The sequence below is a fragment of the Paenibacillus sp. FSL E2-0178 genome (genome assembly GCF_038593005.1).
Taxonomy (GTDB): Bacteria; Bacillota; Bacilli; order Paenibacillales; family Paenibacillaceae; genus Paenibacillus_AQ; species Paenibacillus_AQ phytohabitans.
In genome coordinates this window covers 3,458,517-3,573,859 of record NZ_CP151953.1, presented here as the reverse complement: position 1 = coordinate 3,573,859, position 115,343 = coordinate 3,458,517, and the positions used below count along the sequence as shown (strand labels likewise).

The following is a 115,343-nucleotide window of genomic DNA, read 5'->3' as shown; positions in this document are numbered from 1 at the left end:
CAATGGAAGATTTCCTGGTGATGAAATACGGGCGCGAGGAGCCGCTGGATAAGTTCGTTGAGCGGATTATCGCCGGACGTCTGGATGAAGATGCGGTGCCGATTTTCCACCTCAGCAACAGCTCCGGCAGTCTGCACTTCCCGTCTTGGGGCTTCGTATCCGTGCCGGTGAAGGCGCCGGGTATTCTGAAGGGAATCCGTAATTATCAGAATAATGCGCTCGGCAAATCGCAGTTCACGATCAAGGAAAGCCAGGTTAAGAACCGGATTTTCTGGCTGAATACACGCAACGGGGTACCGCTGTTCGTATACACGCCGCTGCGGGTATTCGAGGAGAACTATGAACGGACCATCCTGGACAAGGAAGGCATCGGCCGCCATCTGGTGATGACTGACAAGGATAACTGGACCTACCTGCCTTCCCCGATTCCGGAGAAGTCATGGGGCGATACCTACGTGAATGCGCGGGTCCGTGATTATAATGCCAGAGTGCGTGCCGACTTCTTACGTGCCCTGGAGGCTGGTGTAATTATCGAGAAAGGCATCGACGAGAATACGAGCAGCCGCTTCTCAGTCATCTTCACGAAGCCGTTTGATCTGGATAAAATGCTAAGCGGCTATGATCTGCAGCTTGGCTCGTCGCGTCCGAATCTGGGCGAAGTAAGAAAAGCCGCTGAAGAGCTCAAAGCGCTGCGCGCGGGCGGCCTGGAACGTGAAGGAATTAAGGACATCTTCGGCAGCATCAACCGTGAGCTGGCCCAGGAGAACCTGATCCGCTCACCGCAGCTGATTGCCCGTGTCCGCGAAGAGCTGGCGAAATACGACGCATTGTCGGCCAAGGCAGCGGAACTCGAAGTGCTGGTCCACCAGCATCTGGATGAAGACAAGTGGATCGACCAGTTCATCGAGGCGCTGTACACCGATACCATCACCAAAAAAGGTGCGCTCTATGTCTATGACCGTGACGAAGACGAAGATGCCTGGGAGCCGTTCGCGAACCTGATGAAGGAGCGCAGCTATGTGGAGTATGCTGTTTACCGCCATTTCCGTGCGCTCGATGAGAAAAGCCGCAGTGTCCTGCTGCGCAAGGCGGCACGCCGGGCCGGAGAGATGACGGCCGCGGAGGACGTGACTCCGCTGCTGTATAAGCTGGAAGGGATGTATGTATCCTTCCTGGAGGCGCGCGACAGTCTGGAATATGAGCGGGTAGAGCATGCGAACGGCGATGAAATGTACGGCTTCTACAAGAGCCTGACCGGCAAGCTCGGCAGCATCCGCAGAAAGCTGAAGTAAGCCTATGATCAGAGATCAGGCCTTACAATATGCAGAGCAGTACGCTGCGCAGGAGGAAGCGCAGCATAACAAGGGGGATGGGCGCAGCAGCATCCATTACCCTGCTCTGTTTCTGTTCCTCGGCGACAAGGTGACCCCGGCCATCGGTCCGGTGCTGGAGCGCTGCGAGCGCAAATGGGACAATGCAGGCGGTGTCATGGCGCTGCACGCGGGTTCTCCCAGCGGCAGCGGCAGTACGCAGGAGAAGGATGGAATCAAGGGATGGATCGGCAGCGGTAACAGCAGCGTTCATGAACGCGTGTTGCACATGGCCCTGCCGAACACGGCGGGCCGTGATCCCCGGACGGTGCGGCGGGAGCTGTACCGTGAATTTCATGAGGACAGCCAGTACCTGGCCGGGATGAATCGGACGCTGCGCCAGTTAAGCAACAGCATAGCGGACTACGGACGGCTGTATTCTTCGTTCGATGTCATCCATCTGTCCATCGTTACGCGGGTCGATGATCCGCTTAATGTGCTGCTGCCGGAGGTTGCCCTGCTGGCCCGCGCCATCCTCAGCCAGTCGTTCAAGTCGGTGCAGACCGATCTGTATGCGCTGATCAACGAGCGGGAGCAAGGGGATAACTTTGGCTATTCCAGCTCGGTAGGGCTGGCTTTTCTGCGTGAGCTGGACGGGATGCAGGCGGCGGACTATGCCTTAAGCGCTCCGCTTCTGGTTACGGAGGAAGGGCTGTCCATCCCCGTGGGCCATGGTCCCTCCGCGTTGTTCGATCTGGTCTATCTGCTCTCCGACAAGAACGAGCGCGGACTGATGTCCGTTCACGGGATGGACGACAATTATGAGATTATTGCCCATATCAGCCTGCTGAAGAACCGTGTCCGGCCTGCGGCTGATCATGCTTCCGGGCATGGCGGCTACAATAATATGACCTTCAAAAGCGGCATCCGGGGCAGCACGGGCAGACAAGGCTATGCTTCGGCCGGTTTCTCGGCGGTACGCAGGCCGAACCGGCAGATTGCACTGGCGGTGCTCTACCATGCCCTGCATTACCTGGCTGAGAAGCTGCGTGCCGGCAACAGCCGGAGCCTTAAGGAACGGCAGGCGCTGCTGGGCCTCGGAGCGGATTCCCTGCGTGCCCGCGCGGCCGAACTGCTGCCGGATGACACCGGCCTTGCGGAGATGACCGGGCTGATGAGCCTTGGACGCCCGTCCTACTCGGAGCTCAGAGCGCTGTCGCTGCGCGAAGCCGAGGAGCTGCTCTTCGGCGAGGGCGGGCAGGCCTATTTCCGCAGCAACTTTGCGGAAGTGTCCGCAAGAAGGACTGCGGCGATCGACCCTGCGCGGGAGTGGGCCGCAGTCCTGGCCGCCGAGGAGCAGGCAACTCCGCCGGTGACCTTCTACCAGCTCGCAGAATGGACAGCTGAGCTGGCAGAAGGAGGAGGGAGTGTGCTTCATGCCCTGCGCCAGCATATGGGCGGACTGCGTTCGGCCCTGCTCTCTGCGCAGGAGGAGCTGGAACGGCTCTATGCGGAGAGTGTAGAACGCCAGCCGTTCCAGCGGGTGCCGCTGCTGGATAAACGGACTGTGCGTAATTTCATTCATTATTTATTCGATACCGTATATGGTAAGAAATATGAGATTCTGCGGCTCGAAAGCGAGCTTGCCCTCTGCCTCCGCTATGATGCGGCGCTTGAGCAGCTGCATGCGGACAGCAGAGCCAAGGTCCTGGCGATGGAAGCGTTGGGGGAGGAGCTGCAGAGCCTGGCCCTCGCCAGCATCGGCCGCAGCAAGGACACCGTGGATCAGAACATCATGGAGTATTACCGCAGCGTGACGGAAGAAGTCATGAAGGATATCGAGACCCGGCGCGGCGGAAATATCTTCTTCAGTGAGCGGTTTATGGGCAGCCTCTCGGAGCTGCTGCGTCGTGGCCGCGAGGCCGTGGCTGAGCGGCTGATCGAGATCTGCCGCCGGGAGCTGCTGACGGCAGGGCCCTTCACGCTTCCGTTCGAGGAAGAGCTGCTGCGGCGTGCCAATGTCGCGGCGGCCTATGAGAACCGGGACATTGTCTCCAAGGAGGAGCTGTTCAAGCAGCTCTACCGCAGCCTCGAAGAGGAGGCGGCAATGAATGTCCGCCTGTTTGAATATACGCAGGAGCACCGGCATGAGGAGAAATACTTTTTCGGCGACAGTGCTTCCGAATTCCTGCGCTATGCCTTCGGTGCTGACGAGACCACCCGCATCTACCGCTTGGGCTTCGTGCATGAGCAGCGCAGGAGCGGAGTGGAGAAGCTGAATCTGATGGGCGGCTTCCACCTGGAGGATCTGCTCTATTACCGCAACGGCAAGGTATATTATGAGACCTATGCGGGCAACGGCTATGAGCTGCACGGTCTTGCTGAGGAGCAATTGCCGGAGATGAGATGAGGACAATTTTCTCTCATTCTGCTGCAGGAAGTGCAATAGAATGAAATTTCAGATCCTTTTTCCGGGAATCTGTTGTACAGAATGCATCAGAATAGAATTAGCAGCCTATTCAACCTGCAGTTGAAACTCCAGCCCCACAGCGCCGGTTTCAAGCGCATTATTATTAAGGTTTTTCCGGAAAGGATGAATATTAATGCAGCGTAAAATCAATCTCCTCCTGCTCCTCTTCAGTCTGCTGGGCGGCGGCGTGGCTTTTGTGCTTGGCGAGCTGCTTCTGGACCGCAGGCCGTATGACCTGCCGCCGATTGTACTGGTTGGGATCTATTTTGCTCTTGTCGCGCTCTGTGTCTCGATAGGCAGCGTGGTTGCCGAGACGATCTCACCTAAGCTGAACGGGCAATCCTGGAAGCTCCGTTATCTCGGTACGTCATGGAAAATGCTTCCGCTGGCAGTGGTGCTGCTGTTTGGCATTGGTACGCTGACCGAGTTCGTGTATGAACTGAACTTTGGCGGCATCAAGCCGGTCAAGAATGTCATCATGGTCATCGATGATTCCGGCAGCATGCTGGAAAGCGACCCCAATAACAGCCGCTACGAAGCAGCCAGAGCACTGGTGCAGCAGCTGGATGAAGACAACAAGGTGGCCGTGGTCACGTTCAGCCATGAGGCTTCCGTAGTCCAGCCGCTGATCCCGCTCTCGAAGGCGGAGAACCGCCAGAAGGTGTCGGATGTAATCAGAAGCCTGGTGACTACTGAGGGCGGAACGAATATCAGCGGGGCTCTTACAGAAGCGATGAATGTCATCAATGAAGACGGCGCCGACCGCGGAGCGATGGTCATTCTGTTATCCGACGGCTTCAGCCAATTTGATACGTCAACGGAGCTGACCGCATTTGTAGACCGCGGCATTGCGGTCAATACCATCGGTCTTGCCCTGGATGATCCGTCCGGCTCCAATCTTCTGCAGGATATCGCCAGCGTGACTGGCGGCCAGTATTATGATGTTACAGATGCGAACCGGCTTGGCGAGGTATTCCAGCAGATCTATGACCGTCTGGGCGACCGGACCCTGCTCACCGAGCGCAGCGATAGGGCAGCAGACAGTCCTTATTATGCTGTAGTGCGGATTCTGGCGTTGATCCTGATTGGTACCGCACTGGGCCTCGGGCTTGGCATTATATTCGATAACCGCCATCTGGCCCGCAGCTTCAGCTTCGGAGGCGCATTATCCGGGCTCGCTGCCGGACTGATTCTCGAATTCGGTCTTAACGGGGATACGGTTACAGACCCGATGATCCGCCTGCTGGCACTGCTGGTGCTCGTTGCTATTCTTACATTGTTTACTTATGTAGTACCTGTAGGGGAAGGACGCCTGTCCCGCAAGGGAAGAGCCGCCGGAGCTGCGGCCACACCTGCGGACGGATTCCCTCCGCCGCGCCGGAACCGCGGCAGCAAGGGATTCTGAGTCCGATGGTTACCAAATGAAAGGAGCATGTTGCCATGAAGTACGCCGAGGTTGATTCTGGTGCACCGGTTATAGCCGAAGTGGTATCCAGAGTGGAAGACCGGTTCTGCACGCTGCGGTGGCGCTGGCCGGATGGCGTGCAGGCGGTATGTATTCATAAAGCCTCTGCGGAGGCACCGGAGGATGGAGAACATCCGCCTTCCGGCATGAAGCTCTACACACGTGAAGAGTACAAAGCGAATAACGGCTACCGTGACCGGCTGGATGAGATCGGGCTGGTGGCGTATACCATTTATGCCCGGCTGGCCGGGAACGGGGAGACGCTGCTGGTGCGTCAGCGGGACGGTGCCAACAAGACACTGGTCAGCGCAGGCAAAGCGAGAATCTATTATTCCGTCCAGCACAAAAAAGGCCTGTTTAGCAAGCTGAAAACTGTGCATATGACAATTACCGCTGAGGTGCCTGTACCGAAGGAAGTACTCTGCTACGTGAAGAAGCGGGATGGCCATCCGGCCTCCAGGGAGGACGGGGCGCTTTTCCCGTTCGTGCAGGATTTCGCCCCCGGACGAAATCAGCTTCCGCCGATTGAGGTCGGCAAAGACGACTTCATCCGGATCTTTTTCACGGACGGCCGCAAGTACGGTTTATATTACGAGCTGGTGCCGGAGTGACCGGCTGGCAGGGTGAAAGGAATATTAGTTGGAGCGCGGAGCTCAGCCTGATACGTCCAGATATGGAATAACTGTATTTCATACAGCTAAAGTGGCAGATTTCTGGTGTACGGGATGTTTAATTGTATTTTGTACATCTATATCCCGGGGAAACCCTCTAATCATGCTCTCTGCTCCGGTATAGTTGCACGAACTGCAGCTATTCGGACGCAAGCGGGCGGAAACGGTAATATAGCTGTACAAAGTGCAGTTATATGCGCTCCAAGAACCGCGTACAAACGGAATGTTGGGGAAGTGCAGTATGTAAGGCCGGAGAAATTAAGCGAGCGGACCGTCTGCGCTCAGATATAGAAGCAAATTTGTGCGATACCCGTTTTGCGAGCAACTCGTTCGCCTGAGCATCTGCTGCGGCAAAACTTTAGGCTTATGCTTTCGAGGCCAGTTTTGTCAGCCGCTCGTTCGCCTGAGCTGCTGCATCAAAACTTGGAGATTATGCTTTCGTAGCCAGTTTTGTCAGCCGCCCATTTACCTGAGCTGGCGGACAAAACGTTGAGGAGGAAGAGAAATGTCTTTTTTTAGCCGCTTCATGAAGAAGAATCAGCCCCCGGCAAGGCCGCTGTATTATGACATCGTCTGCCCGTACTGCTTCTCCCGCTTTGAGCCGGAGGAAGTGGTGTTCCGGGCCATGCACAGCCGTGAGGATGACGAGAATTATGCGCTGGGCGAAGATGATCTGCTGAATAAGTACCGTGAGCGCTTCGGCCTCGATACGGTAGACGATATGGAAGCGATCCTGAATCCGGCGGATATTCCGGAGGAGTATCATCATTATACGGACCATGTGCTGACCGGAATCACCGACCGCTATGGCGTGCTGACCCGCAGACGGCTATGTCCGTCCTGCCATAATGAGCTGCCTGTAACGGCCGGCAAGGTGCCGAGCAATATTATCTCGATTATCGGCGCTTCCCAGGTAGGGAAGTCGGTGTATATGACCTCGCTGATTCATACGCTGCAGCATACGACAGCGGGGCATTTTGACGCGGCCTGTATGCCGCTGAATGCCGAGATCAGCCGCAAATTCCGCACCCTGTATGAAGAGCCGCTGTTCGAGCGGGGAGATCTGCTCGCTTCTACCCAGAAGGAGAAGATGCAGGAGCCGTTCATTTTCCAGTTCGTGTTCAAGGATGAATCCAAGCCCCCGCTGACGCTGGTGTTCTTCGATGTTGCCGGTGAAGGGATGGTCGATCAGGACTATCTGGGCTTGCACGGCCAGCATATCAAGAACTCCGCAGGTATTCTGTTCATGGTCGATCCGCTGCAGATCCGCTCCATCCGCGAGAAAATCCGCATCAACTTCGGAGACCGTCCGGGCGAGTGGGTGTCGCAGTACGATGAGCCGCGCGATGTGGTGCTGACGATGTTCGGTGACTTCATCGCTTATCAGGAGAAGAGCAAAACCAATATTCCAACGGCCATTGTACTGGCCAAAAGCGACATGCTGCACTCACTCAAGGATGAGGACGGCGATTACATCAAGTCCAACAGCAACGTTTTCAACAACTATGTGCACCGCAACACGCTGAATCTGGACGAGTTCCACAACATCGACGGTGAAATCCGCCGCTTTATCGAGAAGGTCGACCGTCCGTTCAAGGATACGATGGATGTGTACTTTGCCAACACCGGTTACTTCGCGGTATCTGCGCTGGGCAGCAATCCGGTCAATCAGAAGGTGGAGGGTGTCGTCAGTCCGATCCGTGTGGACGAGCCGTTTATCTGGCTGCTGCACAAGCTGAATTATATTGAGGGGAGCGACGGGCCGTGAACAGATTTTCAGGGTCCATGATCACCCAGCAGATGTATACCCGCGAGCGCCGCGGCGTTTACCGGGCGACAGAGGGATTCGATACGGTAGCGAAATCGGAGAGTCTCGACAATAATTTTGTCAAAAAAATCCTGCATCCCTTCTGCCTCTACGATGCTCCGGCCGAGCTCGCGGCACGCGGTGAGAAGGATGAGGAGCTGTATCCTGACGCGCTGCATCTGTTCCATACGGAGAGCAATGAGACAGTGATTGGCCTGAGCCGCTATCTGGCGGCGGATTTCACGGGGCAGCGGAGCGCTTTTTTTGCCCATAATTTCGTGGTGCCGCCTATCCGCTCGGAGGAGATTGTTGAGGGGTACGGGGAATGGCTGCATGCCGGCTTCGCCCGGAGTTATGAGGGGGAGCCGGGCGGAACACTGCCTGAACTGGAGTCTATTCCAGTCGGGGTCCGTGAAGAGTCAGCAGACCCGCAGACCGTGCTTCGCAGCCTCGGATTCACCGAAGAGCTGTTCAAAGCCCTGCTGCAGGCGGTCATGCTGTCCGTAGCCGGCAAGAAGAAGATCTATGTAGCGCTGGATGTGCCGATCAGTGAGTTGTCGCAGCGTGCGGTGGAGCTGACGGAGATCCTCTATGCTTCAATGCCGCATGACTTCCGCCGCAGGCTGGGAGTGATCACTTATGCCAAAGAGCCGCAGAGCCGCAAATATATTCACCTGACCTTTGTGGAGAAGGGCTCGCTGCGCCCGGGGGACCGGAGTATTGAGAAGGATTATATTTTTGATCTGGCAGGCGCGCGGATTCTGAATGCCGATTTCGGGGAGTCCCGGCAGACGTATGCAGACCTGGCCTGGAAGACGCTGGGGCAAAAGGGCGGGAGTCTCAGAGACTTCGCCAGATTCGCCGACTCCCTGCTGCTTGGTGAGAGTGTGGACCGCAAGCTGTCGCTGGCACTCTACAATGAGCTGGCTGTCTTTTATGAGATTGAGCAGGGCAATGAAGATTTATATACAGGGAACAAGAACGCTGTGCTCGGCGGTCTGCTGTCCTATCTGAAGCCGGAGGGGGCGCTGGAATCCCGGGTACGCTTGAATGATATGTTCCTGGAGCGGTTCGACCGTGAGTATGATCTGATCCGCAAAAAAGGGATTCCGTCGCCGGAGATTCTGGAGTGGTTCAAGGAGTATTTTGCGCTGCCGGGCCATAATTACCGGGTCAAAATTGTGGATTACTTCATCAACGGGATGCTGAACTGCCAGTCGGCGGGACGTGAGGATGCGCTTGCTGACGCTTACGGTATTATTGAGGGCAACGATGAGCTTAGTGCGGCCTTCTTCAAAAGAGTGCTGGCTCAGCCTATATTCCGCAAAGCGCTGCTGGAGCCTTATATGGAATCCCGGCTGGCTGACGCGCCGAAATCGGCGGATATTCTGCGGTTCGTGGCGCATTGGGGCCGTTTCCTGCCGGAGGCGCTTCAGCAGGCTTTCGTGCGCGATACCGTCAAGGAATATCTGCTGGAGAAGCTGCAGCGGGACAATGATCCGGTGGCGGCGGTGGCATCGGTTCATGAGTCGGTGCAGAAGGCGGAGAAAGAACGCCGCAGAGGCGGCGGTGTACATCCTGAAGCGCTGTCACTGCTGCAGGAGCTGGGAACCGTTGCGGACCGCTTCCTGCTGAACCGGATCTCGCTGGACGAGCTGACGATGGAGCAGCTGCTGGAGATTTCCTTCCTGCGCTACCGGGATACGGCGGACTGGCAGCCGCCGCTGGATGCAATCGCTAAGCGTAAAGCGAATGCGCTGCGCGCTGCGTACCGCTGGTTCGGGGAGGAGAAGCCGGACGAGGAGATTTTTGCCGGTTTGTCTCCCCGGGAGCTGGATGATGTACAGCTGCTCGGAGGACGCTGGCTGAAGGAGCCGCGGAGCATCGAGCCGTTCGAACGGCTGCCGCTGGCCTTCTACCACAGCAGTGAACGAGAGGGCGGTCCGCTTGATTACGATGCGCTGCTGGAGCTGGTGGCGCGCAAAGCGGGCAATGATAAGGAAACGGTCTACCGTTTCCTGGCCTGGTCGCAGCATAACCGGCTGTTCACCATCTCGAGCAAGAAGCTGTGGCCGAATTACCGGCGGGCGGTGCTGAAGTATTTCCTGAAGAATGACCGCGAGGCGTTCAAGAACCGCGATTTCCGCAAAAGCTATAGCTCGGCCGCAACGCCCGCCATGCAGAATGTCTACAATGAAGCCCGCTCCCAGCTGGCTTCGCCGCTGGCGCGGTGGGTCAGCCGTAGCCGATTTCAGATCCTGATCTCCGGCAGCGTGCTTGGGATCGTACTGATCATAGCCGTCATCGCCATCAGCTGGCTGCGGCCGGATGCGGATACCGCTGCGCCGCAGCCGACTGTGAGCCCGATTCGGGTCGATATCCACAATGTGGATGGGCAAGAGCAAGCCCCGGTCTCTGTACGGCTGGTTGGCGGAGTGGCAGGTGCCGGGACAAGCACAGGAACCGGAAATGGTGGAACAGAAGGTACCGGGAACGCTGGCGGGGCTGAAGGCGGCGGAACAGAAGGCACCGGGAATGCAGGCGGGGCTGAAGGCGGCGGAACAGAAGGCAGCGGGAATGCTGGCGGGGGTGAAAGCAGCGGAACAGAAGGCACCGGGAATGCAGGCGGGGCTGAAAGCAGCGGGGAAGCAGGCGTCAAGCTGGTGTTCAGCTTTGCCGCAGCGGCGGAGTGCTCCGACTTCAAGCCGGCGGAGATCATTGTGATGTCCGGTAATAACGTTGCGGACACTTACAAGGTTGCAGCAACTGCGAGCAGTTGCCAGGCCGCCGGGAATGACGGCGGCACGGGAGAGGCAGGCGCCGGGAATGACGGCGGCTCTGGCGAGGGAGCCGTGGGGACTGACGGCGGCTTGAATGGGGATGCAGCCGCTGGAAATAGCGGCGGCTCTGATGAAGCCGAAGCCTCCCCGGCGGCGGGTGCATCGGGCGCAGGAACACCTGCGCGCGTATATGAAGTGACGGTGGAGCTGGAGCCGGGCGCGAAGCTGGCCGCGGGTGATGTGATCACCGCCGGAATCTATACGCTGAAGCTACAGGCTAGTCCGGGGAGCATTCTGGGAAGTACCCCGAGCACTACTCCGGAGACTACACCCGGTACCGACCCCACTCCTTCCGCCAGCCCGGACACGGATGCGGAATGATTGGGTGAGAGCCTGAATTGGGTGAAGCCGGATGTAAGAGACGTCCGGCATAATCAGCTCTATTATGCGTTTTATTGTAATTGGTACATTAGATTCCGGATTTTAGAGCCTATAAGGGCTATATTCCAAAATCAATTGTATATTAAATACAGCAGAATGCATTATGGCCGCCGTATATTCCCATTCTGTTGTACATAATACAATCAACCAGCTGCCGGCTCTTGCCGGAAGCGGAAGAATCACTATTTAAGTCCTGAACAGCACGATATGCCGGGAGAATGAGGCGAGTGTTGTTCAGGATTTTTTGTGCGGAAGGGGCAGGGGGGGCCTATAATTGAAACAGCTTGTCTATAGACATACAGGGGAATAGTAGATATGATTGTTTGTGAATATTAAAATTTAATAAGCTTTGGAAAAAGGTGCGGATTTCCGTAGAAACAGGCGCTGTCACGCAACAGATAGCCATGCCGGTGCTACGAATGTAATCTGCTTAAAAGGGAAGTCCGGTGCAATTCCGGTGCGGTCCCGCCACTGTAAATGCGGAGCGACTCCTGAGAAGCCACTGTCTGATAATGGGATGGGAAGGCGGGGGAAGCAATGAAGCGTAAGCCAGGAGACCTGCCTTTTTCGTTGTTGTTTCTATTCTTCGGGGGTAAGAATGCGGAACAGGTGCAAACATAAGCAGTGGCTGTGTGTAGGGAAACTTCATTTCAGCCGCATGTATTGTATCCTTCCCCGGCCGCCCTGTACAGGGCGGTCTTTATGTTGCACCCGCATCAGCGGAGGACGCAGGATTTATCTATACCATTCTATTCACAGAAAGAGGTCAAGCAATGAAGAACAATCTATCATCCAAGTTTATCCGGCTGGGTCTGATCGTTGTCATGATGTTCGCGGTTCTGGGAGCATCCGTGGCTCCGGCAGGACAGGCTTTTGCCCAGAGTGATACCGCATCAGCCCAGTTAAGTGCAAATACAGCGAATACGGCTTCAGCTCTACCGGCAGGCACAGAAGTTAGCGTAGCTGAGGCAGTCTATGCCACTTCGGAGTTTGTGCTGAAGGCCGGAGTCCAGTCCGACTGGCAGGCCATCGGCCTCGCGCAGGCGGGCTACAAGGTTCCGGATAGTTATTTAAAGGCGCTTGAGAGTAAAGTAGCCGCAGCCAAGGGTGTTTACGCCAGAGCTACGGACTATGCGCGGATTACGCTGGCGGTTAGGGCGCTTGGCGGGAATCCGGCGGATGTCGCCGGCTACAACCTGATTGAGAAGCTCTACAATAACGATAATATTACCGGCCAGACGCTGAACAACGCAGCCTATGTACTGCTGGCGCTTGATTCCGGAACGTATACTATACCTGACAATGCGAAATGGACACCGGCGAAACTGCTGGCTGAGATCCTGTCCAAGCAGAACACAGACGGCGGCTTCACCCTGACTACGGGAGCAAGTGACCCGGACATGACGGCGATGGTGCTTACTGTGCTGGCAGGACATAAGGATGATCCGGCAGTCAATACCGCGGGACAGCGGGCGGCAGCCTGGCTGGCGACCGCACAGGACAAGAACGGCGGCTATGGTGACAGCAGTGAGAGTGTCGCTCAAGCCATTATTGGCCTGTCCTCCTTTGGCATTGACCCGGCAGGAGCGGAGTATACCGTAGGCAATGTGAACCTTGTCAGTAAGCTTCTTAGCTTCAGTGCAGCAGATGGCGGGTTCGCTCATACAGCGGGCGGAAGCTACAATCAGCTCTCGACAGAGCAGGCGCTGGAAGCATTGGTAGCTTACAAGCTTTTCAGCACAGGCAGCAAGCTCTATGACCTTAGCAATTCACCTGTGAAGAGTCCTCAGGTTAGTGTGTCTGTTGCCATTGAGGGCCCTAACGGAACCCTGGCAGAAGGCACTGTATATGCGGGAAATGTACTTCAAGCACTGGAGAAGGCAGCGGCGGCGAAGAAGGTGGCCCTGGTCAATGAAGCTGGCAATTACGTGACGGGAATCGGCGGCGTAACTGCGGGTGCTTTTGGCGGCTATGACGGGTGGATGTATGTTGTAGCCCGCGGTGGAGCGTGGATCTATCCAAGTGTAGGCATGGGTGATTTCCTTCTTGCGGAGAATGACCGCGTGCTTGTCTATTATGGCGGGGATAACACACAGGTGGTAGAGTCCGTGACGGTCTCCCCTGCACAGCCGCAGCCTGGACAAGATATTACTGTAAAAGTAACTCAAAAGCAGTGGGTATGGAATGAAGCGACCTTCACTTCCGACCCGGTATCCTCACCAGCCGCAGGGGTTCAGGTATCCATCGGCGGTAAAACTGCTGTTACGGATGCTGCGGGTTCAGCTGTTGTTGCCGGCGGCCTGCCAGCGAATAAATATACGATTACCGTTACCGGATATCTCAAAGACAGCACACCTGCGGTAGTCCGCTATTCGCAGCCGCTGACCGTGGCTTCTGCTGCGGCTGACCGTGCTGCTTTTACCGATGTGAAGTCAATCTCGCCTTGGGCGCTGGAGTCAGTGTATACGGCCTATGACCGCAAGCTGATGGGCGGGGTCAGTGAGAGCAGCCTCGTGTTTGCACCGAAGCAGAATATTACCCGCGCTGAATTTGCAGCACTGCTGCTGAGATTGACCGGCAACGAGCCGTCTGCGGCATCGTCAGCCCAGAGTTTCAGTGATGTTAAGGCGGATGCGTGGTATTATGGAGCAGTGAACAAAGCGAAGGAACTGGGAATTGTCAGCGGAGTAACAGGTACAGCCTTCAAACCGGACGGCCCCGTTACCCGCCAGGATATGGCTGTAATGATCGTAAGAGCCTTGAAGCTGGACGAAGCTTCGGCAGCAGCGGGAACCGGAAAATTCACAGATGAAGAACAGATCAGCGCCTACGCATTAACGGCGGTACGTACTGTAACCGGACTTGGAATTATGAGCGGTACCGGCGGCGAATTCGCTCCTGCCACAGCTGTAACCAGAGAAATGGCCGCTGCTGTAGCGGTTAGATTGCCTTAGGCAAAGAGATAGGTCAAGGAAGAAGAGCCTTGATGAAGAAAAGATCCTAGATAAGCTAAACCTTAAATATGAATATATAACTTAGTCTTCACTGCAGTGAAATTTGAATAGTAGGGCTGCTGGGGCAAGAATCTCACGATTTCAACCCGCGTTTGGGGTGGGAATCCGAATGCTTGTTGAAAATCCTGCACATAATACAACATTTTCACCAGGATATCGCCTATATTCGAAAATTGTTGTACAAAAGGCAACATTTCACTTCTAACAAGCGGTGTAGCGGGAAGATTGTTGTATTTTATACAACAATCTTCCCGAATGCCTAAGGATTAAGGGAGTTAAGTTGTATTTTCTGCAAGATTTTGCATGGAGTAGCCTAATAAAGCGATAGTGCGGGGCTGGTGGGATATATAAGTGGAAAAATGCCACTTAATTCTCGGTGAATCTCCCGAGATGGCGGCGTAGTTGGAAAAACAACACTTAATCTCGCATGAATTAGCGAATGACCGGCTAGGGGCAGAATTAAGTGTCATTAATCCAACTAGGATCGGCAGTGAAGTCCGTATAGGATAAATAAGTGTCATAAATCCAATTGCTGTTCCGGCGGAGGCATGTTTTGCGGAGTTTCGCTCAGGAAGGCATGCTTTCCCGGATTGAGCCGATGATTTAAAATGCTACTGATGTTACTGATGTTACTGATGTTACTGATGTTACTGATGTTACTGATGTTACTGATGTTACTGATGTTACTGATGCTATTGCTAGTGGGGCTAGAGCTGATGAAACTACCGTTAGTGGGCTAGAACCAATGAAGCCAATGATGTAATTGTTAGTGGGGCTAGAGCAAATGCTGAAGAAGCTAGAGCTATTTTAGCTAGAGTTAATAAGCCAATGAAGCCAATGAAGCTAATAAAGCTATTACTAGTGAGGCTAGAGTTAATGAGCCAATGAATCTACTGCTAGTGAAGTTAGAGCTAATGCTGAAGAAGCTACTGATGCTACTGCTAGTGAAGTTAGAGCTAATGAAGCTAATGATGCTACTGCTAGTGGGGCTAGAGCTAATGAAGCTAGAGCTAATGAAACTGAGAGTATGGTGCCAGCCAGTATTTTAAGCGGCTGATTTTAGCCGATAGAGAAGCTCCTTCGAGTTGCGGGGCTGGATGCTCAGCGGCCAAGGGGTTGGCTGATGGTGCTTTGCTCAGGATTAGTATGTATAAGTCACACTAAGAAATCATAAGGTGTTTGGACGGAACGGGGAACAGGCTGACTGCCCCCGTTCTTTTCCCTTTTGTGGAGGTGCTTGAGGTAATGTTCAGTCTATTGAAATCAGGAAGGGCGAGGCTCTACCCGCTGCTCCTGCTCCTGGTTGTCCTGCTGCTCGCCGGCTGCTCCAAGGCGCAGCCGGATTCCGCAGGCGGCGGGCCTGTGCCGCCCGCCAGTTCCCAGGCCGCGCAGACGCCGCGGCCTGAGGGCACTGCCATACCCTCCGCCACGGCGGACGGCATGGCAGCTTCCAGCTCCGGCGCAGCGCCAGCCGGAGCCGCCCCCGGCGTAACGGAGCAAGCTCCCGTTACGCAAGCCCCGGTGCCGGCGGCCACCGCGCCGGCACCCGGCCACACCGGTGCCGCCGCGCCAGTCCCGGCGGCCACCGGCAATTCCGCCGCGCCAGCCCCGGCAGCCACGGGCAGTCCCGCCGCGCCAGCCCCGGCGGCCACCGGCAGTCCCGCCGCGCCAGCCCCGGCGGCTACCGGCAATCCCGCCGCGCCAGCTCCGGCGGCTACCGCCGCGCCGGTAAATACGGTGACTCTCTCCATTACTGGAGATGAGGAGCACGGCGTTATTCTGGCCCCGACGGCTTATGAAATAGAGAAGAATGAGACTGCGCTGGAGCTGCTGGGACGGATTACCCGCCAGCACAAGATCCAGATGGAATATCAGGGCAGCAAAACCTTTGCCTATGTGGAAGGTATAGATAATCTGTACGAATATGATCACGGGGCAGAGAGCGGCTGGATGTATAAGGTGAATGGAGAGTTTCCGTCCAAGGCTTCCGGCAGCTGGGTTATGAAGCCCGGAGATACGGTAGAGTGGCTGTATACGCTTGATCTTGGCAAGGATATCGGGGCAGCGGCGCCATGAACAGCGGCTTCCGGTCCATGCATCCTGCCGTAGCCCTGCTGTATTATGCCGGGCTGCTGCTGTTCGCCCTGCTGGGGCTTCATCCGTTGTTTCTGGTTACGGAAATAGCAGGTCTGCTGGCGTTGCTGCTGCTGCAGGGCCAAGGGAAGGCGCTGCTGCGCGGTCTGCCTTTTATGCTCCTGATGGGGGTTTCAGTCGCAGTGCTGAATCCGCTGTTCTCGCACAGGGGTGCGCATATTCTCTTCTACTGGCTGGACCAGCCGATTACGCTGGAGGCTGTGCTGTACGGGCTCATAATGATGACTGTACTGCTGACCATCTTCATCTGGTTCATTTCATACAATTACACGGTAACGACAGATAAATTCATGTACCTGTTCGCTGCCGCTGCGCCCAGAACGGCATTACTTACGCTTATGGCGCTCCGGTTTGTCCCCTTATTCCAGCGGCGGCTGCGCCAGATTACCCTGATCCAGCGCCTGCGCGGGGTAGATGTCCGCACAGGAAGCCTGCGCAAGCGGATGCAAGACGGCATGACGCTGCTGAAGGTGCTGCTCACCTGGTCGCTGGAGGAAGCGCTGCAGACCGGAGATTCCATGACGGCCCGCGGCTACGGGGTTGCCAAACGCAGCACGTACAGTATATACAAGCCGGATCGGCAGGATAAGCTGATTCTGCTGGTACTGACGCTCAGCGGTATGATTGCACTGTTCTTTTGGCTGCAGGGCTACGGTACGCTGGAGATTTATCCCCGGATGAAGTGTATGGATTTCGGCTGGCAGGATGCCGTGATGTACGGCAGCTTCTGCTTGTTCGTCCTGCTCCCTGCAGGTCTGGAAGGAAAGGAGAAATGGTTATGGAGATCCTCAAAGCGGAACAAGTATCCTTCCGCTATCCTGAAGAAGACAGGGACTCGCTCCATGAGCTCTCGTTCACAATAGAAGAAGGCGAATTCGTAGTGCTCTGCGGCCCGTCAGGCGGCGGCAAAACGACACTGCTGCGCCATCTGAAACGTGAGCTTGCCCCGGTAGGCATGTTCAGCGGAAGCCTGACATATAAAGGTCAGCCGCTGCCCGGTCTTCCGGCAGCCGTTGCCGCAGGGGAAATCGGAATGGTCTTCCAGAACCCGGATGCGCAGATCGTGATGGATACCGTCTGGCATGAGCTGGCGTTCTCCATGGAGAATCTGGGGATACCGCCTGCAGTGATGCGGACCCGGCTGGCTGAGATCTGCGCATTATTCGGGCTGGAGCCGCTGCTCTACCAATCCGTGCATGAGCTGTCCGGCGGGCAAAAGCAGCTGCTTAATCTGGCCTCGGTGCTGCTGCTTCAGCCCAAGGTGCTGCTGCTGGATGAACCGACCTCACAGCTTGACCCTGTAGCTGCCCGGGAATTCATTATGGCGCTGCAGCGTCTGAACGAGGAAATGTGGGTGACGGTAATCATCAGCGAACACCGGCTGGAGGAGGTGCTGCCGCTCGCCGACCGTGTGCTGATGCTGGAGGGAGGCAGGCTGGTGGCAGATGCGAGCCCGCGCGCTTTCGTTCAGCAAGCCGGCAGCGCATCACTCGCTTCGCGTCAGGCTTATCTTCCGGCAGCTTCACGGTTATATCTGGCGCTGTCCCCGCAAGCGGGAACAGCCGCGCCGGAGAATATTCCGCTGACCGTACGCGAGGGCAAACGCTGGCTGCATTCCAGGGCAGCGGGAGCTTCTGTTGTGACAGAAGCAGGAGTATGCGCTACTGTCATTCGTGATCATCCGGCCGCTGATCCCGGCGCAGGATTACCTGCTGCGCTCTCCCATGAAGCCTCTGCTGCAGCTCCGGGTACAGTCACTCCCGCCAATGCAGGTGCTGAGCCCGCTACTTCCCCGTCTAATTCCTTCAGCCAGGTGAGGAATGCTGATTCACCCGTGAACCTTCCTGCACCATCCGCAGAAATTCTGCTCAGCTGCAGAGAGGTTACCTTCCGCTACGACAAGGAAGGCCGGGAGGTGCTGAGGAAGCTCTCGCTAACGCTGAGGCGGGGAGAGCTTCTGGCGGTTATGGGCGGGAACGGTGCAGGGAAGTCGACCCTGCTCCATGTACTGGGCGGCCTGATGAAGCCTCAGCGCGGCAAGGCCGAGCTGTCCAAGGGGAGTACAACCGGGCTTCTGGCCCAGAATCCGCTGCTCTATTTCAGCTATGATACTGTGGCTGAGGAGCTGCAGCATATGGCGCAGTATGCCGGGGCATCCCTGGAAGAAGCCGGGCGGGAAATAGATGCCCTGCTGGAAGTCTTCCGGCTCCGCGGGGTGCTGCAGAGCCATCCGCATGATCTTAGCGGCGGCCAGCAGCAGCAGACCGCACTTGCCATGATGATGCTGATGAAGCCGGATATCCTGCTGCTGGATGAGCCGACTAAGGGGCTCGACCCGGCAGCCAAGGACAGGCTGGCTGCTCTGCTCCAGCAACTGCGCAGGCAGGGGGCCAGTATTCTGATCGTAACGCATGATGTGGAGTTTGCCGCTAAATATGCTTCCCGCTGTGCGCTGTTGTTTGACGGCAGCATAACAGCGGAAGGGGCGCCGGCAGAGTTCTTCAGCAGTAATTATTTCTATACTACGGCAGTCAACCGTATGGTCCGGGACTTACTGCCGCAGGCATTGACAATAGAGGATGTGATTCGAACATGGTCCGGTTCCGCGCCCCCCTGCTGATTGCTTTGGGATTATTCGTGGCTGGCCTAGCGCTAACAGCGGCGCTGAAAGACCGTCATTATGTGCTGCTCAGCCTGGTGCTGCTGCTGGCTGCGCTGCTGCCGCTGTTTCTCCGTCTGGAGCGCCGCCAGCTGGCATCCCGTGAACTGGTGCTGCTGGCCGTATTATCTGCTATTGCTGCGGTCAGCCGGATTCCTTTTGCCGCATTGCCGGGGGTCAAGCCCGTGTCTGCCGTTGTCATTCTGTCGGCTTATGTCTTTGGGGCAGAGGCAGGGTTCGTCATCGGTGCAGTGGCGGCGCTGGTCTCGAATATCTACTTCGGTCAGGGCCCCTGGACACCATGGCAGATGTTCGCCTGGGGGATGACCGGACTTACGGCAGGCTGGCTGCGGAATACCTGGTGGATGAAGAAACGGCCCGGGCTGCTGATCTTCGGTTTTATCTGGGGATTCCTGTTCGGCTGGATTATGAATCTCTGGGTTATTCTCAGTCTCCCGGATGCGTTCAGCTGGGGGCTTGTGGCAGCGACCTATGGAGCCAGCTTTTATTTTGACCTGGCCCATGCTTTATCCAATGTCTTTTTCCTGGCTATTCTGGCCGGCGGATGGACCAAAGTGCTGAAGAGATTCCGCAAGAAGTATGGACTGCTTCAAGAGTGAAAAGCTGTTTATAGGTCTTTGTTCATATGAATCGATAATATTTTTCTTTTTTCGACATTTTTTTCAGCGTATTATCAACATTTTGGCCTAATTCTCCGATAAATACAGTTACAGCAAGATATCGAGAAGGCGGGATTATAAGAATGAGACATCTGAAGATTAAGCATAAAATGACTTTGCTGATTGCAGTGATTGTAGTGTTACTCATAGGCATTGGGACGACAGGCATTATGACCACCAGCAGAATGGCGGACAGGTCCCAGGAGACATACGAACAGAATTTGCTGCCGATTTATCTCATTACGGAGATCCGCGGGAATAACCGGGCGATCGAATCTTTTCTGCTGGAGGATCTCATTACCAGGGATGCTGCCAAGAGTCAGGAGCTTAAGGCGGCTATTGAAACGAATATCACTACGAACAATGAACTTTTAGAGCAGCTCAAGACGGTTGAGTTCAGCAATGACAAAATCGCGGCTAATATCAACGAATACCTGCTCCTTCTGCCGGACTACCGCTCCCAGCGTGATAATATCATCCATCTTGCCGACAATAATCTGAATGATGAGGGGTATCAGGTTTTCTCGGGTGGAGCGTTCAGTGAATCGCGCCGGACGATGGTTAACCTGCTGGAGGATACTGCGGCCCTGCTTGTACAGGATTCATCCGCGCATAATGAGGATACTGTAGCAAGCGCCAAAAGCTCCATCACTTTAAGCGGTATTCTGATTACTATTGCCTGGGTTCTGAGTATTGTGATCAGCATCATGATTACCCGGTTGATTACGAAACCGCTCAAGGAACTGCAGCAGCTGATGAAGCGGGCAGAGGAGGGGGATTTGACTGCTGCCGCCTCGTATCAGTCGAAGGATGAAATCGGCCAGATTAACACTTCGTTTAATACAATGCTGGAAGGCCTCCAGAATATGATGCGCGGAGTTTCCGAGAGTGCCGAGATTCTGTCGGCTTCCTCAGAGGAGATGAGTGCCAGCGCAGAACAGACGGCACATGCTTCCCAGATGATCGCCGAGACCTCAAGTGAAATCGCTGCCGGATTCGATGTACAGGCCGAGAGCATCGCACGTACCGCCCGGTCCGTCCGGACGATGACGTATGATATTACCGAGGCCCGGCACAGCGGCAGTGAAATGAACGGTCTGATGGCACAGGCTGCCTCATCAACGGACCGGGGCGTTGAAGCGGTTGAACGGATTCTGGCCCAAATGCGGGAGATCGACTCCAGTGTATCGGCAAGCCAGAGTATTGTCGGCAGTCTGGGCAGCCTGTCCGAAGAGATCAACACGATCATCACAACCATCAATGACATTGCTACCCAGACTAATCTGCTGTCACTGAATGCCTCGATTGAAGCGGCCAGAGCGGGAGAGCATGGGCGGGGCTTCGCTGTCGTTGCGGGTGAAATCCGCAAGCTTGCGGAAGCTACCGGAAGAAGCTCGCTGCAGATTACGGAGATTATTACACATATCCGCCAGCAGACTGAAAGTGCAGTGGAATCCATGGAGCTGGGCTCCGGGATTGTCTCCCATGGCGTAGCACAAAGCGAAGTGGTCTCCGCCGCATTTACTGAGATACAGACCTCTATTCAAGCAGCCAGCGAGCAGATGGAATTGATTACGGAGGTTATCGGACATGTCGCCCAGGAATCGGAGGGCGTAGCCCAGGCGATGGCTGAGGTGGATGAAATCTCGCGTAAAGGCGCCGGTGATGTTCAGGACACAAGCGCAGCGAGTGAGCAGCAGCTGACCGCAATGGGTGAGATGTCTTCCTCTGCCCAGTACCTCGCCACATTGGCCGAGGATCTGCAGAAGCATCTGGCCCGGTTTAAGCTATAGGAAGTACTGAAGCCTTGTTCGGCTAAAGATTGCAGGGAGTTTCCTGTTATCTGCAGCTGAACAAGGCTTTTTTTGAATGAATAAGGTCATCCGGCCCTGCAACAACAGGCAGCTTCCTGCAACATACGGCTTTCTGCTCACGTCTTTAAGGATACCGGGAGAGTAGCTCCGGGGTATTGCTAAGGAAACGGAAGGGCGTCTTGAGCGCGATTCCTGATTCCATGATTGGATGTTCATTCCAGGATGTGAACCTGAATTTAAGGAGGCGATTCACAGGATGAGGACCCCAATATTCAAATTGGCCCTAGTTCCGGTATTATTGAGCACACTTATTGCCTGCAGTGCAGGTCAGGACGGAAATAATGCCACGGCTGAACCCGTCAAATCTGCCGAACCAACCCGGGAAGCAGCCGGGCCTGGGGTAGCGGCGGGGGAGATCAGGCATTATGAGAATATAGTTATTTCTGACTGGATGGATGAGGATACGGTTGTAGTGTCCAAGGAGAACGACAAGTTAGGTAAAATGAGTCTGGAGGAGCTCGCGGATTCATTGCCCAAAAGCCTGTACTTCTACCACCTGGATACCAAAGAATTTGAATTGATCAAGGAACAGGAAAATGTGTTTCTGGGAGATGCTGTATTGTCATCCGATCACAAGCATCTGCTGTATAGTGAATTCTCATTAGGAGATCCGGTCTACTATGTGATGGATTTAGGGTCAAAGAAGACCTTCAGCATCACAGGCGATGACATTGCAGGAGCTATGAGCGCCCGGTGGGCTGATGATGACACCGTTATAGGACCTGCATACAGCGGCGGTGCTTTTACAGCAAATACCTCCGGTAAGATCACTGCGGTAGAGGGACTTAGCGGTGAAGGACTGATTGTTGTCCGGCAAATCAAAGATAAGATTTATTACACCTCCAATTCCGGCGAAACGCTGCAAACCTTCGATCTGAATACCAAGGAAAAAGCCACATTAAAAATTGAACGTGTCGGCAGCGTAATTCCTTCACCGGGCGGAGATCAGCTGCTGGTCCTGCAGTATAAGGATTCCGCACAAGCGCTGCTTCTCACTGATACAGACGGGGGGAATCAGAAGATTATCGTGGAAGGCGCGGAGCTTGGCGGTATCTCCTGGTCGCCGGACCAGCGGAGGATTGCCTACAGCATGTCCGCTGACGGGAACGGTACGGCCTCTACTGCTCTTTATGTCTACGATCTGGAATCGGGTAAGTCTGTCAAGGTTGCAGACGGTACAGGGAACCTGACGACCTCCTGGAGCCCTTCGGGCAAACAGCTGGCTTATACCGAATGGAGCGGAGATCAGAGCAGCAGCAGTGTGGTGCAGTTGAAGGATTAATGATTATTTAGCTTTCGAACTTGAATGGACAATACAAGATGGAAGTGACGGAGGGGAATTTTGAAACTGTAGGAGCGAAAGCGTCCGCCTTTATGTTTGAATTTCTACCGCGGTCAGCGGTTTAAATCAGGAAATTCAAACATAACAGCGGCCGGAAGTTCAAACATTCACCGCAGTTACGACCACATCAATATTAATTCATGATTTGCACAAAAAAAGCGGCCCGTCCCGGAACATACCGGAAACGGACCGCTTTTATTATGCTGCGTAGAAGGGACGTTCCCGCCCCTCATAAAGTTTAAGAGTACCAGCCCCACACGAAGATGAACAGGGTTCCGAAGATGGTAACCAGACCCACGAACAGTGCATAGGCGATGTTGATGTACAGCTCTTTCTTGGAGTCGGCCGATTCCCCGATGTGCATGAATACAAACAGCTGCAGAGAAGCCTGGATAAGCGCTGTAATCAGCAGCACGGCCATATTGGCCCCGGAGGAGAGATCTCCGTAGATGACAATCAGCGCAGCGGCAGAAAGGACCAGAGAGGCCAGATAACCCATCACATGGCGAATTGGGAACAGTTGCTTCATCATGTCACATCAGTCCTTTCAGGTAGACGAAGCTGAAGATAAAGATCCAGACAACGTCCAGGAAATGCCAGAACAGGGAAAAGATAAAAGCTTTGTTGGCGGTGGCCGGTGTGATGCCGTGGCGCCACAGCTGAATCATGATTCCCGCTCCCCACAGGAAGCCGAAGCTGACGTGGGCACCATGCGTTCCGAGCAGTACGAACAGACTGGAGAGGAAACCGCTGGTTTGCAGGGTCGCGCCCTCATGGACGTAAGTGAAGAACTCGTCAATTTCAATACCGATAAAGCCGAGGCCCATAAGCAGCGTGATGGCCATGAAGACCATCATCGCTTTCTTATAGCCATGCCGCATGGCATGGATAGCCAGGCCGATCGTGAAGGAGCTCGACAGCAGCAGGAAGGTCTCGATCAGCACAGGGCCGATTTTGAACAGCTCGCTGGCGCTCGGCCCGCTGGCAAAGCGGTTGACCATTACGAAATATACTGTAAACAATGTAGCGAAGAGAGGGATTTCAGCTCCGAGAAAGACCCAGAAGCCGAAGATCTTGTTACTGTTCTCTTCCGTTGAATATTCGAGCGGCTTGGACGCATCTATTTTCATACAGTCTCACCCCGCTTCAATTTCTTTTCTGTAGCGATAACCTCTTCAGCCGAAATATAGTAGCCGTGATCCCGGTCGAAGGACATGAAGGCCAGCATGACAATGACACCGATACCTGAGAGGATGGCCGGAATCCATAAGCTGAATACCAGGGAGAATCCCAGGATGAAGAAGATCACGCCCAGAATGAACGGCTTGCCGGTATTGCTAGGCATATGGATCTTGGTGATTTTTTTGTCATCATAGAGCGGGATATTGTCCTGCTTCGCGGACCACAAGGCATCACGGGTCTGCACAGTAGGGACAATTGCGAAGTTGTAGATCGGCATCGGGCTATGCGTAGCCCATTCGAGTGTCCGTCCATCCCATGGATCACTTGTTGTGTCTCTAGGCATATAACGTGTGCTCCAGTAAATATTGTAGACCAGCAGCAGGAACCCGATAGCCAGCCCGACTGCCCCTACGAAGGACAGCATGTTCAGCGGGCCAAAGCCTGATTCCTCGGAATAGGTATACGTCCGGCGTGTCATTCCCATCAGACCCAGGAAGAACAGCGGGAAGAAGGTTACGTTGAAGGATATCACGATCCACCAGAAGGAATGCTTACCGAGCCGTTCATTCAGGCGGAAGCCGAACACTTTAGGGAACCAGTAATGGAACCCGGCGATGACGGCGAACACGGCACCCGGAATGAGCACATAGTGGAAATGCGCCACAAGGAACATCGTATTGTGATACTGGTAATCGGCACTGGCCATTGCGAGCATGACACCCGTTACCCCGCCGATGGTGAAAATCGGAATAAAGGCGAGCGTATACAGCATTGGCGTTGTGAAGGTAATCCTGCCTTTTCGCAGGGTGAACAGCCAGTTGAATATTTTAACCCCTGTAGGTACGGCAATAGCCATTGTGGTAATCGAGAAGAAGCTGTTGACCATGGCGCCTTGACCCATCGTATAGAAATGGTGAGCCCATACGAGGAAGGACAGGAGCGAGATAATCAGCATACTGAATACCATGGAGGTATATCCGTACAGGTTCTTTTTGGAGAAGGTGGCGATAATTTCGCTATAAATACCGAAGGCCGGCAGAATAACGATATAGACCTCCGGATGACCCCATACCCAGAACAGATTGGCCCAGAGCATATCCATCCCGCCGTTGGCCATCGTGAAGAACTGGGAGCCGAACAGGCGGTCGAACATCATCAGCGCAAGCGCGACAGTAAGTACCGGGAAGGCGAAGACGATAATGACGTTGGTGATGAGTACGGACCAGGTGAACATCGGCATCTTCATCAGCTTCATGCCCGGTGCGCGCATCTTGAGAATCGTTACGATAAAGTTGACCCCTGTAATCAGCGTCCCGATACCGGAAATCTGCAGAGCCAGAGAGTAGTAGTTGTTACCGACCGTCGGGCTGAATTCGAGACTCGCCAGCGGGAAGTAGGCTGACCATCCGGCATCCGGCGATCCGCCGATAACGAAGGAAATGTTCAGCAGCATGGCCCCCATGAAGAAGAGCCAGAAGCTGACGGCGTTAAGCCGCGGGAACGCGACGTCACGCGCACCGATCTGCAGCGGAATGATCACATTCATCAGACCGATGATGAACGGCATGGCCATGAACAGGATCATAATTAGGCCATGCGTGGTAAATACCTCATTGTAATGCTGGGCATCGAGGAATTTCATTTCCGGCGCTGCCGTCTGCAGGCGCATCATCATCGCGTCCACACCGCCGCGGAACAGCATGAGCAGCGCCGCGAGGATATACATGACACCAATTTTTTTGTGATCTACAGTAGTAAGCCATTCACGCCAGAGGTATCCCCATTTCTTGAAATAGGTAAGCCCGACGAGAATCCCGATGGTGGCAAGTGCAATGCTGACCATGGCTCCGTATATCAAGGGTTCGCCGTGAACCTTAAATTTGTCTAAATCCATTAGGGTGGCTCCTTTCAGTGTGTTACGTTAAGCTCTTGCAGAGCTAGTGGCCATCATGAGTCTCGGCATCTACGGGTGAGCTTGGCAGCGGCTGTTCGACTTCCGGATCAGGTTCGCTGTCAAATTCGGTTCCGCTGGACGGCTCAGGAGAAGGGTGGATCTCTTTGTTATCCTGATGCTCTTCACTGCCGTTGTCCATATCCATCTCACTTCCGTCACCACTCATGTGTTCACTGTGGTCTCCAGGGGGAGGACTGAACTCCAAATGGGTCGAGGAATAGGTTTTGCGTCCGAGGAAGTCCGTGGCGAGCAGGCCTTTGAATTCATCCTCTGTAAGCTCTGGCGCGGTTTCCTTGACGTCGTTCACCCATTCGTCATAATCCTTGTTGCTCATAACAAGAGCTTCAAATTCCATGTGGGCAAAGCCTTTACCGCTGAAGTTGGCATTCTTTCCGATATAAGAGCCTTCGGTATCAGCAGAAAGGTGAAGCGTGGTGAGCATGTCGCTCATGGCGTACTTTTGTCCGGCAAGCTGTGGAATCCATAAGCTGGTAATGGTGCCGAATGAGTACATTCTGAATTCAACTGCACGATGCACAGGCATATTCACGTAGTTAACCGTTTCAATGCCTTCCTCCGGATAGCTGAAATGCCACTTCCAGTTGGAGGATGAAGCGTAAATGACCAGCGGTGTCTGATCTTTGTAATCCGCGGCCACGTTCTCAACCTCGGTAGTTGTCTTGACGGTTACAACTGACAAGAAGGCGACGATAATGATCGGGATAATAATCCAGATCGCTTCAAGTACCTTGTTGCCCTCCTCGTGTTCAGGAATATAACCCTCGTTACTCTTCTTCGCCCGGTATTTCACCAGTACAAAGATATATAAGATGTAGACAACTGCCAGAACACCAAGCATTACAACAATGGAGAGAATGATGGTGTCCGATAACGTCCTTGCAGACGGCCCCTTAGGATTCAGAACAGTGAGTGAACTGCATCCCGGCAGGAGAAGGATCAGGCTTAGAAACAAAGCGTATAACGGTCCCTTTTTTTTCATATAGAACTCCTTCCTTCAATACTACTTTTCATTCGCCGTTCATTAACGGGCTTACTACTTAACCTGTATCTATAGTAAGAACTACTTACCCATAATGCAAAATACATATTTTGTATATTAAGCTAAAAAAGACCTTAAAAATGGCGAACAAGTTAAATATGTGTGATCAAATTGTTACAACTAGTTAAAGGTATGATAAAGATCACTGTAGTGGCGCAGTTTAAGCTAATTTTAAGGTTGTTCAAACTTTGTTCAAAATTGCACAATTGTTATTAATTTTGTCACATTTATTTTGGGTCAAAAACATGTGATTTAACCGCATATTGCTTGCTGTGACAGCATTCGACGCGAATTGTCGTATTTCAGAAAAATAGCTGGATAATCATTTTCTCATTGCAAAAAGGGTAACAATATTTTAGCTTGCGGTTACAATCTCTCAAATTACGTTATATCTATGTGTGATAAAGTAATAGACAAATATACATAGATTGGAGATTGCTGCTGTGCCCATTAAAAAAATAATGCTGTTATTCTTCTCTTTATTCCTGATTACGGGTCTTGTACAGATCCCTGCTAACGCTGAAGGTAAGACTAATGTACTAAAGCTCGGGATCAACGATAAATTGAGCGGTATAGAAGCCGTGTCTGTAAAAGGCACATATTATGTCCCGCTGCGTGCGCTGGCCGATGAATTAAAATGGACGCTTACCGGCCTGACCGACGGAGTTCTGGTGTCTGGCGGCTCCGGGTCGCTGACCTTGCAGGGCGATGCCGGCGCTGTACTCAAAGATGGTACTGTGGTGCCTGTGAGCACTTTTTTGCAGGACGGTAAACTTATGGTTCCGCTGAAAGTAAGCGGGTATCTTGGGTATATCATATCCTTTGCGGGGGATAAATATTTACTCCGGGTGAAGGACGGCTCGGCGGGGCTTACGGATGATGCCTTTGTCACCAAGTATGCAGCTGAACTGAAACCTGCGGAGACAGCCCCGGCGGAGCCTGAACCCTCTGCTGAACCCGGCAAGCCGGGACAAACCGTATATCTTACTTTTGATGACGGCCCGTCGGCTACGACTTCCCAGCTGCTGGATATCTTAAGCAAGTATGAGGTGCAGGCAACCTTCTTCATGCTGGGAAATAACATGAACAAATATCCTTCGCAGGTGAAGCGGATAGTGAAGGAAGACTACGGCCTGGGGCTTCATGGCATGACACACCGCAAGGAGAAATTCTATGCTTCTCCGGCTGCGGCACTGGCAGAGATGTCGGGCGATAATGCTGTCCTCAAGAAGCTGACGGGCGCCACTACAACGCTGATCCGGCCGCCTTACGGAAGCAAGCCATATTTCACCAAGTCTTTCCGGGATAAGGTGCTGGGTCAGGGCTATCATCTCTGGGACTGGAATGTGGATTCGAATGACTGGAAGTACAAAGAAGACAGTGACAAGATCTACAATACAGTAATGGAGCAGGTTCACACGTTGAAGAAGTCGAAGACCAATCCGGTCATTCTGATGCATGATCAGAAGGCTACACTCAAGGTGCTGCCGCGCCTGCTAGAAGCGCTTAAGAAGGAAGGCTACACCTTCCAGGTCATTACGAAGGATATGGAGCCGGTGAATTTCTGGAAGGATAAACGGTAATCAGAAGGATTTGAATGCAAAAGAGCAAGCTGCGGGGGTTTCCGGCGGCTTGCTCTTTTTTTGCGGCTTGTACCGGGAAATATTGAACAAACCCTTGCGAAAAAAAGTGTGACGGTGAGTAGGGCTAGGCTGCCAGAGAGCCAAACCGCCAAACTGGCCAAACCACCAAACCGGCCAACCTAACCGCCAAACCACCAAACCGGCCAACCTAACCGCCAAACAGCAATTGCGAAAATCTTGCACGAAATACAACAATCGGTGCCGCTGAGGCGTCGATCTGGTGGAAATCTTGCACGAAATACAACAATTGGTGCCGCTGAGGCGTCGATCTGGTGGAAATCTTGCACGAAATACAACAATCGGTGCCGCTGAAGCGTCAATCTGGTGGGAATCTTGCATAAAGTACAACAATTCTAGATATAGCCCGCCGAATCGCCGGAAATCCTGCATAAAGTACAACAATGCAGGTTCGCGCCGGCTGAATCAGCGGCCAGATGTGTTAGCACGAGAGTGACGGAGGCGCTACTTGTACAGATATTGGACAAGCATATTGACCAGCTCCGACTTCAACCGGTCCACGGCAATCCGCTGCGGGGAGAAGGAGATGACATCGACGATGGCGCTCACCGATTCGAACACAACCACGGAAGCCGCCTCGATATCATCGAACTTCATTTCCTCCTCCTGTCCCATCTGCAAATACTTAAGGGTTCTGAGCCGGCCGGTTTCATACTGGGCATCCATCAGCTGTTTGATGACCTCATCGCTGTGATACATGACGCTCAGATCCTTGTGATATCCGATGAATGCCTTATGCGAGAGCAGAAGGGTGTCTATCAGATGCAGAATCAGCTCGGAGCGGCCGATCGTTTCGAAATCAATCTCTGACATTGAAGCATCAATCCTGGCCAGAAGGTCATCGCCGTACATATGGAGAACGTCGATGAATATGGCTCTTTTATCAATAAAATAGGAATAGAAGCTGCCTGTGGATACCCCGGCCGCCGCTGCGATTTCCTTGGTATTGGTCTGATGAAAGCCCTTGTCCGAGAATAGCTTCATTGCCGCCTTGATAATGGCTTCCTTGGTTCTGATACTGCGCTCCTGCTGCGGAGTTCTCACTTTGTCCTCGATTTCACCCATGTCTTAAGGTCCCCCTTATAGTACAAATTCTAGAGGAGCAGTTTTGAGCTGTCAATAAAAGTTGAACCCTGGTTCATTTTTTGTAATTGACAAATGTGAACTTTGGTTCATATAATGCGAATATGAACTTTATTTCATATTTTGAAGGGTGATGGAGATGGGCATTAGAACACGCAGAGCGTTATCTTTTACGGCAATAGTTCTGGGCTTTTTCATGGCGCTGCTGGATACGACGATTATTAATATTGCCCTGCCGGAGATGACGCGTCATTTCGGCGGAAGTGTATCACAAGTCTCCTGGGTGATGAACGGCTATAACCTGGCATTCGCCGTGTTTATACTCACCGCCTCCCGTCTGGCCGATCAATTCGGGCGGAAGAAGGTGTTCCTCATTGGAGTGGCGCTGTTTACGCTGAGCTCCCTGCTGGCAGGTTTCTCTACTTCGCTCGGTATGCTCATTGCACTTAGAGTCATTCAGGGATTGGCCGGTGCGGTGATTGTGCCGGTCACGATTCCGCTCACCACCACAACCTTTCCCAAAGAAATGCACGGTCTGATTATCGGCATCTGGGGTGCCATCTCCGGGGTGGCGGCTGCAAGCGGTCCGGCGCTTGGCGGGATTCTGACTCAGAAGCTGAGCTGGGAATGGATCTTTTTTGTGAATGTGCCGCTTGGGCTGCTGAGTATTGTGCTGACGGCCATATTCATTAAGGAATCACGGGATAACACGGCAGGACGGTCTATAGATTACGGCGGGGTCCTGGGGATCACTGGAGGGATGTTCTTCATTACATATGCTCTGATCAAAGTGCAGGATTACGGCTGGAGCTCACGAATTTTCCTAGCGCTGCTGGCTGCGGGAGTACTGTTTGTGGTGTTCTTTTTTATTACACAGTACAAGGGGAAGGAGCCGATGCTGCCCTTGTCATTGCTGCGGATCAGAGCGTTCAACAGCACATCTGTTTCTATGATCATCTTAGGTGCGGCGCTGATGAATGTTTCGCTGCTGACCTCCTTTTATCTGACCCGGGTGATGGGGGTGTCCGAGCTGAAGGCGGGCCTTGTTCTCTCCATGATGGCAGTCGGCTCCATCGCCAGCTCAGCCATTTCCGGACCGCTGTCTACGAAATATGGCAGCAGCCGGTTTGCCGCAGCAGGTATGGTGTTGATAGGCGGCGCCACCTATTCCATGAGCGGGCTGCACGCCGGCTCTACACTGGGCGCGGTGATGCTCCGGCTCGCACTGGCCGGCCTCGGGGTGGGGCTCTCGATGGCGCCTGTCATGTCTTCGGCGATCCGGGTCGTTCCTGAAGACAAGGTGGGCATAGCTTCGGGGGTAACCAATATGGCAAAGTCGCTGGGAAGTGTGCTCGGCGTGGCGGTTATCGTAACCGTGCTGCAGCATAATACAGCCGGGCAGTTGAGAGCAGCGAGCTCCGCTAACATACGGGTGATACCTGGAGCGGATGTGCAGCAGCAGGCTGCGGCAGATGCTTTCAGCCAGACTTATAAGTTCGCAAGTTACCTGATCCTGCCGGGCATCGCCGCAGCTTTATTCAGTGATGAACGCAGACAGCGGCGGGGCAGCGTTTGATAATTAGCGTGTCGTATCTCTACAGCTGTTTGTCTGTGCCTGGCGGAATCCCTGAAATATTATTTTTCTTATAACAACGCAAATTAACTGTTTTTGAAACTGGACAGTGATTATTTTGTTCACCAGTGTTCCGAATCGTAGCAATAAGTCCCGGCCCCGCATAAATTGGAACAGGACGAGATGCCGGGCAGCGTTCTCTGCAGTCCCCCATCCTGTTCAAGTGCCGGGAGGGATGCTTATGCCACGCAGAATTACCAGTACGCCAAGACAAGACGGCTACCGTATGCCCGGGGAATTCGAGGCGCATCAGGGGACATGGATGCTCTGGCCGACCCGGACGGACACTTGGCGGCTGGGGGCGAAGCCGGCGCAGGCTGCTTTTGCCAGAGTGGCGGCAGCGATTGCGGAGTTTGAACCTGTAACGATTGGCACCATCAGTGCCCAATATGAGCATGTCCGGGCACTTGTGCCACCGCAGGTACGTGTGGTGGAGATCTCCTCGAACGATGCGTGGATGCGGGATATCGGCCCGACCTTTGTAGTGAACAGCAGCGGCGGGGTACGGGGAATTGACTGGGGGTTCAACGCCTGGGGCGGACTGGACGGAGGGCTGTATTTTCCCTGGGATCAGGATCTGCTGGTGAAGCGGAAGGTGCTGGAGATCGAGAAGCTGGACTATTATGACCTGCGGCATTTCATCCTTGAGGGCGGAGCTGTTCACGTGGATGGAGAAGGTACGCTGATTACTACTGAGCAGTGTCTGCTGCGTAAGAACCGCAACCCTCATCTGTCCAAAAGGCAGATCGGGGGTTACTTGCGCGATACGCTGAACGTAGACAAGATTATCTGGCTGCCCAGAGGGATGAGCGATGATGAGACGGACGGGCATATTGATGAGGTGGCCGCTTTTGTGAAGCCGGGCGTAGTGGTGATGAGCTGGACGGACGACCGGGAAGATCCGCAATATGAGGTGCTGCACGAAGCCTATTCACGGCTCATCCGGCAGAGGGATGCCCGCGGGCGCAAGCTGGAGGTTCACCGGCTGCACATCCCGGAGCGGCTGATCATTACAGATGAAGAGGCGGGATGGATCGACCCGGCCAGCGGCAGCTACAGCCGTGCCTCCGGCACAACATTCGCTGCGACTTATGTGAATTTCTATATCTGCAATGGCGGAGTGGTGATGCCGGCATTCGGAGACAGGCGGGACGGGGAGGCGCTGGAGACACTCCAGCGGATATTCGCAGACCGCAAGGTGGTGCAGGTTAATACCCGCGAGATCGCCTTGGGCGGCGGGAATATCCACTGTATTACCCAGCAGCAGCCCCGGGGCTGGTAGTGTTGCGCTTGCACCTGCATCGGGCTCGAAACGGGCCGGCATATCGTTTAACCCGGGTCCTTTTGTGGCCCGGGTTCTTTTTGTGCATGGAGTGAAACTTGTTTACCCGGCCGACTCGCTGGAAAAGCGCTGGTTAAGGTTCTATCTATGCTTGTATGTTAATGATTGACATATAACTGCAACTGTATTAATAATAATAGTACAGTTAATACACCTCGACACCCTGTGAAACATCATATGAAAGGAGGACTGTCATGTTCGAACTCGATGTACGCAGCCGCAAGCCGATCTATGAACAGCTGACCGATAAGGTTAAAGAGATGATTATGCATGGTATTTTGCAGGCGGATGAACAGCTGCCTTCGGTGAGGGCTTTATCCTCGCAGCTTACGGTGAACCCCAATACGATCCAGAAAGCCTATAGGGAGCTGGAGCGGGAAGGTTACATCTATTCACTGCAGGGCAAAGGCAATTTCGTAGCCCCGCTTCAGCACGGACAGAATGAGAGTAAACGGGCAGAGCTGAAGGAAGAGCTGCTGCGGCTGATGGCGGAGGCAGTCTACCTCGGATTCACGGAGAGTGAGATGAGTGCGCTGTACCGCCAGGCGCTGGATAAGAGAAGAGAGGAGAACAGCCATGATTGAGATACGCGGAGTGAGCAAGATTTTCCAGGAAGAGAAGGCTGTTGAAGACATTTCGCTGACTGTACATAAAGGGGCCATATACGGCTTGCTGGGCTCCAATGGAGCCGGCAAAACAACGCTGCTGAAGACGCTCGCCGGCATCTATCGTCCTGAAATAGGGAGTGTCAAGATAGACGGCCAGCCGGTGTTCGAAGCTCCTGAGGTGAAGCGCAGACTGATCTTCATGCCGGACAGTCCTTATTTCTTCCCGCAGGCAACTATCAGAAGTATGGCGGCATTCTATCGTTCCATCTATCCGGAATGGAGCCAGAAGAGATACGAGGAGCTCGGGACGGCGTTCCGGCTGGATACCCGGCGCAAGCTCAGCCGTTTCTCCAAAGGAATGCAGCGCCAAGCCGCCTTCTGGCTGGCCCTCAGCTGCAAGCCGGATGTGCTGATTATGGACGAGCCGATCGACGGGCTGGACCCGGTCATGCGCAGGCAGATCAAGAATCTGCTGTTCCAGGAGGTGGCCGAGCGGGAGCTGACCGTGCTGATCTCCTCGCATAACCTGCGGGAAATCGAAGATCTATGCGACCATGTCGGCATTATGCATGAAGGCCGGATGCTGGTCGAGAAGGATCTGGATGATCTGAAGGCGGACACGCATAAGATCCAGGTGGCTTTCCGCGATGAACGCCATGCGGCGGCGCTGGAGGCCAAGCTGCAGATTCTCCACCAGGAGCAGCGGGGAAGTGTCAGCCTGTATATTGTAAAAGGCGACCGGGAGCGGATCGCCCAGGCTTTTCATGTCTACGAGCCGTATGTGTTCGATCTGCTGCCGCTGACACTGGAGGAAATCTTTATTTATGAAATGGGGGATGCCGGTTATGACGCGCAGCCGATACTTCTTTAACAGCAGCATTATCCGCCAGAACCTGCGCCAGCACGGCTGGATCGGAATTCTATATACACTGGTACTGCTATTCGTATTCCCGTTGCAGATACTCATGAACGGCTATCGTTTTACGGAGCCGATGGAGATACCTCAGCTTTTTAACATTGGGATCGATATTGCACCTTTTCTTGTTGCATTTCCTGTTGGAGCCGGTTTATTCCTGTTCCGTTATCTGCAGTCCAAAATGCCTTCCGACCTGTGGCACAGCCTGCCGCTGCGGCGCTCGCATCTGCTGGCTTCCCATACGCTGAGCGGTTTGCTCCTGCTGCTTCCGCCAGTCTGGATTACAGCTGCGGTTGGAGCTATCATCCGCCCGCTGGACGGCATCATGTATATCTACAACGCAGCCGATGTCTGGGAATGGTGCCTGACCGTCAGCCTGCTCACGCTGTTTCTATTTGTGTTCACTGTATTTGTAGGCATTTGCACGGGACAGACCATTCTCCAGGGAATCCTGGTCTTCATTCTGCTGATTCTTCCCGCTGCACTCCTGCAATTCATCGACCTGCATCTGAACAGATATCTCTACGGGTATCCGGAATGGTCCGGCTTGCAGAATATCCTGAATAACTGGGCACCGCTTCTGCGTATTATGGACCTGTCCGTTGAGACTTTAACTAGTGTGGAAACGTGGGTATATGCCATTCTATCCGCTGTGTTCATGGCGCTGTCCTTCCTGCTGTACCGTAAACGCCACGGGGAAAAAGCCGGTCAGGCTCTGGCCTTCTCCTACTTCAATCCGCTATTCAAAGCCGGTGTGATGCTGTGCAGTATGCTGCTGGCCAGCCTTTACTTCGGTACCGGGCGGAATCAGCTTGGCTGGATCATCGGCAGTGTTTTTATCGGAGGGCTGGTTGGTTACATTGTAGTAGAGATGATTATCCGTAAAACCTGGCATATTATGACCCGCAGGCTGCCGCTTGAATTCGCGGTGTACAGCGTGCTGCTGGGTCTGCTGCTCTACATTCCCGTGTCAGGGTTAACCGGGTATGAGGACAGGGTGCCACAGGTTGATAAAGTGACTGCGGTATATGCCGGAGGGAATTATGGGTACTTAACCCAGGATCCACCACAAGGGATTAACGACAATAAGGAACCGGAGGAAGAGATTCTATCCACGGATCCGCGGTACATCGAAGCTGTCACGGAGCTGCATCATGCGATTGTTACTTTGAAGCCGGATCCCCGGAATACCCCGAGTTATGATTATACGGGTAACCGGCAGTTCACCCTGGTATACAAGCTGGAGAGCGGGCGGAAGCTGATGCGGACCTACAAGGTTCCGGCCAAGGGGTTCGAGCCGGAACTGAAGGCCGTAATGGAGAATGCAGACTTTATGCGCGTGAAATATGTTCTGTCCATGCTGGACCGGAATGTAGACAGCTTCAGACTGAGTAATCTGGATAAGGCGGTCAGTATTTCTGACCGGCAGGAGGTTCAGGAGCTTAAAGAGATTCTGAAGCGGGAAGTGTTGAATATGTCCTATGAAGATCAGGTTTCCGGTCAGCTTGAGCGGGCATCCATTGAGTTAGTCGATAAACCGGATTCGACAGGTTATCAGCGCTATTATTCTTATCCGTGGTATCCTTCCTACCATGAATTGGGGGCCTGGCTGGAACAGAAGGGCTATGCTAATAAAGTTAAAGCAATAGCAAAGGACGTATTGTCGGCTGTAATTTTCAAGGATTACAACAAGGATGGAATGGCTTCAGCGCTTCGTGGCAATATTGAACGGCGTTTGAATCTGGCCCGCAACGAGGAACGTACAGTCACAGTTACAGACAAGACACTAATTGATGATATTCTGGAGCATCGTCAGAATGTCACCGGACAAGATGGCAGGTACGTGGTGAAGATAGAGTACAAAATTGGAATGACGAGTTACATCTCAATAGACGAACAAGACGTAACGCCAGCGCTAAAGGCCCTTCTACCATAGTCATCTTCTCTATTAAATTAAACCAAAGTCAGACTAATGCCCCCGTATCCGGTGATGTTTCCCGGGCGGGGGCATTTTTCTACCGCATCCATGGAATGAACAGCGGTTGAGACTAATGATTTCGGGATGACTGCTCTTGTTTCCGCCCGAAGCGTGTCGGGAGAGGAAATGAGGTGCGGAGAATGAGGCGCTTGCGTGTCTTAAGCCTCTGCTTGGGTTATGCTTATATAAAGTAAGCATAATGACTCACATGGAGCTGCCGGGTAAGGAGGGAACTTTAATGGAAGAGGTACCGGATCATCTGGATCATGGATTGCAGATTGTGTTCATAGGATTTAACCCCAGCATCCGATCAGGAGAGCTGGGCCATCATTACGCCAATCCGCGCAATAACTTCTGGCGCATCCTGCATAAGTCCGGTCTGACGCCGCGGCTGTATGATGCCTCGGAGGACGGCGAATTGCTGAAGCTGGGCTACGGGTTCACTAACATTGTCGCCCGCCCCACGGTAGGCGCTGAAGATATTGCCCGGGAGGAATACACGCAGGGCCGGGAGCTGCTCCGGGCCAAGCTGGAGCAATACCGTCCGGAGATCGCCTGCTTTGTCGGCAAAGGCGTATACACGGAATTCAGCCGCAGAACCAAAGCGGACTGGGGATTTCAGGAGGGTGTGACTCCGGTGGTGGATGGAGTGCGGGAGTTTGTCGCGCCTTCGTCCAGCGGACTCGTCCGTATGCCAATGCCGGAGATCGTGGATATTTACCGGCGTCTGCATGATTTTACGGAAGAGAAGGAGACTTGAGGCAAGGGCCGCCATATACTTGATTCGTAGTTTCCGCAGAATGGGGACTTCTGAGGAAGCCCTGTAGACCTGAAAGTTGTACGTTGTGCAACTTTGATTCATTGAGAGCCAGGTATTCAGGCGGATTGTTGTATGAAATACAGGCGTGTTGATTACCCAGATACTGGATTGATTAATTCACAGAAATCTCCAGTATTTCTCCGGAGCAAATCAAACTGAACCTGCCACTCGACCGGAAGATTCTGGTTCTGCAGGAACTGCATAAATTCCAAGAAAGTAAGCTTTACGAAGCAAGGGACTTTGTCTTTCATTACGTCAAACAACCACTTTAAAAGAACATAGACCATGAACGCCGCAAACAACTGATTGTAGACCGAATTCTTTGTTTTTCCAAACAATTTAGGTACATTGAGATGCTGCTTGATCCAGCGGAAAAAGACTTCAATTTGCCAACGGGCTTTGTAGATTTCGGCAATGACTTCCGGGGACTCTTCTCTTAAATCGGTGACCACTCGGACCACTTGGTTACGGTCATTTTTGAATTCAACCACACGTTGACGCTCCGCAGAACGGCACTTTCCTTGGCCGATATTGCAGATGATATCTCGTACAATCTTGGGATCTCCTTGGAGTTGGCAGGTGTGTATTTCCGGTTCGACTAAGTGTAGATTGTCTTTAAGCCGAATCACAAAGGACTGGCCTATGGACACATAATGATCCAATCTCCCGATTTTCCCATAGGCCCGGTCCTGTACTATAATATAGTCTGGATTTGCCAATACTTCGCCTAACGGAGCGTCGTGGCGTCTGGCGATCGTTTCTTCCACCTGAAGGGGAGACTGCTGAGCATAGGAGAAGGCCGTGTGCATTTTGAGGCCCCCTCTGTGCTTTTTGTATTTCGCAAAGGACAGTTGATGGTTGGATGCCGTGATCGTCGTAGAGTCGATTAGTAATAAATCTTTGGGAAGATTCAGGTGACGCCGGGTTTCGCGATTACATTTTTTCACCAGGAGTCGAAAGACTCGTTTAAAGATCTCATAGGGAACCTCGCCGGCTTTTTTCGAGAGGGTTGAGTAGTGAACAGGAACTAAATCATGGGTTGGAGCTAGCCTTGCACACTCACGAAAACCGTCCCATTTCAGATAACTGGCTTGGGCGAGATAGTGCAGCATGGTATACACCGTGAATTTAGTTGCAGTGTCCGTATAGTCTTTCTCTTGCCCGGTTAGTTCGGCTACTTCTTCTTGGGTTAAAACTTGTTTAAATACAGCTAAGAATGGGTTATTCTTGTTCATGAGGTCGCCTCATTTCGGTTTGGTTTGGTCGTACTTACCATTACCCGAAATGGCGGCCTTTTTCGTCCCTTTTTTTGGGAAATCAACACGCCTGTATGAAATACAAGAATAATCCTGCTAAGCCGCTTGAGAAAGGCGAAATCATGCCTTTTGTACAACAATTCTGGATTTAGGCTGATAGGATGAAGGGAATGTTGTATTATGGGCAGGATTTTATAAAAAGTCACCAGATCTTTGCCCCGGAAAGCGGATAAGCGTATAAGCGGATTAATCGAACAATTGCAGTGAACTGCGCCTAAAACAAAAGCCCCCTCGAACCGAGGGGGCTTAAACACTTAGATCTGAATCAGCAGCAGAATGATGGATGATAACGACAGGCAGACGCTGACCAGATACAGCACAGCAACGACCTGTTTCTGGTTCAGGCCGGCTTTGAGCAGGCGGTAATGAACCTGGGTGGCGTCGGCCTGATAGATGGCCTGGCCCTTGAGGAACCTTTTGACGACAACAAAAATATTATCAAAGATCGGCACGCCAAGCGCAAGAATGGGGATGCACAGCGACAGCACCGTTGCCTGCTTGAAGGCACCGTCGAGCGCAATCACGGCCAGAATGAAGCCGAGGAAGGTGGCGCCGGCGTCACCCATGAAGATTTTGGCGGGAGCTTTGTTGTAGCGCAGATACGCGACTGTGACCCCGATTAGCGACATCGCCATGATGGCCGATGAGGATTGTCCCATGGTAATGGCGACTACGAACAGGGTTACTGCCGAGATCGCCGTCAGTCCTCCGGCCAGGCCATCCATGCCGTCAGAGAAATTAATCACCGTGGTGACGCCGAAGATCCAGATAATCGTCAGCAGGAACTGCAGAATGAACGGCAGTGAGATATAATCTCCTGAGAAGGGATTGATGAATCCCGTGAAGGCATTGCCTGAGAAAAAGACGAGAATCGCTGCGGCGATCTGAACAATGAATTTCGGAAGCGCCGGAAAGTCCTTGCCTTTGGTTTTGTACCAGTCATCAATGGTTCCTATAGTCAGCAGCAGCACGCCACCGATGAACAGGGCCAGCGTCTCCAGTGAGAAGTCCCGGGCAAACAGCAGATATGTAATAAAGAAGCCTACGAATATGGCATAGCTGGCCGTGAGCGGAATCGGCTCCCTATGTATTTTGCGTTCTACATCTTCTCTGGGCCTGTCCACAAAATCAAGGCGGAAAGCGAGCTTACCAAGAGGGGGAATCAGCAGATAAACGATAAAAAATGACACGAGAAACGCTAAAACGTATAAAATGACAATCACCCCGTTGATTTATTTAGGCTGGTCTGTGTAAATTATATCGCAGAAGGTTATACGTTGTCGAACCGGCAAACGAGATGGAGGGAAATATTGAAAGATGAAATACGAAGTGATTTTATTTGATGCCGATGATACGCTGTTTGATTACGGGATGGCGGAGAGCCATGCCTTGTACCACGCCTTTGCCCATTTCGGGCTGCCGACAGGGGCAGAGGACTATGCGGCCAGCTACAAAGCAATTAACCATTCACTGTGGAAGGACTTCGAACAGGGGCGGATTACCTCTGCCGCGCTGCGGGTGGAGCGGTTCAACCGGCTGTTTGCCGCGCATAGTCTTGAGCTTAAGCCGGATGAATTCAGCGAAGCTTATCTGCGGTTCCTCGGCGAGGGCACGTTCCTGATTCAAGGGGCGGTAGAGCTGTGCGGAGAACTTGCCGGAAGCAGGCTGGCCATTATTACCAACGGAATCAAGGATGTGCAGCAATCCAGAATCAAGGGTTCGCCGCTGAGCGAGGTGTTCGAGGCGATTATTATCTCTGAGGAGACCGGGTATCAGAAGCCGGAGACGGGGATTTTTGATTATGCTTTTGAGCGGCTTGGTATTTCTGATAAAAGTAAGGTGCTGATTGTCGGTGACTCCCTGACCTCGGATATTCAGGGCGGGATCAATTATGGCATCGATACCTGCTGGTTCAATCCGCTGGAGAAGCCGGGAGATCCGGGTGTGCTGCCTACATATGAAATCCGCAGTTTAGATGAGCTGCTGGAGATTGTGCGCTAGGGTGAGGTTTGTGTCAGTCGGGTGAAGCGGAGCGCTAATCCGGCTTGAACTTGGCTTCCGGCAGGTTGAAAGATTCTCCCCTGTGTTAAATATATAAGGACGCTATATATATCCAATATTGATAACAACATACGGGAGAGGATTACTATGAATAAAAAATGGCTGATTGCCGCCGTTGTCACCGGACTTACGGTAACCGGCTCGGCAGGAGTCTATGCAGGCGCCAAGCTGCAGCAGATCAAAGCCTATCTCAACCACAGTCTCGGGATTGTGGTGGATGGCACTCCTTACTGGCTGAAGGACGGCAACGGCAAAACTCTAACGCCAATCACCTACGAAGGCACCACTTACCTGCCCATCCGTTCGATCGCGGATGCGCTGGATGTGCCGATAACTTATGATGCCGCGAATTATAAAGTGCGGATCGGTACCGGCAGCGAGGTTGCCCCTTCACCGGGAACCTCCGCCGGCGGCGGGACTACAGCTCCGGTAGAGGGTACTGCCCGGCCGGTTAATCTGCCGAAGGATTTCCCGATTCCGGCCGATGCCCTGATTGCGACTACCCTTGATACGGATGCTAACGGCGTGAAAAAGGTAGCCTTCAGCTACTCCACGCAGGAAACGCTGGACATGATGGGATTCGTATACAGTGAATATGTGCGGATTAAGCGGCTTGATAATGCCTCTGAGACCGTATCCGCCAGCACGGTCAAAATTACCGGCAGACTCGGCGGTACGAGTCCGGTATCGATCACTGGTAAAGCTTCGACTGCCCGGCCGGGCTTCAATATCTTCACCGTTACCTGGTCAGAGAGCTGACGGAGTAAGGATGCCGTCTCACAGCCGTATACAGACCCAAAACTCCGGACCGCTTGTCGGCCCGGAGTTTTTGCTGGGGTGCTGCAGATTTAGGCGCTGCCTGGTACACGGACTTCTGCACCCGGAGACCCTGATTGTCCGCTGTCCGTGGGTCGTCTGAGCAGGATAGATGCTGTGCCCGCCAGCCGGGCAGACGCCTTAAGCCTGCTGCCGGGTATCCAGCGGCTTCAAATGGGCTTCGATCTGTTCACGTTTCGACTCCAGGAACGGCGGCAGGGCCAGTGATTCCCCGAGATGCTCCACCTCTTCATCGGTGGCGAAGCCCGGACCATCCGTAGCCAGCTCGAACAGGATTCCATTAGGCTCGCGGAAGTACAGTGAGCGGAAGTAGAAGCGGTCAACGAATCCGGAATTGGGCAGCTGTACGGTGCGGATACGTTCAATCCACAGCTTGAGCTCTTCTTCGTTATCCACGCGGAAGGCGACATGGTGTACACCGCCCCGTCCGAGGCGCTCCTGCGGCAGATCCTTGCGTTCCTCCAGATGAATCTCCGTGCCGGACCCGCCTTCTCCGGTCTCGAACACGATGACATCCGGCTGTCCGGTTACCGGCGAAGGATAAGTGCCCGCGCGGCGGAAGCCGAGCAGATCTTCCAGAATCAGTGCCGTATGTTCGGCAGTCTCCACTGTGAGATGTGCCGGGCCCAGTCCAACAATGGCATATTCCGCCGGTACGGGGCTCTTGTCCCAGGGCTTGCCGCCGGCCATGCCCTGATTATGCTCATCCGAGACGAGGATGAGGCGCTGTCCCTCGTGGTCGGTGAAGGCCAGCGTCTTGCGGCCGCCGCGTTCGGTAATCTCATCGTGCTCTACACCAAACACCGTGAACCGCTGGGTCCAGAAGAGCAGCGCATCATCACTTGGTACACGGAGTGAAAGTGCAGAGATGCTGTTGTTGCCGTCGCGGTTGCGTCCGGCGTTCGGCAGCTCGAAGAAGGTGAGCTCCGTGCCCGGATTCCCGCTCTCATCACCATAGAACAGGTGGTAGACAGAGACATCATCCTGGTTTACTGTTTTTTTGATCAGGCGGAGTCCGAGCACTTCTGTATAGAATTTGTAGTTCTCCGGTGCTTTGGCTGTAATGGCGGATACATGATGAAGCCCTTTTAATGTTAAACTCATGGGAAGACCTCCTAATAAAGTTATGCCGCTGCGAAAGCAGCAACTATAGTTTGTGACCTTAAGCGGATATATTTGAACGTGCCGGATACTTAATGAGTATTTTTAAGTTACTATAATTTTAATAGTTAATTAAGAGAAATGCAAGGTGTATTTTGTATTTTCATATTTAGTGTCCTATTTAGTATCCAAGAAAGCGGGGGTAAACATGCATACCCAATCAAGTCTGCTGCAGCAGCTGGAGAACCTGCGAATCGATCCGCGCGGAACGCTGCTGGTCCATTCCTCCTATAAAAGCATCGGTGAAGTAGAAGGAGGGGCAGACACCGTTCTGGATGCGCTCTCCGAATATATGAAGGAAGGGCTGCTGGTCCTGCCGGCACATACGTGGTCATATATTAACGGGGCGAATCCGAGGTTCTCTGTTCTGGAGTCACCCGTCTGTGTCGGCATCCTGCCGGAGCTGTTCCGTAAGCGGCCGGGTGTGATCCGCTCCTGGCATCCGACCCACTCTGTAGCTGCGCTTGGAGCGGACGCGGCGGCCTTCACTGCCGGAGACCAGCGCTGGGATACGCCCTGCGCGCGCGGCTCGGTCTACGGCAAGCTGCTGGACCGCGAGGCAGAGATTATGCTGCTGGGTGTGGATCTGCGGAGGAATACCTTCATCCATGGCATTGAAGAGTGGGTGGATATCCCCGGCAGAATGACGGACGGGCATGAACTGCTCTACACTGTGACACCTGAAGCGGAGGAAATCGCTGTTCCTTCACGCAGACATTCCGGGCTGTCATGGTCGCAGCATTTCTGGAAAGTGGAGCCTGTGCTGGAGGAAGGCGGCGCTCTGCGCCGGGGCAGCTTCGGGGATGCCGGAGTCATGATCTGCGGAACCGTGGAGACCACGGATATCCTGAGCCGCATGCTGGCGGACAATCCGGATTTGTTCTCGGACAATGAACCGCTAAGCGGAGGGGATGTGCCTGAAGCATTACCCAAGACGAAGCCGGGAATTCCGCAGCACCGGCCAGCCCGGGAGCGCTCCCGCCCTTAATCCGGGGCCGGGTATCTGTTCATTCTGGCAAGGCTCTATCAATGTATGGTATATTATTCTCACAAAAAACATAGTAAGGAGATTGGAAATGACAAAAACTTTGATCTTTGGACACAAAAACCCGGATACAGATACCATCTGTTCAGCAATTGCTTATGCAGCACTCAAGAAGGAACTGGGCTGGGATGCCGAGCCGGTCCGGCTGGGAGAAGTCAGCGGCGAAACCCAATATGCGCTTGATCACTTCGGGGTACCGGCACCGCGCCACGTGGAGAATGTTGCCGCTGAAGCGAAGCAGGTTATTCTCGTTGACCATAACGAACGCCAGCAAAGTGCGAATGATATCGATCAGGTCCGTGTGGTTGAAGTTATCGACCATCACCGGATTGCCAACTTTGAAACCGCTCATCCGCTGTACTATCGTGCAGAGCCGGTAGGTTGTACTGCAACAATCCTGAATAAGCTGTACAAAGAGAATGGTGTAGCTATTCCAAAGGACATCGCCGGTCTGATGCTCTCCGCTATCATTTCCGACTCCCTGCTGTTCAAATCGCCGACCTGCACAGATGAAGATGTTGCCGCTGCCCGTGAGCTGGCTGACATTGCTGGTGTAGACGCTGACAGCTATGGCCTTGCCATGCTCAAAGCGGGTGCGGACCTAAGCGACAAGAGTATTGCCCAGCTGATCTCCCTGGATGCCAAGGAATTCAAAATGGGTGAATACAAAGTGGAGATCGCCCAGGTCAATGCTGTAGATGTGAACGATGTGCTCTCCAAGCAGGCGGAGCTGGAAACAGCCCTTACCGCGATTATCGACGACAAGGGACTTGATCTGTTCCTGTTCGTAGTTACCGATATCCTGAACAACGATTCGGTTGGACTGGCATTGGGCCGCGTGGCCGGTGCCGTGGAGCAGGCTTACAATGTGAAGCTGGACGACAACAAAGCAGTGCTGAAGGGTGTAGTTTCCCGCAAATCACAGATCGTACCGGTGCTGACCGAAACGATTGCCAAGCTGTAACAGGCACGCCAGGAACTCATCCGGAACAGTGAATTATCCATAATTTTACATAAAGCCGGCTGCAGCATTCTTAACAGGATGAAGCAACCGGTTTTATTTTACAATTGACAGCAACTCCTTCCGGTTTGGCGGGTATAATCAGCATAGGAATATTTGAGGGGGACGTAAAAGATGGGGAAGATGCGTAAGCTGGCGGTTTCCACACTTGGACTGATGATTATCTCAGGAGGAACTTTGCTGTATGCTGCTGCGGGCAAAACGGATCTCTCTGTATACATAAATAACGTGCTTCAAAAGCAGCCGGGGATATCATCGGAAGGCCAGACCTATGTGCCGCTGGACCAGCTTCCTGACAATATGCATGCGATCCTGTCTCTGGACGAGTCGGCGGGGACGGTCCGTATCTATAAGCCCAATGTGAACACGGTGCTGCTTGATGAAAAGGGTACCATTTTCGGCAAAGTAAGAACCGCGTCCAGCAGTACATTCTACACCCTGGTGCAGGTGGATCAGCTGAAAACGGATGTTTCCGATTTGAAAATAACAATTACTGACCCGGCCGGCAAAACGGATACCGTGGACAATCAGCAGATTACGGAGAAGAAGGAGAGCTTCTGGTTCAAGTCGGCGGCGTATAATTACACCTTCACGGAGAAGGGCGGCTATACGATCCAGGTCTATTTGAAAGACACTGCATCCAAGAAATGGTTCATCGTTTCCGAACTGCAGATATCGACCACTTAAGGTCTTCATCATGAAGGAGGAGCGGGGAATATGGCAAAAACACGAAACAGCGGAGCTCCCCAATATAAGTCGTTTGGTCTTGTGCTGCAGGCATTGGTGATTCTCGCGAAAAAAGGCAGTACCTGTTCCAGCTGCGAAATCGCCGGATTGCTGTCGTCTGAAGCCACACTGTTGAGGCGCCTTATGGCTAATCTGACCCGTGAGCAGATTCTGGTAACCCGCGAGGGGCGTGACGGAGGATATCTGCTTAACCGGGCGCCGGAAGAGTTGACGCTTGCTGAGATTTATCAGGCTATGGAGGCAGGAGAAGGACGCGATAATGGTCATAGTGATACAATATGTGTAAATGCATTGGGGACACAAATGAAGGTAGCCTATGGTGAATTGCTGGACGAGCTGGACCAGAGTGCGCTAAGAGTTCTGGAACGTTATACGCTGGCCGATATGGTGCGCAAAACGGAAGATTGACAGGGTGCTTTTTTTTGAATTATACTGTGCGTAATATTATACAGTTAAACGCAGCTCTAGAATACAGCGGTTGATGAAGTGCTTATTTGGATCAGGAAGAGGAAGAGGAGGATGAGCGTATGTCAGCAGAACTGAAGGTAGAACAGGAATTCGGCAAGGTGATTCGCGATAGGCATTCTGTGCGGAAATACGATCCATCCTGGACAATATCCGATGCGGAGATTAAGGAGATCCTCGAAGAGGCGATTCTGGCCCCGTCTTCGTCCAATCTGCAGCCTTGGCGGTTCATTGTTATTACCGACCCGGACGTGAAGGCACAGCTCCTGCCGATCGCCCATAACCAGGCACAGATTACCGAATCCTCAGCAACGATAGCCGTGCTTGGCGATCTTGAGGCGTACCGCAATGCGGAGACCATCTATCAGTACGCAGAGGCAGCCGGATATGTCACAGCAGAAATAGGCGCGGCTATGGCCAAAAGAAGTTATGACGGTTATTCCGGCATGCCTGCTGAGAGGCTGAAGGATATTGCGCTGATAGACGGCGGGCTGATCTCCATGCAGCTTATGCTGGCAGCCAAAGCGAGAGGTTATGATACCGTGCCTATGGGCGGATTCGTTCACGACAGCTTTAAGGAGCTGTTCGGGATTACGGAGCGTTATGTGCCGGTGATGCTCATTGCGCTGGGCAAGGCAGAAGTAGAAGGACGGCCGACAGCCAGACTTCCGCTGGAAGCAGTTACGCACTGGAACGCTTTTCAGGCCTAATTCTGAAGGACTCAAGCTTCACACTATATTACTGTACCTGCTGTTTTCTGAAGAAACGGATGCCGCCCCAAGGGCCGGTGCCCGTTTCTTCTTGTTTGCGGAGCTTTCTGATACACTGAAGATATTGAACGCATGAACTTAAGTTAAGACAGACAATAACAGCCTTTAGGAGGAGATCACATTGATTACAGTATATCCTGCAGAGTCTGCACACCGGTTCGATCACGGCTGGCTGAAGGGCAGTCATGTCTTCTCGTTTGGCGATTTCTATGATCCTGACAATACAGCTTTCGGCCCGATGCGGGTCTGCAACGACGATACCATCTCTCCGGGAAGAGGCTTCGGTGCCCATCCGCACAGTGACATGGAGATTGTTTCCATTGTGCTGTCCGGCGTGCTGCGCCATGAGGATAACCTGGGCAATGTGGCGGAGACTTCCTTTGGCGGTATTCAGCGGATGTCAGCCGGAACAGGTGCCATTCATACGGAACATAACCCTTCAGACAGCGAGCCGGTGCGGCTGCTGCAGCTGTGGTTCATGCCGCGTACACGGGGCACGGCTCCTTCCTACGCGACAGGCCGCTTCGATCCGGCGAAGCTGGATGGAAGACTGCTTCCGGTAGTGGCGGCTGAAGCCTCGGCGGAGGTCGTCGGCATTGCCCAGGATATGACCATCTATCTGGGCAGAGCGCAGACCGGCGGGCTGCTTGATTTCCGGCAGGAGCCGGGCCGGAGGATCTTCGTCTATTTAATCGGGGGACAAATTACGCTGAATGGGGACGCTGTGCTCAGGCCGGGAGATTCTGCCCGGATTGAGGCGGTCAGCCAGCTCGCGCTGCAGGCAGACAAGGATACGGATACGCTTGTCATGCTGATTGATCTGCCTTGAATAAGGCTTGAACCCATATTTGGAGGAGGAATCCCTAATGGCAGAGCAGGAAAGAGTGCTGGTGAAGCATTCCGTAACGGGGCGCATGCTGATCAGCAGTACAGATGGCATAGGCTATACCTTTGATGAGCAGGGCGGGCTAACCGTGATTACCCTAACCGGAGTTCCGGCTGATAAGGGGGCGGCAGTTGCCGAACTCAAGGCTGAGCTGAATGTATTCCGTTTCGAGGAACCGGCTGGCGGGCCAGTGATTAAGCACTGGTATTACGTAGGTGATCATCCTGTAGTATATGATGCGGCCACGGGCCGTCTGACGATAGCTGTGCAATCCGAGATCGAATACCGGCCGGACCAATACTGGGAATAAAGCTGCAAAGACATCAATCTGACTCTCTAACGCTTCGCGTGAGGTTGATGTCTGTTGCTTGCTGGATTTTGCTGAAAAAAGCTGAAAATGAAACAAAAGATATTGACAACATGTCCTGAAAGGTCTAGCTTTGTTATGAAACGTAACATGTACATAAAGTGGAGACAGGAGAAATGAATCTAATGGAATTGTTTGCGGCAATGGAGCGGGACGACTACGAGGAAGTGCTGTTTTGTCAGGATAAGGCATCAGGCTTGAAGGCAATCATTGCTATTCATGACACAACACTGGGTCCCGCACTGGGTGGAACGAGAATGTGGACTTATGCTACAGAGGAAGAGGCGGTTGTGGACGCACTCCGGCTGGCCAAGGGCATGACGTATAAGAATGCAGTTGCCGGGCTGAATCTGGGCGGCGGCAAGACGGTGATTATCGGGGATCCCAAAAAAGATAAAAATGAGGCGATGTTCCGCGCCTTCGGCAGATACATACAGGGCTTGAACGGCCGTTATATTACAGCTGAGGATGTAGGCACTACGGAAGAGGATATGGACATCATCCATCAGGAGACGGATTTCGTCACCGGCATCTCGGCTACCTACGGTTCATCCGGCAACCCTTCACCGGCTACAGCTTTCGGGGTATACCGGGGAATGAAGGCAGCGGCCAAGGCGGCATTCGGCAGTGATTCACTGAACGGCAGAACCGTTGCCGTGCAGGGTGTCGGCAATGTATCCTTCACGCTGTGCAAATATCTTCACGAGGAAGGCGCACGCCTGATCGTCACAGATATTAATAAGGAGGCTGTCAGCCGGGCAGTAGAGGCTTACGGGGCTACAGCGGTGGACCCGGGCGAGATTATTCAGGCGGAGTGTGACATCTACGCGCCGTGCGCACTCGGTGCGACCATTAATGATGAATCCCTGCCGCTGCTGAGAGCCAAGGTTGTGGCGGGAGCCGCTAACAATCAGCTTAAAGAACCGCGCCACGGGGATGCCCTGCATGAGATGGGGATTGTCTACGCCCCGGACTATGTCATTAATGCCGGCGGTGTAATCAATATCGCCGACGAGCTGAACGGCTATAACAAGGAACGGGCGTTCAAGCAAATCGCCAAAATCTACGACAGCATCACCCGCGTGCTGGAAATCTCCCAGCTGAGCGGAATTCCAGCTTACGCTGCAGCGGATCAGCTCGCAGAGGAGCGGATCTCGCTGCTGCGTAACAGCCGCAGTACCTTCCTGCGCAACGGGCAGCATGCCCTTAGCAGAAGATAAGGTGAGCAGCCGAGGCGGGAGCGGTGATCCCGCTGCATAATCCGGGTTGCGTTGAATCTGTACATGAACGGCCCTGTTCCGCTAATCGGCGGTGAACAGGGCCGTTTCTTTGGATGTATAGCAGATCATTCGACAATTCGTTTGCTATTTCATGCAGGATAGTGAGAAATGTAGCAGTAGCCGGCTTGGATAATAAGGAAAATAGAACCAGGGAAGATCTTGCAGGATTGAAAGGTGGAGACACATGGCAGCGGTGAATATGAATGCGGCAATGAATTACGGAAGCAGGGAGTCTTACTTTGACGGGACACTTATCGAGTATATTGGCTGGTGCCTGGCAGGCTGGCTGGTTACGGTCTGCACCCTCGGAATTTGCTATCCTTGGTCTGTGGTGATGATCTACCGCTGGAAGGTGGAGCATACCGTAGTTAACGGGCAGCGTCTGCGGTTTGACGGCAGTGCCGTAAGCTTGTTCGGACAATGGATCAAGTGGTTCCTGTTGTCATTAATAACGCTCGGCATCTACAGCTTCTGGGTAAGAATCAAGCTGGAGCAGTGGAGAACGAAGAATACTCATTTCCAATAATCCGCTGCATGATTTAAGAATACGGTTTATAGAGCAAGAGCCATCGTCCGTAACCGGAGGATGGCTCTTGCTTTGCTCTACTTGGTACTTCCGCTGCTGGAAGGGCGGCAGCGGAGTACGGGATGAATAGCGGTTATTGCACCTTTTGCGGCTCCGGGTAAGTAACGCCGAGGGTATCGACCGTAACCTTCTTCATCACCGGCGGCTGTTCAGGGCGGTCATTAGCATCACGCGGCAGGTTGACGATATCCTGCACGGCTTCCAGTCCTTCGGTAACCTTACCGAAAGCGGCATAGCTGCCGTCAAGGCTCGGATAAGCGGCGGCCATGATGAAGAACTGCGAGCCTCCGGAGTTCATATCCTGACTTCTGGCCATGGATAGAACACCTTCAGTATGCAGCAAATTATTGGTGAATCCATTGGCGGAGAACTCTCCGGCGATACTGTAGTCCGGACCGCCCATACCTGTACCGTCAGGGTCGCCGCCCTGAATCATGAAGCCGGGAATGACCCGGTGGAAGATGGTTCCGTCATAGAAGCCCTTCTGGATCAGCGAAATGAAGTTGTTAACCGTGCCCGGGGCAACCTCGGGATACAACTCAGCCTTGATAATGGCGCCGTTATCCATTTCAATTGTAACCACCGGATGGCTGGCTGTGGCTGAAGGTACGCCTTCCGTAGCTGCAGCAGCATTATCCTGTGGCGCCGTAGTAGCCTCGCTGCCGGCGGTAGTACTGTTTCCATTTCCGGCAGCAGCATTATTGTTCACAGGCTTGTTGCCGCAGCCCGCCAGAATCACGAGCATCAGACACATCACCGCCAGCAGGATGACGGGTTTTCTAGTAGTAAGCTTCACGTACAAATCTCTCCTTTTATCTTTGAATAATAGGGTGCAGTCTCCCTAGTATCATACCTTCTTTGTCCCGCTTCATGCAAAGCCTGCTCCTCCGGCCGGGATTGGCACATTCTTCAAAGAGGGGTAGAATGGGAGAAGTGCTTCCAAAAAAACGCTGAAGGGATGTGTACAGCATGAGTTTTTCATGGAAGCGGAACCTGATCGTGCTCTGGGTAGGGGTTTTCTTTTGCAGTACGGCATATTCGATCTCGATTCCGTTCCTCTCAATTTTTCTTAGCGACCAGTTAGGTGTTACAAGCCATTTGGAGATATGGTCTGGGGTCAGCTTCGGCATTACGTTTCTGGCCAGCGCGCTAATCTCGCCTTATTGGGGTTCACTTGCCGACAAATACGGCCGCAAGCCGATGCTTATCCGTTCGGGCTTCAGCCTGGCGGCCCTGTATCTGATTAATTTCTTCGTGCATGATCCTTATGTATTCTTGGTCGTGCGGATTCTGCAGGGACTGCTCGCAGGGTTCGTTCCGGCAGCAATTGCTATGGTAGCGACCAACACACCGGAGGATAAGACAGGCTATGCGCTTAGCATCATGTCTACAGCCGGAGCCACCGGCAGCATCATCGGGCCGCTTATCGGCGGCGTAGTCAGCTATTATTCCAGCAACCGTGTTGCGTTCCTGTTCTCGGCTGTTATTGTGCTGGTCTCCGCGCTGATCGCTACCTTCTTCGCCAAGGAAGAGAACTTCGACCGTTCTGCCCCGCGTTCCAGGGTAAGGGATGATATCCGTGAAGCCGGCCAGAACCGGGCATTTATCACCCTGCTTCTGCTTGCGGGCATCAGTACCTTCTCCGTCATGATTCTGGAGCCGCTGCTGCCGATCTATCTGCTGGACATGGGGATTTCGCGCAGCAGCGCCTCGCTTAGCTCCGGAATCGTTTTCTCGGCAGTCGGTATCGCTACCGTAATTATGGCACCGCAGTGGGGAAGAATCGGCAGCCGCAAAGGCTATGGCTTTATTCTCTTCATCGGTCTGATTGGCGGAGGAATCGGGAATATTCTGCAGTATTTTGTATCAGGTTATGTAGAGTTTGCTATTCTGCGGTTTGCCTACGGCCTCTTCTATGCCGGTGTGCTTCCTTCCGTTAACGCGATGATAGTCCAGGTCATTGAACCGGGATTTCGCGGACGGGCCTTCGGGCTGAATCAGGCGGCCAGCCAGCTGGCAACGATGGCGGGACCGATTATCGGCGGTCTGCTCGGAGCCTTCCTGCCGATCCGCTGGGTATTTGTCATTAACGGCGTCATGCTGCTTGTAGCGGCTGTACTCGTGAAGACCCACAAGCTGGAATCGAAGGTGAATGCTGCCCACGCGGGAATCCAGGTGACACCCTGAGAATGAACTGCTGCCGTTTCTACTTGTGAAGCTCTTTGACGGCAGCCAGCGTCGTCCCTTCAGGAACAGGGAGCAGTGCGCTTTTGGAGATGCCGATGAGCTGGGAACTGTAGATGCCGCTGTGTCCGGAGAACAGATAGCTGATTACGCAGGCGATGAACATGTATACCGCTCCGCCGGAGCCAAACAGCTCAATGCCCATAATGAAGCAGGCGATCGGTGTATTGACCGCTCCGCAGAAAACGGCGATGAAGCCGAGCGAAGCCAGGAAAGGTCCATAGAGATGAAGCAAGCCGGCAAGACTGTTCCCCAGAGTAGCTCCGATGGCAAAGAGCGGGGTCACCTCGCCGCCCTGAAATCCAGTTCCCAGGGTGAAGGCTGTGAAGACCAGCTTCCACAGAAAGGCGAAAGGATGGACATCCCCCGTAAATGAACCGCTGATTAGCGGAATCCCGAGGCCCAGATAATCCCGTGTACCGGCAATGTACACCAGGGCGATAATGATGAGACCGCCGGTGGCACTTTTGAGCATAGGGTTACGGATTAAGGCTGTGAAGGTCCGCTTCAGATAATGGGTAAGCTCGCTGAAGAGCAGGCTGACCAGACCGAACACAATGGACGCGGCAATCACTTTGACCAGCACCAGCGCATCCATTCCGGGGACAACATCCACCTGATAGTGGATATGGTGCACACCCCACAAGCGGGAAGCGACAAGATCACCGGTGAAGCTGGCAACGAAACAGGGCAGCAGGGCCTTGTGGCTGATCAGGCCGATGGCGATAACCTCCAGACCGAAGACCGTTCCGGCCAGCGGGGTCCCGAAGATCGAGCCGAAACCGCCGCTGATTCCGCACATGAGCAGGATTTTGCGGTCCAGGGAGTTGATCCGGAGCCATCTTCCCAGCGCATCGGCCAGACTGCCGCCCATTTGCACAGCCGTTCCCTCACGCCCGGCAGAACCTCCGAAGAGATGGGTAATCAGTGTCCCGATAAGGACCAGAGGCGCCATCCGTAGCGGAATCGCTTCATCTCCCTGCTGAATTTGCTCCAGAATAAGATTGTTACCCTTTGCGCTATTCCTGCCGTAACGCATGTACATGCCGCTAACCAGAGCGCCCCCCACAGGAAGCAGGAACAGCAGCCAGGCATGCTCCAGCCGGACCTTGGTCACGGCTTCCAGGCTTTTTAGGAAAATAGCCGAGGCACTCCCCGACAATAGTCCCACCAATCCCCCCAGCACCACCCATTTCACAAATGTACTCCAAAGAGCGAGTTGGCTCTGCCGTGCTGCAAGCTCCACCCACCGTGCATACTTCCTCTTCATCCTGCTATGCCCCCATATCCCGAGTCTGCTCCCTGAAAATAAACAGACTCCTACCAGCGAGTGATCACTGGTAGGAGTCATTAGTCCCGAAGGACGGTTATGGCGAACTCCATCGCCGTATTGAATGCCATTATAGTAAGTTTATTTCGTTCAAAAGTCAATACGGTTATGCCGCTTAGTCCTCTTCACCGCTGGAGCCGTTCAGCACATCGGTTCCGGGCATTGCGTCGGGGTCCGGGGAGACCGGGTCGATCGCGCTGCCGGGATCAATATCGTCGGCATCCGGGATATCCTCCAGCGGAAGCTCTTCCTCTTCCTCCAGCAGCTCTTCCTCATCCGCATAATCAATTACATTGCCGGTCAGGCCTGCCGCGCCGGCAGCGTACAGTGCATCCGATTCCAGGAGCTCGTCCCGTTCCGGCGCCGGAGTCCCTGGCGGAGGGGGGTTCCGGTCTGCACGCGGGCCCAGCCCGGAATCCGGCACATTCAGTCCGATGTCGGCAGCCAGAATATTATCGCCGACAAGTGCCGGATCGGAACCATCGTCCACCACACCGTCGAAATCTATAGGTGTGAAATTAGCGGGATCATGGCTGGCCAGAGCAGATTCAAGCGGCCGGTTCCCGGCGGTGTCCACTTCATCACTTGGACTTTGTTCGGTAATCGTGCCGAGCGGACGCAATTCTTCCAGCGGAATATCCTGTTCCGGGGAAACGCCGCCCATTTTGGTATAACGCTCGTACACAAAGTCGGCTTCGGTCTTATTGAATTCATTGCCCATTGCTGTTCAGCTCCCTTTATTTTAAGTCTGCCCCTCTTTGGGGACAGCATGATTAACCGCAGCTTTCTGATCCTTGTCCGGAAGTGCGCCGGGATAGGTGCCTTCCTGGAACAGTCCGGACTCTTCATCAATATCCCGCTCGGTAATCAGGTCCTCACGGTCTTGTTCTTCACCATCAGGAGGTTTCTTATGAGTGTCCATCGCGAGCCTCCTTTACCTATAGTAATTGTATACCCTTTAAACCGGCGGCGAATCTGTTCGGCAGCCGGGCAGCCATTCTGTTAATATATTCATTCCACCCGTGGAATAACCACAATTAACGCGTAAATATAAGAATGCCTAGGCTTCACAAGCTAACTAATCCTTCTATTTTTCGAGGTTTTTTGCAGGATAAGGCAGGTATAGTGCGAACGTTGTCGAAAATAAGAATCATATGAACTACGTAAATACAACTAAGGATTCACTGGGGTGCCACAATGAAGTTGCCTTCAACCAAAACAGCAGCCGCACTAATTATGCTGCTGCTCGTAATTGCCATAATCCCGGTTGGCATTGCCATGGAATGGGGCGGACATAAAGAAGTAGCCCTCCCGGCATGGCAGCTTAAATGGGAACATGCAGCTCTACATGATATTCAGGAGGCGATGGCTGCTCCTTCCGGGGAGTGGCGGACTGTACAGGCGCGGGCAGACAGGCCGCAACCGCCTGCGGGTGCAAATTCAGTCTGGCTGCGGTTTTCTTTGCCGCGGACAGAGGCGAATTCAGCACTCCTGATCGACAAAGTATACGGCGACAGCCTTAAGGTATATATAGACCGCCGGCTCATCTATGATTCCAGTGAGGTGATCAATTACAGCGGCAACAAGGTGCTAATTCCGCTATCCGGGGAGGACAGTGCCAAGCAGCTGTATCTATGGAGTGCCGGCGGCGGCAAGGATTTCGGCATCGGGGGAAAGGTCAGGGTAGGCAGCTATGACAAGCTGCTGTCCTTCTATGTGAAGCAGGATCTGGTGGATATTGTCATTGGAGCAGCGCTGATATTTATGGGCGGAGCGCTGATGATCTGTCTGTTGTTCCTTAAACCGGAATTTTTCTCGGGCGGATTATTTCTGATTCTGGTCATTATATCCTTTGGCGTGCTGCTGATTACGTATTCCCCGTTCCTGCGGCTGATCGTGAACAGCCAGGAGCGGCTTACGGGAATCTGCTTCGATCTGGCGCTCTTCACACTTCTGCCGGCGTTTACGATCTACTTTGAACAATTATTTGGACCCGGCAAGCGGGGATATACCACCCGGCTGCGCAATTTCCAGCTGGCTTACTCCTTGTTCTGCCTGGGGGCGCTTGCCCTGAATGCCGTGCTCTCATTCCGGTTCGACTACTTGTACTCCTTCCTGACCATCAATGTGACAGGTGTGCTGATTATGGCGCAGTTTGTTTATTTGCTGTATATGTCGCTGACTTATGCCCTCAGGGGCAATAAAGATGCTGTGATTTTCTCGATGGGGTTCTCTGTGTTTGCCTTCCTGTCCCTGAGTGAGCTGCTGATCTATTATTTCTCTTCGGAGAGGTATCATCTGTATTGGTGGAAGTGGGGAATGGTTCTGTTCGTTATTTCCCTGATTGTTATTCTGGGAAGACGGTTTGCGGGGAGTCATGAGCAGGCTTTGGAATACTCCAGGGAACTGGAGAAATTCAATAATGATCTGCAGCGGTCGGAGAAAATGGAGATTATCAGTGAACTCGCTGCCTCGGTTGCCCATGAGGTACGGAATCCCCTGCAGGTAACCCGCGGTTTCCTGCAGATTCTGGGAGAACGCTCCGGCAAGAAGGAGAAGGAGTATCTGCAGATGGCCATGGAGGAGCTGGACAGGGCCTCGGTCATTATTACCGACTTCTTGACGTTCGCTAAGCCTGGTATGGATACGGTAGATGTATTTGAAGTCTCCGGAGAGCTGAAGCATGTGTCAGGCATTCTGGTGCCCCTTGCCAATCTGCAGGGTGGAGCCATTGAACTGCATCTGCAGGAGGATCTTCAAGTGTCGGGCAGCCCGGCCAAATTCAAGCAGGCATTCATTAACCTGATTAAGAACAGCATTGAGTCATTGCAGGAGGAAGGCCTGATTGTAGTAACTGCCTGGAAGACAGGCAATCATGTGGTCATCAGTGTGCAGGATAACGGCGAAGGCATGAAGGTCAGCGAGCTGGCCCGGCTGGGGGAGCCGTATTATTCCAATAAGACGAAGGGGACGGGGCTTGGACTCATGGTTACCTTCCGGATTATTGAAGCGATGAACGGTTCCATAGAGTTTCAGAGCAGGAAGGGTGAGGGGACAGAGGTTATTGTTAAATTACCAGCCTCAGGCAATAATTAGGAATTATTTTTGTTTATTCCGTTTTTTTGAAGGGATGGGCAGAGGACGGAGCGAAATACTAACACTAACAGAACTTTGTTTCTGAAACTTTCTTCTGAGGTGCTTGCATGTCTTTGATGTTCAAAAGTTTACATATAACCTTAGTGCTGTTTCTGCTCTCAGTAACCTGTGGACCGTTTCTGGTATCGGCACAAAGTTACTACCCTGCCAGCGAGATCAGCCATTGGCAATTGAAGTGGCAGGAGGGTCCGGGAGACAGCGGGCGGAAGGTTCCTCTGAGGGAAACGGAGGGATGGTTGGAAGTTGAAGGGAAGACTGAGATGCCTCAGCTGCCTTCCGGGGTATCCTCCGCCTGGACGAAGCTAACACTGCCCTCATATAGCTACGCAGCCCCTTCGGTCTATATTGATGCGATCTATGCCCTGCATGTCAAAGTGTACGTGGAAGAGCGGCTGATTTTCGAGAGCGACCGCAGCTTTATTAAGGATAATTATTCGCTGCTTGTGCCTCTGGATATGACGGACAACGGCAAAACGATGTATATCTGGACGGAAACCCTGAAGGACCGGATTGGAATCAAGGATAAGATCGTGGTCGGTGAGCATAGTGTTCTGATCAAGGATTATATTAAAAATGGACTTATCGATGTGATCCTGGGCGGCGCCTTTGTGTTCGTGGCGGTGGTCCTGTTTGTCTGCTCATTTTATCTGAACAAGGAGTACTTCCCGGTTGCAGCTTCCTTAGCCATAGTGATAGCCTCCACCGGAGTGCTGTCTATCACCTACTCTCCGTTTACATATACCTTCTACAGTTATCTGGGACCGGTCAGCGTGGTGTTCTTTGACGTCGCGCTATTGTCGCTGTTGCCTTCCCTGACCTTTCTGTTTGAGAAAATATTCGGCGGCGGCAAATTTGGCATCATCCGCTCGTTCCGCAAATTCGAGTCCGTTTACTCCCTTTTTTGCATCCTCTGTCTGATTGTTAATACGCTCTCCGGCGACCGGATTTTGGAATTCTATTATTTTGTCTCGACTAAGATTCTTGGAATCATCATGATCCTGCAATTCATTCTGCTAATCGCCTGCGTGATCATATTCTCCCTGAAGCGCAATAAGGATGCCATCATTTTCGCCATTGGTTTCGGTACTGCAGCATTAACCGGAGCCTCGGAGCTGGTCTGGTATTATGTTAAGGGCGGAAATTATGACCTGTTCTACTGGAAATGGGCGCTGGTAGTATTCATCCTGTCGCTGATTGTCATCCTGGGCCGGCGGCTGGCGCAGAATCATCAGCAGGTGGTGAAATATTCGCGTGAGCTGGAGCTGTTCAACAATGAACTGCAGCGTTCGGAGAAAATGGAGATTATCAGCGAGCTGGCAGCGTCTGTAGCCCATGAGGTGCGCAACCCGCTTCAGGTTACCCGGGGGTTCCTCCAGCTGCTCAGCGAGAAGTCGAACGGCGATGAGCGGAGATATCTGTTCATGGCACTCAGTGAACTGGACCGTGCAGCGAGTATTATCACGGATTTCCTGACCTTTGCCAAACCGGAGTTTGAGCAGATTTCCCTGCTTAACGTGAACGATGAATTCAAGCATATCCAGAGCATACTCTTGCCGCTGTGCCATTTAAATGGAGGCAAAATGATTCTGGATGTTGAGGATTGCTTATGGGTTAAGGGCAACTCGTCCAAATTCAAGCAGGCGCTGATCAATATTATCAAGAATAGTATCGAATCACTGGGAGAAGACGGCGCGATCCATCTGCTGGCCTATGGTAAAGGGGATAAAGTATACATTCATATTAAGGATAACGGGGCGGGGATGGAGCCTGCGGTCCTCAGCCGGCTGGGTGAACCGTATTTCTCTTCCAACAAAACAAAAGGTACGGGTCTTGGACTGATGGTTACTTTCCGTATTATCGAGGCGATGGAGGGGGAGATCCGCTTCATGAGCAAAAAAGGAGCCGGAACCGAATCCATCACCATTCTGCCGCGTGCAGAAGGTCCGGATGATTCCAACTCCCTATTAGCTTGATTTCATTAGTGAAAGTTACCAGATGCCGAGCGCAGAGACATTAGTCTTCATCATTCCGGAGGCCGGACTTGGAGGAATAACGAGATAGAACTCATTGGAGCCTTCCTCTACTGTCTTAAGTGTAATGTTATCAGGAAGGGTAATGCCGAGCACTTCTTTGAGGGCTGCTTTCGGATCTGTGAGTAGTCTCTGTTTGAAACTCGGATCTTCCCAGGCCTTCTGAATCACTTGATTCTTAAGAATTGCGTCTGACAATACAATCACCCTTTCAAAATGGTTATATTTTCCTGATAAGCATAACATAGGCCAATCTATAATTCTATTGCTTTTTTATATATTTTATAAAATATTCATATTTTTGGTTAACCAATAATTGAGCCCTCCGCTTTGCAATAATTGCTTCTCGGCTTCGATCGCTGCGGCCATATGCTGCAGGTTCTTCACCAGCACCTGATGGAAGGATAACAGATGGGGAAGCTCCAGCGTGAAGGCTTCAAGTGTGCTGTGATTAACCAGAGCTGTCCCCGCATACGAAGCAAGTCCGCCATTTGTAAAAATAAAATCCTTCACCGATGATTTAGTGAGCGGTACTCCTTCATCCTCCCCATGGCAGCGTGCCAGCGACAGCAGGCAATTGTAATTTCCCTCCTCCAAATCCTGTTCCCAATCCTCATAGTCGTCAAGCATCTGCAAGGTCAGCAGTACGCCATGAATCATCTCTTCAGCTTCAGTTATCAGGTGGGATTGGTCTGAGAGCAGCAGTGCCGCTGTGCTGGTAAGCTTAAGCGGACTGGCTTTGTGGGAGATACGGAGGCGGTCCCTCAGGAAATAATCTCCGCCGGCTTCACCGCTTACACTGTCTGCCCACTCCGAGATATAACGCCCAAAGTATGACCAGAACGGGGAATCCGCCGGGAAAAGCGGACGGTAAATATTCAGAAACTCGACATAGAGCAGATTGGCCAGCGGCAGTGCCTGTGCAGCGGAGAGCTCATTACTGTCCATCAGATCATCCTGGAGGAAAAAGTAGAGCATAAAAAAGACGTTGCCGACCGACATTTGACGGGTCAGGGGGATACTCAGGCCGCATCTGTCCTGCAGCCAGAAGGGGAGAAGATAACATATGTAATTTTTGTGGCTTCCTGCCCTAAATACGTTAAACTGATCAAGATAGGACAGGCCTTGGGCATTAAGCGGTTCGGGAAACGCTGAGATAACCGTGCAGCTCTCCTGAAAAACCAGGCGGAGCTCGTCCTCATAATCATGAAGCCAATCCATAGGCTTGTCTCCTGTCAACAATGTATTGTTCTTCTACTATTAGGAAAAAAGTGGGTATTTGTCATGATTATAGTCCTAGATTCAGCCTATTTCAATCCAATTTTGGAAATGAAGTCCCTGGGGGACTAACGGACTATTTAACCGCAGAGATTACAGGCCGGGAGAAGGCGGGAGCAACAGAATAAAACTATGTGAGCAGTGCAGAAAGGAAGGATGTTAAGCATGGATATTATCAGGTTCGGACTGGTGGGCGGAGGCTGGCGGGCTGAATTCTATCTGCGGATCGCCAGAGCGCTTCCGGAGCGCTTTGCAGTAGGGGCCATGTACATCCGTAATAAGGATAAAGCGGAAGCATTGAAGAGAATCTGGGGAGTGGAAGTATATACTTCCATCGATACGTTTATTGAAGCAGGCGGCTATTCCTTTGCTGTTATCTGCCTGAAGCGGGAGGCCAGTAAAGACTACATCATTAGAATGGCGGCGGAAGGGATTCCGCTCCTGGCGGAAACTCCGCCGGCACCGGATCTGAAACAGCTCACTCAGCTATGGAATGCGCTGGACCGTTCAGCCGTTATCCAGATAGCCGAGCAGTATATGTTCCAGCCGATGCATGCAGCCCGGATCCGGCTGGCCCGCTCAGGACGCCTCGGGACAATCAGTCAGGCGCAGGTGTCAGCGGCCCATGGATATCACGGGATCAGCCTGATCCGGCAGCTGCTGGATCTCCGCTTCGAGAACGTGAGTATCCGTGCACAGCGTTTCGGTTCTTCTATTATTAACGGTCCGCAGCGCAGCGGGCCTCCGGCTGCCGAGGAGCTGGTGCAGACCGAGCAAACGCTGGCTGTCCTGGACTTCGGCGGCAAGCTGGGGGTCTATGATTTCACCCGTGACCAGTATTTCTCCTGGATTCGCGCTGGCCGCGTGCTCGTCCGGGGGGAACGTGGAGAGATGATGAACGATGAAGTCTCCTGGCTGCAGAGCTATGACACTCCAGTCTACAGCAAGCTGCGGCGGATCGATGCCGGCCATGGCGGGAACCTGGAGGGCTTATATCTCAGGGGGATTATGGGGGACGGGGAGTGGCTGTACCGCAATCCCTTTATTCCTGCCCGGCTAACGGAGGAAGAAATTGCTATCGCCGAGAGTCTGGACAGAATGCAGCGGCATGTAGAGGGAGGCCCTTCATTCTACAGCCTGGCCGAAGGCAGTCAGGATCAATATCTGGCGCTGCTCATGGAGCAGGCTGCGGTAAGCGGTGAGACTGTCATTTCAACTACTCAGCCTTGGGCGGCGGAGTGACCAACTGGCGGGTGGCGGATGGAAGAGCGGAGTAGGATCAGGGAAGTGCCGGATGTAGTAAAAAACGAGTCCCAATTCCACTATTGTGGATAGGGACTCGTTTGTTTAGAGATCATGAATGTTTGGGTACCGCATTCCAGTACAACTTCGATCAGAATTCCTGCACGAAATACAACATTCTTCGAGATATATAACCCTTAACCGGAGATTGTTGTACGGAATACAGCATTTCTCCTCTTCCAACCGGCTTAGCGGGGGAATTGTTGTAATCCATACAACATTCCTTCTAAAAGCCCGCCTATCAGGAGGTTAAAGTTGTAATTCTTACAACATTTTTATGCACTTACCTGTTCTGATCACACTAAGCGCGTGTATAGTCCTGGGACTAACTCTATCCTTATACTTCTGCCTCACTGAGCTTGGCTGCAAGCGCAACATACTCTCCGCGCAGGCGGACCAGCTTCGACACACTTTGCTCCAGGCCGCCGAGCCGGTTGCGCCGGGTCCATAGCTGCCGGTAATGATGTAGCAGGAGATCCAGATCATGGATCAGCTCCTGAACGAGTGCCGCATCAATCTGCGGCGTTGCCCCGGCCAATTGTTTCTTAAGCCGGGTCAGTTGCACGGCATGCTTCACGAAGTGAATCCCGTTGCTTAGCTCTTCTGTGACAAGACCGGCATCCTCGCATTCCAGGGCGAGCCCTTCCAGCTTGGCTTCTATGCCGGCGATGTAATTCTCCAGCTGCTGAAGCTGCTCTCCGGTCAGCTTCTCTGCCAGATGCACATGACCCAGACTGCTGCGCAGCAGCATGGACATTTCCGTATCATTCGGGCGGAGGGTGCCGGACTCGAAGGTATAATAATTTCCGAGATCGAGCAGTAATTGCCCGATGGCTCCGGAACGGTCATGGAAGATGGAGGTATTCAGGTATTCGGCAATATCCGCTTCAAGGTTGCCCTCCACATTCCAGGCCAGTGCAGCCCCGTATACGAATCCGGCGTAGCTGACCGGCAGATGCTGCCAGTGGCCGAAATCGCCCCAGTCTGTAATCAGGTAGCCGATTGCACCATTACGTTTGCCGTGGACTGCCGCGCTGCGCAGATTGGCCAGCATATTGTCAGTCCGTCCGGTAAGTGAATTCCAGGAGCTGGTTCCCGGACAGACATAGAACGGAATCTCCGCTTCACGGAATTTCAGGGTATCCGCTTCGAACGGATGAGCGGCGCTGTAGCCCCATTCCATGGCGATAATATCCTTCGGCAGGCGGGGAATCAGCTCCGGATGCTGGATAATGATATCACCCCAGAACTGCATGGTTTTACCGCGCTCCGTAACGAGCCCGTGAATTTTCTCCAGGAAAGAGAGATAGAGCTCGCCTTTACCGGCGGAGTCAGCCTTTGCTTTGCTTTTGCCAAGTCCCAGTTCATAGGTCTCGTCACATCCGACATTGAATAGCTGCGAGTGGAAGTAAGGAAGAAGGTCATCATACATTGTGCCCAGAAGCTTCAGTACTTGCGGATCTTCCGTATCGAAGGTTCCGGGATGCATGAACAGCCCTTCGGGATACAGATCGCTGTCATACATATGATCAGGGAGCATGAAGCCTTCGGGAATTTCGGCCAGACTATTGAATTCAGGACGGGTCAGCCAGCCCTCCATATGGCCGAAGCTGTTCTGGTTAGGCACCAGCTCGATATAACGCTCACGGCAGTAGGCATCCAGCAGCAGAATTTCCTCACCGGTAATGGGCGTTTCCAGCTCCCAGACCTGCGGGAAAGACTCATAGGCAAATGGAACTCCTTCTATATATAGCTGTAACTGATTCAGCTTCAGATCGGACATCAGATCAATGATCCGGTACAGGGTTTCCAGCTTGGGGATTTTGTTGCGGCTGATATCGATCATGAGTCCCCTGGCGGCAAAATCCGGCTGATCACGGATAACCAGCTGGGGAATACTTCTGCCATACTGCTCCAGCAGCTGCTTCAGCGTACCAACCGCATAATAAGCGCCTTCCGGGGAGCCATAGGCAATGGTGATTCCGTCTTCATTAATGTGAATCTCATAGGCCCCGGCCGCCAGCAGGGCATTATAGCTGAAGGTAAAGGCGGAAACGGTGGAAGGGCGTATCCCCACCGACAGAGACAGACGGAGCTGAACCGCCTGTAGAGTAACCTGTTGAAGCTTGCGTGCTGCCGGGAGTGCGGTTTGATTCCTCGCACCGGCCAGAACAATACTCCCCTTGGCGGGAATGAGATACTGGCCTTGGGATATTGTGACCTGCTGGGGGTAAGGGAGCAGCTGTAAATTAATGTTTTCAGGCATAGCATGGACACCTCTTATTCATGTAGAATATGATCATCTTCATTACAACCATATCACTCCTAAACAGGTGGAGGAATGCAATGTATGCCCAAGCTCATGGATTATATGATCAGTCCCTATCCGATCCGGATTATCGATCCCAAGGTAGAAGCTTCCAGGCTCCGGCTGCAGTCGATACGGATAGGGCAAGCGGGTCATCTGCCGGGAAGAACGCTTTTTCGTTCAGGTGTGGTGTTCGAGCACTGGGCGCTCGTATACATAGTTTCCGGTGGCGGTTCTTATAGTGAGAACGGAGGCAAGGAGCAGCAGGTCCGCGAAGGGAGCCTGTTCTTTTTCCGTCCCGGCTGCACCTATAGTTTCGGACCGCCTTCAGGAGGGTATTGGGATGAATACTATATTAATTTCGCCGGAAGCCGTGTCACGGAATGGCTGGAGACCGGAATGATAGCTGGAGGGGCTGTCTGTCAGGCGGATGGGGTGCAGGGACTTACGGCCTTGTTTGAAGAGGTTCTGGGGCTAATGGACGGCGGGGCTCCCGGAGATGCGGACCGGGCGGCCTTGAAGCTCGAAGAGATGCTGCTGGAATGTTCACTGCGTATCCAGGGTAATAACCGGCTCCTGCAGGCAGAACCCATGTCTCATATCCGCGAAGCGCTGAATGCCTGCATCTATGAGGAGCCTGATCTGCCTGGAATCGCTGCAGGTCTGCATATCTCCATGTCCACACTCCGTCGTACGGTCCGCAGAAGCAGCGGTTACCCCTTGCATGAATATATCCACCGTCTCAAAATGGCAGAAGCCAAACATCTTCTGCTCAACACTTCCCTGCAGGTTCAGGAAATCGCGGGAATGCTTCATTATAGGGATTCCTTCTATTTCTCAAGGCTGTTTAAGAAATATATGGGCATTTCTCCGCAGAACTGCCGCAGCAACGTATAAAAACCGACATAATTCTACTTTATTTCTGGATATATGTCGTAATTTGCAGATTATTGTTGACATGCTGAAAAAGACAGTGATATGATTTAGAATATATTAGCAGTTTTTTGAATAGTTCTTCTAGACTATGCCGGAGATGAAGCCATGAGAGAATATTACTGCATCAGTTGCCGCAGTCTCCATAAGGTGGACGCAAGAAACCATACCTTACGTATTCTGTCCACCGGGTATCATATCGTTGGCGAACAGCGTTACCAGATTTGCATATGTAATAAGGCCAAGCAGCAAACAGCCTTGCCGGCGGTGACTGAGTAGACTGCAGACGACAGAATGATCATGACGGTTGTGAATATTATATAACGAACAGCCTGTCCCTCCAGGGGGACAGGCTGTTCGTCTTGTGCAGGAAATCATTGTTAGATCATGAATGCGCTATTATTTGGAATTATGGATATAACTGAGTGCGATTTTGTAAAAAAAGGTTAATGACATGCTTTTTATTTTAAAAGTAAACGCTGTCATTAAAAAGCGAAACTTGTTATTGTGATTTTTCTCATGTATGATGCTTTTAAACATAGCTTAGAATAAGCTCGAATTTTCCACAAACTGGAGAATAGGGTGGTGGGATGAAAATTAAAGCAACAGCTGAAGACAGAATGATCGCCTTTTACAGAACCATTTCTTTGTCCCTCACATCGTTTATGTTCCTCATGGTTCCTGCGGGGCCTTCCGTAATATACAAATCCCTACTAATCATTGTGCTATTCTTATTTGCTCAAGTATTCACTTTCTATTACCGGAGGCTTCGTGCAAGACCGCGTGTTCTTATGCTCGTTATCAGTATAGAGCTGGCGGGAATCATTGTATTGACGCTATTTACAGGGGGATATGACAGCCCGTTTAAGCTGTATGTGCTGAGTCCTGTCCTGATTGCTGCAGGATCGCTATCATTCTATTTTGTCTGGAGCCTGCTTCTCGGGTATTTCGGCATCGTTGCCGCGCTATGTTATTTTCTCCCCGGTTCTGCGGGGAAATCTTTCTCCGAAATCGTGCTTACGAACGGCAACATGTTTCTAGCCCTGGCTCTTGCGGTTATAGTTATGCAAATGGTTAACGGGATAAAGCGGCAACGGGAGGAAGCGAACGCGCGGACCAACGATACCATGGAACATATCAAGTCGCTTTATCACATCGTGGAAACATCGAGCCAGCATGATTTCATGAACATAGGCCAAGTCATTACCGACTACGTTGTAAAGCTTACCAAGCTGGAGAAGGCCTTGTTCTGGTTCGCGAAGAAGAGCGGGGAGCCCGCTCCGGAGAGCCGGCAGACGGGCTGGCAGCATGAGGAAGAACGGTTTCTGTTCATGGAGCTGGAGAAGCATGAGCATGAATGGAGGCTGCAGCGGGAACCGGTATTCAAGAGTCTGCCGGGTCTTGGTGATTTCCTGCTGATGCCGGTAAGGATGAGCACACGGTTCGTCGGGATGATCGGCGTGAGGCTGGAATCCTCGGAAGGGCTGGAAGGCCGCAGATGGTATATCCAGCAGCTGATGTTCCTGTCGGAGCTGAGTGCGATTATTCTTGAGCGCCATGAGCTGGGCGTGATCGAGAACCGGCTGATCATCACGAATGAACAGAACCGGATAGCCGATGAAATGCATGACAGTGTATCACAGAGCCTTTTTGGCATTGTATATGCTACGCATTCCCTGAAGCAGTCCTGGCGCAAAATGTCCGAAGGCGAGCTGGAGGAACAAATTGAGCTGATTCACGATTCAGCCACCAAGGTGGCCAAGGAACTCCGGATCACTATCTACAGCCTCAGCTCCAAGAAGAGCGGCGGCCCCAGCTGGCTTGGCATGGTGCGCTCCCATCTCAAGAGCCTGTCCCGGCTCAATGATGTGGAAATTGAACTGAAAATAACGGGGGATGATTTCAGTCTCCCTTATCCTTACCACAAGGCGCTCTTCCGGATTATCTCCGAAGCGACAGGCAACGCCATACGTCATGGTGCGGCCAGCCGGGTGGATGTTGAATTGTCCCTGAAGCCCAAATGGATCAGACTATCGATTATCGACGATGGCGTCGGATTCGATACGGACTTGATCTGGACCGAGTCCGAGGATAACACCGGCGGACTGGGAATGAAGAATATGCAATATTTGGCACAGTCCCTTGGCGGTGACTTCCAGTTGTCCAGCAGTGAGAATGCAGGCACCAGAATTTTGATCTCCATCCCTGTCGGTGTGGCTGAACTAAAAAATGCATAAACTTTAGGCAGGAGGTCGTTCAAGTGAAAATCGTCATTGTTGATGATCACCCTTTGGTGAGAAGAGGATTGGCTGCTGTGATTTCAATGCAGGCTAATCTGGAGTTTGCCGGTGAGGCTACGAATGGCCAGGAAGCTCTTCTCGTTATAGAAGAGATACAGCCTGATCTTGTGCTGATTGACCTGAAGCTTGCCGATGAATCGGGTCTGGACATTATCAAGGCAGCCCGTATACGCGGAATTTCCAGTAAGTTCATTCTGCTTACGTCCTCCGCAAGCCGGGAGGATTTCCTGAAGGCGGAAGAAGTGCTGGTAGACGGTTACGTGCTGAAGGAAGCTTTGCCGGAGGAATTGCTGTTTGCGATTCAACTGGTGCACAAAGGCAGAAAGTATTATGATCCCGGCCTGATGGAAGACAAGATGCGGATGAGCGGCAACAGTCCAACGGATGAATTGACACCGAAAGAGAAGGAAGTGTTGATTGAGCTTGGACAGGGTGCCTGCAACCGGGAGATCGCTTCCCGCTTGTTCATCAGTGAATTCACAGTCAAGAAGCATGTCAGCCAGATTCTGGCGAAGCTTCAGGTAGCGGACCGGACGCAGGCGGCATTATATGCCAATGCGGTTGGGCTTACCAAATACGAGATGTCGTACGACTAAGGTTACCTCATAACGGATGGTTCATGAGCACGGACAGTGATGTCCGTGTTTTTTTGTGCCCTTTGGTCCATACCCTAGCATGAGCATCTGAACATTTTCTGAACAGTTTCTTTATCTTTCAAAAGCATGAAGTGACACGCGAAGTAGGTAACGCTACCGGATGCTGTTAGTTATTACCAGTCATATGGTACTAAAGTATACCATCCCTACCCTCTTAGGGACTAATCGGCATCACACGAAAGTGAAGTGTAAAGGGATGCTATGAGGCATGTGACAAATGATGTGCGTTGATAGAATAAAAGCAAGAGTTCTGAAATTTTCATGATTGCTTTCAAAATGAACACATGCGGAAGGAGGGTTACTGTGGAAAAGACGATTTTGGATTACATTAACCTGATTAAAAAAAGATTATGGTTAATCACGGTGTTCGTGCTTATCTCCTGCGCCACCACCTTCTATGTCAGCAAAAACTTCGTTGTCCCCGTCTACTCCGCCTCTGGACAGCTACTGGTCAACAACGTCGTAAATGTTCCCGAGAGCAACAATCTCAACGCACTCAACTTCAGTCTTAACCTCATCGAGAGCTATAAGGAAATCATGAAGTCACCAACGATTATGAAGAGTGTGATCGCGGAGCATCCCGAATTCGGTCTGACGGCAGGCCAACTTGCTGCCAAGCTGCAGATCAAATCCTCAGAGAAAAGCCAAGTGATTAATCTGAGTGTGCAGGATGAGGATTACGCCACCGCAGCTACGATCGTAAACGCGGTCTCACAAACATTCATCCGCAGCCTGCCGGCACTGATGAATCTGGACAATGTAACGTTCCTGACCCCGGCGGACCCGGCGAATCAGCCTGGACCGGTCAATAGCGGTTCTACCATGAACATTATCATCAGCTTTGTAGTCTCGCTGATGGCGGCAGTAGGAATCATCCTGCTGATGGAAACGCTGAACGGTACATTGAGATCCGAGAAGGAAGCAGAGTTCGATCTTGGCCTTCCGGTCATTGCCAGTATCCCGGCAATCCGTAAACGTGATTTGGGCAAGGCAGCAAATGCCAAGGCAAGAGTAGGGGAGGGCGCTTATGTTACGGCTGAATAGAAGTTTGATTACGGACATTAACCCGTCCTCGCATATCTCTGAATCCTTCCGCTCGCTGCGTACCTATATCCGCCAGCTCGGTCTGCTGAAGGGCGATGGTGGACAGGTGCTGCTCTTCACTTCTGCGGAAGGCGGGGAAGGCAAAACAACGATTCTCTCCAATCTGGCCGTATCCTTCGTCCAGGACGGCAAGAAGGTTGCCGTTGTGGATTGCAACCTGAGGAAGCCCGGACTGCACAGTGTGTTCGAGGTAGAAGGAAGCCAAGGGCTGGCCGCTTATCTGGCCGGTTATGAGGAAACCAAAGATATTGCCGTATACGGCAGCCTGGCTAATCTGGCCGTAATTCCTGCCGGTATTACCAGTGTCAGTCCCCCGGATCTGCTCGGCAGCGACAAGATGTCAGCCCTGCTGGAAGAACTGAAAGCAAGCTTTGATCTGATTCTGCTGGATTCGCCGCAAGCGGTGGAATTCAGTGACGCCCGCATTCTGGCTCCGCTCTCAGACGGTGTAATCATCGTGGCCAGACATGGCCGGACGAAGCGTGAGTCTCTCCGCAAGCTGAAGGCTCTTATGGAACAGACAGGTGTAAGAATTCTCGGAATTGCGATGAACCAGACCAAATAATGTACTGAAGCGGCAAGGTGAATGAAACTTTTGGGAGGTATGTGTGATGAAAAAGGTCAAAAAGGTAATAATCCCGGCAGCCGGGTTAGGCACACGGTTCCTTCCGGCAACCAAAGCGATGCCTAAGGAAATGCTGCCCATTATCAACAAACCAACGATTCAATATATCGTGGAGGAAGCGATCGCTTCCGGGATCGAAGACATCATCATCGTTACCGGTAAAGGAAAGCGGGCGATTGAGGATCATTTCGATAATGCCTTTGAACTCGAATCCAGATTGCTGGAAGACGGTAAGCTGGAGCTGCTCAAAGAAGTACAGCGTTCCTCAAAAGTGGAAATTCACTATATCCGGCAAAAGGAACCCAAGGGTCTGGGCCATGCCGTATGGTGTGCCAGACGGTTTATCGGGGATGAACCCTTCGGCGTTATGCTCGGCGATGATATTGTAACCGGACAGGTCCCCTGCCTGAAGCAGCTGATTGACCAGTATGAAGAAACACAGAATTCAGTGATTGGTGTTCAGGTCATCCCTGATGAATTCACCAACCGCTACGGGATTATTGAACCGGATCTGCAGGACGGACGGCTCTACCGGGTTAACAACTTCGTGGAGAAGCCTCCGCTCGGAACGGCTCCTTCCAACCTGGCGATTATGGGGCGTTACGTGTTCACACCGAAGATCTTCAAGTATCTGGACCTTCAGGAAAAAGGCGCGGGCGGCGAAATTCAGCTCACGGACGCGATCCAGAAGCTGAACCAGAGCGAGCGGGTATATGCTTATAACTTTGATGGTACGCGGTATGACGTTGGTGAACGCCTCGGTTATATTTTGACCACACTGGAATTTGCTCTACAGAGCGAGGATTTGCGCTATCAGGTGATGGATGCAATGTCGGAATGGCTGAAACAGGCCGGACAAACCACGCTGAGCAGCTGAACCAACAATATTTAGGAGGAATGAGGAGAGATGAGCATGCAAAAACTGCCGGAAGACTATGAGGCCGTCCTGCCGAAACTTTACATGCTGCATGCCAATGAAGGAAGTAAGGAAATGGATTCCTATCTGGTATTGAAGCGGATTATCGACATTTTTTTCTCCGCTCTTGGCCTTCTCGTACTGCTGCCGCTGTTCGCGGTGGTGGCTGTCCTAATCAAGCTGGAGGATCCTAAAGGCAAAGTATTCTTCCGCCAGAACCGGGTCGGCAAGGATGAGAAGCTGTTCCCTATGTACAAATTCAGATCCATGGTCTCCAATGCCGAGGAGCTGAAGGCCAATCTGATGGCCTACAACGAGGTGAGCGGCGCAATGTTCAAGATCAAGAATGATCCCCGCATTACGCGGACAGGAAGATTCCTGCGCAAGACAAGTATTGACGAACTGCCTCAGCTCTGGAACGTGCTTATGGGCCATATGAGTCTCGTAGGCCCCCGTCCCCCGCTCGTTGAAGAGGTGGCGCAGTATACGGAGTATGACAAACAACGGCTGATGGTTACACCGGGCTGCACCGGGTACTGGCAGGTTAATGCCAGAAACAGCGTTGGCTTTGACGAAATGGTCCAGCTGGACCTGACCTATATCCACATGCGCAGCACTATGCTGGATCTTAAGATCATTGTCAAAACCGGCCTGATGCTGCTCGGCTCCAAAAATGCTTATTAAAATTATGGGAATTGGGTGAATGCCGATGCTTGTACACGGAGAAGTACCTAAGATTTCCATTATCATCTGCACCTACAACCGGTCGGCGCTGCTGGTCAAGACTCTTCATTCGCTGCTTCCGCTGGAGAATCTGGACCAGGCCGAAATCATCGTTGTGGATAACAGCTCCAAGGATGATACGGCAGCCGCCATCCGGAGGTTTATGGATACCTATGGTGCTGATATGGATATCCGTTATCTTCTGGAGCCGGTGCAAGGACTGTCGGCGGCCCGGAATACGGGGATTCTGGCTTCCAAATCGCCGCTCATCGCCTTCCTGGATGATGATGCGATACCTTGCCGGACCTGGATTAGTACGATCGTCAGTACGTTTGAGCAGAAGCCGGAAGTGATGGCGATGGGCGGTAAAATTGCTCCGATCTTCGAGAGTAAACGGCCGGAATGGCTGATTAAGCCATTCGAGCTTCCATATACCATAGTTGATCTGGGCAACCGGATCAGGGAATATCCGAAGCGTCTGCACCCCTGCGGAGCCAATATGGCGATGCGCAAGATCGTGTTCGACATCAGCCTGTTTCCGCTGGAGCTGGGGAGAAAAGGAGATTCGCTGCTCTCCGGTGAAGAGACCTGGCTGTTCGGCCAAATCCAGCAGGAGGGGCATTCCATTCTCTATCATCCGGAGATGGCGGTGGATCATTTCGTACCGGCTAACCGTTTGACGGAAGACTGGATTATGAAACGTTATTACAGCCAAGGCATCTCGAACGCGATGAAAAGCGAAGGGATGAAGGGCAACCTGCTGCTGCTGGGTAAAACAGGGGCCAAGGTGATGTACATTCTGGCAGATTCCATTCTCTCCCGCAGTCAGGGAAGAAGGCTGCTGAACAAATGCCGGCTGGAGAGTATTCGCGGAACTCTCCATATGATTTGGAACCGGAAGAGGGAATCCGCAGCGGGGTGAGGGGAGTGCGTGACATGACTAATTTTGAATGGGGCTCCAAAATAAACGCTTTGCCATACGGAATGCTCTATCTCATGTCCGCATTATTCCTGGGGGCAGCGGTCATCTACCAGCCGGTCATAGCCGTAGCTGCTGTACTCCTGATTATGCTGCTGTTTGTCTCCATCTCCCGTCCGGAACTGATCAGCTACTTCGTTCTGCTGACCACCGCAGTCTCGATTAACTTCCTGTTCAGCGGCAGTATGTTCGGTGTTGAGATTCTCTCACTCTACAAACTGGTTATCCTGATGCTGCTGGTGCCGTGCATTCTGGTCAACGGCCTGAAGTTCCGGCTCAGCCAGCCCCTGTGGGCGATGCTGGCGCTGGTCTTCATCACCTTCACCTTCTCCATCTGGCTTCCGGAGATGAGCTCATCGATTGCAGTCAAAGCTTTTATCGGATTATCGCTGCCCTTCGTATTCCTGCTTATCAATTGGAAGAAGGAGGTGGCTGAGAAGCAAATCCGCATCATCACCCTGCTGCCGCTGGTCAGTGTATTAGCCGGAGTGGTGCTGCAGGCGGCTCATCTGCATTCCTTACTCGACATCGAATTCACCGGCGCAGTACGGATTCAGGGGGCGAATATTCCGGCGCATCTGGCTATGCTGGCTTTCATGGGAGTCGCGATCGCATTCATTGAAATTAAGCGAAGCCCGCAGCATATCCGCTTTTACTACACAATGCTGGGTCTGAATTTCCTGATTCTCATTGGAACCGGGACACGGGGGCCGATCCTGGCACTGGTCCTGATGGTGCTCTATTATTTCTACGACATCTCCCGCCAGTATTTAAAAGGCAAAACGAAATTTCTAATCCCGCTGCTGTGCTCGCTGCTGGTAATCACCTCAGCAGTATACCTGCAGCTCGATAACATCAAGAAACGTTCCTTCGAACGTACGACGGAAACGGGGGTCGACCTGTCAGGGCGTGCGGAAGCCTGGGAGTACTTCCTGAATAAAGCGGAGGATTCCCCCTATGCGGGACGGGGTCTTGGAGCGGTGACGGTGGCGAATGACGGATCGCTCTACAAAGGGTTTGTTGTTCCGCACAATGAATATATCCGCTTCTACTTCGATGGAGGGTATTTCGGCGCAATCCTGCTGCTGCTTTCCTTGTTGGCTGTGTTCCTTCTGGTGTACAGGGCTTTGGCACCGCCGGTCAAACCTTATTATCTGCTCTTTATAGCAGCGTTTCTGATCTACTCTTTCACAGATAACACGCTGTCGACGGTCCAATTCATCATTCCGTTCTGTTGGTACCTGAACTGCCTGTATCGATCTTCACAGCTGGCCGATTCCCCACAAAAAGAAGTGATACGATGAACCAAGTGAATATGTTCGATGTCAATTTCGATAACTATGATTTCATGGACCTGCTCGATTACATTGACAAAACGATTCAGGAAAGGAACCAGTCCTACATCCTGACATGCAATGTCGATCATGTGATCAAGCTCCGCAAGGACAAAGAGTTCCAGGAGGTCTATTCCGAAGCCGGAGCTGTTGTGGCAGACGGAATGCCGCTCATCTGGGCTTCCAAAATGCTCGGTAAGCCGCTGAAGCAAAAGGTATCGGGAGCGGACCTGTTCAGCAGGCTGGGCAATGCTTTTGAACAAAGGAAATACCGGCTGTTCTTCCTGGGCTCAGCGGAAGGCGTGCCGGAGCAGGCGACGAAGAACCTGAAAGCAGCTTATCCGGGTATCAATGTTGTCGGCTGTTATTCTCCTTCCTACGGCTTTGAGCACAACGAAGAAGAGAACCAGCGGATTATCCAGATGCTGACCGAGAGTCAGCCGGATATTGTGTTCGTAGGCGTGGGAGCGCCGAAGCAGGAGAAATGGATATACCGTCACTATACCTCTTATCAGGCGCCGATCTCGATCGGTGTGGGTGCAACCTTCGACTTCCTGTCAGGCTCGGTCAAACGGGCTCCGGATTTCATGCAGAGAACCGGAATGGAATGGCTGTGGAGGCTCAGTCAGGAGCCGGGCCGTCTATGGAAAAGATACCTGGTCGATGATGCCCAGTTCCTGGTGCTGCTCCTGAAGGAGCTGCGCAAGCGGGATAAAGTGAAGAACAGCAAATCGCAATAAACGAGAAGCGGCGGAGACGGGAGGCGGGGGAATGAAGATGCTAAGCAGGGATGAGAACAGTCTGAGTCTCCCCTCTAGATCAGCTGTGAAGTCAGCGGCAGTGATGACCATGATCTGCGGCGCAGCAGTGATTCTGCCGCTGCTGATCGGCTTCGCCAGTGCGAAGCTCAGCTCATCGAACAGTCTGCAGGGAGTGATACTGGCAGGAATCCTCTTCCCGGCCTTCCTGCTGGCGCTGCTGAATACACGGATGCTGATTCCTTACACGCTGCTGATCTGGGCGGTGGCGCCGGAGCTGCGGCGGATCGCAGACTGGTATGAAGGGGTGTATCACTCCGTATCACTGCTGAGTCTGGCGCCCCTGCTCACCGGAGCTACCTTAGCCATTCCGGTACTGAAGGAGATTCACAAGATCCGCAAATCCTCTACCCGGATCCTGCTGCTGTTCTCCATTGCGCTGGCCTACGGCGCGATGATTGGCCTCGCGAAGAATGGCATTGGCTCAGTATACGATCTGGCGAATTATATCGTTCCACTGCTGCTGATTCCGTTCTTCGCGGTAACCCAGTACAAACCGAAGGATATCGACCGGCTGCTGTACGCTTTTGCCAATATCGCCGTGCTGGTTGCTGCGTATGGAATTGTACAGTATCTGACGGTTCCCCCGTGGGACGCCTTCTGGATGCGGAACGCGGATATGATGTCCATCGGAACACCGTATCCCCTCGAGATCCGGGTGTTCTCCACTCTGAATTCTCCGGGCCCGGCGGCAACCTTCCTGGTCTTCGCACTGGTCCCGATGATTCTGGAGAAAAGATGGCAGGGGACACTGCGCTGGATCGGTGTTCTGCTCGTAGTAGTCTGCCTGCTGACTACGCTGGTGCGTTCCGCATGGCTGGTCCTGCTGGTGATGCTGCTGGTGTACATTGCCTCCTCTCCATCCAAAGGCAAATGGAAAACCCTGCTGCAGCTTGGATTCGTGGCAGCCGCGCTGTTCACGATTGTTCCCAAGCTGCCGGGGGCAGAGGGGCTGGTCGCCCGGATGGAGACCCTCACCTCGGTGCAGGAGGATCATTCCTACAATGAACGTCTCAGCCTCTGGACGAACATGCTGCCGATGGTGGCAGGTAATCCGGTCGGGCAGGGCATAGGCAGTGTAGGACAGGGGACGAAGATCGGCAACGGCGGGGAGCTTGGGGAATACGGGAACATGGATAACGGTGTGATCGCACTGCTGCTTACCTTCGGAGTACTCGGCGCATTGTTCTTTTTCGGAGCCCTGGGGGCCGTCATTAAAGAGATTGCCGTCAGAGTAACCAGCAAGGATCATCTTCAGCCTTACGCCCGCCTGTCGCTGGCGGCATGGATGGGGGCTGTGGTAAGTCTGGTATCGGATAACGGATTTCCGGGTCTTAAGGGTTATCTGATCTGGATGCTGATCGGACTCGGACTCAGTGCCAAAGAGATTACTCAGAGCAGAAAGAAGGGTATACCACATGCAGCAGTTGAACGCGAAATCACTTCCCGCTAGTACAGTCTGGTCCTCCCTCAGGCGCTTCACGAAGAGTAAGGACAACAGCTCGGCTGCCGTCAAAACAATGTTCGTCAGCGTACTGATTCTGCTGGTCAATATGCTGACCGGTGTGCTGACCGCCCGGTATCTCGGCCCGACAGGGCGGGGGGAACAGACCGCTATGGTGAACTGGTCACAGTTCCTGGCGTTCAGTATGAGCTTCGGCATCCCCTCGGCACTGATCTACAACGCCAAGAAGAACCCGGATGAAGCCGGAGTACTGTACAGGGTGGCGCTGCTGATCGGACTTGTGTTCGGGACCATGGCCATGATCATCGGGATTATTGTTCTCCCGTATTGGCTGAAGTCCTTCAGCCATGAGGTTGTGGTCTTCGCCCAGTGGTCGATGATCCTGTGTCCGCTGATTGTGGTCTCGCAGGTCAACAATGCGGCGTTCCAGTTCAGAGGAGATTACAAAACCTTCAACTGGCTGCGTTATCTGATTCCTCTGCTGACGCTGGCCGCGATTGGGATACTCATCCTGACCGGACACATGAATCCTTATACAACAGCGCTGGCCTATCTGGTCCCGTCAGTTCCGCTGTTCATCGGAATGACGGTCTCGCTGCTCCGCACCTACAAAGTAAAGCTGCGGGATGCCTATCTTAACTTCAAAAGATTGTTTACTTACGGTATGGGCTCCTATGGTAATGACCTGCTTGGACAGTTCTCTTATTACATAGACCAGATCATTATTGCCGGGCTGCTCCGACCGGCCGATCTGGGGCTCTATGCGGTTGCGGTAAGCTTATCTCGGATGGTCAACTTCTTCTCCAACTCGATTACGGTGGTCCTGTTCCCCAAAGCCTCCGAGATGTCAAAGGACGAAGCAGTAGCCCTAACCTTCAAGGCTTTCCGGATCAGTACTACCTGTACTCTGTTAGGCGCAGTGTTCCTGATGCTGGTTGCCCCGTTTGTCATCCCGCTGCTCTACGGCAAGGATTTCAATACGGCGCTTACCGTGTTCCGCCTGCTGCTGCTGGAAGTGACCATCAGCGGAGGGACCCTGATTCTGGCCCAGGTGTTCATGGCGCTGGGCAAGCCGAAGTTCGTATCCATCCTTCAGGGAGTCGGCCTCATCCTCGTGATTCCGCTGCTCTTCCTGCTGGTGCCGAAGTTCGGATTGTTCGGAGCCGGAGTGGCGATGCTCTCCTCGGCAGTGCTGCGGTTCCTGTTCATTATTCTTAATATCAGATACAACCTGAAGGTTAAGCTTCCGCGGCTGCTTATTAACGCCCAGGACCTTCAGTGGCTGAAGACGACGATGAATTCGTATATTCGCAAGAAACCTATGGATGTGTAAGCAGGTAAGTCTTTGATTCAAAGTGTTTTGATTCAGCGAGCAGAGAACACGATGCGAGCAGCTTATCTGCTAACAAGCAAATGATCGGTGTTTGAGGAGTTGAAAGGAAGTTTGGAGCTGGAAGAAGCGTCAGCGTTCGCCTTTGTCTTCTGATTTCTACCACTACCGCGGTCCTAATCAGGAAATCAGAAGACAACAGCGATCGGAAGCCCAAACTGTCCTGGAAACGACGACAAACACCGCTCATACCAGGAAAAGGAGGATACCTTCATGGATTCAATGACAAGCGTGCTTGGCGGCCGGGGGAGTTACCCGATATCGGCGGTCATCATTGCTCAGGATGACGAAGTTCGAATCTCCGCAGCAATTCAGTCCTGCCGGTTGTTCGCCGACGAGGTGGTTGTAATCGACGGGGGCAGCAAAGACGGGACGGTCCAGCTGTCCGAGAGCCTGGGATGCCGGGTGTACGTTAACCCATGGCCCGGATACGCGAAGCAAAGGGAATTCGGAGTGGAACGCGCCGTCCATGATTGGGTCTTCCTGATTGATACCGACGAAGTGGTCAGTGAAGAGCTGGCGCAGGATATTCTGGAGCGCAAGCCGGGACTTACGGATGCTACCGTGGCGTTCTCGCTATACCGGATTGGTGATTTTCTCGGCAAATGGCTGGATAAGGGTGAGTACCTGGTGCGGCTGTATAACCGCAAGGAATACGGCATCCGCAACAGCCTGGTGCATGAGATGCCCGAGGTATCCGAGGAACGGACGGTGAAGCTGAACGGAACGCTGTGGCATCAAGGCTTCCGCAGCATCAACGACCACGTGGCCCGGTTCAACAAATACACGGATCTGGAAGCGCAAAGCGCCTTTGCCAGCGGCAAGCCGTTCAAACTCAGCCACCTGCTGCTGCGGCCGCCGGCACGTTTCCTGCAGAAGTATTTCGTGCACGGCTTATTCAAAAAAGGCATTTCAGGCTTCGCGGTATCGATATTCTGGGTGATGTATGAATTCATGGTCGGCTTCAAGCATTACGAATTACACAGCTCCGGCAAGCTGTCCCGGCATAATGCCATGGGCCAGGCCGACAAGGAGAACAAAGGGGAGAGAAGCTATGTCGTACAATGACGGATTGAACATTATGACGACCGGCCTCAGCTGGCCCTCGTTACAGCCCGGAGGACTGAACACCTATTTCAAATCGGTATGTGAGCAGCTCTCCTCACGGAACCTGGTGCATGCCCTGATCTGTAGTCAGGAGACACCTGCTACCCCGAAGGAACTGATCATCCACAACGCCGGCGATCCCAAGGAGACGATCTGGAAACGCAAGGATGCCTTCCAGCGCAAGGCGGCGGACCTGATGGGAGACGGCAGCGGGCGGATTGACATCCTCTATACCCACTTCGCACCTTACGGCATCGGGCCGGCAATTGAAGCGAAGAAGCGGGGTATTCCGGTGGTGATGACCTTCCACGGCCCGTGGAATGAAGAGATGAAGATCGAAGGTCAAGGCATCAAGCACAAGGTGAAAACAACGATTGCCAAATCGATTGAACATAAGGCTTACAAGCTCGCGGACAAATTCATTGTCCTCAGCGAATACTTCCGCAATATGCTGCATGATCTGCATGGGGTGCCGCTGCACAAGATCATCGTCATTCCGGGTGCGGCCAATGTGGAACGCTTCGTGCCTTCCACCAACCGGCTGGCGATCCGGCGGACACTGAATCTGCCGGAAGGCGCAACTACCGTGCTGACGGTCCGGCGGCTGATGAACCGGATGGGGCTGCTGCAGCTGCTCGAAGCCTGGAAGCAGGTCGCCGAGCGGTTCCCGAACGCGATTCTGCTGATCGGGGGCAAAGGCCCGCTGCGCGGGGAGCTCGAAGAGAAAATAGCCGATTACGGACTGGGCAACAAGGTCCGGCTCCTGGGCTATATTCCCGATCATGAGCTGGCCTCCTATTATCAGGCGGCGGATATGTTCGTCGTTCCTTCGCAGGCGCTGGAAGGCTTCGGCCTGATCACCGTGGAGGCACTGGCCTCCGGACTTCCGGTGATGGCGACTCCGGTTGGAGGCAACAAGGAGATTCTGCAGGGCTTCCGGCCGGAGCTGCTGTTCAAGAGTGCAGGCAGCGACGACATGGCAGAAGGCATGATTCATATGCTGAGCAACCGCAAGCTGCTGCCGGGCCGTGACGAATGCCGGAATCATGTGCTGGAGAAATATACCTGGCAGCATGTAGGCGATCAAGTGGAGTCCGTATTCCTCGAAACTTTGGGAAAGGGTGTGAGCGTAGGATGATCAAAGTCGCTTATATTGATCACACCGCCAAATGGAGCGGCGGGGAGGTTGCCTTGTTCAACATTCTCACCAACATCGGTGAACAGATTAGCCCGCTGGTGATCCTGGCGGAAGAAGGCACGTTGGCCGAACGTCTGCGGGAGAAGGGCATTGATGTCCGCATTATCCCGCTGGATGAGAGCATCCGCAGCCGCGGACGCAATGCCGTGAACCTCGGCGCCCCGGCGGCTGCAATGAAGCTGCTGGCCTACGGCCGTAAGCTCGCTCCGCTGCTCAAAGAGGAGAAGGTCGATTGCGTGCATACCAATTCGCTGAAATCGGCATTTTACGGAGCGGTGGCCGCCAAAAAAGCCGGAGTGCCCCTGATCTGGCATATCCGGGACCATATCGGAGCCCCGTACCTGAAGCCGGTTGTCGCCAAGGCGATCCGGCTGCTGTCACGCCTGCTGCCGAACGGCGTCATCGCCAATTCCCATTCCACGCTGAATGCGCTGGAGCTGCCGCGGTCGAAGAAGACGCTGGTCGTATACTCCGCTTTTGCCAAAGCGATCGGTGAAGGGATCGGCAAGCGGGACCAGAAGGACTTCAACGTCCTGCTGGTGGGACGCCTGGCTCACTGGAAAGGCCAGCATATTGTACTGGAAGCCGCCAAGGCCTTCAAGCATGACAGCCGGGTGAAGTTCTGGCTTGCTGGAGACGCGCTGTTCGGGGAAGAGGAATACAAACAGGAATTAATTCAGCAGATGCAGCAAGGCAACATTACCAATGTCAGCCTGCTGGGTCATGTAGATGATATACAAGGACTTATGAACAAAGCCGATTTACTGATTCACACGTCGATCACCCCCGAGCCGTTTGGCCAGGTCATCGTCGAAGGTATGGCGGCTGGACTGCCGGTGATTGCCTCCAATGAAGGCGGACCGGTTGAGATTGTAGTTCCTGGCGTAACAGGAATGCTGATCCAGCCGGGAGATGCTACTGTACTTGCAGACTCCATCACCTGGATGCTGAACCATCCCGAAGAGCGTAGACGGATGGCGGATAATGGAATGAAACGGGTGAAAGAGCATTTTGTCATCGAGAATACGGTCAAGGATATCGTCGCTTACTACAAAGGTCTGCTGGCGGTTACCTGACCCTCGCGCTTGGACAATGCTTAAGACTTGCTTCACTATCCGTTTCTACCATGCGTTCACTGCTTGATGATGCTGCTCCATAAAACTTTGAGGATGATTCACATGAAAATTGCGATAGCGCACGATTACTTAATCCAAATGGGCGGAGCGGAAAGAGTGGTGGAGGTGTTTCATCACATGTATCCGGATGCTCCGATCTTCACAACGGTTTTTAACGGAAGCCGCCTGACCGATAACCTCAAAGATGCGGATATCCGGGCCTCCTGGCTGCAGAAAATCCCGGGAGTGAAGAAGAATTTCAAAGGGGTGCTGCCGCTCTATCCGATGGCCGTCCGCGATTTGGACTTCAGCGGGTATGATATCGTCCTTAGCTCCAGCAGTGCTTTTATGAAAAGCATCCAGGTGCCCGAGTCTACATTTCATCTGTGTTACTGCCATACCCCCATGCGGTTCGCCTGGGATTATGACACCTACATGGAGCGCCAGTCGAATTCCGGTATATTCAAAAGACTGCTCAAGGTATATATGCAGCGCCTGAAGAACTGGGACCAGCGTACCTCCAAAAATGTAAATCAGTTCGTAGCCAACTCCTCCGTCGTGAAGACGCGGATTCAGAATTATTATCACCGGGATTCCGATGTGATCTTCCCGCCGATCAATACAGCGCGCTTCACCAGCTCCCCTACCATTGGAGATTACTATCTGATCGTATCCCGGCTGGTTTCCTACAAGCGGATCGATCTGGCAGTGGAGGCGTTCAACCGTAACGGCGTGAAGCTGTACATCGTGGGAGACGGGCCGGACCGCAAGCGTCTGGAAGGCATGGCCAAGGATAATATCTCTTTCCTGGGCCGGCTGGAGGATGATGAAGTGACAGGGCTGATGTCGCAGTGCCGGGCTTTTGTTTTTCCCGGAGAAGAGGATTTCGGCATTACGCCCCTGGAGGCGAATGCAGCAGGAAGACCGGTCATCGCCTATCAGGCCGGAGGAGCGCTGGACACGATTATTCCTTACGTCAACGGCGTGTTCTTCCAGCACCAGGAAGTTGATGATTTGCTCCAGGCTATTGATGAGGCAGAATCCTATGCGTGGGATATCGAGCAGATTATGGGCCATGCACGTAAATTTGATGAGCAGGCGTTTATGGTCCAGTTCAAGCAGTATGTGGAACAGGCCTACGTCAATTTCCTAAAAGGAGGATGATTGTATGAAACTCGCAGTAATCGGTACCGGCTATGTAGGTCTTGTCTCGGGCGTATGCTTCACCCTTAATGGAAATCATGTCATCTGTGTCGATAAGGATGAGGCGAAGATTGAGAAGCTTAACCGGATGGAATCCCCAATTTATGAGCCGGGTATTGAGGCACTGATCGAAATGAATCTCCGCGAGGGCAGGCTGAGCTTCTCGGCCGATCTTAAGGATTCGGTCCGCCGCTCCGACATCGTCATCCTTGCTGTAGGGACTCCCTCACTGCCGGGCGGTGAAGCGGATCTAAGATATATCGAAGGGGCAGCCATTGAAATTGCGCAGGCAATGGAAGGCTACAAGGTCATCATGACCAAGTCAACCGTACCCGTAGGCACCAATGAGAAAATCCGCAATTTGATCGCTTCGCACACGAATCATCCCTTCGACATTGTCTCCGCCCCTGAGTTCCTCCGTGAAGGCTCCGCGATCCGCGACACGCTGCATCCCGACCGGATCGTGATCGGACTCGATAATCCTGAGCTTGAGCCGACGATGCGCCAGCTGCATCAGGGCTTTACGGACAATGTATTCGTCACGGATATCCGCAGCGCCGAGATGATCAAATATGCGTCAAATGCATTCCTGGCTACTAAAATATCGTTCATTAACGAAATCGCCAATATTTGCGAAAAAGTGGGAGCTGATGTAACCGAGGTGGCCGAGGGCATGGGAATGGACCGGAGAATCGGATCTACCTTCCTGCAGGCCGGTATCGGTTATGGAGGCTCCTGTTTCCCGAAAGACACCAATGCGCTGATCCAGATTGCCGGCAACGTGGACTACGAGTTCAAGCTGCTGAAATCGGTGGTCGAGGTCAATAAAGGCCAGCGCTTCATGATCATCTCCAAGCTGCATGAATCGCTGGGCAGCCTGCGCGGCGCAGTCATCGGCATCTGGGGCCTCGCCTTCAAGCCGAACACCGATGATGTCCGCGAGGCTCCTGCCCGTGAAATCGTTGAGGCGCTGGTAGCCGAAGGCGCCACCGTGAAGCTCTATGATCCGATTGCCGCCGAGAATTTCCGGGCGCAATATGATCACCCGCAGCTCCGCTGGTGCGGGCTGGCGGAAGAGGCTGCCGAAGGCAGCGATGCGGTATGCCTCCTCACCGACTGGAGCCAGTTCAAGGATATCGACCTGCATCTGCTGGCGAAGAGCATGCGCCGCCAGGTGTTGATCGACGGCCGCAACGTCTATAGCAAAGAGCAGATCGAAGGAACTGGCCTGGAGTATCATTCTGTCGGACGCCCGCAGATGGGCGGCCTTAGCGGATTCTCCGCCAGCGTTGCCGGCGCGGTCTAAGCTCTTGGCCTATCAGTGATCCCGCAGCCTCCCACTGAAAGTGTGATGCACGGGGAAATTAGAGGGAAAAATCCCTCTAATTCCGCTGAAAGTCAGCTGTATGGGGAAATTAGAGGGAAAAATCCCTCTAATTCCGCTGAAAGTGTGCTGTACGGGGAAATTAAAGGGAAAAATCCTTCTGAATGCATCGGATGCGGGCTAAACGAGGAAATGAGGGGCAAAAGTGCTCCTGATTTCACCGGATGCGGGCTAAACGAGGAAATGAGGGGCAAAAGTGCTCCTGATTTCACCGGATGCGGGCTAAACGAGGAAATGAGGGGCAAAAGTGCCCTTGATTTCACCGGATGCGGGCTAAACGAGGGAATGAGGGGCAAAAGTGCCCTTGATTTCACCGGATGCGGGCTAAACGAGGGAATGAGGGGCATTAGTGCTCTTGATTCCACTAAATGTGGGCTAAACGAGGAAATGAGGGGCAAAAGTGCCCTTGATTCCACCGGACGCGGGCTAAACGAGGGAATGAGGGGCATTAGTGCTCTTGATTTCATCGCCGCGTAAGTGAACGTAAAACCTTGGAACAAGAGTGTTAGGTTTCCCCTTCGCTGCTACAGCGAGCGGAAATCCCTTGGAACAAGATGCACTTAATCCCTTAAATCTCTCACCGCCGCTTAGTTGAGCGGCGCCGCCTTGGAACAAGCGTGAAATGGCTTTGCCGCCGCAAAAGCAGGCGGGGCAGCCACAGGCTATATTGCCGTAACAACCGGCGGCAGCAGTTAATTCAATTGCCGCTCAACTAAGCGGCAATAGCCGGATCTTTAGCCGGGAGCTTCGCCTGCGGGCGAAGCGAATAAGCCAGCTGTTATGTAATGGAACGGAGAGGAATTTTGGAACTGTAGGAGCGTTAGCGTCCGCCTGAAAGCTTTCCGTAGGAAAGCTAGCTTCGGAAGCATATGCTGTCTCCGGATTTCTACCGCCATAAGCGGTTTAAATCAGGAAATCTGGAGACGGGCAGCGGCCGAAAGTCCAAACATTCCTTGCAGTGACCCTCATAACAGCCCGCCTTTTTGGCTTAAGCAAACGCAGCCAGTTCCCAATAACAATCCGATATTTTCGCGACATCACATAAACTTAGGAGGGTTCACTTATGAAACTAGTACTTCTATCAGGCGGTTCTGGTAAACGGCTCTGGCCTTTGTCCAATGATTCACGTTCGAAGCAATTTCTGAAAGTACTGGAAAGCCCGGCAGGTGAACCGGAATCCATGGTACAGCGGGTATGGAGACAGCTGCAGGAGACAGGGATGGCGGAATCGTCCTACCTGGCCACCGGCCGCAGCCAGGTAGAGATGATTCAGAGCCAGCTGGGCAGCGGGGTGCCGATTATCGTTGAGCCGGAGCGGCGCGATACCTTCCCTGCCATTGCATTGACAGCAGCCTACCTGTATTCGGTCGCCGGTGTTTCACCAAGCGAGACGGTAGCCATCCTGCCCGTCGATCCTTATGTGGAGTCGTCCTTCTTCGAGACTGTACTGCAGCTGGAGAGCACGATGCTGGAGAGCGGTGCCAATCTGGCGCTGATGGGCGTAGTTCCGGAGCATGCCTCCGAGAAATACGGCTATATCATTCCTACCAGCGCCGAAGCTGGAGCGAGCGGTTATTTGCAGGTCAGCCACTTCCAGGAGAAGCCGGACCGGAAGCAGGCCGAGGAGCTGATCAGCCGGAACGCCCTCTGGAACTGCGGCGTGTTCGCTTTCCGTCTAGGTTATCTGCTGGATATTCTGCAGCGCAAAGGACTGCCGCTGAACTATGAGGAACTGCAGAAGCAGTATAAACTGCTGGCTTCCATCAGTTTTGATTATGAAGTGGTGGAAAAAGAAGAGAATATCGTAGTTCAGCCTTACGCCGGATTCTGGAAGGACCTGGGCACCTGGAATACGCTGACCGAAGAAATGACCAGCAATCATGTCGGCAAAGGCTTCGTCACTGCTGATTCCGAAGGCACCTGCCTGATCAACGAGCTGGACATTCCGATCACCGTGATCGGGGCGAAGGATCTGATTATCGCCGCCAGCCCGGACGGAATTCTGGTTACGCACAAGGCGGAGAGCCCGCGCATTAAGGAAGTGCTGAAATCTTTTGAACAAAGACCGATGTACGAAGAACGCCGCTGGGGTCACTACAAGGTAATTGATTATGTGAAATATGCGGAAGGCAATGAGGTGCTGACGAAGCGGATCTTTATTTCTGAAGGTAAAAATATCAGCTATCAGCTGCATCACAAACGCAGTGAAATCTGGACCATTGTCAGCGGTGAAGCCAGCATTGTGCTCAATGAGAAAATGCATAATGTGAAGGCGGGGGATGTCGTACGGATTCCGGAAGGCACCAAGCATGCGATCCTGGCATTGACAGATATGGAATTTATCGAAGTGCAGACCGGCTCTGAGCTGGTGGAGGAAGATAACATCCGAATCACCTTGGATTGGGAAGATATCGCCTTGCAGCAATTCATTTCGTAGGTCTAATTTATCTATATAACCAATTGTTACAAATCCAAAACAGGTATTAAGAACCAATTATTAAGAAAAATTCATTTTTGCTCTTAATTAAAACTAAATAGGGACGATATTTACGGTAAGAGGGATTAATCCTTCCAATACGACAAAGGCAAACCTAATCGAAAGATAGGGACGCAAAGCTATAGGGCCTTCGCAAGAGTGGCAGCCTGGCTACCGAAAGGAAGATGGATTTTGATAACTTACCGTAAGTCTCGTTTGCTGTGCACTGTGCTGTCTCTGGCCCTTTTATTGACTGCAGTACCTCTGGGACTTGGCGGAATGCCTTCATCTGCAGAAGCTGCCTCTAGTTCCAAAGCGCCCGTTAATCCGGAGGCTTCAACCGAAGCAGTCAGATTGCTGGATGATCTGTATTCTATCACTGGAAAAGGCATTATTACCGGCCAACATGACTATCTGGAAAGTCCGGACGAATTCAGCAACAAGCTGAAGGGAACCAGCGGACAATATGCTGCTCTTCACGGCTATGAACTGGGCGTAATCAGCGGGCAATCGGAAAGTACAGCAGCGGCGCAGCGCAGAAATGTTGTGAACAGCGCGATCAACTGGTATAAGGGCGGCGGCATTGTAGCCATGACTTTTCATGAGAATCTGCCAGGTACCGCATACCTCTGGTCCAATGTTCAGAAACCGCTGAGCCAGGCGGAATTCAATAAATATATTACTCCGGGTACAACACAGTACACTGCATTGATTGCAGATCTGGACAAAGTGGCAGTTTCACTTAAAAGCCTGCGGGATGCTGGTGTTCCCGTACTCTGGAGACCTTACCACGAAATGAACGGTGACTGGTTCTGGTGGGGGAAGAAAAATAATTTTGCTGCGCTTTGGAATATTATGTATGACCGTTTCGTGAACGTTCATAAATTAAACAACCTGCTGTGGGTATGGAACCCCAATGCACCCAATGCCTGGTCTGATCCTTATGCGCTGACCTATCCGGGGGCTGACAAGGTGGATGTACTCGCGGCAGATATATATGAGAACGATTATATGAATAAATACCATGACAGCCTGCTCGCTCTTGCGAATGGCAAACCGATTGCCATTGGCGAGAATGGACAAATGCCAAGCACGGCAAAGCTGCAGCTCTCCCAGAAAAATTGGGTATATATGATGAGCTGGGGAAAAATGCTGTATGAAACCAACACCGATGCTACCATCAAAAACTTCATGAGCGACAGCTATACTGTGACCCGGGACGATTATAAAGCAGGCACATTTGCTACGGCGACACCGAAACCAACAGCAACGTCAACGCCGGTACCTACAGCAACGCCAACGCCGGTACCTACAGCAACGCCAACGCCGGTACCAACAGCAACGCCAACGCCGGTACCAACAGCAACGCCAACGCCGGTACCCACAGCAACACCAACGCCGGTACCGACAGCAACACCAACGCCGGTACCGACTGCAACACCAACGCCGGTACCTACAGCAACACCAGCGCCAGTACCGACTGCAATGCCGTTACCGGTACTGACGCCGCCCCCTGCTTCCAATGATTCTGTGACGACCCCCGTCGTTCAGAATGGTCTTCAGGGAGAATACTTCAAGAACATGACGCTTTCGGGTACTCCGGTCCTGGTCCGGAATGATGCGCTGCTGAACTTTAACTGGCGCCAGGCAGCGCCGGATGCCAAGCTCGGAGTGGATAGCTTCTCCATCCGCTGGACGGGTCAGATCAAACCGTCTTTCAGTGAAACCTATCAGATTATCACTACATCCGATGATGGTATCCGCGTCTATATTGACGGCACAGCTGTAATCGACAGCTGGACCAAACAGAGCGGTACCGAGCGTACAGGAAGCATAAACCTGCAAGCAGGCCGGCTGTATGATATCAAAGTAGAGTATTACGAGAATGCCGGCGATGCCAATATCCGTCTGATGTGGCAGAGTCCAAGCCAGGCGAAGGCAACTGTCCCTACAAGCGCGTTATTTGTGAACACGTCTGATTCTTCAGCCAGCAAAGCAGCTTTGGATGCTCCGGCTGTGACTGCAACACCAGTACCAACAGCAACGCCGTTACCAGTATCAACACCAACACCGGTGCCGACAGCGGCACCAACGCCGACAGCGGCACCAACGCCGACAGCGGCACCAACGCCGACAGCAGCACCAACGCCGACAGCGGCACCAACGCCAACAGCGGCACCAACGCCAGCAGAAGCTCCATTACCGGAGAATCTTACGGCCGAGGCTCCTGCGGCGAACGGGCTGATTGCGGAATATTTCAATAATATGACGTTGTCTGGTGCTCCGGCAGTGGTACGTACCGATGCAGTGCTTGACTTCAACTGGCGTCAAGGCACGCCGGATGCCGCAATCGGCATAGATTTCTTCTCTGTACGCTGGAGCGGTAAGCTCAAGCCGCTATACACTGAGACTTATCAGATTTATACCACTTCAGATGACGGCATCCGCGTACGGATCAATGGTGAGCTTGTGATCGACAGCTGGATGAAGCAGAGCGGGACCGAACGCACAGGAAGCATAAGCCTGACAGCCGGTCAGCTATATGATATACAAGTGGAGTACTATGAGAATCAAGGAGATGCCAGAGCACGCCTGATGTGGGAGAGTCCGAGCCAGGTTAAGGCAACGGTTCCTGCGAGCGCACTGTTTCTCCCTTCCGCTTCCTAAGATCATACCCCCGCAGCTGCATTCATTATTGGCGCTGATACTGGTTAAGACGTTACAATTCTAAATCCTATAAAGTCCAATCTTAATGGCCCTGCTTATCAGCAGGGCTACTAAGCTATAGACCATCCGGGTAATTCAATGCAGCCTATTAACAGAGAACTGCATGCCTGCACGCCTAAGGCGGCAGTGAGGCCCGGGGAAAGGAGATTATATTGAACACTTACCGTAAGTACAGGCTATATACAACAATTATTCCAATTATCCTTATCCTTTCTCTTCTGCCATGGGGGGAGGCGCGCAGTCTTCCGGTAGCACGTACCGTCAATACTCCTGCCGCTCCAATCAAACCCGTTAATCCCTCCGCTTCCAAGGAAGCCACCGCACTGTTAAGCTATCTGTCCGATCTCAGCGGCAAAGGTATGATCTCCGGCCAGCATGATTATCTGGAGAGTCCTGATGAATTCAATAATAAGCTTAAAAACGCAAGCGGGCAGTATGCCGTTCTGCACGGCTACGAATTGGGAGCCATTAACAACCAGTCCGAAGAGACCATTGCCGGGCAACGCCAAGCTGTCGTAGACAGTGCTATTAAGTGGTACAAAGGCGGAGGCATTGTGGCGATGACCTTCCATCAGAATCTGCCGGGAACCTCTCCCGAATGGACTAATGTGAAAATGAACCTGAGCCAGGCCAAATTCGACGCCTACGTTACTCCCGGAACACCCCAGTACAAAGCCCTGATTGCAGAGCTGGATGAGGTTGCCGGATATTTGGGTGAGCTGCGGGATGCAGGGGTGCCGGTCTTATGGCGGCCTTATCATGAAATGAACGGCAACTGGTTCTGGTGGGGACAGAAGGATAACTTCGCCAAGCTGTGGGACATTGTGTATGACCGTATGGTGAACACGCATAAGCTGAATAATCTGCTCTGGGTATGGAACCCGAATGCACCGAACGAGTGGGCAGAGCCTTACAGCAATTATTATCCGGGTGCCTCCAAGGTGGATGTACTGGCAGCCGATATTTATAACAATGACTTTAAGCAATCCTATTACGAGAACCTTCTGAAGCTGGCTGACGGCAAACCCATCGGTATCGGGGAGAGCGGAGAGCTTCCAGACCCTGTCATATTGTCTCAAACCCAGAGTAAATGGGTATATACGATGACATGGGGGAAAATGCTGCTCGAGAATAATAATCTCCAGAAAATTCAAAGCTTTATGAGCAATAAGTACACCGTATCACGGGATGATTACAAGCTGGCACTGAATGCTCAGATCAACACACTTACTGCGGTATCGCGCAACGGTCTCAAGGGGCAATATTTCGGCAATGCGGAGCTGTCCGGCAAACCGCTGCTTACCCGGAATGACAGCAGGATTGACTTCAACTGGCATGGGGATTCACCGGCGCCGGGAATCGGCAAGGACTCTTTTTCCGTACGCTGGACCGGTAAGATCAAGCCAGTCTACAGTGAAAAGTATACTTTTACAGCCTCTTCCGATGATGGCATCCGTGTGTGGATCGGCGGCAAGCTGATCATTGACAGCTGGAAGAAGCAAAGCGGTGTCAGCCGGGAGGGAAGTATAACTCTTACAGCCGCAACTGCCTACGATATTAAAGTGGAGTATTATGAGAATCACGGTGACGCAAGCGTCCGTCTGATGTGGCAAAGCCCGCGCCAGAAGCAGGCGGTGATTCCCCAGAACGCGCTGTCTCTTCCTTGAGGAATGAAGCTGGTCATGACGAATGAGGCTCTACGGAAACCGGTACATTACAGCCACCCTGGAAGAAAGTGAGGACAAGGGAATGAGGACTAGACTCAAAACAAAGAGAAATAAACCCATTCATCAACTACTAAAATTTGCAGCTTTGATCATCTTGTTTCTGTTGTCCGTTTCTGTCTTCGGAGAGGATGGGACAAATAGCGGCGAGGTGGAAGTTGACATGTCGGAATTATCTGCGGCCAAGGATGCGGGTCCTGCAGTTCCGGAGGGGACTGTGCTATGGAAGCTTGGCCAGCATGACGGTTCAGCCGCAGAGTTTGCAGCAGCCGGATCAAACGGGGCCAAGGGGGTATTCAGCGTTGCTTCAGCCGCAGCGAAGACGGCGGAGCTTCAGAGTATCCCGTCCGGGCTGCACGGCGCTACCAATCCTGAACTGCGGATTACCTACAAGCTGGATAAGATCCCGGTTAACGGGGTCTTATTTCGTGTCAGCATCCTTGAAGCCTACAAATCTGTACCGCAGATGAGCGTATTCTCCAACCGGCAGCTGTCAGGGATTATTCAGATTGCCGGTGTAGACGGTACGGACAGTAAATATGATTTCCGCAAAACCTATGAGCTGTACATTCCCAAAGAACAGCTCATCAGCGGAACCAACGAGCTGACGCTGCGGGCAGCGCGCGGGATCTATTCCTCGGCTGCGGAGGATAAGTATAACTGGTGGACATGGGATAACCTTAGTCTGGAAGCACTGAAGACTCCGGTTAAGGAGCCGATTCACGGGAGCTATACGCTGACCGGAACCATGGTCAACAACAAACAGTTCTATTTCGACAAAGGTGCCGTTACGCATTTGCCTTATATTATGAAATGGCTGGGTTTAGCCTACAGCGGCAACATTATGCGGACCAGCTGTGCCAGCGATGTGGGCAGATCCTGTGAGAATATGGGAGAGTACTATGAGGTCCTGAAGGATTATAATATGCAGGCAGTTGCCCTCTATCTGTATACGGGTGATATCAAGCTCAAGGAAGACGGTTCACTGCCGGATGATGCGGAGAAGAAGCTGACCGATTATTTCAAGCAGTACGGCCAGTATTTCCAGTATTATGAGGTGGATAATGAGCCCGGACTGTTCAACCGTTCCAAAGCAGTCAATCTGGCGATAGCCGACTGGCTGAATAAGAAAGGCAAGACGATCGCACCACATCTGCAGACGGTGGCCCCGGGCTGGGCATACTGGCCGGGTTACAGCGAAGATTCCTGCGGCAATCAGAAGGGGACGCTTAAGCAGTGCGGCGATCCGGACGGCTGGGAACGTGACCCGGAGCAGAGGAATGAACTGGAGGAAGTTACGGATTTGACCAATGGGCATTCCTATGGGGAATCCTACATTTTCAGCAACGGAGGCAGCTTTACAGAGAATCTGAAGACCTTCGGGGGAGCGGTTGACGGCCTCAGCAAAAAAATGCTCACCACCGAATTCGGCACCTCGGATACTCATGTGGATGCCTATCAATACGGCGCATCCGAGCGGACTGCGGCGGTGTTTGACCGGATTATGCGCGGGCATATCGGATATGCCGATATGTTTGTGCAGCATGCCGCTTTCTTCAAGAACTTCAGTCTGTTCAAGTATGGCTTCAACCTGGAGGAGCATGATCCGGGAGCTACAGAGATTTATTATACCAAAGAAGGTGAAGACTCACGCGTAAGTATTATGCGCCGGCTGGATCTGGCTTATGCCACACACGGGGCGCCGCTGAGCTACCAGATTACGAACAAAGATGATTTGGCTGACAAACTGGTGTATGTGCGGGCGGTAGACACTTCCACCCTTGAGCCTCTGGCAGGCAGCGGAGCCACATCCAACAAGCTGCTTGTGAACTTTGTCAATTTCGAAGAAACCGAGCAGACGGTTAAAGTAAAGGTGACCATGCCGGAGAAGACCGTATATGAGGGTGAACGCTTTGGCCGCGGAGATACTTATGAAGAGGCACGCAGCTATATGTCGGGCAGGAATGCTACACCTGTGCTGGAATTCACCGAAACGCTGGCTCCGGGTGAGGCGGTGCAGTATATTCTGCAGCCCTCTTCCGAAGTAGCGGATGTGGCGCCGCAAGGCTTCAAGGCCGCGGCAGTCAAAGGGCTGTCGATGCATCTGAGCTGGCTGGAGGCTCCCGGGGCAAGCTATGAAGTGCTCCGGGCCGACGGCCCGGGCAGTGAACTGAAAGTGATTGCGGCAGGTGTGCAGAGCACAGAGTACACTGACAGCAAACTGCAGGAGGGCACATTGTATACTTATGCGGTAAGAGTGTCAGGCTCTGGCGTCATGTCAGAGAAGACACAGATTACAGCAACCGGACTCGTCCCGCTGGACCGGACCGGCTGGAAGGTTACGTCTAATGTGAACACGGCAGCCTCGAAGCCGGAGAGTGCCATTGACGGAGACCGGCGTACACGCTGGGATACCGGCAAACATCAGGCATCAGGTGAATACTTCCAGATTGATTTAGGTGCAGTACATGCAATAGAAGCCATAGAGCTGATTTATACTTTATCGTCGTATGATTATCCGCGGGGATATACCGTCCAGGTATCCGATGATGCCAAGAGCTGGACACAGGTAGCATCCGGCAAAGGGAAGCTGGAGTTGACCAGAATTGCTTTTTCCCAGGTCCAAACCCGTTATATCCGCATACAGCAGACAGGTTCCGGAGGCAACTATTGGTCAATTCAGGAGCTGCAGGTGTATTCAAGAGAATAAAGGACGGCATAATAAGCTCCGTGGATTTAACAAGCCACCGGGGTTTTTTGCTGCGAAGTATGAATGGGAAAGGGGTGAACCGGATCGATGACTCATCTTGCAGATCAAATTATTCTGCTGCTGGCGGCCTTACTGCTGGTAGGCGTGCTGTCCACCAAATTCTCCACCCGTTTTGGAATGCCCGCACTGGTTCTGTTTATCGCTGCCGGAATGGTACTCAGCCATTTCATTTATTTCAACAATGCTTCATTAACACAGATCGCCGGGATTTTTGCGCTTGTGGTTATTCTGTTTGAAGGCGGAATGCAGACGAGTATGAAGGATATCCGCCCGGTCATGAAGCCGGCGCTGTCGCTGGCTACAGCAGGTGTGCTTGTGACAACAGGGGTTGTCGGTGTTTTTGCCAGAGTTGTATTAGGCGTGCCGTGGGCGGAGAGCTTCCTGTTCGGGGCGATTGTCGGTTCGACGGATGCGGCTGCGGTGTTCTCAGTACTGGGCGGCAAAAACATTGATAAACGCCTGACCTCCACACTCGAAGCAGAATCCGGCAGCAACGATCCCATGGCGGTATTCCTCACCGTCTCCCTGATCGAATGGATACAGCATCCTGATACTGCAATCTGGAGTCTGGTGCTCTCCTTCTTCTGGGAGATGGGGATCGGTCTTCTGCTGGGGATTCTTATCGGTAAGCTGGCTACATATCTGATCAACCGGATCAATCTGGACTCCACCGGGCTGTACCCGGTGATGGCCATCGGCTTTGCGGTTCTGACCTACGGGGTTTCGGCGATGGTCCACAGCAGCGGTCTGCTTGCCGTCTATGTCATGGGGCTGGTGCTGGGGAACTCCGAGCTGATGTATCACCGTACGATCATGAATTTCAATCACGGCTTTGCCTGGATGATGCAGATTGCCATGTTCATCCTGCTCGGACTGCTGGTCTTTCCCCAGGAGCTGGCGGATATTGCCTGGCAGGGTATACTGTTGTCCGTTATTCTAATGGTAGTAGCAAGACCTGCGGGTGTATTCATCAGTCTGCTGTTTGCCAAGTTCTCCTTCCGCGAAAAGACACTGATCTCCTGGGCCGGACTCAGGGGCGCCGTCCCCATTGTGCTTGCGACCTACCCGCTGCTCGCGGGGCTTCCGCAGGGCCGGCTGTTCTTCAATGTCGTTTTCTTCGTAGTCCTGACCTCGGCGGTCATTCAGGGAACGACCATTTCACCCTTGGCCTCGCGGCTTAGACTGGTAGGACGGGAGGAGGCATCCCAGCCGTCACTGATGGAGCTCGTGGCTCTTGGCAAGACGGATTCCGAATTTAACCACATCGGGATTGACCGGCATATGCCGATTGCCGGGATGCAGATTGCGCAGATCGGGCTGCCGGATGATATCCTGTTCACCGCGATTATCCGCAACAAGAGCATCGTGACGCCGCATGGCAGCACGGTTATTGAACCGGGCGATACAGTGTATGTACTCAGCCCCAAGACCAAACGGGACGAGATGCGGGCGATCTTCCGGAGCGGGAAGGGGAAAGCGGCGGAGACAGATATCACATCGGTTTAGGATAAATGTGAGCTTCTCTGCCGGGTGAAGTGATTTGTGTCAATATAGGTTTTTTTACAGCATTGTGACCGAAATAATAGGAGGTTCCGAAAGGGGAATGCTAGAATTTGCAGTAACCCTATATCCTAAAACAGAGTTGCATTAAGGCTTGATCTGTGTTAAATTGTATATAGATTTAGAACGAGTCTAAATACAATAACAAATAAATACACATCCCAGGAGGTTATTAGAATGAGTACACAAGTTAAAAGCCATACTGAATTGCATGCTGCCCTGAACCGTCAGACAGCGAACTGGACGCTGCTTGGAGTGAAGCTGCATCATTACCACTGGTATGTCAGCGGAGCACAATTCTTCACGCTGCATGAGAAATTTGAAGAGCTGTACAATGAAGCTGCCGGTTATGTGGATGAGCTGGCTGAACGCTTGCTCGCCATTGGCGGACAACCTGCTTCCACAATGACACAATACCTGGCTCTCTCCGGACTGAAGGAAGCAACCGGCGGCGAAAGCGCGAAGGAAATGGTAGCGCAGCTGGTTAAGGACTTCACAGTCGTAGCCGAAGAGCTGAAGCAGGCGATCTCTGCTGCCGAAGAGATTAGCGACCAGCCTACTGCTGACCTGCTGATCGGTATTAGAACAAGCGTAGAGAAAACGTCCTGGATGCTGAACGCTTACCTGGCTTAAACCGTAACAATAGTATATAAGAAGAGCGCCCGTGGTATCCGCACGGGCGCTCTTTGCAGTATGGCCGGTTATCCCGGCAGCAGGCTTACTTGATAAATACTCCGCCAAACGGCAACGCCTCGCGCAGGAAGCGTTTGATAATGCCGTCTTCATCATTATCCCGCTGAAAACGCCTGCTCTGGCGTCCGGCCTGGAACAGCACAGGCCCGTGGCCGGTCATCTTCCAGTGATAGCTCATATGCTGGCTGGCGAGATGATTGCCGTAGACCGTAAGCTCAAGCCGGGCATTCTCGGGATAGGCAATAATACTGCCGGCATCGACGTACAGCGGATCAAACGGGTCAAGCTCGGCTTCACAGACGGTGCCTTCTGTCAGAATGCCGATGCTGCCATGACCGGAGAATTTCACCTTGACGATATCCCGGGTAATCAGCATATTCTTCATATTCAGCACTCTGGTCTGCATGGTGACTCCCTTGCTGTAGAAGAACAGATGCCTGAAATCATAGAGCAGATCGCTCTTGCCGTCGAGCTGCAGCGTCTTGACCCGGTAACCGGGCGGCAATGCAGCCACGAACCGGCAGGGTCCGGTGATATCCGAGCGGATCAGTTTCCGTTTGCGGTACATGCCCTTCACATCCATCAGCCGGTCCGCCCGTCCTGAAGAGGGGCCTTGATAAGCTATAATCTGCTGCGGATGGAGCACATGAACCTCTTCATTCTCTGCGACGGTAAAAGCAACGGCCTGTCCGCTGCCGCTGTCGCCTTCATCCTGGACATCAACATTCATTCCTTATGCTCCCCTCGTGCAGTGCCGTGTACATGCGCTTCTTCCTCCGGCCTTAACGCAGCCGGTCGCTTCTTCTGGAACGGTGGCGCATGGTGAAGCGCAGCAGCCGGATCAGCAGGAAATAACCCAGGATAAGAGCAAGTCCGGTGATCACAGTCACCTTGATCCGGTTATAGTAATTTTCCCTTGCCGTACGGTCATTCTTCAGTTCATCGACGACCTGGCTGAGCTGGCGGTTCTGTTCCTGCAGCGCGGCATTCTGGGCCTGGTAGGTCGCCATTTGCTGCAGAGACTGGTCCAGCTGGTCCTTGGTCTGCCCCAGCTCGTCCACTGCCGTTCCGAGCTCGTCCTTTGTTTTCTGCAGTTCCTCCGCCGTCTGCTGATAGCTCTCCTGCAGTTTGTTGACTTCACCGGGCAGCTCCGAGAAGCTCTGTAGTCCATTATATAAATCAGTGAAAAAGTTGGCTTTGGCCGCTGGGATATCATAAGTGAAAGAAATCCCGAGCAGCAGTAAGGCCGACCCCAGCAGCTTTATCATATTTCTTGTTGCGCGATTGTTCATTACTGATCACCACCTGTTATAGGCTTGTTGTATTCTTATTTTATCATAGCCGGTCCTGATTTGGGCAGTGCGGGCAGCTTTAGGCATAATTACCCTTCCTGTCTATGCAGGTAACCATACGTGTAATACAGCACAAATCATATGAAGGTTTCTATTATATTGAGTGTGCACATAAATTAACGTATACTTTGAACGGAAAGGAGCTGCTTCGAGTGAATAAATGGCTCAAAACATTGTTGTTTCTGGCGGGTTCTGCACTGTTGACCCGGTTTATTCCGTTCTCATCCTTATTCCGTAATCTGGATACGATGTTTCACGAATTCGGCCATGCCCTGGTAACCCTGCTGCTCTCGGGGAGTGTGCTGCGGATAGAGCTGCATCCCGACCATAGCGGTGTAACCTATTCAGCGATTGCCGCGGGGGGGAGGGCAATTCTTGTATCGCTGGCCGGTTATCCTCTGGCTTCACTATTCTCATTGCTGCTCTTCTATTTATATAGTAGAGACAAGCGGCAATGGGGGCTGATTATGGCCAGCGGTGTTGCGCTGGTGATGCTGGTGCTCTATGTACGGGGCGGCTTTGGGATGATTTGGCTGAGCGGTTTTATTCTGCTGAATGCCGCTATGCTGTTCCTTTGGCCGAAGGTCAGCAAATATTATTATTTATTTCTTGCATTTCTGACTCTGGAGGAGTCCGTAATGGGGACGCTGTTTCTGGTAACGGCTTCGGTAATGACACCTTCCCGAACGGGGGATGCAGCAAACTTGGCCAGATTAACGCCGCTGCCGGCTGTATTGTGGGCACTGCTGTTCTTCCTCTTCTCGCTGCTGTGTGCCAAGTGGGCGCTGGGCTTTTTTTTCAGGGAAGAAAAATCAGCTAACCGGGCAAGAAGCCTATAATGCGCAAAACTGTGTTCGTCATATTTTGACAAAATAATAGACTTTCGCAAAGAGGCAATTACCTTTAGTGGTAGGTTGGCTCTTTTTTTGTCGATATTATAGGACCGAACATATATTCCATGACAAGGAGTTGTCCGCCATTATTGGTACATTAATAGAAGACCCAAAAAAAGAAAGAGGTGGAAATATGCAAGCAAGTATTCAGCCCATATTTACTTGGAGCCAGGATCGGATTTTAGCAGGAGGTGCGAAGAATATTATCCTGCTCGTGGAGTGGAAGGGAGTGTCACAAGGAGAGGAATTCCGCAAGAAAAGCCGAAAGGTTGTAGCCCGGGAGATTGAGCTGCGCGTATGGCTGGAAAGCCACGTAACGGTGACCGGATGCTACGGGTGTACAGCAGAAGAAGGAGAAGGACGTTCCCTGCTGCTGAAGCTGGGCAAAATCCATTCCGGGCAACGCAGGTTTATTGCATTGGAATTTACGATGTCAGGCATGCCTGCAGGCATACATGAGGCGCTTTGGCTGCAGTGGCAATACAGACAGCCCACGGTAGAACGTATACGTGAGCTGCCACTCAAGAAGCTGGGAATGGAATATTCACGTCATACGGATGTACTGGGCGCTCAGTGTTGTTTTCATGTAGAGAAGCATGTAGAACTGCTCAAAATGGAGGGATTATTAGCAGAAAGGGAAGTGGCCAGAGCCCAAAATCAGCAGCAGGTCTCCACGGAGAAGCTGCGGCGTCAGGCGGATAAATTGCTGCTGCTAGCTGCACGTTCCGGCGATATGCAGCTTGTGAAGGAAGCGGAAGCGCTCTATAAGCAGCTTGAGGCGGAGATGACTCTCCTGGGAAAGGTTGTAACGAGATAAATGTAAGGAATGCAGCAGGGATATAATAGGCAGTGATCATACATAAAGGTTAAAATTTGAATCCAATTCGCAGAAATAGATAACGAATCGTGTAATATATAAATGTGGTAATATAGTAAAATAGTTCTATTATATTTTCTTATCTCGGTTATTACATCCTTGGTTATAGATATATATAACTAGTTTATTTAAAAATAATGGGTCTATTTTACCATGAATCAAGGAGAACTGAAAATGACAGACCGATTAATCCGGCTGATGCGCATTATTACGCTAGTTCAAGCCAAACCGGGAATTCTGGCCCGTGAGCTGGCGGAACGATGCGGCAACAGTGAGAGAACGATTTACCGGGATATGGATGCGCTCAGTGCCATGCATATCCCCATTACCCATATGGGACACGGTAAGGGATATGCTTTTATCGGTAATTTTGCACTGTACCCTTTGGATTGGTCAGAAGAAGAAGCAGCCGCATTTTCACACTTGCGCAGTATTATGACGGATATCAAACCTTTATTGCCCCCGGATTTCGAAGACGCCTATGAGAAAGTGATGGCCGCAGAATATAAGCAAAAGGCAGAAAGGGAAGAAACGATGGAGAGCGCGAAGAAGGAAGCGGGTCAGCATTGGATGGAGAGAAGCGGATCTCATGGAGATCAGCCATTCTATCTGACCGGTATTCTGGATGCCGTGATGAAGCAGCGCAGTATACAGGCGGACTACAGTGAGAATGCATATGAAGAAAAAGGTATCAAAATTGATCCCTACTGCCTGGTCCCGTTGGAGAATCGTTTTCATTTGATTGGGTTTTGTCATCGCTTCGGGATCATCCGCACCTTTCATATTAACGGGTTTTCCAGTGTGAAGCCGCTGGACAGCTGGTTCTCCAAGGATAAATTTGATTTACAGGCTTTTATGGAGCAGAAGTGGTCTCTGGACCAGGATAGTCTGCAGGTAGAATTCAAAGTCAAGTTCTCGGAACGGATGATGGAGCGGCTTAAGCATGAGGAGATGTTTGTGAAGCCCAGCAGGGTAGACCGCCAGAACCGCTGTCTGCATTTTAAGGTTGCGGTGGAGCAGGATATTGGCTTTGTTCACTGGATTATGAGATACGAGGAAGAAGCTGAGATTATGGAGCCGGTCTACTACCGGGAAGTTCTCAGAAATCAGCTCGAGAAATGGCTGTCGCTATACAAATAGCGCAGTTTTTCTTTTTATATATAGATATTTCCACAGGTTAGGTATGTAATTATTCTTACAAAAACACTCGTGTTAGTTATATGTGCAAATTTTCCTTGTCTAGTCGGGGTATATATAGTAAGTTATACATTAAATAACAACAATGTGTATTTAAATAGATTATTGTAACGTCTTATGTCAGGTATTCGTTAATATATCTAACTTTTTAAATATATTTCCTATCCTGTCATTTGACCTTTGTTCAATTTTTAAATAGAAGAGAGGTAAAGATTTGATCCAGCCCATTCTAAAAATTGAAAATTTACACACCCACTTTTTTACCGACCGCGGTGAAGTTCCTGCAGTTGACGGTGTTGATTTGTACATTAATCCGGGTGAGGTTCTGGGTGTGGTCGGCGAATCAGGCTGTGGTAAAAGCGTAACCTCCCTGTCCATTCTGAAGCTGGTTCCGGATCCCCCGGGGGAAATCGTGGGCGGACGCATCCTGCTGAAGGGCCGTGATCTTGTCCCGCTCAAAGAGAAAGAGATGCGTAAGATCCGCGGTGACTCGGTCTCGATGATTTTTCAGGAACCGATGACTTCGCTCAATCCGCTGTTCACAGTCGGACAGCAAATTATAGAAACCGTACGCCTGCACCGCGGCCTCTCCAAGAAGGAGGCCCGGGAGCACGCTGTAGAGATGCTCCGCAAGGTTGGCATTCCCCGGCCGGAGGCCATTATTGATGAATATCCGCATCAGCTGTCGGGAGGCATGCGCCAGCGTGTAATGATCGCCATGTCCATTTCCTGCAGTCCTGAGCTGCTGATTGCCGATGAGCCGACGACTGCGCTTGATGTAACGATACAAGCACAGATTCTGGATCTGATCCGCCGGCTTAACGAAGAACAGGGTACCGCAGTTATGCTGATTACCCATGATCTTGGTGTTGTAGCGGAGATGTGCCACCGTGTTGCGGTTATGTATGCCGGCAAGGTAGTGGAGGAAGGCAGCGTACGTGATATTTTCAAGAATCCGCTGCATCCGTATACCCGGGGGCTGATCGAATCGGTACCGCGGATGGATGAAACCAGAGAACGACTGTATTCAATTCCGGGCAATGTGCCGATTCTCAGCAAAGAAATGCAGGGCTGCCGGTTCGCGCCGCGCTGCCTTGATGTCATGGATATCTGCCGTCAAAGTCTTCCGAAGCTTACGCTCCAGGAGGAACAGCACAGCTGCAGATGCTGGTTGCATGAAAGTCAACAGGAGGATGCGGTATGAGTGAGAGCCTGCTAGAGGTCAAGGGCCTTAAGAAGTATTATCCGATCAACAAAGGGTTCTTCAATCGCGCGCAGGGCTATGTCAAGGCTGTGGACGATATCTCCTTCTCGGTAAGCAAAGGTGAGACCTTTGGCCTGGTTGGAGAGAGCGGCTGCGGTAAATCCACAACCGGCCGTGCCTTGCTTCGGCTGATTGAGCCCACGGCGGGAGAGGTTTGGTTCGAAGGTCAGGATATCACGAAGCTATCTATAGAGGAGATGCGCAAGCGGCGCCGGGAGATGCAGATTGTTTTCCAGGACCCGTTCTCATCCTTAGATCCGCGCAATACCGTACAGCGTATTCTTGAAGAGCCGATGATCGTGCACGGAGTAGGCGATGCCAAGCAGCGCCGGGCTGAAGTAGAACGGCTTGCGGATGTAGTCGGGCTGGCTAAAGCGCATTTGCAGCGTTACCCGCATCAGTTCTCCGGCGGACAACGCCAGCGGATCGGGATTGCCAGAGCACTGGCGCTCCAGCCGAAGCTGATTATCGCCGATGAGCCTGTATCTGCACTGGATGTATCGATCCAGTCACAGGTCATTAACCTGATGCAGGATTTACAGAAGGAATTCGGATTGACCTATATCTTCATCGCCCATGATCTCAGCGTGGTGAAGCATATCTGCGACCGTGTTGCCGTCATGTATCTGGGACGGATTGTTGAAGTCACTGATAAGCATAAGCTCTATGCCGATCCGCAGCATCCCTATACGCAGGCACTGCTGTCCGCAGTTCCTGAGCCCGATCCCGATATCCGCAAGGAACGGATCATTCTGCAGGGTGAGGTGCCGAGTCCGGCGAATGCGCCGGTCGGATGTGCTTTTAATACACGTTGTCCCAGAGTGATGGATGTATGCCGTAATGTCAGACCGCCGCTGCAGGAGACGGGTTCAGGACATTTGACCGCGTGCCATCTGTATGATGAGGAAGTCCGTTCCCGGCTGGCCTAATGAAAGAAGGAAGAATTCAATACCGCTCTCTATGCATTAGCCCTGATATATGGCAGCGCTTTGGCGCAGCTCCATATAAACGCTTTAATACTTTTAATGAGAGAAGGGAGTTTTCTAGAGATGAAGAAGTGGAGTAGTCTTGCACTGGCAGTAACGCTGGGGGCGGTATTAACATTAAGCGGCTGCGGGGGTAACAATAACAACGCAAGCACAGAAGCGACTGCAGGCACGAATGCAGCGGCGACTACCGCACCGGAGAGCTCACCTGAAACATCGGCTAACACTCAGGATACGCTGATTCTTGGGCGCGGCGGCGATTCTGCATCGCTGGATCCGGCCATTGTCACAGACGGCGAATCCCTGAAGATTGCCCACCAGGTATTCGATTCCCTGCTGGAATACAAGCCCGGCACCTCTGAAGTACAGGCTTCCCTTGCGGACAGCTGGGAGGTATCTGCTGACGGTCTGACGTATACCTTCAAGCTGCACCCGGGCGTGAAGTTCCATGACGGAACGGATTTCAACGCTGAAGCAGTAGTCTTCAACTTCACACGCTGGAGTGATCCGGCAAGTGAGTTCAAGTTCGAAGGCGATTCCTTTGACTACTATGACTCGATGTTCGGTCCGGACGGCAGCCGTGTAATCAAAGAGGTTAAGGCTGTAGACGCCACTACGGTAGAGTTCACACTCAACCAGCCGCAGGCACCGTTCCTGCAGAATATCGCTATGACCTCCTTCGGGATTGCCAGCCCGGCTGCCATCCAGGAGAAGAAGGAGAACTTCAAGAACGAGCCGGTAGGCACAGGACCTTTCGTGTTCACGGAGTGGAAGCATAATGATTCCATTACGCTGGACAAGAACCCGAACTACTGGAAAGAAGGCCTTCCTAAGCTGAACAAAGTGATCGTCCGCTCCATTCCGGACAACTCGGCACGCTTCAATGCCCTGCAGAACGGCGAGATCGATCTGATGGAGGATTTAAGCCCTGATGATCTGTCCACGCTTGAAGGCAATACTGAGCTGCAGAAGATTGAGCGCCCGCCGTTCAATGTAGCGTACCTCGGCTTCAACTTTAAGAAGAAACCTTTTGATAATGTGAAAGTAAGACAGGCGCTGAACTATGCAGTGAACAAACAGGCAATCATTGATGCATTCTTCTCAGGCCAGGCTACTGCAGCGGTTAACCCGATGCCGCCTTCACTGTGGGGCTACAACGATGCTGTGCAGGATTATGAATATGATCTGGACAAAGCGAAGGCGCTGCTTGCAGAAGCTGGCTACCCAGACGGTCTGCCGGATACAGTAACCCTGTACGCTATGCCGGTATCCCGGCCTTACATGCCTGACGGTAAGAAGGTTGCGGAAGCCATTCAGGCGGACTGGGAGAAAATCGGCGTGAAGACGGTTATTGAATCCCCGGAATGGGCGACTTATCTGGATGACACCAAAGCCGGAGAGAAAGATGATATCTACATGCTCGGCTGGACCGGCGATAATGGTGACCCGGATAACTTCCTGTATACGCTGCTCGACAAGGATGCTATCCCCGGCAACAACCGTACCTTCTATGTGAATGAAGATCTGCACACGATCCTGATCAATGCCCAGAAGGAAACGGATCAGACGAAACGCTCCGACCTGTACAAACAGGCTCAGGAAATCATCAAAGCGGATGCACCGTGGATTCCGCTTGTGCACACTACACCGCTGCTGGCTGCGAAGGCCAATCTGAAAGGATTCGTTCCAGGCCCTACAGGTACGGAATATTACAGCGAAATTTACTTCGAATAGTATGCTCCATAAGCATTTCCTTGCCGCCGCATGCCGGGCGGCAAGTTATGCTTAAGGACCACTGGAAGGTGAGCCAACTTGAACTCCTACCTATTAAAACGTGTCATGGTTTTATTCCCTGTGCTGATCGGAATGACAATTATCGTCTTCTCCATTATTCATGCCATTCCGGGTGATCCGGCCGAAACCATTCTGGGCCAAAAAGCAACCGAGCAGTCCAAACAGGCGCTGCGCGAGCAGCTTGGTCTCGACAAACCTTGGCTGCAGCAATACTTCAACTATATGGGAGATTTGGTGCAGGGAGATCTGGGAACCTCGATCCGGACTAAGACACCGATTGCCAAAGAGATTATGCCTTATCTGGCGGCAACGCTGGAGCTTACGGCAGCGAGTATGCTGTTCGCTACCTTTGTAGGAGTGAACGCCGGTATTCTAAGTGCCTGGCGGCAGAATTCCTGGTTTGATTATACCGCGATGATTATAGCGCTCATTGGCGTGTCCATGCCAATCTTCTGGCTGGGGCTGATGGAGCAGATGTTATTCGCGCTGAAGCTGCACTGGCTGCCCTCTATAGGCAGGATGGATCAGCGGAATCCCGTGGAGAGTATAACCAATCTGTATGTGATCGACACGATACTGGCAGGAGACTGGCGCCAGCTGTGGACGGTCATCAAGCATCTGATCCTGCCAAGCATAGCACTGGGCACCATTCCGATGGCAATTATTGCCCGGATGACCCGTTCGAGTATGCTGGAGGTCATGAACTCCGACTATATCCGTACGGCAAAGGCCAAAGGATTGTCGCAATTCCTTGTCGTATATAAGCATGCACTTAAGAATGCGCTGATTCCCGTGCTGACCGTAGTAGGTCTGCAGACAGGTGCGCTTCTCGGCGGTGCGGTGCTGACAGAGACAATCTTTGCCTGGCCGGGCGTGGGAAGATATATATTTGAGGCGATCAGCTCACGCGACTATCCGGTCATCCAGACCGGTATCCTGATCATTGCTTTTATCTTCGTATTCATTAATCTGCTGGTGGATCTGCTCTATGCCGTCATTGATCCGCGCATCAACTACAAGTGAGGGGTGAACCTATGGGACAGGCATCAATTCAAGTAACGCCCCCGGCTGTACCTGCTGACAAGGTTTCCGGGCCTTGGCGGGATGCGTGGAAGGCTTTCCGCAAGAATAAGACAGCGATGGCCGGCCTTGGCATCATCGTATTTTTTGTGCTGATTGCCCTGCTGGCACCCTTCATCGCCCCTTACGGCTTCAAGGAGCAGGAGCTGGTAAACCGGCTCAAGGCGCCGTCCGCTGACCACTGGTTCGGTACAGATGATCTGGGCAGAGATATGTTCACCCGTATTCTATACGGTGCCCGGATCTCTCTCTGGGTGGGCTTCTTCTCGGTTATCGGCTCCATTGTTGTCGGTACGTTTCTGGGGATTCTTGCGGGATTCTACGGCAAATGGATTGATATGCTGATCTCCCGCATGTTCGATATTCTGCTGGCCTTCCCGAGTATTCTGCTGGCCATTGCCATCGTAGCCATTCTGGGGCCTTCGCTGCAGAATGCGCTGTATGCCATTGCCATAGTTAATATCCCTACCTATGGCCGGCTGGTAAGGGCCAAGGTACTCTCTCTGAAATCGGAGGAGTACATTACGGCAGCCCGGGCGATCGGAATGACGAATAACCGCATTCTGCTGACCCATATTCTGCCGAACAGCTTAACGCCGATTATCGTGCAAGGGACACTTGGCATCGCCACCGCGATTATTGAGGCAGCTGCACTTGGTTTCCTGGGACTCGGCGCACAGCCGCCCGATCCGGAATGGGGCAAGATGCTCTCGGATTCACGGCAGTTCATTCAGAAGGCACCCTGGACGGTTATTTTCCCGGGGCTGTCCATTATGCTGACTGTGCTTGGCTTCAACCTGGTAGGGGACGGCCTGCGCGACGTGCTTGACCCGCGGATGAAGAATTAACTTCTGTTCACTGATAGCCCTGCAGGCCTTTGGCTTGTAAGGGCTATTTTTTCTGAGTAGCTATACTTACAGCTGGAATTATCACTTGTTCATATCAATAATAACTAAATATAATCAAACATAATCAAAACGTATAGTAAAACCAAAAAAGATGTGCTAGAATAGCACCAAAATATATAAGATACATACATGGGAGGAATGGAAATGTTCAAGAAGTTGAGGTTAGTGTTAGTAGCGGGATTGGTAGCGGCGGGATTGTCTGCTGCACCTGGTGAACAGGCACAGGCAGCTAAGAAAACTGAAATTATTATATCTGCGGCAGCCAGCCTGCAGGACAGTCTCGACAAGATTGCCGTGACTTACGAGAAGCAGCATCCCGGTATTGATCTTGTTTTTAACTACGGTGCTTCCGGTACGCTGCAAAAGCAGATTGAACAAGGCGCTCCGGCTGATCTGTTCTTCTCTGCAGGAGACAAACAGATGACTGCCCTGGTAGATGGCGGGCTCATTAGTGATAATACGGAACTGCTGAAGAATCAGCTGGTTCTCGTGGTGCCTTCTGATTCGAAGACTTCCATTACTACAATCACCCAGCTTACCGATAAAGCCTTCAAGAAGGTGGCTGTCGGCCAGCCGGAATCGGTGCCGGCCGGGCAATATGCGCAGCAGTCATTGACGGCTAAGAAGGTATGGGATACGCTGCAGAGCAAGCTGGTCTTTGCCAAGGATGTCCGTCAGGTATTGTCTTATGTGGAAACAGGCAATGCAGATGCCGGCTTCGTCTACAAGACAGACGCGCTTACGTCGAACAAAGTGAAGATTGCCCTGACAGTGGGCGGACATGTGCACAAGGCCATTAATTATCCGGTAGGCATTGTTAAGGAGTCCTCGCATCAGGCGGAGGCCAAGGCATTCTACGATTATGTACAGACAACAGCGGCGGACGCGGTATTTACAAGCTACGGCTTTCAATTAGCACAATAATAACTACTATATAAATGGGGTGAGAAGAGATGGAGATCAATTGGACCGATTTTTTCGCCCCGGTCTGGCTTTCGGTCAAGATTTCAGTGATTACCAGCATTATAGTGTTCTTACTGGCTACGCTCGCAGCCAAGAAGATGGCAGGCCGGAGGTTCTTCGGACACAGCCTGGTTGAAACGGTCCTGCTGCTTCCGCTGGTTCTGCCGCCGACGGTTGTCGGCTTCGTCCTGCTGGTGATCCTCGGCCGGCGTAGCTGGATCGGCAGGCTGTATGAACAGTTCACCGAGCATACCATTCTGTTTACCTGGGGCGCGGCGGTCATTGCCGCAGTAGTGGTCGCTTTCCCCTTGGTATACAGGACGGTCAAGGCGGGCTTCGAAGGGGTGGAGAAGGATCTTGAGGATGCCGCGCGGGCGCAGGGAGCCAGCGAGCTTCAGGTCCTGCGCTATGTAACCCTTCCGCTGGCCAGCCGTTCACTGGCCGCGGGTTATGTGCTCGGGTTTGCCCGGGGGCTGGGCGAATTCGGCGCTACGATTATGGTAGCGGGGAACATTCCCGGGCGCACCCAGACGGTGCCGACCGCAATCTATGTAGCGGTTGACGGCGGCAATATGACGCTGGCCTGGATGTGGGTATGCTCGATTATTGTCATCTCGGCCCTTATGCTGATGTTTGTTAACCGCCGTTCCTGACGGAGTGTAAGCTGAATTACCCCCGGTATCACCAGAAATTCTGGAGATACCGGGGGTTTTTCATTGGGGCATTCCCATGCCCATTCTGCGGTAATCGGAAGGGGATACGCCGGCCTCTTTCTTGAAGATCCGGTTAAAGGACCGGTAATTCTCAAAACCGATAGATTCAGAAATTTCAAATGTCTTATGATCCGTGGTAAGCAGCAGCAGCTTTGCCTTTTCAATCCGCAGACGGGACAGGTATTGAATGAAGCTTTCGCCTACTGCTTTTTTGAACATGGAGCTGAAATAAGGCACACTGTAATTAATCGAAGCTGCCAGCTCCTCCAGCTTATAGGGATAGCTGAGGTCTTCACGCATATGCTGAATGATTCTTGTAATCGAAGCATCGATCTTCCGGCCGCCCTCCTGAAGCTGCTGAAGCTTGCGGAAATAATCGCAGGTCGCCTCGTGTACGGAGTTGAAGGTCTGGCACAGCTCCATTTTTTTACGCAGGTCCGCCTCTAGATCCGCACCGCCCTCTGTTCCAATAACGTTATGGCTCATATCCAGGAAGACTCTCAAATATAAGGATTTGATCTGCTCCGGGTCCCAGGATTGCTCCATAGCCTGGCGGTATAAGGAGAGGCGTTCCTGCTCCAGTGCAGCCGTGTTCAAATGCGGCTCCAGCAGTGCTTTCTTGAGTACCTTGCTCCAGAACCGGCTGAGCGGCTCCGGAATCCGCTGGAAACGGGCGATTTGTTCCCAATCCTCAATAGCGATGCTCTCGCCAAAGCGGTAAAAGAAAGGATAGGGGGCAGAAGCCAGCCGTTTCAGTGCCTCAGGCCGGGCCTTCAGTCCCTGGCCGAAGCTGCACTGCAGGGCAATGCAGCTCATTTTGAGATTGGCGGCAAAGGAATCCAGCACCTGTTCCGGGAAATTGGGGCGCATAGCCTTTGACGTATCGGTGTATATGGCGAGAAAACGTCCCTTGTCGAGCGCGATGACTTTATGCGGGCCTATGCCGGCCAGCAGCTCCTTAAGTACGTTGACTCCGGCGAATTGCCACAGCTTCAGCTCTTCAAGCTGATCAATCGGGAAGCGAAGGGAATTCCTGTCCAGCTCCAGCAGCAATACCTTGAAGCTTTGTTCGTGAAGCGGGAGCTGGGAGTCCTCCAGACTGCGCAGCCACTTGGCTTCGGCCGCTGGACTCAGCAGCATATCCAGAAAGAGGCTCTGCTCAATCTCCACCTCACTGAGCCGGACCTGCTGTTCCAGCTGGAGATGCTTTTCCCGGGTTTCATCAAGTGAGTTCACCTGGGAGGCCAACTCCTCCATCGTCCGGGTCAACAGGCCGGGATCAGAAAGACAGTCATCTTTAATGAGATAGGCTGCCGCCTTCAGATGAATGGCCTGCTGGGCATAATGGAAATCCTGGTGGCAGGTAAGGATGATGATCTGCGGCAGACGTTCTCCGCTTTTCTCAATTTCGCTTAGCATCTCAAGCCCATTCATGCCCGGCATGGTGATATCGGTTACGACAAGCTCCGGCTTGTGCTTCAGGAACAATTCAAGTCCGTCCCGGCCGTCTTCGGCTTCGCCAACCAGCGTGAATAAATCGGCACGCTCTTCAATGAAATGACGGAATACCGTTCTTGCCGGAATTTCGTCCTCCACGAGCACAACTCTATAGGGATTCATGAGGCTCCTCCTTTACAAGAACATTCTCAGACGGCAGCATAATACGGATCGTCAGCCCTTCACCCGGGTCACTGGAGAGCAGAATTTGCGCATCCCCTCCGAACAGCAGCTTCATCCGCAGCCATACATTCTGCAGCCCGATGTTCTCCGTGGACTCTTCATGGAGCAGATGGAGCTGCAGCTTCTTCAGTTCGGCTTCCGCAAGGCCAATCCCGTCGTCAGTAATCTCAAGGATGATATAGTTCTGGCCGGTATCGGTGAAGACCCGTATACTGATATGCCCTTCCGGCGTTTTACGCGGAAGAATCCCATGGAACACAGAATTTTCGATCAGCGGCTGGAGGCTCAGCTTCGGAATCTGCATACTCTGCAGCGGCTCCTCGATGCTGGACTCCAGCCGGATTTGACATTTATACCGCATATTGAGCAGCCCCACATAATCCGCCAAATAATCAAGCTCCTGCCGAAGCTGTACGGTCTGCTCGAAATTCTCCATAGAGTACCGCAGCAGCGCGACCAGCCGGCCCATCAGCGAATTGATCTTCTCATAATCCTTCATCATGGCGAACATCCGGATGGTGTTTAAGGTATTGTACATGAAATGGGGATTAATCTGCGATTGCAGCGCTCTAATCTCCAGTTTGCGCTTCAAATCCTCCGAATCATGCAAATCGGCCAGCAGATCCTGAATGCGGACAGCCATCGTATTGAGCATCCGGCCCAGATCCCCGATTTCATTATTGGCAAAATGAGTGACCCGGGCCTCGAAATGCCCTTTCTTAAGCGCATCGACCTGCCGCTTCACGGCTTGGAGCGGCCGGTATAACTGATATCCGAACCCGACAACGCATAGTGCCCCCAGCACCGCAAGAATGACCAGGAAATAAGTTACGGTCCGCCGGATAATGTCTGCGCTGGCGGTAAGCTCCTTGGACGGAATTTCCGAGACCACGATCCAGTTGTCGTAGGTGGAGGTCTGTTTGACTGAGACAATGGAAGAGCCTGCCGCGAATTGATCGGGGCGGTTCAGCTCTTTCCAGTGCTTGAGAATACCCTGTACACGCCGGGTATCCTCGGCTTTCTCAAGCTTGCTGGTTGTAGCGATCGTCAGCCCGTCTTCGGTCAACAGCGAAATGGAGCCTTCGCTCCCGAGCTGAATATTCTCGATCTGCCGCTGGTATTGGTTATTGCTCATGGAGATCAGCAGTACTCCCTTCAAGTCCTCATACAAATCGAAGGGAACCCGTGAGATATAATAGGTGGAAGAGTCCAGAATCGCAAGTTCCGGCAGAGAGTGCTTATCCAGAAAAATATTAGGTTTCCCCGAGGCCAAATACGTTTCAATCAGCGGCCGGTAAGGGGAATCCGCAAGGGCAGCCGGGGCCTCCGTAGAAGAGAGCACTTCTCCTGTAATAGCTGAATAGACCTGCAGTCCTTCAACATTCCCGATAATCGCCGAGGCGCTGCTGAGCACGGAGATCAGATCCTTTTTGCGGACAACCTCTTCAAAATATTGGGCTGACGGTGAAACCAGCGCGCCCTGAATCGACGAAATACGTGAGTATTGCTCGCTTAATTCCCTCAGCCGGGTCATGGTTAATTCAATCCGGTCTACGACCTGATTGACCAGCTGGGCATTCAGACGGTTCACCTGTTTCTCTACGGTTGTGGTGGATACGCTTACAGAGATAATAGACAATACAATCAGCGGAATCACGGAGATGGCGAACATGACGAGAATCATCTTGATGTAGAAGCTCCGCCGCAAAAAGCTGAAAAATGGTGAACTCATAGGAACCCCTTCCGTTAACCGGTTTTAGACGCTGGATGCTGGATAGGCTATCCTATAAAGATTATAGTACATTGGAGAATAAGGAGAAACACAGATCCGGGGAAATCTTAAGAATGGTGACACTTTGGCTCGAATCCGGCATGTTCACTACCTGCGGTGTCTTCTATAATCCAAAGTGTAAGAACAATGTAAACGCACTCAATACAAGCGAATGGGGGATAACAATGAATTTTACAAGAAAGCTTGTACCGCTTATGGCATCAGCAGCATTAATGGCAACAGCCCTGGCAGGCTGCTCCGGTAACAACAATTCTGCAGCAGGCAGCACAGCCTCACCGGATGGAAGCACACAGACAGAGACTGGCGGCAAGCCGGCCAGCATCAAAGCGATGACGATCCTCTTCGGCAATCCGCCGGAGATGGGCAGCAATAAAGCGCTGGAGGATCTGGAGAAACGCGGCAACGTCGATCTGGATGTGACCTTCGTACCCTCCGAGGCCTATACCGATAAGCTCTCCGTAGCCGTGTCGGCAGGTGATTCCTATGATCTGCTGCTCATGGACGGCGGAAAGGACGACAAATTCAATAACCTGGTGAAGATGGGCGCGTTCCATGATCTGACGCCTTATCTGGAGAAGACGGAGAATATCAGCCAGATCGATGATGTCGTCTGGGATGGAATCAGAATTGACGGCAAGGTATACGGAGTTCCCCGGCCGCGCGGCCTGTACGGCGGAGGGGAAGCCAATATCCTGATCCGTAAGGACTGGCTGGACAAATACAATCTGGCTGTGCCAAAGACGATGGATGAGCTGACGAATGCGCTTGCTGCATTCAAGGAGAATGATCCGGCAGGCGGAGGCAAAACCATTCCGTTTACGATCTATGGTTCAGACGGAGTCAACAGTCCCGGACCTTTCTCAGGAGTGCTTCCGATTCAGTTTGCCTTCGGCATTCCTAATGTGTGGAAGCTGGACGGCGGGAATGCTGTGCGCGATTTCCAGACTCCCGAATACAAGGCATTTCTGGAGTGGCTGCGAGATTCCTGGAGCAAAGGCCTGATTGACAAGGATGCGCCGGTGCTCAAGAACCAGGGCCAGGCACGGAGCAAGTTCCTGTCAGGCACAGCGGGTGCTTTTGTGGGGAATGTCAGCGATCTGGGAGAGGCCAATGTGGAGAAGCTGAAGCAGACAGATCCAAATGCTGAAATTGCCATTGTCGATGTGCTCGAAGGGGCAGGCGGACACAAAGGTGCTGCTGTACTCGGCGGATACTACGGGCTGTGGGTCATTCCAAGCTCCGTACCGGAAGATAAGGTTCAGCAGATTGTTGATTTCCTTGATTTTACCGCCTCCGAGGAGAATATAGCGTTCTCCAAAGCGGGAGTTACCGGCATTCACTCCAGTGACTTCAAAGATGGTGTTGCTGTGCAGACTGAAGAGCAGAAGAAGCAATACGACCTGGATAAGCCGAGCCAATTCGTGCTGGAGAACCGGGTAGATCCATATGTATACGCCAGCTCCAAGGAGCCGGAGATTCTGGCGCAGCAAAAGGCGACATTGGATATCATCAGCAAAATCGGTGTTGAGAATCCGTTCCTCAGCTACAACTCACAGTTCGCCAGCAAGAATCCGGACAGCTACAAAAAAATGAGCGCCGTGATGACGAAATATGTGCTGGGTGAAGGCACCTGGGAAGATGTGCAGAAGGAGATTGATACCTGGACTAATGGTGCAGGCGGGCAGATAGCCAAGGAACTGCTGGATCAATATAATGCAGCGCACTAAATAAGACACCACTAAATATACACAGAGGCAAAGGAGGGGGCTTCCCCTTTCTTTTGCCCATGGATAAGGAGGTTTAGCCTGTGCAGAGAACTTTGCGCCCTAAACGGTTTAATCAATTATGGCCTTTCTATTTACTGGCGGCACCTGGCATTCTCTATTTTCTGGTTTTTCATTATATCCCGATGTCGGGACTCATTCTGGCCTTCAAGGAGTACAGCCCGTTCAAAGGCATTATGGACAGCCCGTGGGTGGGGCTGGATAATTTCAGACAGTTTTTCGGAACCTCCGATTTCTATATTTTGCTGAAAAATACATTGCTGATCAGTCTGCTGAACCTGATCATTTATTTTCCGTTTACGATCCTCCTGTCGTTACTCCTGAATGAAGTGCGGCTCAAAGTGTTCAAACGGGTGTCGCAGACGATCGTCTATCTGCCCCATTTCCTGTCCTGGGTCGTCATTTACGGGATTACGATTTCGTTCTTCGGGCCTTCAGGCGTCATTAATCATTATCTCAGCCAGTGGTTTGACGGCAATGCCAATTTCCTGGTGAGCAATGAATGGTTCCGGCCGCTGGTCATCTTCCAGTCCATCTGGAAGGATGCAGGCTGGGGGACAATTATTTTCCTGGCGGCACTGGCAGGGATCAACCCGGAGCAGTACGAAGCGGCCAAAGTGGATGGAGCGAGCCGGCTGCAGAGCATCTGGCATATTACCCTCCCCGGCATCAAGAGCACGATTGTTATACTGCTGCTGCTCCGTCTGGGCTCCTCTATGGACTCCAACTTCATGCAGATCTTCCTGATGACCAACAGCCTCAACCTGGATGTCTCCAATGTGTTCGATCTGTTCGTCTACCATATCGGTCTGGAGCAATTCAATTACAGCTTCGCGATTACCGTAGGCATGTTCAAATCCGTTGCCAGTCTGATCCTTGTAGTCGGGGCCAATTATGCGGCAAAGCTGCTTGGCGAGGAAGGCATATTCTAGAACAAGAACAGGAGTGGGGACGTTATGAAGCTCAAGGCAACATGGTTTGACACCATTATTGTAGTTATTATCTGCTTAATCAGTCTGCTGGTTATTCTGCCTTTTCTATACATTATCGCGGTATCCTTCAGTCCGCCCGGAGATTCAATGGCCGGGAATTTCTTCATCTGGCCCAAGCACTGGACGCTGGATGCTTACAGCTATCTGCTGAATGCGAATACGTTCCTGACCTCGGTCAAGAACTCCGTCATTATCACGGTAATGGGTACGCTGCTTAGCCTGTTTGTATCGATTACCCTGGCCTATGCCTTATCCAAGAAGTTTCTGCCCGGCCGCCGCATCATGCTGCTGATTATTTTCTTCACCATGATCTTTCATGGCGGGATGATTCCCAGTTATCTGGTGGTCAAAAATCTGGGTCTGATCGATTCCTACTGGGCAGTGGTGCTTCCGGCGGCTTCCAGTGCTTTTAATATCATGGTCATCCGCTCGTTCTTCCAGAGCCTGCCGGAAAGTCTGGATGAAGCGGCAAGAATTGACGGGGCAGGAGAGTTCAGAATTCTGTATTCGGTCGTGCTTCCGCTGTCCAAACCGATCATCGCCACGTTTACGCTGTTCTTCATGGTGCAGTTCTGGAATGAGTTCTTCTCAGCGGTCATCTATCTGAATGATACATCGCGCTGGCCGATTCAACCGCTCCTGCGGCAGATGGTGGCGATCAGTGCCTCCAATATTTCGGCAGAGGCTGCAGTTGACGCACAGCTTGCAGCCAACCTTGGACCCAATGTCCAGAATGCGGCGATATTGCTGGCCATGCTGCCTATTGTAATCGTGTATCCGTTCCTGCAGAAATATTTCGCCAAAGGAGCCATGCTGGGTTCGATCAAGGAATAGACGCGGATGAGATCCGTTAAACCAATAAAGGTGAGGGTTCAAATGACGATTGGATATAAAGACTTGCGCCATAATCCTGTATATACAAAGCCGCAGCTATCGGATGAAGAATTCCTCGGCACCATGCTGGACTTGAACAGACCTGAGCTTGGCGGTGTGGCTGCATACTTGAAGTCAGGTGATGTTCCGGCTGCGCGGGATGCGTATCTGGACGTCATTGCAGCAGGTAACAACGGGAGATATTACTTTGAAGTGAAGGATGTTCCCAAGCTTCAGGCGTATGCCGCAAGCTACTACGGCCATGAGGAGGAAGCGCAGCAGACAATCGCTGAGGCAGACCGGATCGTGGAAGGGGATATCCCGCTATTTAAGGGGAAAAGAGTGGTCTTTCCGCGTGGAACCTATGACTGGAACAGCTGGCTGTATGACAGCTCACAGTATCAGCTGCATCTGACCCGGTTCGTATATGTGAAGCATCTGTCCAGAGCTTATGCGCTGACCGGTGATGAGAAATACGCCAAATGCTTCAATGACATGATCAGCGACTTCATCGATGATAATAGGGTGCCGGTGGATGATACGTTCCGTTCCGAGCATTCGACCTGGGACCCGCTGTCTGTCGGGGTGCGGCTGTTTATGCTGCCCGAAGCCTTCATTATCTTCTTCAGCTCACCTGCGTTTGAACCTGCGGTTAAGCTGAAGCTGATCAAGTCCTTCCATGAGCACGGGCAGTATGTGCGCAAATATCATGCCGGCGGCGGCAATCATGTCTGCATGCAGCTGCGGGGGCTGATTCAGACGGCGCTGCTCCTGCCGGAGCTGAAGGATTCCGCAGAATGGCTGGAGTACGGGCTGCGTGAGCTGCCGGGATATATCCGCCAGAACGTATATGCGGATGGGGTACAGTTCGAAGGCAGTCCGAATTATCACCTGATCGTGATGCGCGATCTGTATGAGCTGGTGGCACTGTTCCATAAGCTTGGAATCGACGCCGGGGAGTATCGCGACACCTTGGAGAAAATGTTCACCGTGACGATGCATCTGCTGGCCCCTGACGGACAGCTGGTCAAATTCGGCGATACCGATGTGCAGGTGGTCAGCGAGCTGCGCAATGTCATGAGTCTGGGCGCTTATCTGTATCAGCGCGGCGATTTCAAAGCGCTGGGGCATGAGCGGCTGCCGTTCTCCCTGCTCTGGAGAGTAGGGCCGGAAGCGGTGCAGCAATATGAGCAGCTGAAGGCGAAGCAGCCTGCCGAAACGGCAGCCTGCTTCCCGATTGGAGGTTACATTACCTCCAGGCAGGGCTGGAGCCGGGAAGACATGTACATGGCGATGCGTGCAGGTGTTGGAGTCGGCGGACATGCCCATTCGGATGCGCTGAGCCTGGTGCTCTACGCCGGAGGGCGCGAGCTGCTGGCGGATTCAGGCATGGGGTTGTTCGAGTGGAACAAGGAGCGTAAATATACGGTATCCACCCGGGCCCATAATACAGTAGTGGTGGATGGCCAGGACCAGCATGTCCGCAGCTTTCACTGGAATACGCCAACTACGGCGGCCTGCAGAATCTGGGACGTCCAGTCCAGTGCAGCCTATGACTACAGCTTCGCGAGCCATTACGGCTATACCCGTTACGATGATCCGGTCATCCATTCCCGCAAGGTGCTGTTCATCAAGAACAGCTACTGGCTGATTGTGGATCTGTTTGAAGCGAAGGAACAGCACCGTTATGAGCAGTACTTTCATCTGCCAACAGGCGGAGCGGGATATGACTGCCGCAGCGGTGAAGTGTCCACTCAGCTGGAGGGGGCTAATCTGCTGCTGCTGCATCTGCCGGCCGGCCACGCTGAGGACCAGCTGTTGCTTGAGCCGGGACTGATTTTCAAGCAGGGGGAGTATACTGAGAGTCCGGTGGTGAAGCGTTCATTAACTGTGGCGGGGAG

92 protein-coding genes and 3 riboswitches (2 of these 95 cut by a window edge) are annotated in these 115,343 nt (G+C 52.6%); of the genes, 73 read left to right on the top strand and 19 right to left on the bottom strand.

What is annotated here, in order from left to right; genetic code table 11:
• From MHI42_RS15600 to MHI42_RS15540, 13 genes are all read left to right on the top strand, one after another.
• A protein-coding gene (locus MHI42_RS15600; RefSeq protein WP_171720577.1) for a tubulin-like doman-containing protein crosses the window boundary here: on the top strand, positions 1-1,292 show its final stretch. The gene continues 2,098 nt to the left of window position 1, outside the view; 1,292 of the gene's 3,390 nt are visible here — the last part of the coding sequence; its start codon lies off the left edge, out of view; the stop codon is at positions 1,290-1,292.
• A 4-nt stretch (positions 1,293-1,296) separates the two neighbouring features.
• A complete protein-coding gene (locus MHI42_RS15595; RefSeq protein WP_342424378.1) occupies positions 1,297-3,720 on the top strand; it encodes a transcription initiation factor TFIID in 2,424 nt (807 codons plus the stop codon).
• A 193-nt stretch (positions 3,721-3,913) separates the two neighbouring features.
• Complete coding sequence (locus tag MHI42_RS15590) at positions 3,914-5,185, top strand: VWA domain-containing protein (RefSeq protein WP_342424377.1); 1,272 nt, start codon at positions 3,914-3,916, stop codon at positions 5,183-5,185.
• 35 nt (positions 5,186-5,220) lie between these two features.
• Positions 5,221-5,856, top strand: coding sequence for a beta-mannanase (locus MHI42_RS15585; protein WP_342424376.1), 636 nt, complete (start codon positions 5,221-5,223; stop codon positions 5,854-5,856).
• A gap of 565 nt (positions 5,857-6,421) precedes the next feature.
• Positions 6,422-7,684: a hypothetical protein gene (locus tag MHI42_RS15580; RefSeq protein WP_076247346.1), complete on the top strand. Its 1,263-nt coding sequence runs from the start codon at positions 6,422-6,424 to the stop codon at positions 7,682-7,684.
• Positions 7,681-10,884, top strand: coding sequence for a hypothetical protein (locus tag MHI42_RS15575; RefSeq protein WP_342424375.1), 3,204 nt, complete (start codon positions 7,681-7,683; stop codon positions 10,882-10,884). The genes MHI42_RS15580 and MHI42_RS15575 overlap by 4 nt, the downstream gene beginning before the upstream one ends.
• A 451-nt stretch (positions 10,885-11,335) precedes the next feature.
• A riboswitch (cobalamin riboswitch) is annotated at positions 11,336-11,525 on the top strand.
• Positions 11,526-11,717: 192 nt separating this feature from the next.
• Positions 11,718-13,898 (top strand): S-layer homology domain-containing protein, encoded by a 2,181-nt coding sequence (locus MHI42_RS15570; protein ID WP_342424374.1) that lies wholly within the window; start codon positions 11,718-11,720, stop codon positions 13,896-13,898.
• Positions 13,899-15,203: 1,305 nt separating this feature from the next.
• Positions 15,204-16,034 (top strand): DUF4430 domain-containing protein, encoded by an 831-nt coding sequence (locus MHI42_RS15565; RefSeq protein WP_342424373.1) that lies wholly within the window; start codon positions 15,204-15,206, stop codon positions 16,032-16,034.
• Positions 16,031-16,975 (top strand): energy-coupling factor transporter transmembrane component T, encoded by a 945-nt coding sequence (locus MHI42_RS15560; RefSeq protein WP_342424372.1) that lies wholly within the window; start codon positions 16,031-16,033, stop codon positions 16,973-16,975. Before MHI42_RS15565 ends, MHI42_RS15560 begins: the two co-directional genes overlap by 4 nt.
• The gene (locus tag MHI42_RS15555; protein WP_342424371.1) at positions 16,891-18,732 is read left to right on the top strand and encodes an ATP-binding cassette domain-containing protein; all 1,842 of its coding nucleotides are present in this window, start codon (positions 16,891-16,893) and stop codon (positions 18,730-18,732) included. Before MHI42_RS15560 ends, MHI42_RS15555 begins: the two co-directional genes overlap by 85 nt.
• Positions 18,705-19,391 carry an ECF transporter S component gene (locus tag MHI42_RS15550; protein WP_171720567.1) on the top strand — a complete coding sequence of 229 codons (687 nt, stop codon included), beginning with the start codon at positions 18,705-18,707 and terminating at the stop codon, positions 19,389-19,391. The genes MHI42_RS15555 and MHI42_RS15550 overlap by 28 nt, the downstream gene beginning before the upstream one ends.
• Positions 19,392-19,534: 143 nt before the next feature.
• A complete protein-coding gene (locus tag MHI42_RS15545) occupies positions 19,535-21,244 on the top strand; it encodes a methyl-accepting chemotaxis protein (RefSeq protein WP_171720566.1) in 1,710 nt (569 codons plus the stop codon).
• Between the two features lie 277 nt (positions 21,245-21,521).
• Positions 21,522-22,607 (top strand): hypothetical protein, encoded by a 1,086-nt coding sequence (locus tag MHI42_RS15540; RefSeq protein ID WP_342424370.1) that lies wholly within the window; start codon positions 21,522-21,524, stop codon positions 22,605-22,607.
• Positions 22,608-22,905: 298 nt separating this feature from the next.
• On the opposite strand, the gene qoxD is transcribed toward MHI42_RS15540, so the two are convergent.
• Genes qoxD through qoxA form a run of 4 tightly spaced genes read right to left on the bottom strand, consistent with a single transcriptional unit; the run spans position 22,906 to position 26,803 of the window.
• Positions 22,906-23,199: a cytochrome aa3 quinol oxidase subunit IV gene (qoxD, locus tag MHI42_RS15535; protein WP_039302907.1), complete on the bottom strand. Its 294-nt coding sequence runs from the start codon at positions 23,197-23,199 to the stop codon at positions 22,906-22,908.
• A 1-nt stretch (position 23,200) separates the two neighbouring features.
• Positions 23,201-23,797, bottom strand: coding sequence for a cytochrome aa3 quinol oxidase subunit III (gene qoxC / locus MHI42_RS15530; protein ID WP_042133881.1), 597 nt, complete (start codon positions 23,795-23,797; stop codon positions 23,201-23,203).
• Complete coding sequence (gene qoxB, locus MHI42_RS15525) at positions 23,794-25,743, bottom strand: cytochrome aa3 quinol oxidase subunit I (RefSeq protein WP_171720564.1); 1,950 nt, start codon at positions 25,741-25,743, stop codon at positions 23,794-23,796. Before qoxB ends, qoxC begins: the two co-directional genes overlap by 4 nt.
• Before the next feature lie 43 nt (positions 25,744-25,786).
• Positions 25,787-26,803 carry a cytochrome aa3 quinol oxidase subunit II gene (qoxA, locus tag MHI42_RS15520; RefSeq protein WP_171720563.1) on the bottom strand — a complete coding sequence of 339 codons (1,017 nt, stop codon included), beginning with the start codon at positions 26,801-26,803 and terminating at the stop codon, positions 25,787-25,789.
• Positions 26,804-27,306: 503 nt separating this feature from the next.
• On the opposite strand from qoxA, the gene MHI42_RS15515 reads away from it, so the two are divergent.
• A complete protein-coding gene (locus MHI42_RS15515; protein WP_342424369.1) occupies positions 27,307-28,446 on the top strand; it encodes a polysaccharide deacetylase family protein in 1,140 nt (379 codons plus the stop codon).
• 522 nt (positions 28,447-28,968) lie between these two features.
• Here the strand turns inward: MHI42_RS15515 and MHI42_RS15510 are convergent.
• Entirely contained in the window at positions 28,969-29,589 is a 621-nt protein-coding gene (locus MHI42_RS15510) for a TetR/AcrR family transcriptional regulator (protein ID WP_171720561.1), read from the bottom strand.
• Between the two features lie 157 nt (positions 29,590-29,746).
• On the opposite strand from MHI42_RS15510, the gene MHI42_RS15505 reads away from it, so the two are divergent.
• From MHI42_RS15505 to MHI42_RS15480, 6 genes are all read left to right on the top strand, one after another.
• Positions 29,747-31,183: an MFS transporter gene (locus MHI42_RS15505; RefSeq protein ID WP_171720560.1), complete on the top strand. Its 1,437-nt coding sequence runs from the start codon at positions 29,747-29,749 to the stop codon at positions 31,181-31,183.
• Positions 31,184-31,421: 238 nt separating this feature from the next.
• A complete protein-coding gene (gene aguA, locus MHI42_RS15500) occupies positions 31,422-32,522 on the top strand; it encodes an agmatine deiminase (RefSeq protein ID WP_342424368.1) in 1,101 nt (366 codons plus the stop codon).
• 254 nt (positions 32,523-32,776) lie between these two features.
• A complete protein-coding gene (locus tag MHI42_RS15495; protein ID WP_342424367.1) occupies positions 32,777-33,166 on the top strand; it encodes a GntR family transcriptional regulator in 390 nt (129 codons plus the stop codon).
• On the top strand, positions 33,159-34,061 hold the full coding sequence (locus MHI42_RS15490) for an ABC transporter ATP-binding protein (RefSeq protein ID WP_342424366.1): 903 nt from the start codon (positions 33,159-33,161) through the stop codon (positions 34,059-34,061). The genes MHI42_RS15495 and MHI42_RS15490 overlap by 8 nt, the downstream gene beginning before the upstream one ends.
• Positions 34,036-36,042 (top strand): hypothetical protein, encoded by a 2,007-nt coding sequence (locus MHI42_RS15485; RefSeq protein WP_342424365.1) that lies wholly within the window; start codon positions 34,036-34,038, stop codon positions 36,040-36,042. Before MHI42_RS15490 ends, MHI42_RS15485 begins: the two co-directional genes overlap by 26 nt.
• Before the next feature lie 280 nt (positions 36,043-36,322).
• A complete protein-coding gene (locus tag MHI42_RS15480) occupies positions 36,323-36,844 on the top strand; it encodes a mismatch-specific DNA-glycosylase (RefSeq protein WP_342424364.1) in 522 nt (173 codons plus the stop codon).
• A 152-nt stretch (positions 36,845-36,996) separates the two neighbouring features.
• On the opposite strand, the gene MHI42_RS15475 is transcribed toward MHI42_RS15480, so the two are convergent.
• Positions 36,997-38,139, bottom strand: a complete 1,143-nt coding sequence (locus MHI42_RS15475; RefSeq protein WP_342423522.1) for an IS4 family transposase — start codon at positions 38,137-38,139, stop codon at positions 36,997-36,999.
• 335 nt (positions 38,140-38,474) lie between these two features.
• Positions 38,475-39,443 carry an MraY family glycosyltransferase gene (locus MHI42_RS15470; protein ID WP_042133899.1) on the bottom strand — a complete coding sequence of 323 codons (969 nt, stop codon included), beginning with the start codon at positions 39,441-39,443 and terminating at the stop codon, positions 38,475-38,477.
• A 94-nt stretch (positions 39,444-39,537) separates the two neighbouring features.
• Between MHI42_RS15470 and MHI42_RS15465 the strand changes: the two genes are divergently transcribed.
• Both MHI42_RS15465 and MHI42_RS15460 read left to right on the top strand, forming a co-directional pair.
• On the top strand, positions 39,538-40,221 hold the full coding sequence (locus MHI42_RS15465; protein WP_342424363.1) for a YjjG family noncanonical pyrimidine nucleotidase: 684 nt from the start codon (positions 39,538-39,540) through the stop codon (positions 40,219-40,221).
• 147 nt (positions 40,222-40,368) lie between these two features.
• Positions 40,369-41,040: a hypothetical protein gene (locus MHI42_RS15460; protein WP_340989048.1), complete on the top strand. Its 672-nt coding sequence runs from the start codon at positions 40,369-40,371 to the stop codon at positions 41,038-41,040.
• Positions 41,041-41,238: 198 nt separating this feature from the next.
• Here the strand turns inward: MHI42_RS15460 and MHI42_RS15455 are convergent, their stop codons facing one another.
• Complete coding sequence (locus tag MHI42_RS15455) at positions 41,239-42,222, bottom strand: ring-cleaving dioxygenase (protein WP_342424362.1); 984 nt, start codon at positions 42,220-42,222, stop codon at positions 41,239-41,241.
• A 205-nt stretch (positions 42,223-42,427) separates the two neighbouring features.
• Here MHI42_RS15455 and MHI42_RS15450 point away from each other — a divergent pair, with 205 nt between their 5' ends.
• The 9 genes from MHI42_RS15450 (at position 42,428) to MHI42_RS15410 (ending at position 49,386) form a co-directional block, all read left to right on the top strand.
• The gene (locus MHI42_RS15450) at positions 42,428-43,267 is read left to right on the top strand and encodes an AAC(3) family N-acetyltransferase (RefSeq protein ID WP_342424361.1); all 840 of its coding nucleotides are present in this window, start codon (positions 42,428-42,430) and stop codon (positions 43,265-43,267) included.
• An 88-nt stretch (positions 43,268-43,355) separates the two neighbouring features.
• Positions 43,356-44,288, top strand: a complete 933-nt coding sequence (locus MHI42_RS15445; RefSeq protein WP_042133906.1) for a manganese-dependent inorganic pyrophosphatase — start codon at positions 43,356-43,358, stop codon at positions 44,286-44,288.
• A 171-nt stretch (positions 44,289-44,459) separates the two neighbouring features.
• On the top strand, positions 44,460-45,032 hold the full coding sequence (locus MHI42_RS15440; RefSeq protein ID WP_342424360.1) for a hypothetical protein: 573 nt from the start codon (positions 44,460-44,462) through the stop codon (positions 45,030-45,032).
• Positions 45,033-45,062: 30 nt separating this feature from the next.
• The gene (locus tag MHI42_RS15435; RefSeq protein ID WP_340989045.1) at positions 45,063-45,500 is read left to right on the top strand and encodes an Rrf2 family transcriptional regulator; all 438 of its coding nucleotides are present in this window, start codon (positions 45,063-45,065) and stop codon (positions 45,498-45,500) included.
• Positions 45,501-45,619: 119 nt separating this feature from the next.
• Entirely contained in the window at positions 45,620-46,267 is a 648-nt protein-coding gene (locus MHI42_RS15430) for a nitroreductase family protein (protein ID WP_342424359.1), read from the top strand.
• A 181-nt stretch (positions 46,268-46,448) separates the two neighbouring features.
• Complete coding sequence (locus tag MHI42_RS15425; protein ID WP_342424358.1) at positions 46,449-47,156, top strand: pirin family protein; 708 nt, start codon at positions 46,449-46,451, stop codon at positions 47,154-47,156.
• Between the two features lie 37 nt (positions 47,157-47,193).
• On the top strand, positions 47,194-47,523 hold the full coding sequence (locus MHI42_RS15420; RefSeq protein WP_076247394.1) for a hypothetical protein: 330 nt from the start codon (positions 47,194-47,196) through the stop codon (positions 47,521-47,523).
• A gap of 182 nt (positions 47,524-47,705) precedes the next feature.
• On the top strand, positions 47,706-48,800 hold the full coding sequence (locus tag MHI42_RS15415; RefSeq protein WP_342424753.1) for a Glu/Leu/Phe/Val dehydrogenase: 1,095 nt from the start codon (positions 47,706-47,708) through the stop codon (positions 48,798-48,800).
• 244 nt (positions 48,801-49,044) lie between these two features.
• Positions 49,045-49,386: a DUF898 family protein gene (locus MHI42_RS15410; RefSeq protein WP_039302961.1), complete on the top strand. Its 342-nt coding sequence runs from the start codon at positions 49,045-49,047 to the stop codon at positions 49,384-49,386.
• Positions 49,387-49,519: 133 nt separating this feature from the next.
• On the opposite strand, the gene MHI42_RS15405 is transcribed toward MHI42_RS15410, so the two are convergent.
• The gene (locus MHI42_RS15405; RefSeq protein WP_342424752.1) at positions 49,520-50,200 is read right to left on the bottom strand and encodes a peptidylprolyl isomerase; all 681 of its coding nucleotides are present in this window, start codon (positions 50,198-50,200) and stop codon (positions 49,520-49,522) included.
• A 215-nt stretch (positions 50,201-50,415) separates the two neighbouring features.
• Here MHI42_RS15405 and MHI42_RS15400 point away from each other — a divergent pair, with 215 nt between their 5' ends.
• Entirely contained in the window at positions 50,416-51,633 is a 1,218-nt protein-coding gene (locus tag MHI42_RS15400) for an MFS transporter (RefSeq protein ID WP_171720545.1), read from the top strand.
• Positions 51,634-51,652: 19 nt separating this feature from the next.
• Here MHI42_RS15400 and MHI42_RS15395 read toward each other — a convergent pair whose 3' ends face one another.
• The 3 genes from MHI42_RS15395 to MHI42_RS15385 form a co-directional block, all read right to left on the bottom strand.
• Positions 51,653-52,960, bottom strand: coding sequence for a voltage-gated chloride channel family protein (locus MHI42_RS15395; protein ID WP_342424357.1), 1,308 nt, complete (start codon positions 52,958-52,960; stop codon positions 51,653-51,655).
• A 64-nt stretch (positions 52,961-53,024) separates the two neighbouring features.
• A riboswitch (Fluoride riboswitch) is annotated at positions 53,025-53,086 on the bottom strand.
• A gap of 49 nt (positions 53,087-53,135) precedes the next feature.
• Positions 53,136-53,741, bottom strand: a complete 606-nt coding sequence (locus MHI42_RS15390) for a hypothetical protein (protein WP_342424356.1) — start codon at positions 53,739-53,741, stop codon at positions 53,136-53,138.
• A 21-nt stretch (positions 53,742-53,762) separates the two neighbouring features.
• On the bottom strand, positions 53,763-53,942 hold the full coding sequence (locus MHI42_RS15385; RefSeq protein WP_342424355.1) for a hypothetical protein: 180 nt from the start codon (positions 53,940-53,942) through the stop codon (positions 53,763-53,765).
• 275 nt (positions 53,943-54,217) lie between these two features.
• Here MHI42_RS15385 and MHI42_RS15380 point away from each other — a divergent pair, with 275 nt between their 5' ends.
• On the top strand, positions 54,218-56,116 hold the full coding sequence (locus MHI42_RS15380) for an ATP-binding protein (protein WP_342424354.1): 1,899 nt from the start codon (positions 54,218-54,220) through the stop codon (positions 56,114-56,116).
• 143 nt (positions 56,117-56,259) lie between these two features.
• Complete coding sequence (locus MHI42_RS15375) at positions 56,260-58,149, top strand: HAMP domain-containing sensor histidine kinase (protein ID WP_342424353.1); 1,890 nt, start codon at positions 56,260-56,262, stop codon at positions 58,147-58,149.
• A gap of 15 nt (positions 58,150-58,164) precedes the next feature.
• Here MHI42_RS15375 and MHI42_RS15370 read toward each other — a convergent pair whose 3' ends face one another.
• Both MHI42_RS15370 and MHI42_RS15365 read right to left on the bottom strand, forming a co-directional pair.
• Entirely contained in the window at positions 58,165-58,404 is a 240-nt protein-coding gene (locus tag MHI42_RS15370) for an NHLP leader peptide family RiPP precursor (protein ID WP_039302970.1), read from the bottom strand.
• 84 nt (positions 58,405-58,488) lie between these two features.
• On the bottom strand, positions 58,489-59,427 hold the full coding sequence (locus MHI42_RS15365) for a hypothetical protein (protein ID WP_342424352.1): 939 nt from the start codon (positions 59,425-59,427) through the stop codon (positions 58,489-58,491).
• 222 nt (positions 59,428-59,649) lie between these two features.
• Between MHI42_RS15365 and MHI42_RS15360 the strand changes: the two genes are divergently transcribed.
• Positions 59,650-60,726, top strand: coding sequence for a Gfo/Idh/MocA family oxidoreductase (locus tag MHI42_RS15360; protein ID WP_342424351.1), 1,077 nt, complete (start codon positions 59,650-59,652; stop codon positions 60,724-60,726).
• 397 nt (positions 60,727-61,123) lie between these two features.
• On the opposite strand, the gene MHI42_RS15355 is transcribed toward MHI42_RS15360, so the two are convergent.
• A complete protein-coding gene (locus MHI42_RS15355; RefSeq protein ID WP_342424350.1) occupies positions 61,124-63,052 on the bottom strand; it encodes a glycoside hydrolase family 20 zincin-like fold domain-containing protein in 1,929 nt (642 codons plus the stop codon).
• A gap of 84 nt (positions 63,053-63,136) precedes the next feature.
• On the opposite strand from MHI42_RS15355, the gene MHI42_RS15350 reads away from it, so the two are divergent.
• The 24 genes from MHI42_RS15350 to MHI42_RS15235 all read left to right on the top strand — a co-directional run bounded on the left by MHI42_RS15350 (position 63,137) and on the right by MHI42_RS15235 (position 94,234).
• Complete coding sequence (locus tag MHI42_RS15350) at positions 63,137-63,991, top strand: helix-turn-helix domain-containing protein (protein ID WP_342424349.1); 855 nt, start codon at positions 63,137-63,139, stop codon at positions 63,989-63,991.
• 827 nt (positions 63,992-64,818) lie between these two features.
• Positions 64,819-66,264 (top strand): ATP-binding protein, encoded by a 1,446-nt coding sequence (locus MHI42_RS15345; protein ID WP_342424348.1) that lies wholly within the window; start codon positions 64,819-64,821, stop codon positions 66,262-66,264.
• Between the two features lie 23 nt (positions 66,265-66,287).
• Positions 66,288-66,923 (top strand): response regulator transcription factor, encoded by a 636-nt coding sequence (locus MHI42_RS15340; protein WP_076247414.1) that lies wholly within the window; start codon positions 66,288-66,290, stop codon positions 66,921-66,923.
• Positions 66,924-67,286: 363 nt separating this feature from the next.
• A complete protein-coding gene (locus MHI42_RS15335) occupies positions 67,287-68,027 on the top strand; it encodes a Wzz/FepE/Etk N-terminal domain-containing protein (protein ID WP_039302983.1) in 741 nt (246 codons plus the stop codon).
• Positions 68,011-68,652 (top strand): CpsD/CapB family tyrosine-protein kinase, encoded by a 642-nt coding sequence (locus MHI42_RS15330; protein ID WP_342424347.1) that lies wholly within the window; start codon positions 68,011-68,013, stop codon positions 68,650-68,652. Before MHI42_RS15335 ends, MHI42_RS15330 begins: the two co-directional genes overlap by 17 nt.
• A gap of 46 nt (positions 68,653-68,698) precedes the next feature.
• Complete coding sequence (galU, locus tag MHI42_RS15325; protein WP_042133948.1) at positions 68,699-69,589, top strand: UTP--glucose-1-phosphate uridylyltransferase GalU; 891 nt, start codon at positions 68,699-68,701, stop codon at positions 69,587-69,589.
• Positions 69,590-69,619: 30 nt separating this feature from the next.
• Positions 69,620-70,312 (top strand): sugar transferase, encoded by a 693-nt coding sequence (locus tag MHI42_RS15320; protein WP_039302991.1) that lies wholly within the window; start codon positions 69,620-69,622, stop codon positions 70,310-70,312.
• A 19-nt stretch (positions 70,313-70,331) separates the two neighbouring features.
• Positions 70,332-71,273, top strand: a complete 942-nt coding sequence (locus MHI42_RS15315; RefSeq protein WP_342424346.1) for a glycosyltransferase — start codon at positions 70,332-70,334, stop codon at positions 71,271-71,273.
• 14 nt (positions 71,274-71,287) lie between these two features.
• Positions 71,288-72,634 carry an O-antigen ligase family protein gene (locus MHI42_RS15310; RefSeq protein ID WP_039302995.1) on the top strand — a complete coding sequence of 449 codons (1,347 nt, stop codon included), beginning with the start codon at positions 71,288-71,290 and terminating at the stop codon, positions 72,632-72,634.
• Positions 72,631-73,404 (top strand): WecB/TagA/CpsF family glycosyltransferase, encoded by a 774-nt coding sequence (locus MHI42_RS15305; protein WP_039302998.1) that lies wholly within the window; start codon positions 72,631-72,633, stop codon positions 73,402-73,404. Before MHI42_RS15310 ends, MHI42_RS15305 begins: the two co-directional genes overlap by 4 nt.
• A gap of 31 nt (positions 73,405-73,435) precedes the next feature.
• Positions 73,436-74,935 (top strand): O-antigen ligase family protein, encoded by a 1,500-nt coding sequence (locus tag MHI42_RS15300; protein ID WP_171720533.1) that lies wholly within the window; start codon positions 73,436-73,438, stop codon positions 74,933-74,935.
• A complete protein-coding gene (locus MHI42_RS15295; protein WP_171720532.1) occupies positions 74,901-76,280 on the top strand; it encodes an oligosaccharide flippase family protein in 1,380 nt (459 codons plus the stop codon). The genes MHI42_RS15300 and MHI42_RS15295 overlap by 35 nt, the downstream gene beginning before the upstream one ends.
• A gap of 270 nt (positions 76,281-76,550) precedes the next feature.
• Positions 76,551-77,405, top strand: a complete 855-nt coding sequence (locus MHI42_RS15290; RefSeq protein WP_342424345.1) for a glycosyltransferase family 2 protein — start codon at positions 76,551-76,553, stop codon at positions 77,403-77,405.
• Positions 77,392-78,582, top strand: coding sequence for a glycosyltransferase family 4 protein (locus MHI42_RS15285; RefSeq protein ID WP_342424344.1), 1,191 nt, complete (start codon positions 77,392-77,394; stop codon positions 78,580-78,582). Before MHI42_RS15290 ends, MHI42_RS15285 begins: the two co-directional genes overlap by 14 nt.
• Positions 78,579-79,718 carry a glycosyltransferase family 4 protein gene (locus MHI42_RS15280; RefSeq protein ID WP_042133960.1) on the top strand — a complete coding sequence of 380 codons (1,140 nt, stop codon included), beginning with the start codon at positions 78,579-78,581 and terminating at the stop codon, positions 79,716-79,718. Before MHI42_RS15285 ends, MHI42_RS15280 begins: the two co-directional genes overlap by 4 nt.
• A 102-nt stretch (positions 79,719-79,820) precedes the next feature.
• A complete protein-coding gene (locus tag MHI42_RS15275; RefSeq protein ID WP_171720528.1) occupies positions 79,821-80,921 on the top strand; it encodes a glycosyltransferase in 1,101 nt (366 codons plus the stop codon).
• 4 nt (positions 80,922-80,925) lie between these two features.
• Positions 80,926-82,266, top strand: coding sequence for a UDP-glucose/GDP-mannose dehydrogenase family protein (locus tag MHI42_RS15270; protein WP_342424343.1), 1,341 nt, complete (start codon positions 80,926-80,928; stop codon positions 82,264-82,266).
• Positions 82,267-82,308: 42 nt separating this feature from the next.
• Positions 82,309-82,821 carry a hypothetical protein gene (locus MHI42_RS15265; RefSeq protein ID WP_342424342.1) on the top strand — a complete coding sequence of 171 codons (513 nt, stop codon included), beginning with the start codon at positions 82,309-82,311 and terminating at the stop codon, positions 82,819-82,821.
• A gap of 586 nt (positions 82,822-83,407) precedes the next feature.
• A complete protein-coding gene (locus MHI42_RS15260; RefSeq protein WP_042133969.1) occupies positions 83,408-84,781 on the top strand; it encodes a sugar phosphate nucleotidyltransferase in 1,374 nt (457 codons plus the stop codon).
• Between the two features lie 137 nt (positions 84,782-84,918).
• A riboswitch (cyclic di-GMP riboswitch) is annotated at positions 84,919-84,999 on the top strand.
• Between the two features lie 100 nt (positions 85,000-85,099).
• Positions 85,100-87,487, top strand: a complete 2,388-nt coding sequence (locus MHI42_RS15255) for a PA14 domain-containing protein (RefSeq protein WP_342424751.1) — start codon at positions 85,100-85,102, stop codon at positions 87,485-87,487.
• Positions 87,488-87,699: 212 nt separating this feature from the next.
• Complete coding sequence (locus MHI42_RS15250) at positions 87,700-89,214, top strand: glycosyl hydrolase (protein WP_342424341.1); 1,515 nt, start codon at positions 87,700-87,702, stop codon at positions 89,212-89,214.
• Between the two features lie 220 nt (positions 89,215-89,434).
• Positions 89,435-91,981 (top strand): discoidin domain-containing protein, encoded by a 2,547-nt coding sequence (locus MHI42_RS15245; protein WP_342424340.1) that lies wholly within the window; start codon positions 89,435-89,437, stop codon positions 91,979-91,981.
• A gap of 87 nt (positions 91,982-92,068) precedes the next feature.
• A complete protein-coding gene (locus MHI42_RS15240) occupies positions 92,069-93,547 on the top strand; it encodes a potassium/proton antiporter (RefSeq protein WP_342424339.1) in 1,479 nt (492 codons plus the stop codon).
• A gap of 231 nt (positions 93,548-93,778) precedes the next feature.
• A complete protein-coding gene (locus tag MHI42_RS15235; RefSeq protein ID WP_342424338.1) occupies positions 93,779-94,234 on the top strand; it encodes a Dps family protein in 456 nt (151 codons plus the stop codon).
• A gap of 85 nt (positions 94,235-94,319) precedes the next feature.
• Here the strand turns inward: MHI42_RS15235 and MHI42_RS15230 are convergent, their stop codons facing one another.
• Both MHI42_RS15230 and MHI42_RS15225 read right to left on the bottom strand, forming a co-directional pair.
• Positions 94,320-95,024 carry an AIM24 family protein gene (locus tag MHI42_RS15230; RefSeq protein ID WP_342424337.1) on the bottom strand — a complete coding sequence of 235 codons (705 nt, stop codon included), beginning with the start codon at positions 95,022-95,024 and terminating at the stop codon, positions 94,320-94,322.
• 52 nt (positions 95,025-95,076) lie between these two features.
• Positions 95,077-95,586 (bottom strand): hypothetical protein, encoded by a 510-nt coding sequence (locus MHI42_RS15225; RefSeq protein ID WP_342424336.1) that lies wholly within the window; start codon positions 95,584-95,586, stop codon positions 95,077-95,079.
• Between the two features lie 212 nt (positions 95,587-95,798).
• Between MHI42_RS15225 and MHI42_RS15220 the strand changes: the two genes are divergently transcribed.
• The 10 genes from MHI42_RS15220 (at position 95,799) to modB (ending at position 106,261) form a co-directional block, all read left to right on the top strand.
• Entirely contained in the window at positions 95,799-96,485 is a 687-nt protein-coding gene (locus MHI42_RS15220) for a M50 family metallopeptidase (RefSeq protein WP_342424335.1), read from the top strand.
• A 187-nt stretch (positions 96,486-96,672) separates the two neighbouring features.
• Complete coding sequence (locus tag MHI42_RS15215) at positions 96,673-97,356, top strand: hypothetical protein (protein ID WP_171720520.1); 684 nt, start codon at positions 96,673-96,675, stop codon at positions 97,354-97,356.
• A 234-nt stretch (positions 97,357-97,590) separates the two neighbouring features.
• Positions 97,591-98,556, top strand: coding sequence for a WYL domain-containing protein (locus MHI42_RS15210; RefSeq protein WP_039302247.1), 966 nt, complete (start codon positions 97,591-97,593; stop codon positions 98,554-98,556).
• Between the two features lie 271 nt (positions 98,557-98,827).
• On the top strand, positions 98,828-99,817 hold the full coding sequence (locus tag MHI42_RS15205; RefSeq protein ID WP_216626834.1) for an ABC transporter ATP-binding protein: 990 nt from the start codon (positions 98,828-98,830) through the stop codon (positions 99,815-99,817).
• Positions 99,814-100,806 (top strand): dipeptide ABC transporter ATP-binding protein, encoded by a 993-nt coding sequence (locus MHI42_RS15200; RefSeq protein ID WP_342424334.1) that lies wholly within the window; start codon positions 99,814-99,816, stop codon positions 100,804-100,806. Before MHI42_RS15205 ends, MHI42_RS15200 begins: the two co-directional genes overlap by 4 nt.
• A 120-nt stretch (positions 100,807-100,926) precedes the next feature.
• Complete coding sequence (locus MHI42_RS15195; protein ID WP_171720518.1) at positions 100,927-102,597, top strand: ABC transporter substrate-binding protein; 1,671 nt, start codon at positions 100,927-100,929, stop codon at positions 102,595-102,597.
• A 78-nt stretch (positions 102,598-102,675) separates the two neighbouring features.
• Complete coding sequence (locus MHI42_RS15190; protein ID WP_171720517.1) at positions 102,676-103,680, top strand: ABC transporter permease; 1,005 nt, start codon at positions 102,676-102,678, stop codon at positions 103,678-103,680.
• 11 nt (positions 103,681-103,691) lie between these two features.
• Complete coding sequence (gene nikC, locus MHI42_RS15185; RefSeq protein WP_171720516.1) at positions 103,692-104,585, top strand: nickel transporter permease; 894 nt, start codon at positions 103,692-103,694, stop codon at positions 104,583-104,585.
• Between the two features lie 204 nt (positions 104,586-104,789).
• Positions 104,790-105,569, top strand: coding sequence for a molybdate ABC transporter substrate-binding protein (gene modA, locus MHI42_RS15180; RefSeq protein ID WP_342424333.1), 780 nt, complete (start codon positions 104,790-104,792; stop codon positions 105,567-105,569).
• 29 nt (positions 105,570-105,598) lie between these two features.
• Positions 105,599-106,261, top strand: a complete 663-nt coding sequence (gene modB, locus MHI42_RS15175) for a molybdate ABC transporter permease subunit (RefSeq protein ID WP_042133997.1) — start codon at positions 105,599-105,601, stop codon at positions 106,259-106,261.
• Between the two features lie 60 nt (positions 106,262-106,321).
• Here modB and MHI42_RS15170 read toward each other — a convergent pair whose 3' ends face one another.
• Positions 106,322-107,941 carry a helix-turn-helix domain-containing protein gene (locus tag MHI42_RS15170; RefSeq protein WP_342424332.1) on the bottom strand — a complete coding sequence of 540 codons (1,620 nt, stop codon included), beginning with the start codon at positions 107,939-107,941 and terminating at the stop codon, positions 106,322-106,324.
• On the bottom strand, positions 107,928-109,733 hold the full coding sequence (locus MHI42_RS15165) for a histidine kinase (RefSeq protein ID WP_340989008.1): 1,806 nt from the start codon (positions 109,731-109,733) through the stop codon (positions 107,928-107,930). The genes MHI42_RS15170 and MHI42_RS15165 overlap by 14 nt, the downstream gene beginning before the upstream one ends.
• A gap of 224 nt (positions 109,734-109,957) precedes the next feature.
• On the opposite strand from MHI42_RS15165, the gene MHI42_RS15160 reads away from it, so the two are divergent.
• The 4 genes from MHI42_RS15160 to MHI42_RS15145 form a co-directional block, all read left to right on the top strand.
• Positions 109,958-111,520, top strand: coding sequence for an extracellular solute-binding protein (locus MHI42_RS15160; RefSeq protein ID WP_342424331.1), 1,563 nt, complete (start codon positions 109,958-109,960; stop codon positions 111,518-111,520).
• An 80-nt stretch (positions 111,521-111,600) separates the two neighbouring features.
• Complete coding sequence (locus tag MHI42_RS15155) at positions 111,601-112,509, top strand: ABC transporter permease subunit (protein ID WP_042134003.1); 909 nt, start codon at positions 111,601-111,603, stop codon at positions 112,507-112,509.
• A 24-nt stretch (positions 112,510-112,533) separates the two neighbouring features.
• Positions 112,534-113,403, top strand: a complete 870-nt coding sequence (locus tag MHI42_RS15150; protein WP_042134005.1) for a carbohydrate ABC transporter permease — start codon at positions 112,534-112,536, stop codon at positions 113,401-113,403.
• Positions 113,404-113,445: 42 nt separating this feature from the next.
• Positions 113,446-115,343, top strand: partial view of an alginate lyase family protein gene (locus MHI42_RS15145; protein WP_342424330.1) — the 5' portion only. It continues 313 nt past the right edge of the window; the window shows 1,898 of its 2,211 coding nt (coding positions 1-1,898); the start codon lies at positions 113,446-113,448; the stop codon falls past the right edge of the window.

Bases quoted from the DNA above. Each gene is read 5' to 3' on its own strand.
- MHI42_RS15595 (WP_342424378.1), top strand. From the start codon at position 1,297: ATGATCAGAGATCAGGCCTTACAATATGCAGAGCAGTACGCTGCGCAG.
- MHI42_RS15590 (WP_342424377.1), top strand. From the start codon at position 3,914: ATGCAGCGTAAAATCAATCTCCTCCTGCTCCTCTTCAGTCTGCTGGGC.
- MHI42_RS15585 (WP_342424376.1), top strand. From the start codon at position 5,221: ATGAAGTACGCCGAGGTTGATTCTGGTGCACCGGTTATAGCCGAAGTG.
- MHI42_RS15580 (WP_076247346.1), top strand. From the start codon at position 6,422: ATGTCTTTTTTTAGCCGCTTCATGAAGAAGAATCAGCCCCCGGCAAGG.
- MHI42_RS15570 (WP_342424374.1), top strand. From the start codon at position 11,718: ATGAAGAACAATCTATCATCCAAGTTTATCCGGCTGGGTCTGATCGTT.
- MHI42_RS15565 (WP_342424373.1), top strand. From the start codon at position 15,204: ATGTTCAGTCTATTGAAATCAGGAAGGGCGAGGCTCTACCCGCTGCTC.
- MHI42_RS15560 (WP_342424372.1), top strand. From the start codon at position 16,031: ATGAACAGCGGCTTCCGGTCCATGCATCCTGCCGTAGCCCTGCTGTAT.
- MHI42_RS15555 (WP_342424371.1), top strand. From the start codon at position 16,891: ATGGAGATCCTCAAAGCGGAACAAGTATCCTTCCGCTATCCTGAAGAA.
- MHI42_RS15550 (WP_171720567.1), top strand. From the start codon at position 18,705: ATGGTCCGGTTCCGCGCCCCCCTGCTGATTGCTTTGGGATTATTCGTG.
- MHI42_RS15545 (WP_171720566.1), top strand. From the start codon at position 19,535: ATGAGACATCTGAAGATTAAGCATAAAATGACTTTGCTGATTGCAGTG.
- MHI42_RS15540 (WP_342424370.1), top strand. From the start codon at position 21,522: ATGAGGACCCCAATATTCAAATTGGCCCTAGTTCCGGTATTATTGAGC.
- qoxD (WP_039302907.1), bottom strand. From the start codon at position 23,199: ATGATGAAGCAACTGTTCCCAATTCGCCATGTGATGGGTTATCTGGCC.
- qoxC (WP_042133881.1), bottom strand. From the start codon at position 23,797: ATGAAAATAGATGCGTCCAAGCCGCTCGAATATTCAACGGAAGAGAAC.
- qoxB (WP_171720564.1), bottom strand. From the start codon at position 25,743: ATGGATTTAGACAAATTTAAGGTTCACGGCGAACCCTTGATATACGGA.
- qoxA (WP_171720563.1), bottom strand. From the start codon at position 26,803: ATGAAAAAAAAGGGACCGTTATACGCTTTGTTTCTAAGCCTGATCCTT.
- MHI42_RS15510 (WP_171720561.1), bottom strand. From the start codon at position 29,589: ATGGGTGAAATCGAGGACAAAGTGAGAACTCCGCAGCAGGAGCGCAGT.
- MHI42_RS15505 (WP_171720560.1), top strand. From the start codon at position 29,747: ATGGGCATTAGAACACGCAGAGCGTTATCTTTTACGGCAATAGTTCTG.
- aguA (WP_342424368.1), top strand. From the start codon at position 31,422: ATGCCACGCAGAATTACCAGTACGCCAAGACAAGACGGCTACCGTATG.
- MHI42_RS15495 (WP_342424367.1), top strand. From the start codon at position 32,777: ATGTTCGAACTCGATGTACGCAGCCGCAAGCCGATCTATGAACAGCTG.
- MHI42_RS15490 (WP_342424366.1), top strand. From the start codon at position 33,159: ATGATTGAGATACGCGGAGTGAGCAAGATTTTCCAGGAAGAGAAGGCT.
- MHI42_RS15485 (WP_342424365.1), top strand. From the start codon at position 34,036: ATGACGCGCAGCCGATACTTCTTTAACAGCAGCATTATCCGCCAGAAC.
- MHI42_RS15480 (WP_342424364.1), top strand. From the start codon at position 36,323: ATGGAAGAGGTACCGGATCATCTGGATCATGGATTGCAGATTGTGTTC.
- MHI42_RS15475 (WP_342423522.1), bottom strand. From the start codon at position 38,139: ATGAACAAGAATAACCCATTCTTAGCTGTATTTAAACAAGTTTTAACC.
- MHI42_RS15465 (WP_342424363.1), top strand. From the start codon at position 39,538: ATGAAATACGAAGTGATTTTATTTGATGCCGATGATACGCTGTTTGAT.
- MHI42_RS15460 (WP_340989048.1), top strand. From the start codon at position 40,369: ATGAATAAAAAATGGCTGATTGCCGCCGTTGTCACCGGACTTACGGTA.
- MHI42_RS15455 (WP_342424362.1), bottom strand. From the start codon at position 42,222: ATGAGTTTAACATTAAAAGGGCTTCATCATGTATCCGCCATTACAGCC.
- MHI42_RS15450 (WP_342424361.1), top strand. From the start codon at position 42,428: ATGCATACCCAATCAAGTCTGCTGCAGCAGCTGGAGAACCTGCGAATC.
- MHI42_RS15445 (WP_042133906.1), top strand. From the start codon at position 43,356: ATGACAAAAACTTTGATCTTTGGACACAAAAACCCGGATACAGATACC.
- MHI42_RS15440 (WP_342424360.1), top strand. From the start codon at position 44,460: ATGGGGAAGATGCGTAAGCTGGCGGTTTCCACACTTGGACTGATGATT.
- MHI42_RS15435 (WP_340989045.1), top strand. From the start codon at position 45,063: ATGGCAAAAACACGAAACAGCGGAGCTCCCCAATATAAGTCGTTTGGT.
- MHI42_RS15430 (WP_342424359.1), top strand. From the start codon at position 45,620: ATGTCAGCAGAACTGAAGGTAGAACAGGAATTCGGCAAGGTGATTCGC.
- MHI42_RS15420 (WP_076247394.1), top strand. From the start codon at position 47,194: ATGGCAGAGCAGGAAAGAGTGCTGGTGAAGCATTCCGTAACGGGGCGC.
- MHI42_RS15415 (WP_342424753.1), top strand. From the start codon at position 47,706: ATGGAATTGTTTGCGGCAATGGAGCGGGACGACTACGAGGAAGTGCTG.
- MHI42_RS15410 (WP_039302961.1), top strand. From the start codon at position 49,045: ATGGCAGCGGTGAATATGAATGCGGCAATGAATTACGGAAGCAGGGAG.
- MHI42_RS15405 (WP_342424752.1), bottom strand. From the start codon at position 50,200: ATGTGTCTGATGCTCGTGATTCTGGCGGGCTGCGGCAACAAGCCTGTG.
- MHI42_RS15400 (WP_171720545.1), top strand. From the start codon at position 50,416: ATGAGTTTTTCATGGAAGCGGAACCTGATCGTGCTCTGGGTAGGGGTT.
- MHI42_RS15395 (WP_342424357.1), bottom strand. From the start codon at position 52,960: ATGAAGAGGAAGTATGCACGGTGGGTGGAGCTTGCAGCACGGCAGAGC.
- MHI42_RS15390 (WP_342424356.1), bottom strand. From the start codon at position 53,741: ATGGGCAATGAATTCAATAAGACCGAAGCCGACTTTGTGTACGAGCGT.
- MHI42_RS15385 (WP_342424355.1), bottom strand. From the start codon at position 53,942: ATGGACACTCATAAGAAACCTCCTGATGGTGAAGAACAAGACCGTGAG.
- MHI42_RS15380 (WP_342424354.1), top strand. From the start codon at position 54,218: ATGAAGTTGCCTTCAACCAAAACAGCAGCCGCACTAATTATGCTGCTG.
- MHI42_RS15365 (WP_342424352.1), bottom strand. From the start codon at position 59,427: ATGGATTGGCTTCATGATTATGAGGACGAGCTCCGCCTGGTTTTTCAG.
- MHI42_RS15360 (WP_342424351.1), top strand. From the start codon at position 59,650: ATGGATATTATCAGGTTCGGACTGGTGGGCGGAGGCTGGCGGGCTGAA.
- MHI42_RS15355 (WP_342424350.1), bottom strand. From the start codon at position 63,052: ATGCCTGAAAACATTAATTTACAGCTGCTCCCTTACCCCCAGCAGGTC.
- MHI42_RS15350 (WP_342424349.1), top strand. From the start codon at position 63,137: ATGCCCAAGCTCATGGATTATATGATCAGTCCCTATCCGATCCGGATT.
- MHI42_RS15345 (WP_342424348.1), top strand. From the start codon at position 64,819: ATGCTCGTTATCAGTATAGAGCTGGCGGGAATCATTGTATTGACGCTA.
- MHI42_RS15330 (WP_342424347.1), top strand. From the start codon at position 68,011: ATGTTACGGCTGAATAGAAGTTTGATTACGGACATTAACCCGTCCTCG.
- galU (WP_042133948.1), top strand. From the start codon at position 68,699: ATGAAAAAGGTCAAAAAGGTAATAATCCCGGCAGCCGGGTTAGGCACA.
- MHI42_RS15320 (WP_039302991.1), top strand. From the start codon at position 69,620: ATGAGCATGCAAAAACTGCCGGAAGACTATGAGGCCGTCCTGCCGAAA.
- MHI42_RS15315 (WP_342424346.1), top strand. From the start codon at position 70,332: ATGCCGATGCTTGTACACGGAGAAGTACCTAAGATTTCCATTATCATC.
- MHI42_RS15310 (WP_039302995.1), top strand. From the start codon at position 71,288: ATGACTAATTTTGAATGGGGCTCCAAAATAAACGCTTTGCCATACGGA.
- MHI42_RS15305 (WP_039302998.1), top strand. From the start codon at position 72,631: ATGAACCAAGTGAATATGTTCGATGTCAATTTCGATAACTATGATTTC.
- MHI42_RS15300 (WP_171720533.1), top strand. From the start codon at position 73,436: ATGAAGATGCTAAGCAGGGATGAGAACAGTCTGAGTCTCCCCTCTAGA.
- MHI42_RS15295 (WP_171720532.1), top strand. From the start codon at position 74,901: ATGCAGCAGTTGAACGCGAAATCACTTCCCGCTAGTACAGTCTGGTCC.
- MHI42_RS15290 (WP_342424345.1), top strand. From the start codon at position 76,551: ATGGATTCAATGACAAGCGTGCTTGGCGGCCGGGGGAGTTACCCGATA.
- MHI42_RS15285 (WP_342424344.1), top strand. From the start codon at position 77,392: ATGTCGTACAATGACGGATTGAACATTATGACGACCGGCCTCAGCTGG.
- MHI42_RS15280 (WP_042133960.1), top strand. From the start codon at position 78,579: ATGATCAAAGTCGCTTATATTGATCACACCGCCAAATGGAGCGGCGGG.
- MHI42_RS15275 (WP_171720528.1), top strand. From the start codon at position 79,821: ATGAAAATTGCGATAGCGCACGATTACTTAATCCAAATGGGCGGAGCG.
- MHI42_RS15270 (WP_342424343.1), top strand. From the start codon at position 80,926: ATGAAACTCGCAGTAATCGGTACCGGCTATGTAGGTCTTGTCTCGGGC.
- MHI42_RS15260 (WP_042133969.1), top strand. From the start codon at position 83,408: ATGAAACTAGTACTTCTATCAGGCGGTTCTGGTAAACGGCTCTGGCCT.
- MHI42_RS15255 (WP_342424751.1), top strand. From the start codon at position 85,100: ATGCCTTCATCTGCAGAAGCTGCCTCTAGTTCCAAAGCGCCCGTTAAT.
- MHI42_RS15245 (WP_342424340.1), top strand. From the start codon at position 89,435: ATGTCGGAATTATCTGCGGCCAAGGATGCGGGTCCTGCAGTTCCGGAG.
- MHI42_RS15240 (WP_342424339.1), top strand. From the start codon at position 92,069: ATGACTCATCTTGCAGATCAAATTATTCTGCTGCTGGCGGCCTTACTG.
- MHI42_RS15235 (WP_342424338.1), top strand. From the start codon at position 93,779: ATGAGTACACAAGTTAAAAGCCATACTGAATTGCATGCTGCCCTGAAC.
- MHI42_RS15230 (WP_342424337.1), bottom strand. From the start codon at position 95,024: ATGAATGTTGATGTCCAGGATGAAGGCGACAGCGGCAGCGGACAGGCC.
- MHI42_RS15225 (WP_342424336.1), bottom strand. From the start codon at position 95,586: ATGAACAATCGCGCAACAAGAAATATGATAAAGCTGCTGGGGTCGGCC.
- MHI42_RS15215 (WP_171720520.1), top strand. From the start codon at position 96,673: ATGCAAGCAAGTATTCAGCCCATATTTACTTGGAGCCAGGATCGGATT.
- MHI42_RS15210 (WP_039302247.1), top strand. From the start codon at position 97,591: ATGACAGACCGATTAATCCGGCTGATGCGCATTATTACGCTAGTTCAA.
- MHI42_RS15200 (WP_342424334.1), top strand. From the start codon at position 99,814: ATGAGTGAGAGCCTGCTAGAGGTCAAGGGCCTTAAGAAGTATTATCCG.
- MHI42_RS15195 (WP_171720518.1), top strand. From the start codon at position 100,927: ATGAAGAAGTGGAGTAGTCTTGCACTGGCAGTAACGCTGGGGGCGGTA.
- nikC (WP_171720516.1), top strand. From the start codon at position 103,692: ATGGGACAGGCATCAATTCAAGTAACGCCCCCGGCTGTACCTGCTGAC.
- modA (WP_342424333.1), top strand. From the start codon at position 104,790: ATGTTCAAGAAGTTGAGGTTAGTGTTAGTAGCGGGATTGGTAGCGGCG.
- modB (WP_042133997.1), top strand. From the start codon at position 105,599: ATGGAGATCAATTGGACCGATTTTTTCGCCCCGGTCTGGCTTTCGGTC.
- MHI42_RS15170 (WP_342424332.1), bottom strand. From the start codon at position 107,941: ATGAATCCCTATAGAGTTGTGCTCGTGGAGGACGAAATTCCGGCAAGA.
- MHI42_RS15165 (WP_340989008.1), bottom strand. From the start codon at position 109,733: ATGAGTTCACCATTTTTCAGCTTTTTGCGGCGGAGCTTCTACATCAAG.
- MHI42_RS15160 (WP_342424331.1), top strand. From the start codon at position 109,958: ATGAATTTTACAAGAAAGCTTGTACCGCTTATGGCATCAGCAGCATTA.
- MHI42_RS15150 (WP_042134005.1), top strand. From the start codon at position 112,534: ATGAAGCTCAAGGCAACATGGTTTGACACCATTATTGTAGTTATTATC.